Genomic DNA, 115,343 nt, shown 5'->3' with positions numbered 1-115,343 from the left:
ATCGCCAGGAAATCTGAAGTTACTGGGTTATCTACGTTATCCAATACACGCTGTAAGGCATTTTCAGTTTTTTTTAAAGCTTCAACATGGCGAATATTGGTAACCAAGGTTTCGCTTGTATTAATGTGGTGCAGATTAACCTGCTCCAGCAAAGTTTCTTTTAGTTCCTCTATTCCCGATTTTTCCTTGGCAGAAATAAAAACTACATTAAGGGCTTCAAAAGCTTTTCGCTGCGCTGTTTCAATTAAATCAGCCTTATTAATCAAAATTAAATACGGAATGGCCAATTGCTCCAGTCCACGCACTTGTTCTTCAATTTCAGCCACATCCTGAGCCGCATCTGCCATGTATATAATTAGCTTGGCCTGCTTCATTTTCTCCAGCGTACGTTCTACGCCTAAAGCTTCAATAATATCAGCAGTATCGCGAATACCAGCGGTATCGATAAAACGGAAAACAATACCACCAATATTTAATTCATCTTCAATTGTATCGCGGGTTGTACCAGCAATGTCAGAAACAATAGCCCTTTCTTCATTCAACAAGGCATTAAGCAAAGTCGATTTTCCTACATTTGGCTTTCCTGCAATCACAATAGGTACACCATTTTTAATTACATTTCCCATTTCGAAAGAGGAAATGAGGCGATGTAAAACATGGTTAATTTTAGTAACCAGATTACGCAATTGCTCACGATTGGCAAATTCTACGTCTTCTTCAGCAAAATCCAGTTCAAGCTCTATCATGGAAGCAAAATGAATCAATTGCTCACGCAGGGCTTTAAGCTCTGTTGCGAAACCACCACGCATTTGCTGCATCGCTACATCGTGAGAAGCTTTAGAATTAGAGGCAATTAAATCGGCTACAGCTTCTGCCTGACTTAAATCGAAAGCCCCGTTTAAAAAAGCACGTAAGGTAAATTCGCCAGGTTTAGCTGCACGGGCGCCCCTGTCAATCAGAAGGTTAATAATCTGTTGAATAATATAATTAGAACCGTGGCATGAAATTTCCACTACATTTTCTTTAGTGTACGATTTTGGCGCAACATATAAACCCGTTACCACTTCGTCAACAATCTGTTCACCATCCTTGATCAAACCAAAATGTAAAGTGTGCGAAGCCTGCTTTTCTAAATCCTTACCACTAAAAACAGCATTGGTTAAAGTAATGGCATCTGGCCCTGAAAGGCGAATAACGCCAATAGCACCCGAACCTGGAGGAGTAGACAAAGCAATAATAGTATCCTGATTATTCATATTCATTAAAGAAAATGCAAAAATAAGTCTATTAAACGGGTATATCAGTGTATCGGAAGTAATTTTTTAGTCTTTTACGATTTGAATGATCTGCATGATAAAAATAAATATATAAACCAATCCAGCAGTTATTTAAACAGGTAGCTGAATTGATATTTAAACCACCCACCTAAAATCTTCTGTACATTTATACTTAACTTAAAACATTTTAGAATGAATCATGTTTAAAACCTGAAAACCGAAAACATCTATATGACTAATAATTTTCCTTTAACCGTTAGAAGATCCATCGAATTACTCGGCCTTATGGCAGTTGTAGCGGTTATGGTCATCGCAAGAGATATTATTATGCCAATGCTAATGGCATTTTTCATCAGCATTATGCTTTTGCCTGTATATCGTTTCCTGAAAAGAAAGAAATTTCCTGAAACTTTAGCCATTATACTGCCAATTTTATTAGTAGCCCTTTTTGTAGCCTTAATTGTTTGGTTTTTTTCTAACCAGATCGGCATTTTGGTGAAAGATTTCCCTCAAATAAAATCGAATGTTACTCAACACATTAACTCGTTAAGCGATTGGATTAGTAGAATTACCCATTACGATGATAAACAACAGAAAGCCTTTATTCAGGATAAAAGCGACGATTTGATGAATATGGGTACCTCACTGGCTGGTGGTGCAGCCGTAACGCTGAGCGGCATATTTGTGTTTATTGGTTTATTGCCCATTTACATTTACTTAATGCTTTTTTATAAAGATATTTTATTACGTTTCATTTTTATGTGGTTCAAAACCGACGACCATCCTAAAGTAAAAGAAGCCATATATGAAACAGAATCCATTATTAAAAGTTACCTGATTGGTTTATTAATTCAGATAACCTATATGACCATACTTTTAGGGGGTATTTTAATGATTATCGGAATTAAACATGCCTTATTAATTGGTGTAATCTTCGCCATATTAAACTTAATCCCTTATGTGGGTGCGTTAATTGGAAATTTGATTGGCGTGTTGCTTACTCTAACATCATCGCAAGAACTATGGCCCGTAATTACAGTTTTAGGCGTAATTGCATTTGTTCAGTTTTTAGATAATAATATTCTGATGCCGAGAATTGTTGGCTCTAAGGTAAAAATCAATGCACTGTTTGCCATACTCGGGGTATTTATAGGCGGCAGTATTGCTGGGGTATCTGGCATGTTTCTCGCCCTGCCGATTGTTGCAGTACTAAAAATCATCTTCGACCGCACAGAATCGTTTAAACAATGGGGCGTATTGTTAGGCGATGAAAGACCTGAGAAAAGTCCGATGACTTTCCCTGCTTTTAGAAGAAAGAAAGCGGTAGAAGTTAAACCAGGAATTCAAAAAAAACTATAATTATTTTACTCGATACTGTCCGTATATTTTAAAACAAAAAACACATCTGGTTAGCCCAAATGTGTTTTTTGTTTTAATTTACAGATCACTTACCGATTCAATTCTATAGGCCTTTTCACCCGATGGCGTATCCCATTCTATTATCGAATCTACCCTATGCCCAAGTAATGCAAGCCCAATTTCGGATAAGATAGAAATCGTTCCATGTTTCTGACGAGCCAGATTTGGCGGCACAAAAAGATAAGTAAAAGAATCGCCAGAGTTAATTTCCCTAACAATAACTTCCTTATAAACATCAACTATATTTGGTGGTAAATCTTTCCTGTGTACCTGTTTGGCATTTTTAAGTTCGATCAAGAGCTGGGATTCGTTTTTAGGGCTTACTTTTCTTTTTCTAATTTGTTCTTTTAAAATATCGAACATACCCGTTGTAAGGGTGATTTGCTTTGCTGCAGAATGATGGTTATTCATAAAAAATATATAAGATTAATCAATAATAATTTCCTATAGATATTTCTGATCGCCCCGAAAGCTATAGAACTTCGGGGCAGAATTACCAAAATCAATTATAATTTTAATGATATAATTTTTCATTATGCTTAATTATTGAGGTGCAATTACTTCTGTTATTTTAAACTGTTTCAAACCTGCAGGAACTTTCCACTTTACTAATTCTCCCTTTCTAAAACCTATTAAAGCGGCTGCAATAGGTGTTAAGATCGAGATCTTTTTCTGTTTAATATCTGCATATTGGGGCAATACAATGGTAAGCTCCATCACTTCGCCTGTTATTTCCTCAGCGATATAAACTTTAGAGTTTAACCTAATGGCATGCGCTGGAAAAGCGTCATCTTTAATAATGAGAGCTCTACTCAACTCAGCAGAAAGAGACATCTCATCTGTAGTTTTTTTAAGTTTACTGAAGAATGGTTTTAAAAGGTTATAATCACTTTCGGTAATGATAACCGGGTTGCTTTCGTTCAAATTCATATTTAAATTATTTAGGTGCATTATTTAGCTGGAAGTGTGTTTCGCTCATCCATTACATTCTAAACCAAATCAATACTGATAATCAAAATTTCACCACACAACTACCTGTTTAAAAGGTAATTTATGAATCTAAAAAATCGATAAAATAAAATTGTAAGCAGCAATACCTTAACGTAAGCCAAAGCATAAACAGATTTAATAAAATAAATGAAACTGATAAGGAAATCCCCGAAACCTGAATTTAATTCTTTTTTAAAAGGCCGGGGTTATGGTATCAAAATCCTTAAAGGAAGGAATATAAAATAGCCTGCTAAAAAAACAGAATATCGATTTCGTTATACACGCACACAACAAAATAATACGGGCATTATTGCGCATGCTTTGATTGTGTAGTTCGATATTTCTGTAGCAAGTATTCAAATCGAACCAAAGATAACCTTTATAAACAGGGATTGCAAATTTCAGGTTAGCCTACCCCATCACAAACAAATCTATCTAAATAGTATGTCGTAAGCGAATCTTAAAATCGTTCCGAAAACAACAATAAGGAAGAAAATACGAACAAATTTATTGCCTTTTAACAAAGCTAGCTTTGTGCCTAAGTAAGCACCGCACACATTAAAAATAGCCATGGGAATAGCATATTGGAAAAGAATATTTCCAGTGGAGCTGAAATATAATATTGCGGCCAGGTTGGTGGCAATATTTACAATTTTAGCATGAGCGCTTGCACCTATAAAATCGAAACCTAAAATGGCAATAAAAACTAAAATTAAGAATGAGCCAGTTCCAGGGCCAATTAGTCCATCGTAAAAACCAATCAGTAACCCAAATACAGCCGCCATTAATACTTGTTTTTTAGCGGAATGATTTTTCTCTTGATGAATGCCAAATTGTTTATTGAAGTAAGTATAAAGTGCAACCAGAATAAGTACAACTAAAATAATTGGTTTAATTACAGAATTATCAATCCTACTGACCAAAAAGGCACCTGAAAGTGCTGCCACAAAAGCAGTGCTAGCACAAGCAACAAGAACTTTAAAATTAAATTTTACTTTTTTAGAATATTTAATAGCCGCCAACGTTGTTCCAGCTATTGATGGAATTTTAGTAGTACCCAATAAAGTTGCTACAGGATAATGTGGCAAAATTAACAAGGTGGCTGGAGTTTGCAATAAACCACCGCCACCTACTATTGCATCTATAAACCCAGCAGCAAAAGCTGCCACGCAGAGTAGAATCAGTTCATTAATCATTGATTAGGGCAGGCAAGATTAAAATTCATATTTTCCCTAATCCATTTTCCATCTGTAATCTTTCCTCATCAAACTACATTCTTTCTGGCGAAGTAATCCCTAAAATCAGCATCCCTTTATTTATTAAATCGGCTGTTTTTTTACTTAGGTTTAAGCGGAATTGTTTAGCATCGCCTGCTTCTGTTTTAACAATCGGCGGAATTTCGTGGTAAAACTTATTAAACAGCTTTGCAAGCTCGTATAAATAATTGGCTAAACTTGCAGGACTGTGTGCCTTCGCAGCAGTTTCAATTTCAGTTGGGTATTTTGCCAGTTGCATTATCATTTCAAGTTCTACATCTGCAATTCCAGAAAATGTTGGCGTATTAATTGAAAACTGATAATCAGCTTTGCTTAATAATGATTTAATCCTAGCATGTGTGTATTGGATAAAAGGACCTGTATTGCCTTGAAAATCGATACTTTCGTTTGGATCGAAAAGCAGACGTTTTTTCGGTTCTACCTTTAAAAGGAAATATTTTAAAGCTCCTAAACCAATATTTTTGTAAAGCTCTTCTTTATAATCCGCAGAAAAATCGTTTATTTTACCAAGCTCTTCTGTTTTTTCCTGAGCCGTAGCAATCATATCTGCAATTAACTCATCCGCATCTACCACTGTACCTTCGCGACTTTTCATTTTACCATTAGGTAAATCTACCATTCCGTAGGATAAGTGATATAGTCCTTTTGCCCAGCTCTTACCCAGTTTTTCCAGAATTAAAAACAGAACTTTAAAGTGATAATCCTGTTCATTACCAACCACATAAATCGACTCATCCATTCCAAAATCATCGAACTTCATTTTAGCGGTTCCCAAATCCTGCGTAATATAAACAGAAGTTCCATCGGCACGTAAAACCAGTTTCTGATCCAGGCCATCAGCAGTTAAATCTATCCAAACTGAGCCATCCTCTTTCTTAAAGAAAACGCCTTTCTCTAGACCTTCATCAACAGTATCTTTTCCTAAAAGATAAGTATTGCTTTCGTAGTAAAATTTATCAAAATCAACACCCAGATTTTTGTAAGTAATATTAAAACCTGCATAAACCCATTCGTTCATGGTTTTCCACAGCGAAACAACTGCTTCATCGCCTTGCTCCCAAGCCAACAGCATCTGTTGTGCTTCTTTAATTAAAGGCGCATTTTTCTTTGCTTCGTCTTCAGTTTGTCCTTCAGCTTTTAAAGCTTCAATTTCTTTTTTATATTCCTTATCGAAAATTACATAGTATTTCCCAACCAAATGATCGCCCTTTAAGCCAGCGCTTTCCGGCGTTTCGCCATTACCCCATTTTTGCCAGGCCAGCATCGATTTACAAATATGAATACCTCTGTCGTTTACCAGATTTACTTTAAAAACCTCATAACCATAAGCTTTAAGCAATTCAGCTACAGAATAGCCCAACAAGTTATTACGTACGTGCCCTAAGTGAAGTGGTTTATTTGTATTTGGCGAAGAATATTCTACCATCACCTTTTTCCCGTTCGGTTTGTAGCTACCGAAGTTTTCATCCATAATTTCCTCATTAAATTGTTTAAGGAAATAACGTTCGGCAATGCTTAGGTTTAAAAAGCCTTTTACTACGTTGAACTTAGTAACATCATCCACATTGGCAACTAAATATTCGCCAATTTCATTAGCGGTTTGCTCTGGCGATTTTTTAGAAACTTTGGTTATTGGGAAAACAACTATGGTTACCTGGCCTTCAAATTCTTTACGGGTTTCTTGTATATTGATTACACTTTCGGCTAGTTCTTCGTTATAAAGTTCTTTAACAGCCTTAAGCGTTGCGGTAATAATAAAATTCATGGTTCAAAAATAGCGATTATAGCGCAAAGCTGAAAGGGCAAAGCCAAAAGCCAGCTAAAAAGAATGTTTAAACTTTAAGCTTGTAAGCACTAAAGTTTAAACATTAAAAACGGAATGGATATCTGATAATTAATCCTTTTGAAAGAAGTTCATGATTTGCTTCTTAATTTTATTGGATACTTTTCTGAATACTCTGTATTTTCCACTTACAGGTTTAAATCCAGCCCATTTGGTTTGGTTTAAGTATTCAAAAAAGATGGTTTTAAATTTCTCTTGAGACCTGTAGGTTTTGAAAGTTGGTTTGATATCCAGGTAATGAATTATGTAAGGATCTTCATCGTAAAATGTTGCAAACCAATTCCATTTTGGATTTAATTCTTCCCATTTGTTTGCAAACACAACATTAAGACCATACTGATCAACCAATACAACGTGTTCAGCATAAGTTCTAAGCGTATCAATTACTTTTGTTGATATATCTTGTTCTCTCCACTTAATAACATCGATAAGCATTATACCTGCATTAAAATACTTTGTATCGGCCGTTAGCCCAAAGTCTTTATAATTAGGAATTCCGCCCCAGGCACAATCTACTGTTTTGCCTACATCTATCACAGCGCCAATGGTATTTCCATTTAGTTCTGTATTCCAAAGAATAGAAATGTCTTTTAATACAACTGTATCAACATCCAGATAAATCATTCGCTCTACATCAGCAGGTAATGCATACGGAGCAAAAAGCCTCAAATAAGTAGTTAATGGAAATGCTGATTTATCAACAGGAATGCTAACACCGTCGGGTATAATCGTCTTTTTTTCGAACCATTTTACCGTTAACTTATCAGGATTAACAGACTCTTCTATTTTCCGCTTGTTTAGGCTCGAAATTCCATCATCAATTATGTAAAAATCAATATGTTCTTCAGTGGAATGATTAAGTTCTATAGACTTAACTAAAGCACCAATTAATATTGCATAATGATTATCACTTGCTACGACAATAGAGATATTGTTTTTTTTCATTTTTAAAAAAGTAATTTAATATATCTCCATATTAATGAAAGCACCTGTAAAGAATAGTAGGGAGATAATAATCTTGTATTAAAAAAATAAGATCAAATAAAAATAGTACAAATAATTACATACTACGCAGAAAAACCTGAAATTATATCAATTTTGGTTCTTTTTTATACTTTCAAACCACTTAAGAGCCAGTTGATCTAAACCTTTCTCTGTAAAGTGAACTGCATCGGCCCGATAATATGCCAGGTTCAGTGAGTCTGTATTTGGGCCTCTTTTTATATCAGGTCCTTCCGCGATAAGTTCATTTTGTGCATTAGTAATATCTTTATCGATACCGTGTAAATTATTGTTATTATATGGAAAATAGCTTGAAATAGAGATAAAAAACGGTGCATTAAATTTCCGATCCCTTATCGTTTTTATAACGGATTTTAACCTCATTTTATATTCGGCAGTTGTGGTGTTATCTACATTATCCGTTTCGCCCTGATCCCAAAATATATGTGTTAATTTGATATTGTCTTTCTGGAGATATTCTAATGTTGAAAGAAGTTTTTCTTTACACTCTCCTTCCGACCAGCATTTAACAGATGTGCCACCAATAGCACATGGAACTATAATTACCTTTTTATAAAGCCCACTATCTATTAGCATATCCCCAACTCGGGTCCAAACGCTACTTCCTCCGCCATCTGGTCCTAATAATGGTTCTTTTGCATGGTAAAGTTTTCCTTTGTAGTAGTTATATACTTCATTTTTAGAAACATAACTCCCACTACCGTAGTTACCTGCATTTGATTGGCCAAAAGCCAAAAATATCATCACCTTATCCGATTTTATAATCTTTTGCTGATTAGGAATTTCTTTTCGAAAATGTAAATAGGTTCTAATAAACTGAGCATTAATTAAATATTCTTTATTACGATCCGCCAAAATACCTAACAAAATACAACCAACTATTATAATTAGATATTTTACTTTCTTTTTCATAAATATTAATCTTATAGTAATTATTCTAAGCCTTGTTAAAAAGAGATTTAGTAAAATCCTTTACAAACAGTACAGACTCTTTATAACCAATTATATAAACGCTCCAGAACTTAAAATTTGAGAAATTATTTAACGGTTTATATGCCATAACGATTGCGACAATTGTTGGAAACACCATTGCTATAGTTATGGAGTAAACAGACTTATATAATGCTAAACCGATTGCAATGGCAATACAATTAACAATTAACATTACCCAGATTTTATAAAAATTAATTTTTGGCAAATGAATTACATCTAAAGCTAATGCGAAAAAACGATCTGCCGGCCAGAGTAGTGAACATACAATCATTATTCGCAATAAATTAGGAGCTTCTGTAGAAACATATTCTTTACCTCCCATTATGTGGATTAAAGGTTCGGCAAAAATAAGCACAAATACAGCAATCGGCACTAAGGCAACACTCAGCATACCAACAAGCTTTTTTAAGGTATACATTAATTCAGATTTTTCACCATTATTATACTGAGCAGATAATATTGGCATGCCGCTAGCCGCAAAACTTAACAATGGAATTTCGATAATTTGTAAAAACTTGGCACTTAAATTACAGGTTGCCAAAGCAGCTGGTCCGATCAAGAAGTTAACAATAAATGTACTAGTTAGCCCAAATAAGCTGCTACTTATGTTGGTTCCCATAGCGTACTTCCCAAAATGAAAAAGTTCGATTGTGGTTTTCCTGTCTGCAAATCTAACAGAAAGTATTTTTGTCCATTTAAAAATCAAAACACAGGCGCTGGATAAAAGATTTGCACCCACGAATGTTAATAAAACTGTGTTTAATGTTACTTTATGCAAAATTGCAAGGATAAAAATTACTAACGCAAAGGTACCTTGATTCAAGACCCTTAAAATCAACAGCCTGTCGAACCTTTTGTAAGATTGAACAACACAATTGGCCATAAACGATGGTAATGTAACAACAGGTATTATAGAAAAGTATTTCAAAGAAAGAACTGTGCCTTTATCGGTAAAAAAATTGGCTAGAAAATAAGTTGGTATATTGATAATCACTGCCATGGCTGTTATCGCTAAACCCAGCATCCATGCTGAACCAGCAACTTTTTCAGCTCTCTCCCCTTCTGTTCCTGAATAAAATTTGATGAACGTTATGGTTAAAAAGCCGCCACGTAAAGTATCCATCAAACCATTTATAGTTAAAACAAAAATGTATACGCCAACTTCGGGCAAAGAAAGCGATCTATATAAAATTGCTAAACTAACTAATCCAATAATTGCCATAACGCCATTTCCGAATAAAGATTGAAAATGTACGTTTTTAAATATTGCAATTATTTTATCGAGGTATTTCAGCATTGAAGGTTTATTTTGTAATTTAAGTATTAAGTATTTGTTTCTATATTTAAAGGTTACCAGCCATCATCTGATTATAGGCATAATCGCAAGCTCTTGCAGTCAGTGCCATATAAGTTAAAGAAGGATTCTGACAACCAGAAGAAGTCATACAGCTACCATCAGTTATAAAAACATTTTTTACGGCATGAATTTGGTTAAATCCATTCAAAACGGACGTTTTTGGATCTAATCCCATTCTTGCAGTTCCCATTTCATGGACTGTTGTGCCGCCAGGTGTAGAATAATTAAATGCATGTACATAGGAGAACCCCGAATCCAAAAGCATTTTTTCACAAGTTTCCTTTATATCATCCATCATCTTCTTTTCGTTTTCTTTAAATGAAAAATCGATTTTAACCAAAGGCATGCCCCATTTATCTTTCTGGGTTTCATCTAAAGATATCTTGTTTTCATAATAAGGTAAGCACTCTCCCCATCCCGCCATCCAAATTGTCCACGGGCCAGGTGTTGTAAGTGCATTTTTGAAGTTTTTACCAAAGCCAGGCTCTCCCATCCTATCCATCCACTCCTTCCTTTCGCCATGTCCATTAATGTGATATCCTCTAGTAAAACTTAAACCCTCATCTTTATCTAAATTTCTATATCTTGGAATTAAAAAACCACATGGCCTTCGCCCCTTATAATATTGATCTTTAAGTCCATCGTAAACGCCATAAGCACCAGCAGAAGAATGATGATCCATTAAATTATGACCAACCTGTCCACTATCATTACCAAAACCATTTGGAAAACGCTTAGATTTTGAATTAAGTAATAGCAAACTTGTAGCTATTGTAGACGCATTTATAAAGATTATTTTAGAATAAAATTCGATATTTTCATTTGTGTTTGCGTCAATAACTTTAACCCCCTTGCCTTTTTGTGTTTGTTCATCATAGATAATCTCAGAAACAATAGAAAATGGTCTTAAAGTTAAATTTCCTGTTTTTTGAGCGGCAGGAATAGTTGAACTGTTGCTACTAAAATAGCCTCCAAACGGACAGCCCCTTGAACATAAATTACGATTTTGACAAGGGCCTCTGTTATCCCATCCTCTAGTTAAGTTGGCAACACGAGCAATTGTTAAAGTTCTTTTGTCGTTTTCGTTTATTGATTTTCTTAAATATTGCTCAATGCAGTTAAGTTCCATGGGAGGTAAAAATTTACCGTCAGGTAATTGAGCAAGCTTTTCATTTTGGCCACTTACGCCTATAAAAGTTTCAACGTAATCATACCATGATTCAAGATCTTTATATCGAATAGGCCAATCTACACCATTGCCATCTTTCTTATTAGCTTCGAAATCTAAATCGCTAAAACGATAACATTGCCTTCCCCATATTAAAGAGCGTCCACCAACCTGATAACCTCTAAACCAATTAAATGGCTTTTCTTGAATATAAGGTTGATCTTTGTCACTAACAAAAAAATGTTTGGTTGCTGGAGAATAAGCCCCACTTTGAATTGGGTCCCTTTCAGCATCTACATTGGTGTTATTATAGCCATTTTTAAAATCCCATGGATTTAAATTGGCTGTTGGATAATCTTTTATATGCTCTACGTTTCTGCCTCTTTCAAGAAGCAAGGTTTTGAGTCCTTTTTTACACAACTCCATTGCTGCCCAACCTCCACTAATACCAGAGCCAATAACTATTGCATCATAAGTGTGCTGATTATCAATATTATTACTTTGCATATATTATTTCGTTGCCCAAGATTTTTGGTTGTTTTTTAATTGAATACAAGCTTCGAATGTTTGAGGGACATAATCATAGGCCAATCCTTTAGTAGCGCCTAATTCTGATAAACAATAACCTTCAACTGTTAAACTTTTTAGCTTAGAGAAGAATGTTTGACCCAAAAATTTATTATTTATTTTGTTAAGAATTTGTAACGAGTATATTCCCTTTTCCTCAAAATGTTTTAGTACAATATTTCTTTCAACCGCATTACACTTCATAAATGATTTGTCAAATGAATCAATTGTGTATGCTTCCAAATCATGAAGACCGCTTACAAACTTATTTTGTTCTCTTTTTCCTGTGCAATTTGTTAAAACATTAATGATATAGCCACTTACACCAGCTTCTTTAGCTCCAGGAGTATCAGTTGCAGGAATTATTGTTTCTGCCAGTTCTGCAATTAACGATTGGTAAGATAAGAGTTCATTAACATTGACTTCCTTATTTAAAGATATCCATTTATAAGCTGAAAACGAAGATATACCCGCTGCACTTAAAGCTAATATACTTTTTAAGGTTGTTCTTCTGTTCATTAGAAAATATTAATTTAGTGATCTAAGAAATCTCTATTTATCCAATATTTAAAACTCTTTTAACTCTTTTCAAGGTTCCTTTCCAAAGGCCTCCATCAATTTGAATTCTTCTGTCGGTTGTCCAAACTAATGCTTTAATATTATTTACGTAAAAAAGCTTACCAAAACCTTTATTTCTTAATTTTAATGCAAGCCAACCATCTTCAATAGTGCCTGGAGGATGATTAAATCCTTCTACCTGTAAACCATGTTCTTTTCTAAAGGCAGAATTAAATCCGTAAACATTTACAGCCTCATCTTTTACTTTTTTATTATACCATCTAGAGAGCTGGGCAATATGCTCGTAAAAAAAATAGGTTACTCTACCTGTAGAGCCAATTGGAATTAAAGAAAAACGGCCATAAGTTATCGCAACACCTTCATCTTCGATCAATGGTTTTACCATCAGTTCAATCCAATCTTCAGGATAAATCGTATCCGCATCAGCATTTAAAATATATTTGCCCTTCGCAGCAGCCATTCCTGCATTTCTGGCAAAGGCTATACCTTGTCGGCTCTCACTAACAACTTCAACACCGCAAGCCTTTGCTAAAGCCTCGGTATCGTCTTTCGAATTATTATTAGAGACTACAATTTCTACTTTTCTATTTGTTTTATTAGCGCACAAAGAAGCTAAAGCTGGTACAATGCTTTCTGTTTCGTTATATGCAGGCATTACAACACTAATATCTGGTTCTCCTTTATACAAATTTTTATAACTATCTGCAGCCATTTTGCACATTTCATCTTTTGTTAAATGGCTTTTGATATACTTATTTATTGATGCAGGAATTTGAATTGGCCTCATTCTTTTTTGTATTTTTTGGGATGAATTTTATTAGAATTTAAATACTTCTTCCAACTAATTATTTATTGTTTTTTCTTCTACGTAATGCTCTGTTGCTACAGATATCTTGTTGGCAGACTTCGCCTTCAGTAAAGCTAATACCTGAAAATATATAAACTTTGGGATATCCATTAATGATTTATATATCTTCTGATCCGCTTTAAAATAAGAAAGCGACTTCATGAAAACAACTACAAAACAAACCGCTAATATAGCAAACAGCACGGCCATTTCGGGTATAATGAAAACATTAACTGCAAAACAGAATATTGTAAGAAATAGTAAAATAAATAATGGTGGGCGACAAAGCATTATCCCAAACAGAAACTGATTCCAGTTAAAGTTTATTATACCACTAAATGTCATCCTTAAGCCTAATTTGAAGAACTTAAACCAAGTATTGATCCATCTAGCCCTTTGTTTTACAAGTTGATCAGATTTAGATGTTTTTTCATCCAAAACAATTGCCTTATCAGCAAAAGCAATTTTAAGTTTTCTGATAACAAGTTCATATTGAAGTATTTTATCAAAACCAGCTCCATTACTATCAATATTCTTCAGGCATTCTACATAAATATTTGTTGTAAAAGCCATACCCGATCCAGATAAAGAGGAAGATGAACCAGCATCTGTTAATAATTTCTTATCTACATATCGATAATAAATATCGTTTGCAGCATCTAAACAGGCGTAATTGGTATTTAAGTTTTTAGCTGCCCTAACACCTTGTACGGCTTGGTAGCCCAAACCAAAAACCTTATTCATTTCCAATAAGTAATCGGCATCAACTAAATTATCGCTATCAATAATGGTTAATCTTTCATGAGGACGCTTGAAATTATTAATAGCATAGAAATGAGATTTCACATTACTTGCTAAAACTTCCTCTGGCCTAAGAACTACAACTTTATTATCATCGAATACCAAACTTGAAATATCGCAGTTATCAGCAACTATATAAATTATGTAATTGGTATAGTTAATATTCAATATAGACTTTACAACCCCTGGAATTAATGTTACCTGTTGATAAGCTGTAACAATAATTGCGTAATCTGGTTCAATTGAAGAATCACTTATCTGATTATAATTCTTCTTCGAAGCGAAAAGTTGAATGATCCATAGAAATACGGGAAAAATTAAATTAATAATTACTACCGCTTCTAAAAGATGAAATAAAATCAATAACACGTACATATTTTTATAATCTTACTTCTTACTAATCAATTTATCTATCTCAACTGTCATTGCTTTTACGCTATTTTCCCAGGTATGACTAAAAGCAAATTCTTTCCGTCCAAGTTCAAGTTCACTATTATGCTCATTAAAAGCTTTTTCGATAAGCTTGACATAATCCTCTTTTGTATCTGCCAAGTAAACGAAATCTTTAAAAACCTCCATAGTTTCTGTCCTTGTAGCTATTACAGGTTTACCTAAGGCTAAATATTCATCGATTTTTCTTGGGTAATTTCCTCTTGTAATTGCATTTACAGTTTGAGGATTTATACAAATGTCAAACGCATTAATAAATGAAGGCAATTCATCTACTTCCCGCTGACCAATAAATATTACATTTTTGATGTTATGTAGTTCACTATCCATAAACGAATCATCTTCTGGTCCAACAAGAACTACGTTATAATCTGGATATTGGTTTGCAATGTGCTGAATGATCTCGATGTTTAAGCGTGAAGTACTCAAAGCGCCTACATATCCAATAATTTTCGATTTAATATTCTTCAGTACTTCTGGTAATTCTGCACTTACATTTTTGAATGATTCTATATCACAACCCTGCCCAACATTAAATGATTTTGAATTGTATTTACGACAATAAGCTGCCAGATATTCAGAATTCGCAAAGCAAAAATCGCTTTTGGCGATTAATTCAGGCTCGAGGATCTCACCATGTTTTTTCCAATAATTTACCCCTACCATGTAATCTCTGGAATAGTAAACACTTAAATCTGGCTGTAAATAATCCTTAAGATAAAAAGCTTTAAACATCTCATTATCATTAAATAATATAATGTTTTTAAATTGAAGCTTTTCAATTGCTTTCTTAATTGATTTTGAAAGCTTTTTGTTATTTCTTTTATTTAATAACCTAAAAATAGAAGTAGAATTTATCCAATTTATTGATTCAACGATACAATCAGGATAATAATTCCAAAGGTTATTCTTAATTTTTATAAGTCCTTCCTCCTTTTGATTGATCACATTAATCCGCTTCTGAATTTTGGGATCTTTTTTGTTCTTTATTAAGGTAATGCGATCTAAAGGCGAATTGATATATAAAACACGGTTGGTTTTACTAAGTTCGAGTGCAATGTTTTTACAATTACTTCCAATTTCTGTGTCCCAAGGCTGCTGACCAATTATAACAATATCATTGTTCATACTTAATACTTTTTCAAAAAATAACTATAATTAAAAATATACTGCCTGTAAAAGTATCTCATAACCTTAACTAAAGCACTATCGCTATTTCTCCAAAAATCTCTCTTCACGGTACTCGGTTCTTCCGAACTATTTACCTGATCGAAAACCGATTTAAAATTATCATATAAATAACCTTTTCCTTTTTTCCGTAAAAAAGAAATCATCATATCAAATTCTATTTTATCTGAATGCTTAGTTTCATTATATCTGCCAAATTTTTGCAAAAACGAACTTCGTCTGATATGCGGATGATCGCTATATAAATGAAACTTATTGGTATCGGGCGACCATGGATTAAATATCATCTCCGAAAATCCATTTTTAAATGCTTTTGTTTCAGGATGTTTAAAATACGAATAGAACCTTACGTAATCTGCTGTTTGATCTTGTTCTAAAATCTCCAAACCATCTTTTAATGGTTTTTCGAAACCAGGTAGCGGAACAAAATCTTCCTGAACATAAAGTGTATAAGGACTTTTTACTGCATCCTGCCCTTTATTTAGATTATTGCCCAAGCCCTTATTTTTGGGCGCTTTAAGCAAGGTAAAATCATATTTATTTTTGAGATTCTCTATATACTCAACATGTTCTGGTTTACTGCCATCATCAGAAACTAAAATTTCGTTAAAAGTGCAATTGTAACTATCAAACGAAGCTAGCAACCTTTCTAAAGACTGGCTTCTGTTATAGTGCGTAATCAATAAAGTTACCTTATCAAAGTGAGTTACCTTTTCCGTCATAATTTTACTTCTTATAAAACCTTATCCCAGGTCAAAGTTTCTGCATTGTATTTTTTAACGATTTTGGCGGGATTACCAACAGCAATACAGTACGGTGGCACATCTTTAGTAACAACGCTTCCCCCACCAATTACGCTGTGCTTTCCGATGGTTACACCAGCCGTAATTACACTGTTTGCGCCAATCCATACATCGTCAGCAATTGTAATTTGCTTAACATTTACTTTTTGAAATGCTGGCGGTATATTTACATCTTCATATCCATGATTTAGACCTGATACAACAATGTTTTGTGCAAACATTACATTATTCCCAATTGAAACAGGACCAATAATTACGTTGCCTAATCCAATAATTGTATTAGAACCAATTATTACATCGCCTACACCATTATTAATGGTAGAAAAATCTTCGATTATCGACTTTGCACCCAACTGAAAGTTATTAAAAGGAAAAACATCCATCCTGGTTTTCCACCTAACAATCGATTTTTTACCTCTCTTATGCTTAAAAGGATTAAGAAAAATCCGAACCCACAACCTTGGTTTATGATCATTCTTTGGAATCAGCATAGACAAAGCCATTTGCTTTAACCTGGGGTTTGATTTAATTTTCGAAATTATAGACATAAAATAATACTCTTAACGATAAAATTAGTCGTTTTCCTTATTTAATCCGTTTACTATTCCAAGAATAAAACAGATAATTGCAGGTAATGCAAATATTTCAAATGGCATATTTTTTTTAATCTAATAATGTACTTTTTTCTAATTTCTCCAATCTTGGGCTTATAAAAATAAACACCCATGAAATGTAGATTACAATTGATGTAGGCATATTATTTATAATCTCGTTACCATAACTACAAATTAATACACCAGCATAACCTGCGGTTAAGGCAATGATTTTTGCTTTCAACTGCGGATCCTCCAGTCTCCACACAATAGCACAACACTTACCTAATATAAACATCATTATCGATAACCAAATGGTTAAGCCCACAACGCCATACATTGCCCATAATTTAACAAAATAACTATCTGGCTGTACTGTTGATAGGTATTTATCAGAATTATAATTAACGCCATTATAACCAATTACCCCCAAACCACCGCCAAATGGCCTGGAAGCCATGTATTCTTTTAAATTTCGTTGGGTTATAAACCTCACGTTTAAGGAAGGATCTTCTGGGTTTAATGCTGTTCTTAACCTATATATCTGATAATTTCCATCACCAATGTGTGTAAATTTTAAAATACCAAGCGCAAAAACCGCAACGAAACCACCTAGTATTACTACCTTATAATTTTTACTTAGAAATATAGCTAAAAATACACCTGCTACTAAGGCAAATAGCGCGCCCCTTGTACCAGAAATAAGCATTCCGTAAAGATTTAAGCCAGCGCAGATAAATAATAGAATTTTCTTCCATTTGGTTTTAATCGGACCTAAAGCTAAAATTAATGCCATTAATCCAATATGCGCCTGCGATGCCCCGAATTGGCCAGCTCCTGTGTAAAAAGAAAAAACCCTTAACCGGCCCCAAAGTAAATGGGTACTTGCATTGGCAGTAACAAAGGCAGTTTCACCTGGCGATAAGCCTATAAAAAGCTGCTTCATACCGTTAAGTGATCCTAAAGTAGAAACACCAATTACTAGAATTAGAAATATATCGAGCGATTTGTTGGTTTTAAATATTAGAAAACCTAGTATTACTAAAAATAGCGGATAAAAGGCAGTTGTTCTAATTTCTGCTACCCATGCTAAAGAATTCGAACCAGGATTAACAACTTCTAAAACGCTTATTCCAAACCAAAAGAGCATTAGAAAAACAAAACTATTATTTAGGTTACTCCAATCTTCTCTCGGCGTTTTTACTATTACACCAACGGTTAACAAGAAAATAAAAACCTCGATAAATATACCAAAAGGAAAACCACCGATTTCCCTACCAAGCACAATAAAAGTGAAGCAATAAAAAATAAGCGTAAATAATAGGGTACTTCTCATATACAAATAAGAACAGCTTTAAAATTTCTAAATAATAGTATAAACAACAAATTACTTAGCTGCTTGTTAAAGTCTTATTTAGAACCCAACCTAAAAATCCAGGGAGCTTTTTAATATAATCAACAAATTCTTTATCATTATCGTTTAAAACTTTTCCATATTCAAATACAGATATATTCTTTTCGGTAAACAGTAACCATTCTTTTGCAATGTTTATATCATGCAAACTATTTACATCTACTATAATAATATCAAATTCTTCTCTTAACACTTCGAAACCAGCTTTTAAACTCTTAATGCTTTGCATCTCCAATAATGATTCACGAGCCGTGCTCTTATTCATGATTGTTATCAAATCCTCTGTATGAATTTCTTTCTTTATTAAGAAGGTCTGAAAGTTTTGACTCGTTGCAAGTGCTTTACTTTCTGCTTTTACTACAGGAAGTTCATCTGCAATTAACAATACTTTTTTACCTGTCATAGCAAAAGCATAGGCCAAGCTATAAGCTATAAAGGTTTTACCTTCTTCACCGAATAAACTTGTAATACCTAAAATTTTACTACTATCTGCATCCATCTTTTCAGTTATTTCAAACCTTAATGATCGGAGCATGTCCCGATAAATTTCGTAATTGGGATTTCCAGTTTTATCATTCCAAATATCCCTTATACTCCTTTCATCCCCCTCAATTTTATTTAAAACACCAATAGTAACTGATTTTGTTGCATGTGCCAATTGCGAAGCGCTTTTTATTTTATGATCAAGCATAAACACAAAAAAGACATAAGCAAGGCAGATAAAAAACGAACCCGCGCCTGAACCTGCTAGATAAAGTACTTTTTTAGATGGCTCTGGATTGCCTGGTAAACCAACTTGCTCAATTTGCAGGCGTAAACCCATTGCCTGGTTATTTCTCGACTGAGTATACTGATCAAGGGCAGTCATGTATTCTTTTGTAGCTAAATCAGCTTCTCTTTCATAATTCTGAATATCGGCATCGTATGGTACCATGCTACTATATTTAGCTCTTAAACTTGCAAGTTCGTTATCAATAGATCTAATGCTACTTTTTGCTGTTTGCTGAGCAATTTCTAGTTGTGTTTTTTGAGCAGCTAAAGATTGTTTAGATGCACGAGGATCGTAAACATTTTCATCAAAGTTTTGATTACTCTTAGATTGAATTATTTTAGTCAAAGAATCTACTCTCTTTTGGTCTGAAGCTCTGAAACCATTTTCGATAAACGCATTGTTTGCTGCTTCTCTTTCTTTCTTTAAACTAACAATTTCCCGGTTATCAGCTCTGCTGCTACCGTTTATATTCGGGTCGCTGCCACCTAACTTACTTTGAATAGTATTGATTGCACCTTGAGTAGATTGAATTTGTCTTAATGCATCAGCTCTTTGCCCCTCATATTGTGTAATTTGAGCATACACGGTAGCCGATTGTTCGTTTAGATTTAATACTCCTTTATTTCTTTTAAAATCGGACAAAGAACCATTTTTTGCATTCATGGTAACTTCCTTTTTCTTCAAAACAGAATCTAATAAACCGATCGATTTATTTTGATTGGTATTGACATCAGAACTATAATTAACAATAAATTCGGAAGCTAATGTGTTTACCAAGTATGCAGAAAGATTAGGATTGTCTGATACATATTCGATATTGATAAAATCACTATTATCAGAATGGCTAATGTCAATTTCTTTTTTTAAGCCAGTTTCACCATATCCCATAGACTCAACAATATCATACAATTTGTATTTACCTTTATTATCGGCCAAGGTTAAAACTGATTTCGTAGCCAATTTCTCCCTGAAAAGATTAATTAATTCTTGCTTTTGTTCAGCACTTAAAGAATCGATCTTATCACTATATTTTCTAAAAGCAGATTTAGGTTGCTCTAAATCGTGTAATATTAAATTATATGAGAGTATATTGATGATTTTTTTCATCTTAAACTTCTCCATAATATTACTGAATTGCTGATTTATCTGAAAGAAATCGGTATTCTCATTAGAGATTAATTTTTTCGATGGGTCTAGCAAACCTGTAGAAATCTGAACTTCTGAGCTATACTGTTTTGGTAAATTTTGAACCAAAAAGTAAGTGATTATTACAGCAATAATGGGCACTAAAATTAGCACCCATTTATATTTTTTAACCAGTTTCAAAAATGCTTTTATATCCATATTTAAATTTTAAAGGCTACAACTATTTTACATCAGATAATTTGGAACCAATAATTTGTTCCAATAAATCTTTTGCTTTTAGATAAGTAGTTTCAGCTTGGATTTTTGCCTGCATAGAATTAAACTGATTTATTCGAGATTGATTGTATGCGTCTAAAGTAATTTCGCCTTTTTCAAATCGATTTCTTAAACTTTCAGACACACCCTTATTTTCCTGTGCCATTTGAGTGTTCAGTTTCAATAAAGTTATAGTTTGAATATAATCGTAATATCTTCCTCTAACTTCCTGAGCTATAGTAAGATTATATTCTTCGGCCTGATATTCTAAAACTTTATATTCAAGTTTTGCTCTTTTAACTAAAAAAGGTTTAGAAAGTAAATTACCTAAATTAACATTTATTCCGAATTGGAAACCATTTACAGAATAAGGATTAACTGGATTGAGTACAGATCTATCTTCTGGTCTGTAAAAATACGAACCCGTAAATATATCAAGATAAGATAAGTTAGCCAATGGAATAGCAACTTTACTACTTTCTTTCATGACATCATACATTTTCTTTCTTGGAAAATTTTGTTTAGCCAATTCAATATACTTTTCAAGATCAGCATATTTTATTTCAGGAATAATTGTTTCTTGTGCGGCAGCGTTAATGCTTAAAAATACAAAGAAAGCAAGCGTAATTTTTTGTAGAGTTTTCATTAATAATAGGGTTGTTTATAATGGTTTATTTTTTATATAATTTTGGGATGTAACAAAAAACGTTTAAATATACAATTAAACTTGTTCCTTTTAAATTAGTGCAGGAAAAGTTTTAAGAATTATTTTCAAAATTAAAAAATATTGAGTAGTTATTGGCATTATAATCATCTAGTTCCTCAAACTCTCTTTCAGACATTTCTTTCTGTCCTCTCCTTACTAATTTGCCATAAACCTGTTAATCCGCTGTTTTGATAAATCGTGTAGCACATTAACTTGAGGACGTTCTTCAATACTGGTTTTTGTTAAAAATGACCCGAATTCTGGAATCGTATTTAAATTTCATAAACGCTGTTTTATCAAAAAAGTTTTCATCGTTTTGGCATATTGACTTAAATCTTTTATTGTGTGGAGCGTTATGTCTGCATGCATACTGATGGATCTAAATTTACAAAAATCAAAAATTTTTCATCTACACCAACTCTCCTACTCTTATTTATCGCTTTTTCATTCGATTCTAACTTGATTGTTACCGCAACGATAATAAATATTGGAGCGAGCAAAAACAAAGATATAGCAGATAAGACAATATCAAAAATTCTTTTTTGGAAAGACACTTCAAATAGGATAAACCAGCTTCAATAGGCTTTATCTTTCAAAGTCACAAAATTTTGCTGTATTTTAGTTTCATAATTTATTAACAACCAGAATTGTAAAATAATTAAACTCAAGTATAAACCATGAAACTAAAATTCTATTCATTGCTAGCGGCATTTTGTTTGTTAACTCTATTAAATTCAAGTAGCATAGCTCAAGTTAAAGACAATCAGTTATCTACTCAAGAGCAAAAAGAAGGCTACAAGCTTTTATTTGATGGAATAACTATTAAAGGCTGGCATCTTTACAACCAAGGGAAGATAGCATCGGTTTGGGTTGCAAAAAATGGTGAATTAAAATGTACACCTGGCTTAGAAGCTGCTCATGGTGATTTAGTAACGGATGAAAAATTTGAGAATTACGAATTAAAATTCGATTGGAAAATTAGCAAGGAAGGCAATAGTGGTGTTTTTATTAACGTACTAGAACGTAAAGATATCCCAACGGCATGGGCTTCAGGACCAGAATATCAACTTTTGGAGAAATCTCACTACGATTACGAAAAGGAAATGAAACGTTCTGGTTGTCTTTATAATTTCTCTAAACAACTGAACAATGCGGAGCTAAAACCTTTGGGCAGCTGGAATCAATCGGTTATAAAGCAACAAAATGGTGTAATAGAATTTTATTTGAATGGCATTCTTACTGCTAAACAAGATTTTAAGACAAAAGAATGGAGAGAAGCTATAGCTGCGACTAGCTTTAGTAATTTTCCTGAGTTTGGTAAATTTGTGTCAGGTCAAATTGCTCTTCAAGACTGGAACAAAGGAGTTTCCTTTAAAAATATCAAGATAAAAAACCTTTAACAATAATCAAGAAGCCTATAATTTAGGCTTCTTGATTGTTTTGATTTTGCATATTGGAGTTGCCACAGCATTCAACAGCTGGTTATTTTTATCTGAAAACGATAAAGAAGTAAAAACAATCAAGCCTTTGCAAGAAACCCAAATCATAGCTGTTCTGCCTTACGTTTTCCAAAAATTCTGATAGATTTGCAATAACTAACTTATTTATGAGCGAGCAGAATCCAAATTTCAAAGTGAGCGTAAACACCGAGATCGGTAGATTGCGAAAATTGTTAATCCATAGTCCAGATAGTGGTTTAGGAAAGGTTGTCCCTTCCAAAGCACAAGATTGGCTTTTCGAAGATATAGTACACTTAGATACCATTCGCAAGGGCGAATATGATTACTACATTAAGCTTTTGATGTATTTTCTCGATCCAGAAAAGATTAAAGGAAAGCTTGCACAAATAGATTCAGAAGAAGGCAATCGTAATTTTTACAAGCCTAATCACCCAGATTTTCATAATTCTACATCAGTAATCGAAATTCAGAATTTGCTGAGCGAAATGCTCGAAAACGAATCTATCCGTAAAAAATTAGTGGCTGCTGTATGTGCAATTGAGGGCTGTACTTACAAAGTGCAAATGGAATTAACAAATACTGATCCTAAGGAACTTGCAGAAATTTTTATTTCTGGAACGCTAGCTAACGATATCATGATTTTCGCCCCTATTCCGAATTTAATTTTCACACGTGATGTGGGCACAACAATTAATAATCATATTTTATTAAATAAACCTGCAAAAAAAGCTCGTGTTCGAGAAACGCTTTTAATGCGTTATATTTTCTTTAACCACCCTCTTTTTGAAAGTTATCGCAATAACATTCTCGAAATTCCAGATGTAACGATGCACTTTTTACGGCCAGGAGATGAACCCACTTTCAGTACAACTTTGGAAGGTGGCGACGTGATGATGGTTAGTCAAAATCACGTACTAATTGGTTGTAGCGAGCGAACTTCCGAACATGGTGCAAATGAAGCCATTAAATTATTATTTGATAACGATGTAGTAGAGAAAGTTACGGTTGTAAAAATACCAAGCAAGCGTGATTATATGCACTTAGACACTGTATTTACACAGGTGAAACGCAATACCTGGGTAATTTTAAATTCGATTGCACATTCTCCAAAATTCAATCCTTACGAGCCGATTAACTTTTTAAAGGAACCTGAAAAGCTGGAGGCTACAACAGCTATTCAGTTTACAAAAGCAAATCCGCAGGCACCGAAACATTTTGAACATGTTGAAGCTTTATTAAATGACATTAGTCAGAATGATTTAAAAAGCAACGAGCCAACTAAAATTATTTACAGTGGAAATAACCAGTTTCCTTATGATTCTAGAGAACAGTGGACAGATTCATGTAATCTCTTAGCTATTAAAGAGGGAGTTGTTTTAGGTTACGATAGGAACGATAAAACAGTTGAGGCCTTTAAAGCTGCTGGTTTTAATGTTGTAGATGTTAAAGATTTAATTCAAGATTTAGAAAGTGGGAAAGTTGATGCAGAAACATTGACAGACACTTTAATTTTAATGCCTTCAGCAGAACTATCTCGTGCACGAGGAGGTTTCCATTGTATGAGCCTACCAATTTTGAGAGATAACTTGGTTCATTAGTTTATCTGCTTAAGATGTGCATTCTTGGGCAATAGAATTGATGAACGTTAAATTTTACTAATTAAGCAAGTTACAAATGACTAATGAACAACTAAACTAATGAACCAAATAACCAACCACCTTTTAATGATTCGCCCAGTTGATTTTAAATTCAACGTACAAACAGCAGGCAATAATAAATTTCAGGTTGCTTCTACAGAAAGTAATATTCAAAAGCTTGCGCTCGAAGAATTTGACGGCTTTGTAGGCTTGCTCAGAAAAAACGAAGTTGATGTAACCGTTATAGATGATACCTTACAACCTGAAACTCCTGATTCTATTTTTCCAAATAATTGGGTTTCCTTTCATGATGATGGTTCTGTTTATTTGTATCCAATGTTTTCTGAAAACCGCAGACAAGAACGTAGAAGCGAGATTTTGGAAGGCTTAAAAGAAAAGTTTGAGGTTAACCACATTACTGATATTAGCTTTTATGAGCAACAATTTGCTTTTTTAGAAGGCACTGGTAGTATGGTTCTAGATAGACTTAATAAAGTTGCCTATGCTTGTTTAAGTGTTCGTACAGACAAAGAAGTACTGAATAACTTTTGCATGTTAAGTGGATATAGCGCTGTTTCTTTCCAAGCAGTTGATGGATCAAAATTTCCAATTTACCATACCAATGTGATGATGTGTATTGGCGATAAATTCGCAGTCATTTGTATGGATTCTATTCCAAACGCAGAAGAGCGAGAAAAAGTTGCAATATCTTTAATTGATAATGGTAAGGAAATCATCGAAATCAGTTTAGACCAAATGAATCGATTTGCAGGAAATATGTTGCAGGTTTCAAATGCTAAAGGCGAAAGTTTACTCGTAATGTCTGAACAGGCATTTTTATCGTTAAATACCACTCAGATAGCTCAGCTCGAAAAATATAGCAGAGTTATTTACGCACCAATTTACACCATCGAGAAAAATGGTGGTGGTAGTGCAAGATGTATGCTTGCAGAAATTCATTTACCAGAAAAGTGATGAATATCACGTGGGCTTATTCCAATTAGTTTTGTACTTTCGCCGAAAAATCATATACCATGTCATTAGTACAAGAGTTACAAATACGTTCAGGAAATAAATGCGAGTTATGTACAGCGGAAACAAATTTAGCTGTATATGAAGTTCCGCCAACGAGCAATGCCAATACTGATAATAGTATTTTAGTTTGTAAAATTTGCTTAGATCAGATTGAGAAAACGGAACAATTAGATACCGGTCGTTGGAAAATATTAAATGAAACCATGTGGTCTGAATTTGCACCTGTACAAGTTGTGGCCTGGAGAATGTTAAGCAGATTAAGAAATGAAGGTTGGGCTGCAGATAGTTTAGACATTTTATATCTGGAAGAAGATACCTTAGAATGGGCTAAAAAAACTGGGGATCATGAATTAGATGGAAATGTAGAGTTTCATCAAGATAGCAACGGCACACGCTTATACGAAGGCGATACAGTGGTTTTAGTAAAAACTTTAGACGTTAAGGGTTCTACCTTAAGCGTGAAATTGGGCACAGTTGTAAAAAACATTCGCCTCGTTCATGATAATACAGAACAAATTGAAGGTAAAGTTGAGGGACAAACCATTGTAATACTTACTAAATACCTTAGAAAGGGATAATCCTTTTTCCGTTATTGCGAGAAACGAAGCAGTCTTGCAACTTAAGCTTTTCAAACAAGCATTTGGATTGCTTCATACCTCACAATAACGATCGATTTATCACCAAACTGGTGGCGCATAAAAATTTTGTAAATTCTCGCAATCGTAACCAAATTTGGTTAATAATGAAACCGCATCGCCAATTTTATCGATGCTCGAATCTATTCTAAGAATTTTATCTGAATCTCCTAAATCTACACTCCAGGTGGCACCAGAAAGCAGATTATTTAAATGTTGGGCTATTTTGCTTAATTCAACTCCTGATTGAATATTTGTTCTAAAAATCGAAATCATAATCGGGGTTATTTAATGATTTTGTTAAGTTTTGATGTTGTAGACGATTGAACTTTAGAATTACTTTAAAAAAATTTAAATTTTATTTAACAACTTGATTTTAAGTTAAATAAAATCTGAATCAACCAAAGCCCACTTGCCAGCACCCTTGTAAAAGAGGGAATTTGGGCGTTTAACAATCGTTGAATAGTAGTAATTGTATAAGTAATTTAAACCTGACAGGAGCGGCAGCCCCGAGTTTTTCTACGAGGGCTACAGCGAATGGCAGGACTTTCGGAAACGATTAGCACTGCAATTGCTTTTCGAAAAAATATACTCCGCAGATTTTAGAATGATAAACTCAGATTTTTAAAAATTTATTCTGCGAAATCTTCTCAAATCTGGAGAAAACAATTCAATTAAATCCGAGAAAAATATTTCTGAGAAAGCCGCATAATCTGCTGGAAATTACCGAACAAAACAGCATCTATTTAAAGATAGGTTAAACACATTTTAACATTAGTTGTTTACAAATGAGGCGATGAGGTTGTTGCCAGAAAAATATTGCGTTTCTCTACAGTAAAAATATTTTCAATACCGATTAATTCTCGATTTAAAATTACATTTTTGCAAAAATTATTTAAAAGTAAATGCAGAGTTACTCAGAATTTCTTGATCTAAGTGTTGGCTTTCCACAGGATGGCTTTGATGTTATAGATGATGAATTATATTTTCAGGATTTAAACCTGATGGAAATGATTGAAACTTACGGTACGCCGCTACGTTTCACGTATTTACCGATGGTGAGTAAGAAGATTCAGCAAGCGAAGATTCTTTTTCAAACTGCCATTTTAAAGAACAATTACCGTGGCGATTATAAATATTGCTATTGTACAAAAAGTTCGCACTTCCGCCATATTGTTGAGGAGGCTTTGAAGAATAACATCCACTTGGAAACTTCTTCGGCTTTTGATATGCCAATGGTTGATGCTTTGGAGAAAAAAGGTGTTTTAACGAAAGATACAACCATTATTTGCAACGGTTTTAAAACATACCAATACAAGCAATATATTATTGATATGTTGCACGATGGTTATACAAATATTATCCCTGTATTAGATAACAAGGAGGAATTTAACCTTTTTGATGATGAGGTTGATATTGATACTCCTTGTAATTTAGGTATTCGTATTGCGGCTGAAGAGCAGCCAGATTCGCAATTCTATACTTCGCGTTTGGGTGTGCGCATGGAAGATATTATTGATTTTTACAATAATAAAATCGTTCATAACCCGAATTTCAGAGTAAAATTATTGCACTTCTTTATCAATTCTGGTATTACCGATTCGCCATATTACTGGAACGAATTAGAGAAATATGTAACGCTTTATTGCAAATTCAAAAAAATTAACCCTGATTTAGATACTTTGGATATCGGTGGCGGAATGCCATTTAAAGATTCATTGGTTTTCGATTTCGATTACGAATACATGGTTAACGAGATTGTAAAAAGGATTAAAGAAATTTGTGCTATTCATGATGTAATGGAACCAGATATTATTACCGAATTTGGTAAATATACGGTTGCTGAAGCATCGGGTATTTTATACAAAGTACTGGGTAGAAAGCAACAAAATGATCGCGAGCGTTGGTTAATGCTCGATGGTTCTTTTATTACCAATTTACCAGATGTTTGGGCGTTGAACCAAAAATATATCTTATTACCAATTAACAATTGGGACGCTGAATATGAACGTGTAAACTTAGGTGGAATAACTTGCGATGGTCAGGATTATTACAACCAGGAAGCGCATATGAACAGTGTATTTATGCCAAAAACACGTAAAGTTCAGTATTTAGGTTTCTTCCATACTGGTGCTTACCAGGAAGTACTGAGCGGTTACGGTGGTATTCACCATTGTTTGTTGCCTAGTCCGAAACATGTGTTGATCCGCAGAAATCGCGATGAAAGCTTTAATTTTGAGGTTTTTGGAGAAGAACAAAATAGTAAGCAAGTTTTGAAAATTCTGGGTTATTAATTGAGTTTCCTGTTACGAGTTTTCTGTTACAGGTTCTAAATCTATAAAAATCTTTGAGCGCTGAGTATTTACTTGGCGCTTTTTTTGTGCGTTATTATTTGTTATATCTAAATTATGAAAAGTCAGGAAAGTAAATTATTAGAAAGAATTACATTCATCCCTGGACTAATGGGCGGTAAGCCAACAATTAGAGGTAATCGATTTACTGTAATTGATATTATGGAACTTCTGTCATCAGGAATGACACACGAACAAATTTTGGAGGAGCATCCCATCCTCGAGGCTGATGACATAAAGGCTGCTTTGGTCTTTAGCACAAAACAACTTAGGGATGAATATATTTACGAATGATTGGGAGTTTTGGTTAGATGAAAATATCTCTCCGATTATCGCCAAATGGCTAATGGACGAAATAAATATCAAATGTATTTCGTTTCATTTTCTAAAATTGAACAAAACCTCAGATATCGAAGTTTACAATCTGGCCCGAAGCAAAGCAAAGGTTGTTATCGTATCAAAAGACTCTGACTTTCCTGAAATTGTTGCATGGAAGGAACTCCGCCAAAGTTAATTTTCCTCTGATTTGGTAATTGTTCTAATAAACAGTTTTATGATAAATTGAAAAGTGAAATTTATCATGCTATGGAAGAACTTATCTATGGGGATTTGGATATATTTGAAATAAAATAAAGACTCATGCAATTCGGTAAAGTAGAAGACCCATCGATTATAGATTTCACACTCCCTGCAGATGCTCCAGAAACGAAAGGAATATTAGCAGCGAATAAAGCTAAACAAAACTTTCATGCATCCGTTGGCTGTGCTAAATGGAACAAAGCAGACCTCAAAGGCTTTTATCCAAAGGGGACAAAAGATGAATTAACGTATTATTCAACTCAATTTAATTCGATTGAACTTAATGCAACATTCTACGGAATGCCAAGTAGCGAACAGGTTATTACATGGACGCAAAAAACACCAGCTGACTTTAAGTTTTTCCCAAAATTAACCAATACAGTTAGTCACTTTAAAAGATTGATTAATGTGAAAGAGCCTGTTGAGCAATTCTGCGATGCGATTAGTAACTTCGAAGATAAGCTAGGAATGGCTTTTCTTCAATTACATGATAACTTTAAGCCTAAAGATTTTGATCGCTTAAAAACCGTTGTTAAAGAATTCCCTAAAGTTATTCCATTAGGTGTTGAAGTTAGAAACGAAGAGTGGTTTTCTAACCCAGCCATTGCGAAAGAATTTGCTGAGTTATTTGAGAAGAACGGCATTGCAAACATTATTGTTGATACAGCTGGAAGAAGAGATATGTTACATATGCGTTTAACCTCTCCTACGGCTTTTATTCGATATGTTGGCGCAAATCACGAAAGCGATTATGCTCGCTTAGATGAATGGGTGGAAAGAATTGCTGAATGGAAAGAACAGGGCTTAGAAAATTTGTATTTCTTCGTTCACCAAAACGTAGAATTGGCCTCACCGCTCCTTTCTGCATATTTTATTGAGAATTTAAACAAAGCGATTGGAACGGATTTAAAAATCCCAGTTATGGGAAATGGAACTACCCCAGCGCCTTCTTTATTTTAGAATCGAAATCTTGCAGTTTATAAACCGCAAGATTTTTCATTCTAACTCAAAGCTTGTATCTCTTGCTTTTGCCTTTTATACTGAATTGCGAAAGCTAATAACAAGCCCATTGCCACAATACTTAAACTGAATGGAAATAGATATTCCATACCCAAGCCAGTTGAAACAGCTCCAAGTAATGGTCCAGTAATACCTAAAGAAAGATCAATAAATAAGCCATAATTCCCTAAGGCTGCACCTTGACTTGAAGCAGGAATTAAACGTACGGCTTCTACGCCAAGTGCTGGAAAAACTAAAGAAAAACCTAATCCTGCTATGCCCGCACCTACCAGTGTAAAAGTTGGATTGATAGCCATTGCAATAATGCTTAAACCAACAACTTCCAAAGCCAGGCAAGCAATCGCAGTTTTCATTCCGCCATATTGATTAATAGCATTCGAAAACACCAATCTACCTAAAACGAACATTATACTAAAAAGTGAAAGGCATAGAACAGCACCCGTCCAATGTTGGTTTATGTAATAAATGGTGATGAATGTAGAGATCGCACCAAAACCTATACCTCCAGCAGCAAGACATAATCCGTATGGCGTAACCTTTTTAAGCACGCGTAAGAATGACTGCGGTGCTTCCTTGCTCTTTCCTATGATGTTTATTTTGCTTTTGGCATAGAAAAATCCACCGATACCAATTAAAATAATAAATATTGCTATATATTGAATACCAAAAGTATTGCTGATTATAACACCTAATGGGGCTCCAGCAGCTAATGCACCGTAATTTCCAATCCCATTATAACTTATTGCTTTTGCTGTATGTTGACTCCCTACTTTAAAAATTGCCCAATTAATAGGACTTGCACCCACTAATCCTTCAGAGAACCCTGTTACCAAACGCATTACCACAAGCAATGCTAAACTCAACATTCGATAATCTTTTAAAAATGCGACTACAAGTAATAACATGCCACTTAAAACAAAACCTACCATACTCATCATTACCGCAGGTTTTGGTCCTTTCTTATCTACAATTTTGCCACCAAACCCACGAAATAAAAAAGTTGCAGCGTATTGTAAACTAATTACAATACCAGCAATCATTGTACTAAATGCTAAGCTTCCATGAAGATATTCTGGCAAAACGGCTAAAGTTAAACCAATTGTAAAATAGCCTAAAAAAGTAAAAGCTACATAACCAACAATGGTTAAATTTAGTTTGGAGATGGAAATATTTTGTGTTTCGAACTGCATAAAACAAAGACTTGCTATGCTACAAATCTCTTAAAAATTAAGCAGCATAATGCTTTAAAAGTGCAGTTTGACTTTAAAGAAACACTTAGTGTAATAAAAACACTAAGAAAGGTATCAATTACTAGTTAAATTCTTTTGTAAATCGTTTCTGTTGCCTTAGCCTCTTCCCCTTCGGGTGAAATGTTATAGGCAGAAAAAATAATTTCGTCATCATTTAAAACCTCTAGCTCCGTTCTCCAGCCCCAAGGCTGATCGCCATACTCAGGGCTTCCATAAGTACCTAAAATAGCAAAACCATTATCGGTAAATTCGCCAGAGGAAAGCATAATTTGCGTACCCATATGAAAACTATCAACCCAACTTGCCGTAAATCTTTGGTAAGGAATATCAAATCCGAAAATCATTTTTCCTTCAAAAGGATTTCCATCTAAACTCCCTTGGTAATCATAAGATATAAAACGACTACCCAGTATTGTAGTAATTTTTCCGTTCATTGGAGATTCATCAGCAAGTAAATCTTTTTCAAACCAAGTTTTGGTTTTTCCGTGCCACTCTCCTACCAAACTTTGCAATAATTTATGAGGTCCTTTCTCCAGCGATAATTCAAATTTGCTTTTAGCCATATTCAAACTTAAAGAAATATTATATGAGTTGAAAACTGATTATTATTTTTTGATAGTTAATAAATTATTATCTTGTTTTATGCTAAAAACGGTAGATCTCAATCAGGTAATGGTTATCGATATAGAAACTGTTCCTCAATATGCTTCGTACGATGGTGTACCTCAACATTTACAAGATTTGTGGGCACAAAAAACGCAACATCAAAGAAAACCTGAACAGAGCGCTGATGATTTCTATGAAAATGCAGGCATCATGGCCGAATTTGGTAAGATTATATGCATTAGCTTGGGTATTTTTTATCAGCAAAACAATACCCAATTTTTGCGCATTAAATCTATTTATGGTGAGGATGAAAATAAAATACTAACAGATTTTTCGGATTTATTAAGCAAGCAAGTACCTACATTAATGTTTTGCGCACACAATGGTAAAGAATTTGATTATCCTTACTTATGCCGCAGGATGTTAGTTAACAGAATTGAAATCCCCATACAGTTACAAATTTCTGGTAAAAAACCATGGGAGGTAAACCACATCGACACTATGGAACTTTGGAAATTTGGCGATTATAAAAATTACACATCTTTAAATTTATTGGCAGCTATTTTAAATGTTCCTACACCAAAGGATGATATTGACGGAAGCATGGTTCGACAGGTTTATTACGAAGAAAAGAATTTACCTAGAATTGTAACTTATTGCCAGAAAGATGTAATTACTACCGCTCAGGTTTTATTAAAGTTTAAGGGAATGGATATAATTTCATCAGAAAACATTACAATTGTAACCTGATGCTAAACGTTGAAAACTTAAATATCGATTTCTACAATCAAGACGAGAAAACCTGGTTCAAAGCGGTTAAAACTATTAGTTTTAATGTAAAGAAAGGAACAGTTTTAGGAATTGTAGGCGAATCTGGTTCTGGTAAGTCGGTTACTTCCTTTTCGATAATGCGTCTGCATGATGAGCGCTCGGCAAAAATAACTGGGGCTATTGATTTTGAATCTGTTAGCTTACTTAATTTAAGTTCAAATGAAATCCGTCAAATCAGAGGTAATCAGATTTCGATGATTTTTCAGGAACCTATGACTTCGTTAAACCCTGTTTTTACTTGCGGAGAACAAGTTGCAGAAGCCATTATGCTCCACCAAAATGTAAATAAAGCAGAAGCAAAAAAACATACCATCGAACTTTTTAACGAAGTTCAATTACCAAGACCAGAAAATATCTTCGACAGTTATCCTCATCAAATTTCTGGTGGACAAAAGCAAAGAGTTATGATTGCTATGGCTTTAAGCTGTAATCCTAAACTTTTAATCGCCGATGAACCGACTACAGCATTAGATGTTACCGTTCAAAAAACAATTTTACAACTTCTTTTAAAACTTAAAGAAGAACGAGACATGGCAATGATTTTTATTTCGCATGATTTAGGCGTTGTAAATGAAATAGCAGATGAAGTTGCGGTAATGTACAAAGGTGAAATTGTGGAACAAGGTCCTGCAAAATCAATTTTCAATAATCCACAACATCCGTATACGAAAGGTTTATTAGCTTGTCGCCCCTCGCCTGCTTTGCAACTTAAAAAATTACCAGTGGTAGCCGATTTTTTAACGGGTGTAATAGCTGATGCCACAGCACATTTAAATGCATCTAACCAGTTAACAAGCGAAGAAATACAATCGAGAAGAACGACGCTTTACGAGCAAAATCCCTTATTAAAAATTGAAAATTTATCAACTTGGTATCCTGTAAATAGTGGTTTTCTTTCCAAAAACAAAGAATATGTTAAAGCAGTAGATCAGATCAATTTCGAGGTTTTCCCCGGTGAAACTTTAGGTCTTGTTGGAGAATCTGGTTGCGGTAAAAGCACATTGGGTAGAAGTATATTAAGGTTAATACAACCAACATCAGGTAGTATAATTTTTGAAGGTAAAGACATTACCCATATCAGCAAAGCTGAAATGCGAAAACTTAGAAAAGATATTCAGATTATTTTTCAAGACCCTTATGCTTCTTTAAACCCAAAGTTAACTATTGGCCAATCTATTTTAGAGCCTCTACAAGTTCACAAATTATTTAAAAGTGATGGAGAACGAAAAGTAAGAGTTTTAGAACTACTTAATAAAGTTGGTTTAAAAGAAGAACATTACAATCGTTACCCACACGAATTCAGTGGCGGTCAGCGACAACGTGTTGTAATTGCCCGTGCTTTAGCATTAGAACCTAAATTTATCATTTGTGATGAATCGGTTTCAGCTTTAGATGTTTCTGTGCAAGCGCAGGTTTTAAATTTAATTAAAGATTTACAGCGAGAATTCGGGCTAACTTACATCTTTATCTCGCATGATTTAGCGGTTGTGAAACACATTTCAGACCGAATTATGGTTATGAATAAAGGAAAGATTGAAGAAGAAGGTTTTCCAGAAGATATATTTTATGCACCAAAAGCTGCTTACACCAAAAAACTAATTGATGCAATTCCTGGTAATTAAGAATTTCAAACTATTGCTTTTCGCGCTACTTTTTGCAATTCATTTTAAGTCCAACGCTCAGGAAAATTTTGTAAAAATTATTTCTTCTGAGTATATTTTCGAAAATGCACCGTTTGAAGCTTGCCACGCTTCTACATTGGTCGAAATAGACGATAAATCTATTATGAGCGCTTGGTTTGGTGGTAAACACGAAGGCAGTAAGGATGTTTCGATCTGGTCATCAACAAAAAAAAATGGTAAGTGGAGTGCACCGCTAGAAATTGCAAATGGTTTTCAGAACGATACTTTACGCTATCCTTGCTGGAATCCAGTTTTATTTAAAGCTAAAAACGGTACACTTTACTTACATTATAAAGTTGGACCCAACCCTAGAACCTGGTGGGCCGAGTATAAAACATCGAATAATAATGGCAAAACCTGGTCTTTAGCACAAAAACTTCCCGATGGATTTTTAGGACCTATAAAAAATAAACCTGTTCAAATCCTTAATGGAAGTATACTTTATCCATCGAGTATCGAAAGTTTAGATGAAAAAACGTGGAGCATCCACATAGAAAAAACAGATGAATTTGCCAAAAACTGGAAAAAAATAAATATCGATTGTGATACTTTTGGCGTTATTCAACCTTCTATCCTAACTTATCCGAATGGTAAACTTCAGTTACTATGCCGAAGCCGACAAAATGTAATTATCGAAAGCTGGTCTGTAGATAACGGAGAAAGCTGGTCAAAGCTTAAGCCAACAAAACTACCTAATCCAAATTCGGGAAGTGATGCCGTTACCTTAAAAGATGGTCGTCAAATCTTAATTTATAACCCGTTAGAATCTGGCAAAAATTGGTGGGAAGGTCGTTCTGTTTTAAAATTGGCCATTTCAAAAGATGGAGAAAACTGGGCGAATATTTATACGCTCGAAGAACATCCAAAAGGCGAATACAGTTATCCTGCAATTATCGAAAGTAAAGATGGTGTAATTCATTTGAGTTATACTTCGCTAAGAAAAAAGATTAAATATGTAAGTTTACGACTTAAATAAATTGTTTCTTAGCATCATCAATCTGACATTTTACATCTAAAAACCGCCTATTTTGCATCTTTTCTGTATCTTCGGTAAATACACTTTAGCATATGGCAAAGAAAAAATCTGCAAACATAAAATTAGTTCTGAATCAACTGGTTAGTGATATCTTCGAAAAAAACAGCAATCAGCCACTTAACTATAAGCAGGTTTCAGCCAAGTTAAACCTCACCGATCAGGAATCAAGAGAAACCATTCTCGAGATTTTAAAAGAAGGCAAAGGTGCAGGCATTTATCTTGAACCTGAAAAAGGAAAATTCAAGCTTAAAGAACTTCAAAACTTCATTATTGGCCGTGTAGATATGACTGCTGATGGTTCTGCATACATTATACCAGAAGACGAGTTTGAGAAAGACGTATTTGTTGCACCAAGAAAGTTAAGAAATGCCTTACATGGTGATACAGTTAAAGCTTATGTTTTTGCGAAAAAGGATGGAAGAAAAAATGATGGAGAAATTGTTGAAATCATTAAAAGAGCAAAATCTGATTTTACAGGTGTAATTAAAATCTCCGATCGCTTTGCCTTTGTTATTGCCGATGATAAGAAAATGCTTCATGATATTTTCGTTCCGTTAGGTGATATTTTAGGTGCAAAAAATGGGCAAAGAGTTTTAGTAAGCTTAACCGATTGGCCCGAAGGTGCTAAAAACCCGATTGGTACGGTTAAACATGTTCTAGGCGATCAGGGTGAAAATAACACAGAAATGAATGCCATTTTAGCACAATATGGTTTTCCTTTATCTTTTCCCCCACAAGTAGAAAAAGAAGCAAATGCAATTCCTGAAGAAATTCCTGCAGAAGAAATTTCTAAGCGCAGAGATTTTAGAAGTGTATTAACATTTACTATTGATCCAGCCGACGCAAAGGATTTTGATGATGCTATATCTTACCAAAAATTACCAAACGGAAACCACGAAATTGGTGTACACATAGCTGATGTTTCACATTATGTACTTCAGGGAACTGACTTAGATAAAGAGGCTTATAGTCGTGCAACTTCAGTTTATCTGGTTGATCGGGTTATTCCGATGTTACCAGAACGATTAAGTAACGGCGTTTGCTCTCTACGACCGCATGAAGATAAACTTTGTTTTGCCGCTGTTTTCGAGTTAGACGAGCAGGCAAATATTGTAAGTGAATGGTTTGGCAGAACGGCCATTCATTCTGACAGAAGATTCAGTTATGAAGAAGCACAGGAAGTTATAGAAAATAAAGCTGGCGATTATGCTACCGAAATATTAAAACTTAATGAGTTAGCTTATATTCTTAGAGATCGGAAATTTAAAAACGGTGCAATTAGTTTCGAAAGCACCGAAGTTAAATTTAAACTCGATGAAAGTGGTAAGCCTATTGGCGTTTATGTAAAAGAACGTAAAGATGCCCACAAACTTATCGAAGATTACATGCTTTTGGCAAATCGAAAGGTAGCCGAATTTATTGCCAAAAAGCAAAAGGGAGAAAAGAAATTAACCTTCGTTTATCGGGTACACGACTCACCAAACATGGAAACCTTAAACACTTTTGCCAATTTTGCATCGAGGTTTGGTTATAAAGTAAACACTAAGTCGGATAAAGAAATAGCCAAATCTTTAAACAGTTTGATGGCTGACGTTGAAGGTAAAAAGGAACAAAATATTTTAACTTCTCTGGCTATACGCTCAATGGCTAAAGCTATTTACACAACAAAAAAAACTAGCCATTATGGGTTAGCTTTCGAATATTATACACACTTTACTTCTCCAATTCGTCGTTACCCTGATGTAATGGCGCATCGTTTACTGCAAACCTATCTAGACGGGGGAAAATCTGCCGATGCAGAATTTTATGAAGTTGCAAGTGCTCACTCCTCTGCTATGGAAAAACGAGCAGCCGAAGCCGAGCGTGCGTCGATAAAATATAAACAGGCCGAATACCTTGAAAACAATATAGGCGAGGTATATAAAGGAATTATTTCAGGGGTTACCGAATGGGGAATGTACGTCGAAATTGAAGAAAATAAATGCGAAGGTATGATTCGTTTACGCGATATTTCTGATGATTTTTATGTTCTTGATGAGAAAAACTATTGTATAGTTGGTCAACGTAAAAAGAAAAAATATCAATTGGGCGACGAAGTAATGATTAGAGTTAAAAAAGTAGATTTAGCTAAACGGCAGATCGATTTTTCATTAATGCAGGATTAAAAACTGATAAAAAAAATTAGCACTCAATTCTAGCAAAAATTTAAGATACAATCAGGTAAACGGAAGATATGAAAATCAAAAATAATATGCCTCGTAATTGGCAATTTTGGAAAGATGATCAAACTAGTAAACGCACTTCCAGATAAGAAGAATCTATATAAACCTTAGAAGAATTTCCGCAAGTAAAAAAATAAAATGCATACAACAGTACAATTACAGCAAATTTTAGAAACGGCAATAAAAAACCTTAAATTTCCCGCTAGCCCTCAGCAACTTTACGACCCAATAACTTACATTATTAACCTTGGAGGTAAAAGAATTCGCCCGTTACTTGTATTAATGGCTACCGAATTATTTGGCGAAGATGCTAACGAATCTATTAATGCCGCCATGGCAGTAGAAGTATTTCACAATTTCACGCTGATACACGATGACATAATGGATAATGCGCCCTTACGTAGAGGAAAAGCAACCGTTCATGAAAAATGGAGTACCAACATAGCAATTTTAAGCGGTGATGTAATGATGGTTGAAGCCAATAAAAATTTGGCAAAGGTAAATTCTATTTTCCTTAAAGATGTGCTTGATACCTTTAATGCTACAGCTCAAGGCGTTTGCGAAGGTCAACAGCTCGATATGGAGTTTGAAGAGCGTAATGATGTAAGCATTGAAGAGTACATCAACATGATTAGGTTAAAAACTGCTGTATTACTTGGTGGTGCTTTAAAATTAGGCGCAATTATAGGTAATGCATCCGAAAAAGATGCAGATTTAATATACCAGTTCGGAGAAAATATTGGTATTGCATTTCAATTACAAGATGATATTTTGGACGTTTATGCTGATCCTGAAAAATTTGGGAAACAAGTTGGAGGCGATATTATTGCCAACAAAAAAACTTTTCTATTGTTAAAAGCATTCGAACTTGCAGAAGGTCAAAATCTTGAGGAGCTAGAGGTATGGACTAAACTTACCGATTTTTCTATTAATGAGAAGGTTGAAACGATCACGCAGATTTACAATAATCTTAACATTAGAAACATTGCAAAAGAAACAATGGATGCTTATCTGAGTAAAGCTTTAAATTTACTAAACCAGGTAAATGTTAACGATGAAGCCAAAAAAGATTTACTGACCTTAACTAATCAATTAATGAACAGGCAATATTAAATTCCGTTTAATCTTAATTAATAAAACGCTGAAAAACAGCGTTTTTTTTTACACAAATATTCTTGCAAACAAAAATGCCTCATCGATTTAACATCAATGAGGCATCTTTTACAAGTTGAATACTAATTATTCTGCAGATGCAGCTTCTTCAGTAGCTTCGTCTTTTTTAGCTGCTTTTTTAGCAGGCGCTTTTTTAGCTGGAGCTTCTGCAACAGCTTCAACAGCTACGGCTTCTTTTTTCGCTTTTGGAGCTTTAGCAACTGCTGCTTCAATTTCTGCTTCTGTGATAGGAAGAATAGAAACGTAAGATTTGTTATCAGCTTTCTTTCTGAAAACTACAGTTCCATCAACCAAAGCAAATAAAGTATGGTCTCTACCAATACCAACACCTTTATCAGGGTGGTGTTTTGTACCACGTTGACGTACTAAAATGTTTCCTGCGATAGCTAACTGACCACCGAAAACTTTAATACCTAAACGCTTACTATGCGATTCACGTCCGTTTTTCGAACTACCGGCTCCTTTTTTGTGTGCCATGATTTTATATTTTGTAACTCATTAAATAATGAGTTATTGGGTTAACAATTAATTATAGAGTGATGTCAGAAATCTGAATCTTTGTGAAAAACTGGCGGTGACCGTTTTTCTTTTTGTAACCTTTTCTACGTTTTTTGTGGAAAACGATTACTTTATCACCTTTTAAATGAGATACGATAGTTGCTGAAACTTTAGCACCTTTAACTGCAGGAGCCCCTACAGTGATTGCACCACCATTATCAACCAACAATACATTATCAAATTCAATACTAGCGCCTTCATCTCCTTGCAATCTGTGTACAAAAAGGTGCTGGTCTTTAGCAACCTTAAATTGCTGTCCTGCTATATTTACTATTGCGTACATTGTTTAAATATTAGTTTTATAATTTTTATTTAACGAGGTGCAAATATAGAACAAATTCAATTAACACACAAACAGATATTAAAAATAAATTTCAATTAATCTTAAGGTCCCAGAATTTAGAGAATTTAGGGATTTAAAATCCATTTGTAAATACTATAAAAAGCTTTTTAAAAAAGCACAAGCGGTCAATATTTAGGCTTTTTCTGAATGAGTGCTTAATAAATTGAAGGCTAAATTTTAAAAATAAATTAACTATTTGTAAAGCACAGCATGCTAATAATCTCGTTCCTCCTGCCCTGCTATTCACTTTACTTGCCTCATAAAAATTCGGCTGCGTGTTCGCTCCTATCAGGTTTAATTTACGCAGGTAAGTATTTCTATTATTGTTAGCACCAAGCAAATTGCAATTGGTTTGTGCTGCCTATGTTAATAAACCCGATTGAACGAAAATACTTTTTAAATTGTATTGACGCAAATATTATTGCGTATGCTGAGGCACGAAGCATCGGCTACCGATGAAAAATATCTTTTTGCCCGCGAATGACAGAGGTTGTTTTAAAAAGATTGCAGAGAAAGCGGGACTGTTATTTCCTAAGACCTACAGTACATTAATTTTCAAAAAAAGAAATGCTTAACGTGTTTAGTTAAAAAATGTTAAATCTGCTCTATCTTATTACGAATATTTCGTAGTTTTACGAAAACTAAATAATAGAAACTATGAAAAATACATTAATTGTTTGCTGCGCAACCGCCCTATCCTTAACATGCTTTGCTCAAAAACCAGATAAAGCATTAGCCAGAGTAAGATACACCTTTACACATATTAACGACACAACTGCAAAAGACAAGCCTCATAAAGAAAACATGTTGCTTGTAACTGGAAATAACGCTTCTGTTTATACAAGTTACGACAAACTAAATCAGGCAATTAATGGCAAAAAACAAATTTTAGAGCAATTAAAAAATCAATCGGGAAGTGCGAACATGAAAATTGAAATTAAGAGCGAAATGAAGTCGCCAGTTACACAAATAGATTATTTCTTTTTTGCTAACGAGCATAAAATGTTTAGTAAAGAAAAATTGTTTAACAATTACATTATCGAAGAACCTGCCGCCCAAATTGATTGGAAAATAGCAAAAGATACCATGAGTTTCTCGGGTATTGCGTGCCAAAAGGCTACCACGAATTTTAAAGGAAGAAACTGGATTGCCTGGTTTGCTAATGAAATTCCTTTTCAAAGTGGTCCCTGGAAGTTAAATGGCTTGCCTGGACTAATTGTGGAAGCTTATGATGAAAAAAAAGAAGTAAAATTTGAATTTGCAGGTTTAGAAAATGTTACCGAAGGAGAAGAAAATAATTCTTCGGGCGATGAACAGAAAATCACGATGCCAAACGGTTCTTTCGGATCGATTAGAATTGCAGGGATTGAAACCAGTACAGCTTATCTGGGTACAGAAATTAAACTCCCTTCTGACGCCATAAAAACAACCAGAAAAGAACTTGATAAGCTAAGAGAAGCCCGTGATAAAGATCCGCAGGGATTTATGCAAGCGCAAATGGCGGCTAACGGCATGCAAGGAACATTCAAAATGAATACCGCCCCTCGTCCAAGTGGATCATCAACTATTAATAAACCAGAAATAAACAATCCTATCGAAATTTCTGATAAAAAATGAGAAAGGCTACATTAATTTTAGTCCTGTTTTTAATAGGTTCTTTTTGCGTTTTTGCACAAAAACCTATTAAAGGCATTGTTAAAGATGCTAAAGGTATGGGCGTAGAGTCTGTAAATGTTAATTTGAAGGATATTGAAGGAAATATCATCAGTTTTACCAGAACGAATAAAAATGGAGCGTTTAATCTTCAGATTAAAAATGATCAGGTTATTGGTTATAAAATTGAGGCTACGAGCATTGGCTATAAAAAACAATCAATTTCAATTGCAGATGTTAACCAAAGTCAGGATTTAATTTTACAAGCAAGTGAGACCAACCTGGAAACCGTAACCGTTAAAAATAGGCCTTCTTTAACATCGAATGGAGACACATTAAATTACAAAACAGCCGATTTTGCAGATAAGCAAGACCGAAGTATTGGCGATGTGCTTAAAAAAATGCCAGGGATTGAGGTTGCTGAAAACGGGAAGATTAGCTATAATGGGAAATCAATTTCTAATTTATATGTTGATGGCGACAATTTGCTGGATGACAAATACAATATTGGCACAAAAAGCATTCCTCAAGGTGCGGTCGATAAGGTGCAAGTCATTCAAAACGATCAGCCAGTTAAAATGATGCGCAAAAACAACACCAGCGATGATGTAGCCCTAAACCTGGTTATTAAAGATGATGCAAAACTCAAAGTTATGGGCGATGCAACTGTTGGAGCTGGAACGCCAAATCGCTTTGATGAAAACCTGACAGCCATGTTGTTTAACAAAAAATTAAAATTCATTAATAATATAAAAGGAAACAATATTGGCATTGATCCTGGTATTGATTTAATCTCGCATAACTTATCTGATTACTTGAATCGTGTAGACAACAGTAAACCAAGCGGATTATTATCTACAGGAGCTGCTGGCGTGCCTTCGTTGCCACAAAGCAGGTATCTATTCAACAAAGCGGCAGTATTAAATTTCAATAACTTGTATAAGTTTAATCAGGATTTGCAGTTAAGGGCAAACATTTCTTACTTATATGATGAACGAAAACAGCAGTATAATAAATTTTCGCAAACCTATTTAGCAGACCAAACAATTAGTTATTCAGAATTTCAGAACAATGAGATTAATCCACAAAAGCTAAGGGCTCAATTCAATTTAAACAAAAATGCTGAAGGTGATTATCTCAACAATAATTTCGTTTTGGATTATTCACCTTTTAAAACTACATCGGCCTTTTCTATTAATAATGTTGCCGCAAATCAAATTTTAAGACAAGAAACCTTTGATCTTTCAAATGAGTTCAATTATCGCAAGAAGCTAAAATCAGAAAATGTAATCAATTTTTATTCGTATTTAAATCGAACTGCCCAGCCAGAAGCTTTGAACATTTCTCCAGGTTTAAATGCAGATATACTGAATAATGGCAATAGCTATTTGGGCTTAAATCAATACATCAAATTGCCAACATGGTACACGAACAACTATGTATCATTTGCTTTTGTAAATGGAGGTTTCGTTCAGACTTATAAAACGGGGCTTAATTTTCAACAGCAAAATTTAAATTCTGAACTTTATCGTATTCAAAATAATCAGACCTCAGAATTGGTTTCGCAAAGTACTGTTAATGATTTAAATTGGTTTAAAAGCAGAGTTTATGCGGAAGCCAATTATGATTTTACAAGTGATAAATTTAAAGCTGGTTTGAGTTTACCGTTAAGCTATAATCGAATTAATTACAGCGACCCGAAAAATGCTTTAGAGAACCTCTTAAATAAATTGTTTTTAAATCCATCGTTTAATATTAAATACCAAACAGGGATTGAAAATTATTTAACAGCCAATTACTTTTATAAAAATGATTTGGGTGGCATAGATGATGTTTTTCGCGGAACTATATTAAAAAACTACCGATCGTTATTTGCAAACAATGCCCCTATTTCCGAATCAAAAATACATGGTTTTGGTGGTGCATTTAATTTTAGGAAAGCAATGCAGATGTTCTTCTTCAATGCATCGGCCAATTACAGTACTACAGAACTTAACACCATATCGTCTTATAATCTAAGTAATAATATCCAACAGCGAGTTGTTTTGCCTTTAGCAAATCATATTAAAAACTTATCATTTAGTGCAAATGCGAGCAAATATCTTTTCGAATTAAAGAGTACGGTAAACTTGGGTGCTAATTTTTCGCAAAGCAAATATGATCAACTTCAAAACGGAGAACTTTTGCCGTTTAATTCGAAAACACTATCATATAAAGCAGGAATCGAAGCTAAACTAGCAAGTTTTATGAATTGGTCGTACAATGCAACTTATTCTATTACCGATAACAAAGCTGATATTGCAAATGCAATTAATACTAACTTTCAGCAATTGAGGCAGCAATCTTCATTGGCGATTACCACATTCGAAAATGTGTATCTAAATTTATCAGCTGAACACCTATTTACACATCAGTCCAGTCAGCCAAATTTGAAATACTTGTTTGCTGATGCGAATGTAAAATATAAAATGGTGAAGCTTAAAACAGATATTGAATTTGGGATAACCAACTTAACCAACATTAAACAATTTGATGCCATTTACATTTCGGCAAACTCGCTAACAACAGGAACCTATCTAATTCCTGGAAGAGTTGCAATGCTAAAAGCCAGGTTTAATTTTTAAAATAACAAAGCCTCTGGGTAACAGAGGCTTTGTTATTTTATTTATTTTTTGTTTTAAGATTCATAATCCCTTCTTTATTCAAGGTTATGCTTAAAATTTCATCGGGCATTATTTTCGAAATTTCTTTCTGCGAAATCTCATTTCCATTTAAAATATAAGTAAAAGTTTTAGTACGCTTTGCACCCACATCCATTGTAGTAGTATTTGTATAGGTGTAAACTTTTTTAGGTGCCCCCAAACTATCTTTCGATGCATTTGCCATGCTTGTTAGATGAATAAAATTAACTGCCTTTAATGGCTCGGCAGCTCTATTTTCATCTTCCGATTTTTTAATTCTGATGATTATATTTTTTACATCGGGTTTATTTTCGGTATGGATTGTATCACCAGTATTAAAAAAGAACTTCGTAATAAAACTTTTTTTAGATCCTTCTTTATCCTTTACTAAAGCTAAATCTTCCATGCTTTTAAACACAACATCTAATGCTATGGTATCTTTATTAATATTCAATTCTTGTTGCTTTGTTTCAATTTTTGGTTGACCTGCACTTTTTCGCTTATTTAAAACTTTGCGGTTACGTTTTTCTTTAACATCGATTTTTGGTAAAATCTCGATAAAAATCTTTTCTATGGGCAATATTTTAGTTTGAACAGCTTTCTTGTCAATTGTAAAAGCAAGCGTAATGCACAGTAGAACAGGCAAAACAAACATATACCTTGTTAAGTTAACTTTTGATGAGCGTTTAGCGTTCATCATTTTTATTCTCTTTTTTAAATCAGAAAGATTAAAATTATTAACTATTGCAACTGATGGCCTTAATGTTCCAACATCTAACAAGCTATATTGATATGCTTTTTTATCTATTCCTTTATTTAAAATTTTAGCATCGGTAATAAACTCTATATTTTCGCGAACTGCCTTTTTCATTAACCAAATACCAGGATTGAACCAATAAAAAACCAAACTTATCTCGGTTAGAATAATATCGATGGTATGTAGTTCTTTGACATGTACTTTTTCATGCTCAATAATGTTATTTAAATCTTCCTTTTTATGTAAAATCGGATTAACATAAATGGTTTGCCAAAATGAAAAAGGGCTCACTTCATCACTTAAAATTCTAACTTTTTGGCTCTCAATTAACCCTGGCTTTGAATTCTTGTGCACTCGGCTTAGCGATATAAACTGAATCAATAATCTGAAAGCCATAAAAAGCATACCTACATAAAATACAAACGTTAAGCTATGCCACATTAGGTCAAAAAAATCGACTTTAGCCAAAGCTTCAACGTTTTGATTTAATCCTGGAACAAAAGCAGGCAATACCTCATTATTTCCAAAAAACTCTGTTAAGTTGATAAATGGATACACGGTTGAGAAAAGTATTCCAAAAAGCAAAAAAACTCTATTAATAGTATAGAAAGTAAGTTTGCGTAAAACCAGGTGGTAAGCTGCTGCGAAAAGCAACAGAACCAAATTAATTTTAAATAAGATTAGAAAGAAATGTGGCATAACATTACTTTTCAGGATTTTCGATGAGGTTAATTATCTCTTTTAGTTCTTCCGCACTTATCTTCTTATCCTTGGCAAAAAAAGCAACCAACTCTTTATACGAGCTTTGAAAATAATTATTCACAAAGCCATTCATAAAACGCTTTTTGTATTCTGTTTCCTTAACTTTTGCACTGTATCGGTTTGCATTTGCAAAGCGTTCGCTAACTAAAAAACCTTTGCGTTCGAGGTTTTTCACCGTTGATGCTAAAGTTGTATATGGTGGTTTGGGCTCTGGCAAAACATCCATAAAATCTTTAATAAAGCCTTTTCCAACCTGCCAAACGGCCAGCATTGCTTCTTCTTCCTGTAAAGTTAACTTCTCCATTTAATTACGAATATATCGTAAATATACGAAATCATCTTAAAACAAAAAAGCATTAATAAAATACTGATGTTTGGTATTTTATTAATGCTTTTAAAGATTGTAGAACAGTTTTTATTTACCGCTTCTCTTCTCTGCCTGGTTTAAAGTTTCTTCAATTATTTTCCTCATTTGCATGGCGGCATCTAAAAGTTTTGGATTGCCATCAAAATCGCCATAAACCACAACATGCTTGGATTTTTCTTTGTACTTAAAAAACATATCGTAACGAGGAATGCTCATTGATTTTGAACTCTTTGTTCCAATCGTATCTGGAAAATTCCAAAGACCTAATTCATTTGCCTTACTATGGATATATAAAATGTCATCGCTATTTAAAGGCACTTTTTTTAGAATGATTGAATCGCGACTGTTTACATATTGATAAGAACTATCTGCAGAATTATATTGATTTTCTAAAGGATCTTTAACTCCCCATTTATAATCCATTGAAACAAAATCCTTTTTACGAAATGGAGCATTTTGGATAATTGGCTTATAATATATGTAACAATAAATAATCATCGGAACGATGATGGTGAGCGCTAAAAATATCTTTTTTCCTCTACTTGACACTTTATTTATTTTTGATTATTTGAATGATTAAACTTTTAGGTTTATGCGTCTTTTAATTCGCCTTCCCACTTACTAACTACCGCTGTTGCAATACTGTTACCCACAACATTTGTTGCCGATCGGCCCATATCTAATAGTGGATCTATACCGATAAGCAAAGCCAAACCAGCTTCTGGAATATTAAAACTTGCAATTGTACCCGCAATTACTACAAGAGATGCTCTGGGCACGCCTGCAATACCTTTACTGGTAAGCATTAAAATTAAAAGCATTGATATTTGTTGTTCGAAACTTAAATGAATCCCATAGGCTTGCGCTATAAACAGCGAAGCAAACGTCATGTACATCATCGAGCCATCTAAATTAAAAGAATAACCAAGCGGCAAAACAAAACTTACAATTTTATCTTTACAACCAAAACGCTCTAAAAGCATCATCGTTTTAGGGTAAGCCGCTTCACTACTTGCTGTACTAAAAGCAAGTAAAGCAGGCTCTTTCATATCGTTGACTAATCTGAAAATACGTTTTTTGAGAACTAAAAATCCTAAGAAAATTAATACGGCCCACAGAATACCTAAACCGAGATAAAACTCGCCAATAAAAATTGCATATGTATTTAATACAGATAGGCCTTGTTTAGCAATAATTGCAGTCATAGCGCCAAAAACGGCCAATGGTGCAAAGTTCATTACATAACCAGTCATTTTTAAAATAACATGAGCAATGGCATCAAAAGCTTTAATTACAACCTGACCCAAATCGCCAATTGCAGCTGTTGCCACACCAAAGAATAACGAGAAAACAACAATCTGCAAAATTTCGTTAGTTGCCATAGATTCGGCAATACTCTTAGGAAAAACATGGGCAATAAAGTCTTTAACACTCATTGATGCTTTTTGAATTCCTGTATTAACCAAATGATCTGGAAGCGATAACTTCATGTGTCTTCCTGGTTCGAACAAATTAACCAATATCATCCCCAAAACCAGCGACATTAACGACATTGCCATAAACCAGCCAAGCGTTTTACCGCCAATTCTTCCTACAGCTTTAATATCGCCAACCTTTGCAACTCCAACTACTAAAGTTGTAAATACTAATGGAGCAACAATCATTTTTATTAGTCGAAGGAAAATATCGCTTAACAGAGTAAAATACTCCAGTTTTTTTTCGCGAATTTCTTCGTTCTCTTTTTTGATTTTAGCATTTAACTTTTTATCAACTTTGAGTTGAGTAAACTGAGCAGTTGTGGTATCGGTAGATTTTGCAATGCTAACTTCTATGTTTTTAACTTTTGCATCAGCGTTAAGTATATTTTGATTATAAACATTAATAGAATTAACATTTAGAATGTAGCCTAAAGCAATTCCTGCAATCAGCGCAATAAAAATAAAAAGCGTGAGTTTGTTTTTCTTCATGAATGATATAAGTTTGTGGCCCTGTTAATTCGGTAAAACTACGATATTTACCGCTTGTAACAAATTTTGATTTCTGCGATAACCAAAAATTAATATAATTTTGGCTATCCTGTAACAAAAAATGCAATCAAACATCTAAAACGCAATTATAACCTAGTAAATGGAACAAAAAGATAAGCTATTTAAAGAGATTTTCGATTCGAATTCCAAAAAAATATTCCATTTATGTTACGGTTATACTGGCGATACTGATTCAGCAAATGATCTTTTACAGGAAACATTTTTAAAAGTTTGGCAAAACCTCGATAAATTCAGAAACAAATCTCTTATCTCTACCTGGATATATAGAATTGCCGTAAACACTTGTTTAACCTATTTGCGTTCAGAAAAAAGACAGGCAAAAGACGAATTAACTGATAATATAATCGAAAGTAAAATCGAGGAATTTTCTGAAAAGAATGAGCAGGTTGCGCTTCTCTATACCTGCATTTCCAAACTCGAAGAAAATGATCGTTTAATTATCACCATGGTTTTGGATGAGTTACCATATCACGAAATTGCAGATATTTCAGGTATTAGCGAAGGCAATTTAAGAGTGAAAATCCACCGTATTAAACAAAAATTAACAGAACTATATAACCAGTATGCAAGCGTTTGATCAAATACAGGAGTTGTGGCAAAAGCACGAGGTAGAAGTTAAGGTTTCTGCTGATGAAATGTTACAACAAGCTAAAAAAGAAGTAAATGGATTAAAGCTAAAATCGGCTTTAAATATCCTGGGCATGCTTGCTTCGTTTATAGCCATTGCTGCTTTGTGGATATTTTACCATTTCGAATCGTGGACTACACACGTGGGCATTAGCATAACTATTATAGCAATTGGTGTTTATACCTTAATTCTTTATCGTGATTACAGATTAATCTCAAAAACTGATTTCACGGTTCACCCTAATGAATATCTTAACAACTTAAAAACCTATCAATTAAACCGTTACAAGCTTTACAACTCGCTATATTGGTTTTATGTTATCGCTTTATCATTAGGCATTATATTCTATTTTGTAGAAATTTTGGCTTATTTTAATATGGCTCAAAAGGTTATCGCAGTTGGTTTAACTTTTTTATGGATGCTTTTCTGTTCTACAATTTTAAGGAAAGCAGTAATCAAACGTGAAAAAGAAAGAATCTCATTATTGATCGAAAAATTTGAGCGCATAAGCGGACAAATTTCGGAATAAGATAATTTAGGCACGGTTTTTTCAATAGATTAATTCTATGAAAAACCTGCTTATTGCATTTTTATCTCTACTAATTATACCACTAGTTTCTTTTAAACAGGATTTTACAGAACCCGTTCAGCTAGATTGGAATATACATTTTAAAGGTAAGCCTGATAACAATTCTCCTTTTTATGCGCTTACCGCGATGACCTGGAAGTATAGTTACGGTTCTACTGTTTATCGTAACCGCGTTGAAATAAAGCTGCAAAATGAAATAAGCATTGATAAAAGCCGTTCGTGGGTTAAGCTCGATAAAGTTAAAACTGAAGAATCGAGACAAAACCTTTTGCATCATGAACAAGGCCATGTAAATATTCAATATGTTTTATTAATGGAAGCCGATCGGGTTTTAAAGAATCGCAACTATTCCGTTAAAAACTACAAGGCTCAAATCTCACAATTAGCCAACGAAATTAGTAACTACTTCGACACCATGCAGAAAAACTATGATGAAGAAACTGAACATGGCAGCAATCATAAAATGCAGGCCCGATGGGATAAAATAATCAGCGATAAAATGGAAGAATCTAAAGCAGCTGCTGAGCTAAAATAATTTTGGTAAAAAAATTATAGCGCCAATCAAAACCGCTAAAATTGCAGTAACTAATACTCCAGCCGCTGCTAAATCTTTAACAATTTTTATTTGGGGATTAATTTCAGAAGTCACAACATCAGCCAATTTTTCTACTGCAGAATTGAATATTTCTGCTGCAAAAACGATTGCTATCGCCGAGATAATTGCAATCCATTCTAGAGTCGATAAGTTTAAATATAAAGATAGTGCTATTGCTAAAACTGCCGCTAAAAGATGAACCCATCCATTATGCTCATTTGTAAAAAATAATTTTAAACCATTAAAAGCATGTTTAAAGCTCTTGACTCTCGCAATGATTGAAAACTCTTTATCTTTCATTTTATAACCTACAAAGGATGTAATTTAAGGTTTAACTTCGCTGGTTGAAAAACTGTTTCCGCTTAATTTATATTGATATGTTTTAATTATTTTTTTAGTAGAATCAGCTTCATCCTTAACAGGAAAAGAACGAAATAAATCACCATTTTTTATAAAAAATTTATCATCACCAATATAACCTTTCTTTTGATTTGAACTTAATGAAGGAAAACTTATTTTATTAAAATTACCACCAGAATATTCGAAAACATTTAAATCGAGTACATTTTTTTTACTTAAAAGCTGGATATAAATTTCAGGAGCTCCATCATTATCCAAATCCATATTCCAGGCATCAGTCATTACTCCTTTCCTTTCAGCAGCTTCTGACTTATAAACACTTTTAACTGAATCAGACATCAAAATTTGATAACCACCTATAGAGTCTACGCCTTTTCCCCAACTTACAATTTCGAAATTGAGCCCAGGTTTTACTTCAATATCTTTATAAAATTTAAAAGGGTTTTTCTCCGTTTTTGGATTATCAATTCTAACTTCTTTTACAGGTTCGGCTTCGGAGCATGCAAAACAAAACAGCATCCCTGCCAAAAGCAAAAGATGCTGTAATGTATAATTTTTTATTTTCATTTTATTGGGGACAATTTTATGTTGTACCAAATTAAGAAAATAGCTTTTTAAAACAAAAGATTTTATTTCTTCGCTTCTGCCTTAACCTCTGGAGCACCATTATTTAAAATGGTTTCGCTTGTAACACTTCTTCTGCCACTTGGTGCAATAACTATTGTTCTTAAAGTTCTTTTTTCGCCTTGCGGAACAGTTACTTTTACAGGTGCAGTATATAAAAATGCATTTTCAGAAGGTCGAGAACCATCTAAAGAATAATAGATTTTTCCGCCAACAACAGGGACTTTTAAATCGATGGTAAAATCGCCACCAGTTAATGGTTTATCACTCTGTCCGATTGGTGTAGGAATCCAAAAATTAATATTCATCTTATCTAAACGGGCTAAGTGAGCAGGTAAACGTTCTTCAGTAAAATTCTTTAAATCTTTACGCTCTACAGGACTCCAGGCAATTTCAGATAATGCCATTATACGTGGAAAAGCATGATTTTCAGCTTTTTCTGGGGTTTTGATATATTCTGTCCACATATTAGCCTGAACGCCTTTTATATATTTTCTTTGATCTGCTGTTAAAACTTTCGGAACTGGATCGTAGCCATAAATCTTTTGGTAAGGTGCAAATCCTCCAATTGTTACAGGCTCATCTGGTGAGTTAGACTGTTTATGATCGATGTATAAACCCATAGAACCTGGCGTCATAATTACATCGTGATTTTGTTGGGCTGCAGCAATTCCACCATCTTCACCTCTCCAACTCATTACAGTTGCATTTGGTGCCAAACCACCTTCCAAAATTTCATCCCAACCAATAATCGAACGACCTTTTCCGTTAACGTGTTTCTCTATAGTTTGAATAAAATAGCTTTGTAATTCATGCTCATCTTTTAAGCCTTTTTCTTTCATTAAAGCTTGGCAAAATGGCGATTCTTTCCAGTAAGTTTTCGGAGCTTCATCACCACCGATGTGAATATATTTTGATGGAAAAATCGCAATTACTTCATCAAGGATATTATTTAACATCGTAAATGTATTTTCTGATGGAACGAAAATATCATCAAAAACACCCCATGTTTGCTGTACTTGTTTTCCTTTTCTACTACCTGACCACGGTGTTTTATCACTTACAAATGTATCTCTATCTGGAAAACAACTTAATTCTGGATAAGCAGCAATTGCCGCCGATGCATGACCAGGTAATTCAATTTCTGGAATAACTGTTATGTATCTTTCGGCTGCATATCTTACAATTTCTTTGGCTTCATCCTGCGTGTAAAATCCTTTTACTTCGGTTAAATAATTACCATTTCCAGGGTAATTACCAATAATGGAACCATTTCTAGACGAACCTACTGTAGTTAATTTTGGATATTTTTTTATTTCTAATCTCCAACCTTGGTCATCAGTTAAATGCCAGTGGAAGGTGTTAATTTTATAATAAGCCAATTGATCCAAATATTTTTTAATAAATGAAATTGGAAAAAAATGACGACTTACATCGAGCATTGTTCCTCTGTAGCCAAAACGAGGATAATCATTAATGTCAACCGCTGGAACCATAATTTTATCGCCAGTTTTGCTTGGTAACATTTGCATAACCGATTGAACGGCATAAAATAAACCTGCGCCTTTACCTGTAAGTACGATTTGTGTTGGTGTAACTTTGATTGTGTAACCTTCTGCAGGTAATTTATCTGCTCCTGCTGAAGTTAAAACAATGCTTTTTTGATTTGGCTGTGAGATTTTAGTTTCGCGTAATGCAAAACCTGCTTTTGTAACTACAAATGCGTTTAATAAATCAGCCGTCTTTGCGCCGTCGATGCTTTGATTAATTAAAACAGTTGTTTTATCTAAAATAAAATTGCCGTTTGCTCTGGTAACGGAAACTGGAGCAGGGATAATCCCGAGGTTGGGATCAAGCTGCGCAAATGCACTGGTGCTGATTAATACGCCAATAAAAATCGAGAATGCTTTGTTCATGGTTTGATTTAGGTTAAGATAATTTAATTTATTTCAAACTAAGATAGAGATTACAAAAAGAAACTGAACCTCACTTTTTCGTTACAAACCTAGTCAAACGTTTGTTTGCAGTTATTAACAAAGGTTTTGCCTCGTCTAAATTACCTGTAAGTGATTGCTTTTTGTAACAACCTGGTGGGGAAAAACTAACCCAAGAATTACTGTATTAACTGCAATAAACAGGATTGCAGCGACATACTTTTAGCGGCTTGAGGGCAGGTTTGCGTGCAGCTAAAAGATATAGCGTAAAGCCTGAACCAGCTTTAAAAATTGCCTAAATCTTGCTTTACAAAAAAAGAGAAACCTTATTCAGATTTCTCTTTATTAAATATTTTAAATGATTTTATGCTTCGATTGGATGTTCTTTAGCAGCTAGATACCTCTCTGCATCGAGAGCAGCCATACAACCAGAACCCGCAGCTGTAACTGCTTGTCTGTAATACATATCCTGTACATCGCCACAAGCGAAAACACCTTCAATGTTGGTTAATGTAGATCCTGGTTTGGTGGCTAAATAACCTGTTTCATCCATATCCAACTGACCTTTGAAAATATCGGTATTTGGTTTGTGACCAATAGCCACGAAGAAACCCTCGACAGGAATTTCTGATGTAATATTTGTTTTGTTATCGATAACTTTAACTGCAGTTACATTTTTACCATTACCTAAAATTTCTTCAGTTTCGGTATTGTAATGAACAACAATATTTGGTGTTGCTAAAACACGGGCAACCATTGTTTTCGATGCTCTAAACTCATCTCTACGAACCAATAAATGAACTGTTTTACAAAGTTTAGCTAGATATGTTGCTTCTTCTGCAGCGGTATCGCCCGCACCAACGATTGCAACATCTTGTCCTTTAAAGAAGAAACCATCGCACACGGCACAAGCGGAAACCCCAAAACCATTATATTGTTGCTCACTTGGTAAGCCCAACCATTTTGCTGTTGCACCTGTGGCAATAATTACGGTATCAGCGGTAATTGTTTTAATTTCATCGACAACAACTTTGTGTGGTGTTGAAGAAAAATCTACTGAACTTACATAACCGAAGCGGATATCTGTACCGAAACGTTCTGCTTGTTTACGAAAGTCTTCCATCATTTCTGGGCCCATAATTCCTTGTGGATAACCAGGGAAATTTTCTACATCAGTTGTTTGTGTTAACTGGCCGCCAGCTTGCATACCAGTGTACATAATTGGCTTTAAATCGGCTCTTGCTGCGTAAATTGCTGCCGTGTAACCTGCAGGACCTGAACCTATAATTAAACACTGAACGTGTTCGTTTTCTTGTGACATTATATTGTGTTTTTGAAATTCGAATATTGATTACAAATTTAACTCTTTAAACAATTGTTGGCAAGTGCGCATTGTCAACATAGTTTACTTATTAACAGTAACCTAGAAAATTATCTTTATTCTTGACTAGTAAGATTGTTATTTTCCCTTATTGGCCTTTAAAACCCGAATTACATTTCCGCCAAGAATTTTCTTGATATCACTTTCAGAATAACCATTTTTAACTAATTCTACTGTTATTTTCGGATAATCAGCTACGCTATTCATACCTATTGGAAAAGATTCTGCACCATCAAAATCTGCTCCTAAACCTACATGATCTATTCCAATTAATTTTACAATGTGATTTATGTGTTTTACCAACAACGATATTGGTGGTCGAATTGCTTCGGCTTCTTTTGGATGATTAAAAATCAAACTATCTATACCATTGCTCCGACCATATTTAGCGCTCAAAATTTTAAGTTCGTTATCATATTTGGCCAGGAAAGCTTTCTGTTTATTATTGAATGTAGAATCTAAAAATCCACTATAAAAATTTATACTAATAACTCCCCCATTTTTACCGACTGCTTTTATTTGTTCATCTTTTAAATTACGAGGAACAGGATTTAATGCAAAAGCACAACTATGAGAAACAATTACAGGCTTCGAACTTGTAGAAATAGCATCATAAAAGGTTTTTTCACCTACATGAGATAAATCGACCATTACACCAAGATTATTTAATCGCTCCACAACCTGCCTCCCAAAATCATTTAAACCTGCATTTTGAGGTTTTACTTTACCTGTGGTTTCTTCGGTTGCCGAGCTTGACCAGGATGTGCTATTATTCCAGGTTAAAGTAAGATAAGCCATACCGCGTTTAGCTAAACTATCAATATAATCTAATCGGTTTTCAATCATGTGTCCGCCTTCTACGCCAATCATAGCCGCCAGTTTATTTTGCTTAACTGCCTTTTCTAAATCAGCGGCTGTAGTTACGAGTTGTATTTTATCAGGATATCTTTTAATTAAACTATACAAGGAATCAATTTCTTGATTAGCAACAGCATAACCACCAGTTTCATCGCACCAGATAGAAAAAAACTGTACATCTAAACCGCCCTTTTTTGCCCTAACTAAATCGAAATTTCCTTTAGGCTGAAGTTTGCCTATATCAATTCCAGACCTTATCTGATTAAACAGAATATCGCCATGCGTATCTATAACTATAGCATCTTGATGAATTTTATGAGAGTTTTGAGCATAAAGATTAGTTTGCAATAAAGCGAATACAATAAACAGCAGGGAGATTTTCATATTTTAAATATAAAGCTTTTAGTATCCAGTTAACAAAACATCTACTATGTAGAAATAAAAAAACGCCTAAGCAAATTTAAATTCCTTACAGTTTTATGAATTTATGTTTGAATAATTCCGACATTAAATTTTTTGGTAATTGGCGATTGATTCGCAGCTTCAATACCCATCGAAATCACTTTTCTGGTTTCTAAAGGATCTATAATTCCATCAACCCAAAGTCGTGATGCAGCATAGTATGGAGTAGTTTGACTATCGTATTTATCGGTAATTTCTTTTAGCAATTCTGCTTCTTTTTCGGGTGTGATGACTTCGCCTTTTGCTTTTAAAGATGCCTCTTGAATTTGTAACAATGTTTTTGCTGCCTGAGCACCGCCCATAACTGCAATTTTTGCTGTTGGCCAGGCGTAAATTAACCGAGGATCGTAAGCTTTACCACACATCGCGTAATTACCTGCACCATAAGAGTTGCCCATTACAATAGTAAATTTTGGAACAACTGAGTTAGCTACTGCATTAACCATTTTGGCACCATCTTTAATAATACCACCATGCTCCGAACGACTTCCAACCATGAAACCTGTAACATCCTGCAAAAATACCAAAGGAATTTTTTTCTGGTTACAGTTCATTATGAAACGAGCCGCTTTGTCGGCACTATCAGAGTATATCACGCCGCCAAACTGCATCTCTCCTTTTTTCGATTTTACAACCTTTCGCTGGTTAGCTACAATTCCAACCGCCCAACCATCAATACGACCTAAGCCACAAACAATACTTTGCCCGTAACCTTGTTTATATTCTTCAAATTCAGAATGATCAACCAAGCGGTTAATAACATCCATGATCTCATATTGCTTGTCGCGGTTTTCTGGAATAATTCCATACAATTCTTCCTCTTTTTCTTTGGGTTTAGCAGCCTTTATTCTATCAAAACCTGCATTCTGTGGCGAACCTAACATACTCATAATGTTGCGGATACTATCTAGACAAGCCTCATCATTTGGGTGCTTATAATCAGTTACGCCAGAAATTTCGCAATGTGTTGTTGCGCCACCTAAAGTTTCGTTATCTACCTCCTCGCCAATAGCCGATTTTACCAAATAAGAACCAGCCAAAAATACCGAACCAGTTTTATCAACAATCATGGCTTCATCGCTCATAATTGGCAAATATGCACCGCCAGCTACACAAGCCCCCATAATTGCCGAAATCTGAACAATTCCTTCTGAAGACATAATCGCATTATTTCGGAACATCCTACCGAAATGTTCCTTATCGGGAAAAATTTCATCTTGCATTGGCAAATAAACCCCTGCACTATCCACCAGATAAATTACTGGTAAACGGTTTTCCATTGCAATTTCCTGCACACGAAGATTTTTCTTTGCAGTCATCGGGAACCAGGCACCTGCTTTAACGGTTGCGTCGTTAGCTACAATCATACATTGCCTGCCGCTTACATAACCGATACCACAAACTACGCCTGCAGATGGACAACCACCTTGCTCTGCATACATTCCGTCGGCAGTAAAAGCCCCAATTTCTAAAAAGTTAGAATCTTTATCAATGAGATAATTAATTCGCTCACGAGCTAATAGTTTTCCTTTTTCTTTTTGCTTGGCGGCATTTTTTTCTCCGCCACCTTGATATATTTTTTTGAGTTTGGTTTTCAGCTCATAAACCAGCTGCTTGTTCACATCCTCGTTTTTATTGAATTCGATATTCATGCAGGCAATTTAAATTTATTTTTATAAAAAGCGTGGCGACCAAAACGGTTTCTGGTCTAACTTCGTTTTTAATCACAAATTTTGCTAAGTGGTAATGCGAAGTGCTCAAGGAATTATGACTAAAAAACTTTGCATCCTTAAGGTTAAATATCATTTAAAATAATATTTTTGATGCAAACGCTAACCATGGAACTCACCGTAAATATCCCAGCATTATTATTTCCTGCTATTAGTTTAATTATGTTAGCTTATACTAATCGATTTTTGGCGTTAGCTGCTTTGGTAAGAAGTTTAAAAGCTAAATATGAAGAGGGAGAAAAAAATATTGGCCTTCAAAATCAAATAAAAAATCTTAGATACCGATTAAGGCTTATAAAAAATATGCAGGCTTTTGGCGTTTTGAGTTTTGCTAGCTGCCTTTTTTGTATGTTCTTTATTTATCTGGAATGGAATATTGTTGCAGAAATACTTTTTGCGCTGAGCTTAGTATTTTTCATGGTATCTTTAATTATTTCACTAATCGAAATTCAAATTAGCACCAAAGCTTTAGAACTAGAATTAAGCACACTCGAAGATTTAGAAGAAGAATCTATCAGTGGTTTTATTAAAAAGAAATTCAAGAAAGAATAAATACCACCTGAGGAACTATTACTAATAATGCTCCTTAGATGGCAAAAAAATGCAAGCTATTAAGCTGTGATAAAGTGATATAAGAACACTACCTCTGCTGTGAACGCAGGTTTCTTTTGGTCTTCAATTTCCATTTCAATACCCATGTGTACTTTAGTTACACCGCGTAAATTTACAATTGATGAGAGTTTTGCTTTTAATCTAATTTTGCTATTAACAATTACAGGTTGCGCAAATCTCAAACTTTCGATGCCATAGTTAATTTCCATTTTTAAATTCTGAATATCAACAATCTCTTTCCATAAATATGGAATTAGCGAAAGCGTTAAATAACCGTGAGCAATAGTAGCTTTAAACGGACCTTCGTTTTGCGCTCTTTCTTCATCAACGTGAATCCATTGATGATCTAAAGTTGCATCAGCAAACTTGTTAATTTGTTCTTGATTAATAGTGTGCCAAGAAGAAACACCTAATTCTTTACCAAGAAATTGTTCAAACTCGGCATGAGAAGTAATAATTTGCATTGTAATATATTTTTGTCGCCCTGTATTTAGCGGTTTTAAAATTGTTTATTGTTATACTGATAATTTCTTATGTTAAGTTTCTATCTCTAAACCAAACTTCGTCTGGAACGGCAGAAAAATTATCCATTTTATCGATCAAGGCTTCAGCATCCGATTCGTTGAACACCAAATCGCGATTGGCAGGTTTAAGAAATTTGCTTTGCACCATCATTTCCATTTGCGCAAATAACGGATCGTAAAAACCATTTACGTTTAAAACACCTATTGGTTTGTTATGTAAACCTAACTGCAGCCAGGTAAGTACTTCAAAAAACTCTTCAAGGGTACCAAAACCGCCAGGCAAAATTACAAATCCATCGCTTAAATCGGCCATTTTTTGTTTCCGTTGATGCATATTTTCTGTTACAATCATTTCTGTAACGCCCTTATGACCAACTTCTTTATCCATTAAAAACTGCGGAATAACGCCAGTTACCAAACCACCCAACTCTAAAATATCATTGGCTAGAACACCCATAACTCCTACACTTCCACCACCATAAACCAATCTTATTTCTTGTTTTACAAGTGTTTCTGCTAATTGTTTAATGGCTTTACGTAGGGTTACATCACCATTAAAATTAGAACCACAGTATACACAAACTGCTCTAAGCTTATTCATTTAAATTTAAAATTTACCGAAGTTAAGATTTTATCGTCGCTCTGTAAATTTTAATTCTGCACATAACTGTTAATTAACCTTTTTTCAGCTTTTTCGAAAGTAATTTCAATAGTTAATTTTAATTTCTAACCTTCTATCATTGCAAGTTCTCATTGCAAAGAAGCCTATAAACGTAAAATAATAAATAATCCTTTTAACAAAAAAGCGCCGAATAAATCGACGCCTTTTAACCAAATATAAGAGAGAAAAAAGATTTTTATTCTAATGGGTAAATATACCTACATGTAAAATACTAAAAAGCATAACGCAAAGTTAAACCGTATGTTCTTGGATCGCCGAGTACCCCAGCGTATAAACCTGAGTTACCTGCAGCAGCTTGCAATTGTTCGAAGTAGTTTTTATTACCAATGTTTCTGCTCCACGCGAACAGCGAGAATTTATCCGATTTAAAACCTAATCGAGCATTAATTAACGAATAACCACTAACATTTAAAACTCTTGACGGCGTTGGGTTGGAAGAATAATCTGAACGATAGCTAATATCGCCAGCAATAAAATATCTGCCTTCTTTTGTCGCTAAATTTCCTTTTATACTAAACTCCGCACCACCAGAAGTATTCCATTTCGAAATACCTGGCAGTCTGCCTCCCGATGCATCTTTAAAAGCAACCTGAGTAGATACTCCATTAATAATTTCTGTATGTCCCGTTTCTTCTAAAGGCAACGGTGCATTTGTAAATTTAACATACTTGCCATCAAGGTAAGCCACAGCTGCATTTAGAGTCAAAAATCTTTCTAATTGATAGGTTCCATCAATTTCTAAACCGCGTACCTTAACTTTTTCTGCATTAGCTAAGTAACCTCTATTTACACCAAGTTGTGGCGATTGCACATTAGTTTGATAATCTTTAATATCTGTATTAAATGCAGTTACATTTAAAATTGCACCTTTAGTTGGTTTAGTTTTAATTCCTAATTCATAATGCTGAACATATTCTGGTTTTACAACCGCTAAAGTTAAATCGGCCTCACCTGTAGAAGTTGTTGGCAAACCACCTACATTAACTCCAACTGGTTTATAAGCCGTTGAAAAAGTTCCGTATGCATTAATTTTATCTGTAGGTCGATAAGAAACCGTAAGGTTCCCTGATAAATTATTATTATTCGTATTAATATTAAATAGTTGATTACTATAAACCGCTGCTTTAAGTGCTAGCAAAGCAGCATCCGTTGTTTGTAAACCTCCATAAGTTGTTCTGCTGTAATCAACATCTTTTTTGTCGTAAGTAAAACGAATACCTGGTAAAACGTGTAGATGCTTTACAATTTCATAATCTACCTGTGCAAAAACCGCAGCACTTAAAGATTTAATTGTAGAATTTGTCTTAATTCCGAAACCATCTAATAACCCTGGGGTCGAATATAAAGCCTGACTTCCTGTGTTAGCTGTTTGTACAAATCGCCATTGATCTTTACCAACTTCTTCTGTTTGATCCAAACCTTTTAAATTTTGTGCAAGGGCAAACACACCGATTACACCACTTAGTTTTTCGCTTAAATTACCAGCATATCTAATTTCTTGTGAATATTGATCGTGACGAGAGTTACCTTGCGACTTGGTAAGAGCAGCAAGCTCAGAAAAATCCCTATCGTTAGTTGGATCCCAATTCCAGAATCTCCATGCTGTTGTAGAAGTTAAAGTTCCTCCGCCTATTTTGTAATCAACATTTACGGATAAACCGCCAATAGATTGATTGTGTTTCCAAGGCGTGTTGGTATTAATTTCTCTAGAAAAAGGATCTACTTTCTGCTGACTGTAACCTAAATCTGAAACAATTCTAGCGTATTGACGGAAAGCGCTTCTTTCTGTTGCTGTAACTCCTGCTATCACTAACGGATAACCTGCTGGATGCTGAATGCTTGCATCCCCACTTAATAACACAGATAATCGATCTGATGGTGTGTAATATAACTGCCCTTTAAAACCTAAATTATTTTGACCGCTATAACTACGTTGTTCTCTTGTATTGTAAATCGTACCATCGCGTTGTGTTCCTGAAATGGATAATCTTGCCGCCAGATTTTTAGCCACAGGACCTGTAATTGAGGTTTTTGCCTGAATAAAATTATAATTACCAAAACTTAATTCCACTTTTCCTCCTGGAATTTGACTCGGTTTTTTAGTAGTAATGTTAAATGCACCAGCAGTTGTATTTTTTCCAAAAAGTGTTCCCTGAGGGCCACGAATTACCTCAATCTGGTCTATATCAATAAAATCTGTCGATGTTGCTGCTGGCCGAGCCTGATAAACGCCATCTACATAAAAACCAACACCTGGATCAATACCATCATTAGTTAACCCAAAGGTAGAACCTAAACCTCTAATGTTTAAAGTAGTGTTTCTGGCGTTCGATGCATACAACTGTACAGATGGAACCAGTTCTTTTAAACGATTAACATTAAAAGCACCAGCATTTTCAGCTGCTTGCCCACCAATTACGGTAATGGGAATAGGCACATCTTGTAAAACTTCCGACCGTCTTCTTGAGGTTACAACGATTTCGTCTAATAGCGCATTTTCTACCAATACTAATTCGATGGGCGTATCTTGAATATTTAATATTTGAAAATCCTGAGGTTTATACCCCACAGAACTTACCTGAATATAAAACGGAGGCTGTTGTTTGGGATTAATACTAAATACTCCAGCAGTATCTGCACTTACCGAAATATTTGTTCCCCTTACTTTTATAGTTGCATTTGGAATTGAGATGCCATTGCTACCTTTTACTACTCCTTTTACAGGATTTTGAGCAATGGCAAAACTTGAAGAAATTATGATTGAAAATAGAATGAGTAAACTTTGTTTCATGATGAATTTAGGTGTTGGGTTAGATTTTAGTGGATTAATGCTGCTTTCGAATTTGTTTTGTTTGAGCGAATAGACGACAGCAACAACAGTGTTGGGAGGTGAAAATAGTGTGTTTCATTTTAATTTACATTAAATCTATAGATTTAGTAGTCAAATATATAAAAAAAACACAACTACCAAATTTTATTTTGCATAATGTAAAAATTTAAGTGCTGCTCATTTAGAATATTTGCTCAATCAAATGGATTTAACGCCATTTAAATCGTATTGTTAAAAGCTTCTGATAAATAGAAAACCCTTATTCGAAAACGATAAATAAGGATTTTGAAAGCAGTAATCTGCTAATATTTTACAGTAGTCTGGCTTTACACTAAATCTTTTTACCCTTATTCTTCGACTCCGCTCAGAATGACAGGCTAAAAAGGATATCGTTTCAATCCCGTTTAATTGGCCAGGCTATTGCAATTATTTTAGGTTCCACGGCACAATTTTTTGTTATTAAACCTGACAATAGCGGCAGCCCCGATTTTTTTATGAGGGCTACAGCGAATGGCAGGACTGTACTAACCGATCAGCATTGAACATTCATTTACGAAAATTAAAGTTTAGCTATAAAATAAAAACGAGGCTATCGTTACCGACGCCTCGTTTCTCATATTTTACAAACTACATATTTGTAAGAATTTCTCCCTGCTTTCGAATCAAGGCTTAGCGAAAAGCTTTCCGCATTGAGCCTTTAAACTTAGGTTTATCTTGTGTAGTTTGGTGCTTCTTTAGTAATTGTAATATCATGTGGATGACTTTCACGCATACCAGCTGCAGTAATTTGAACAAATTGTGCTTCTTGTAAAGCTTCGATATTTGCTGCTCCACAATAACCCATACTTGCACGTAAACCACCAATGTACTGGTACATAACCTCAGCTAAAGTACCTTTAAATGGTACACGACCAACAATTCCTTCGGGAACTAATTTCTTAATATCATCTTCTACATCCTGGAAATAACGATCTTTAGATCCTTGTTCCATCGCTTCGATAGAACCCATTCCGCGGTAAGATTTGAATTTACGTCCTTCGTAGATGATGGTTTCACCTGGCGATTCTTCAACACCTGCAAATAAAGAACCTGCCATTACTGTACTTGCGCCAGATGCAATTGCTTTAGCAATGTCGCCCGTGTGTTTAATACCACCGTCGGCGATAACAGGAACTCCAGTACCTTTTAATGCTTTAGCGCATTCGTAAACGGCATATAATTGAGGAACACCAACACCAGCAATAATTCTTGTTGTACAAATCGAACCAGGACCAATACCAACTTTTACTGCATCAGCGCCAGCATCTGCTAAAAATTTAGCTGCTGCACCTGTTGCTATATTACCTACAATCACCTGTAATTCAGGATATTTTGCTTTTACTTCTTTTAATTTATCAACAACACCTTTTGAGTGACCGTGAGCAGTATCGATTGTAATTACATCAACTCCAGCATGAACCAATGCATCAACACGTTGCAAAGTATCGGCAGTTACACCAACCGCAGCACCAACGCGTAATCGGCCACGCTCATCTTTACAGGCAGCTGGGTAATTTTTAACTTTAGAAATATCTTTGAAAGTAATTAAGCCACTTAAATATCCATCTTTACTAACTACTGGGAGTTTCTCGATTTTATGGTTTTGAAGAATTTCTTCTGCTTGCACAAGGTTTGTTCCTTCTGGTGCAGTAATTAAATTCTCTTTAGTCATTACTTCCGCAATCGGTCTTGTCATATCCTTTTGGAAACGTAAATCGCGATTAGTTATAATGCCTACTAATTTATTATCGATACTAACCACAGGAATACCACCGATTTTGTGTTCTTTCATAATTTTGAAAGCATCAGCAACAACAGAAGTTTCTAATAAAGTAACAGGATCTTGAATCATTCCGCTTTCCGAACGTTTTACCTTACGAACCTCGTCAGCCTGTCTTTCAATAGTCATGTTTTTGTGCAACATACCAATACCGCCATTTTGCGCAATTGCAATAGCAAGTTCAGCTTCTGTTACGGTGTCCATAGCGGCAGAAATCAATGGAACATTAAGCTTAATTTTTTTTGTTAAGAAAGTGGCTGTATTTACATCGCGAGGCAGAATTTCAGAATATGCGGGTACTAAAAGTACGTCGTCATAAGTTAAACCTGTAGCAATAAATTTTGTGGAATCGAGTTGCATAGAAAATAAATTAGGATTTATTATATGCGGGGCAAAGATATGGAAAATAGGCGAAAATAAAAGTATAAACTTTAAAATTGATAAATATTAGCCTTTGCTGACAAATTAAGAATTTAAGATTTTTGCGCACTGAATCTAAAAATTTATAATCGACATACTTAATTCTATTAAATAGTTTTTTATTATTGTAGTAACCAAACTATAATTAATACATGCGAAAAACCGCTCTCACTCTCCTATTCCTTATGCTATGCATTTGGATTACGAATCTTTATGCCCAAACTAAACCAACAATCAAAAAAGACTATAAATTTGGCAAGGTTCTTCCCTCCGAATTTGAAATCAAGCCAAATAGCCAAGACTCGTCTGCCTCGGCAATTAAGTTATTTGATATTGGAAACTGCTATTTCGAAATAAGTAGTACATCAGGTAGTTTTGTATATGTATATGAAAGACATGTACGTTATAAAATTTTAAATAAGAATGGCTACGATTTAGCTAATTTTAAAATTGAGTTGTATAAAAACAGTAATTCCTCGAAAGAAGATTTGAACTTTATGGATGCTGCGACTTACAATTTTATAGATGGCAAAGTAGCAATCAGCAAACTGAACAAGGATGCTAAATTTAGTGAGGAGTTTAATAAAAATTACATCTTTAAAAAATTTGCGCTTCCAAATGTAAAAGAGGGCTCAATTATCGAATTTAAATACAAGATCAAATCTGATTTCATTTTTACTCTTCGTGGATGGCGATTCCAAACAGACATTCCAACACTATATTCTGAATATAATGTAAATATACCCGAATACTTAAATTACAAAATGGATGTTGCTGGTTATTTTGCTGTAAACCACACAATTCATAGAAGTGAGGGCGCAAGTTATGTTCCAGGGATTTCATCAAATGCAATGCATGATCAATATACAGCAGAGAATGTACCAGCATTAAAAGATGAAGCATTTATTACAACAATCGACGATTATATTCCAAAGATCAGTTTTGAGCTTCAATCTACTAGTTTCCCTAATCAATTGCATCAAGATTACACAGGAACATGGCCAAAAATTATTAGCAGCCTTGCTTCTGACGAAAACTTCGGCTTGTTCATAAATAAAAATTCTTATGCAAAGTCGGTTTTACCAGGAATATTAAAAGGTGAAAAAGATACACTTAAGGTTATAAAATTAATTTATGGTTATGTGAAAAGTAATTTGAAATGGGATAAAGAATATTCAAAATACACAACAGCTGTAAATCCAAAAACCATTTTTGAAAAAAAGACGGGTTCATCAGCAGATATAAATCTGTCATTAATCAGCTTGCTTAAAGAAGCAAAAATAATGGCCTATCCAGCATTGGTAAGTACCAGAAGTAACGGAACCCATCCTGGATACCCAATTATTTCGAAATTTGATAATGTTATTGCTGTAACGTCAATCGCTGGAAAAACTTATTTTATTGATGCTACAAATAATGATTTACAATTTGGTATGGTAGATTATGAAAACCTAAGCCATCAGGTTTTTTATATGGATTTGAAAAATTCTGCAGGCCAGTGGATCGATATGGAGCCTGAATTTGCTCAAGAAAGGATATTTTCATATAATCTTGTGTTGGATAAGGGAAATAAACTTAGAGGTCAAATAAATGAATATTCTAAGGGTTATGCTGCTTTCGAACGAAGAAACAGATATAGGAAAACAAATAATGAAGCCGAATTTTTAAAAAACTATAAAAAAGACAAAGTTGGTTTAGAACTTTCAAACTATAAAATTGAAAACTTAGATCTTTTAGATGAAATTTTAACGGAATCGATGAATGTTGTTATTGAGGATAATGTAGAAGAAGCTGGGAATTTGGTTTATTTTAATCCATTATTATATGAAAAAACAAAGGAAAATATTTTCAAACATGAAGAGAGAAAATTCCCTGTTGATTTCGCGCATCCCATTAAAGAAACTTATCGAATAGTTTTAAATTTCCCTGAAGACTATGAGGTTGAAAAATTGCCAAAGAGCGCTGCTTATAAATTGCCTGATGGAAACGGAACATTTACCATAAGTTATGTTAGCGAAGGAAAGGTACTTATGGTAAAAAGTACAATCGCTATTAATAAAACTTTATATGCTCCCGAAGAATATTTTGACTTAAAGGAATTATTTAAAGCAGTTGTAGATAAACAAGCAGAACAAATTGTATTTAAAAAGAAAAGTTAATGAAATATTTATTCTATTTATTTTTAACGGTTTTCATTTTAAATTCTGCTAAAGGGCAAGGTTTGTATGATGTTGCAAAAATCCCTGAAGATTTAAAGCGAGAAGCTGCCGTTGTAATCAGAAATGAAGAACAATTGTTCGAAGTAAAAAGTGTAGGAAGTGCTCAAAACAATTATAAAGTTGCTATTACTATTTTAAATAAGGCTGGCGACGAATATGCTGAAATGCAAGAATTTTATGATAAATTTTCCTCAATATCTAATATAAAAGCCTCATTATATGATGCCTCAGGAAAAAAAATCAAAGATTACAAGTCTTCAGAAATAAAGGATCAGTTATCATCTGATGGTTTTTCCTTATTTCAGGATAATCGGGTAAAACTCTTAAAATTTGTAAACAATAGTTACCCTTTTACAATCGAATATAGCTTTACGCAGGATTTTAACGGTTTATTATATTTTCCAACCTGGAGAGATATTAAGGGTTTTGGAGTATCTGTTGAAAAATCAGTTAACATCATCCAAAAAAACAAAAATTACCAACTTCGGTATTTAATAAGCAAAGGCCTTAAAACGGATTCAACCATTATTGGCGATAAAGTACGATATAAGTGGGAAAGTGTAAACATTCCTGCAATTAGTAGAGAACCGATGTCTATTGGGATTGATAATGTCTCTTCTTGGGTAAAGGCTTCACCAAACGAATTTGAGTACGACAACACCACTGGAAATTTTGATACGTGGAAAAATTTTGGTTCTTGGATATATAAATTAAATGAAGGAGGAAATAAGCTTCCCGAAGCTACCAGATTGATGGTTCAAAACTTGATTAAAGATGCAAAAACTCCAAAGGAAAAAATCAAAATATTGTATAATTATCTGCAGCAAAATACCCGTTATGTTAGTGTGCAATTAGGGGTTGGTGGCTTTAGACCTATTTTGGCTGAAAAAGTGGCGCAAGTAAACTACGGAGATTGTAAGGCTTTATCAAATTATATGAAAGCATTACTAAATGAAGCAGGCATTCCTTCTAACCTGATCGTTATTGGAAATGGTATGCCAAGTTTAAATACAAATTATTCGAGTATTGGTCAGGCTAATCATATGATTTTGTGTGTGCCTTTAGCAAAAGATACAACGTTTCTAGAATGCACTAGTCAGTATAAACCGATGGGATTTATCGGTTATGATAATGCCAATAGAAATGTTTTAATGATTACCGACTTAGGCGGAAAAATTATAAAAACACCAACTTACAGTTCAAAAGACAATTACCAAATTAGAAAAACTAAAATAGATTTTAATAATGAAGGTATTGCAAACATCAATATAAAATCTTTGTACGCAAACGCACAATTCGAAGATAATTTTAATGTGTTGCTCAAAGAGCCCACAGAACAGCGTAAAGCATTAATCGAATCTAACATTATTCCAGGAGCTGAAATACTTACGTTTAAATTTGAGCAAGCAGATAAAAATGTACCAATAATGGCTGAAGATATTAGCTTAAGAAGTAACCAGCTATTTACTAAAGGTGGAGATAAAATTTTCTTAATGCTAAATCAAGTAAACAGAAAAGAAAGTGTTCCAATTAAAGTAGAAAATCGAAAAACCTTTTTCGCAGTTTCATTAAGTTACAATGACGAGGATGAAATTATTTACACACTCCCTAAAAATTACACCGTAGAGTTTCTTCCGAAGGATATCTATCTAAATTCAGAGTTCGGGTCTTATTCTGCAAAATTTGCTATGAAAGATAATGTCATCACCTACACTAGAAATCAAACAATGACTGATAAAAAATATCCTCCTGAAAAATATAATGATTATGTAGATTTCTACAAGAAAATTTTTCAGGCAGATAAGCAAAAAGCAGTTTTAACCAAAGCGTTATAAAAATCAATTAGAATTATGATAAGCGAAAACCAATATTTTGATGGCAATGTTAAATCTTTAGGTTACGAAACTATCGATGGCAAATCGACCATTGGAATAATTAATCCTGGAGAATATAAATTTGGTACGGCCCAAAAAGAAATTATGACCGTAGTTGAAGGTGAGTTATTGGCTTTACTTCCTGAAAGCGAAGAATGGGAAACCTTTAGGGCTGGAAGTTATTTTGAAGTCCCTGCAAATTCTTCTTTTAAAGTTAAGGCTACATCTCAAACTGCTTATTTATGTCAATATAGATAAATAAAAAAGGAGCAGAAATTAAATCTGCTCCTTTTAAAATCAATTAAATTTATAAATCGACTTACTTCTTCCCTACTACAACTTCAATAAAAGTGTCAGTAGTTAAATATTTATTCGCAAGCGCAAGAATTTCATCTGCGGTTATTGTCTTTACCTTGTTAATATAGTTTTCATAATAAGTGTAATCCAATCCCGAGAAGTAGATGTTTTTGAATTTATCTGCATGCGAGAAAACATTCTCTAAACTGCCCAGCATAGAGCCTAACATATAGTTTCGCACTAAATTCAGTTCCTCTTCCTCTACTAATTCAGTTTTTAAAAGATTAACTTCTTTATATATTTCCTTCAATGCATCGGCACAAACATCAGTACCAACTTCTGTTGCAATAAAGAAATAACCTGCATTTTGCAAAGAAACTATTCCCGAACCAATTCCGTAAGTATAACCTTTGTCCTCGCGAATGTTATTCATCAAGCGTGAACCAAAATATCCACCTAAAACAGTATTTAAAATCTGTAAACCAGCAAAATCTTCGTGCTTACGGTTAATCGCCAACTGCCCTATTCTAATTGCAGATTGTAAAGATTCTGTTTTCTCTTTATAAACTTCTTTTTGAATTGATGCAGGAAAACTAAAAGTATTTTTTAAAGCATTACTTTCTGCCCAATCTTTGCCAAATTGTTCGTTTAAAAGACTAAAACTCTGCTCACTAAATTTACCAGACACAATAACCGTACAATTATTTGGCGTGTAAGCAGCTTTGAAATAATCAACTAAATCATTTCTTTTTACTTCATCGTAGTGTTTAAGTTGAATATCTACACCATAAGCTGTATCTCCAAACAAAGCATTCGAAAATTCTTTTCTCGAAAGAATATCGTTTTTCTGTAAGTTAACCTGTAATTTCTGTTTTTGGTTTTGGATATAAATATCAAGTTCCTTTTGAGGAAATTCGCTATTTGAAAGTACATCTTTTACAATCGGTAAAACAGATGCTAAGTGTTTGTTCAGTGTGTAAAGCGTTACAGTCGATTGATCCTGACCATATTCTGTTTGAAAGAATGCGCCATAAAAATCGATTTGTTCGGCAATTTCTTTTGAAGAAAGTTTAGCAGTTCCGTTATTAAGCATTGCGCTAACAGCTATTGCTTGTAACGGTTTTTCTGGGTTCCAGTTTACATTTTCGAAAATAAATTCGATGCGTACCAAATCCTGCTCACCAGAATAAATGGTAAAAACAGGAACTCCATTATCTAAAGTGCTTTTTTCTGGTTGAATAAAATTTATGATGGAAACCTGTTTAAAATCAGGTGCGAGCGTACGATTAAGCATTTTCTTCAGTTAAGTAATACAAAGTTGATGATGAATTTTTATCAAAAGTTTCAGTTGATATTCTTTTTATATCTTCTGCTTCAACTTCTAAATATTTAGCAGCCTCCTGGTTTAAAATATCTGCATCGCCAAGCAGTTCGTAATAAGCAAGATTCATTGCTTTATCTAATAAGCTCATTTCAGAAAACACCAAAACGGATTCTACCTTATTTTTTACCTTGGTTAGTTCGTTTGCGCCAACCAGTTCCGATTTAATTTTCTCCAGCTCTTCCCAAATTGCAGCTTCAGCTTTCTCAATAGAAACACCTTCTACTAATTTACCTTCAACTATAAACAATCCTGGATCTAAACTGCTAGATATATAAGCATTAATATCACTAAAAAGCTGTTGTTCCTTTAACAAACTATTATGCAAACGAGATGATTTTCCGCCAGAAAGGATATCAGAAAGTAAATCAAAAGCGTAATAATCATTGCTTAATCGGCCAGGCATTTTAAAAGCAACATAAATAGCATTTAACGGCACATTAGCTTTAACAGTTTCAGTTCTTGCTTCATTTTGCTTATCCTCCTGAGGTAAATTTCTCTCATATTTATCTCCTGATGGAATTGGTTCAAACCATTTTTCGGCAAGTTTTTTTACATCTTCTGTTTTCACATTACCACCAACTACTAAAATTGCGTTCTGTGGATTGTAATGTTTGTTAAAAAATGCTTTTACATCGGCCATTTTAGCATCTTCAATGTGCGAAAGCTCTTTTCCTATTGTTGCCCAGCGATAAGCGTGTTTTTTATAAGCCAGAGGACGTAATTTTAACCAAACATCGCCATAAGGCTGATTTAAATAACGTTGTTTAAACTCCTCTGAAACAACATTAATTTGAGTTTCAAGGCTTTTTTCTGAAAAAGCAAGACTTAACATTCGATCGCTTTCTAACCAAAATGCAGTTTCTATATTTTCTGCAGGCAAAGTGATGTAATAGTTAGTAATATCGTTACTGGTAAAGGCATTATTTTCTCCTCCAACACGTTGTAAAGGCTCATCGTAATTTGGTATATTAACTGAGCCACCAAACATTAAATGTTCAAATAAATGCGCAAAACCTGTTTGTTCTGGGTTCTCATCACGAGCACCCACATCATATAAAATATTTAAAACTGCCATTGGAGTTGTAGCATCTTCATGTACCAAAACTTTTAAACCATTGCTCAGTGTAAAGCGTTTAAAATCTACCATATAATTTTTTAGAACCGTAAAGATATTATTTTGGTTGGTTTGTTTTTTAGTTGGTTTGTTTTTTAGTTGTAAAGTCATCGAAAACATCTAACCAACCGACACCTAAAAATCTATATTTGACATCCAAAAAACCAAACAACGAACAAACCAACAAACCATTTCTTATCTTTGTACTATGGATACAGCCGATTTACTACAACGGGCATTACATTTTGATTTTCTAAGCCTTGAAGAAGGTGTACATTTATATCACCATGCGGATACAGCATCTTTAATGTTTGTAGCCAACGAACTTCGTAAAATTCAGGTTCCGAGTGGTAAAGTTACCTGGCAAATTGATCGGAATGTTAACACCACAAATGTTTGTATTGCAAACTGTAAATTCTGTAATTTCTTCCGTAGACCAGGCCATGATGAAAGCTATATAACTGATATTGAAACTTATAAGGTTAAAATTGAAGAAACCTTTCGTTTGGGCGGCGACCAGCTGTTATTACAAGGTGGTCATCATCCTGATTTGGGCTTAAGTTTTTATGCTGATTTATTCAAAAAATTAAAGGAATTATATCCTGATTTAAAACTTCATGCATTAGGTCCGCCAGAAATTGCACACGTTGCAAAAATCGAGGGAATTAGCCATACCGAAGTTTTAAAAACTTTAAAAGAGGCTGGAATGGATTCTTTACCTGGTGCTGGTGCGGAAATATTAAACGACCGTGTTCGTCGCTTAATTTCAAAAGGTAAATGTGGCGGACAAGAATGGCTTGATGTAATGAGAGCTTGCCACCAATTGGATATTACAACTTCTGCAACGATGATGTTCGGGCATGTGGAAACAATAGAAGAACGTTTTGAGCATTTGGTTTGGATTAGACAGGTACAAAGTGAAAAGCCTGCCGATGCAAATGGTTTCTTGGCCTTTATTCCTTGGCCTTTTCAGGATGACGGTACTTTACTTAAACGTTTACGTGGCATTAGCAACAATGTAACTGCTGATGAATATATCCGCATGATTGCTTTGAGTAGAATTATGTTGCCAAACATTAAAAACATTCAGGCAAGTTGGCTAACAGTGGGTAAAGCAACTGCCCAACTTTGTTTACATGCTGGTGCAAATGACTTTGGATCAATCATGATTGAAGAAAATGTGGTTTCGGCTGCCGGTGCACCACATCGTTTTACAGCGAATGGCATTCAGCAATCGATAAAGGCTGCAGGTTTTGAGCCTCAATTACGCGGACAAAAATATAATTATCGTGATTTACCAGAACATCTAGAGGAGCAGGTAATCACTTACTAGTCATATCAATTGATTAAATATTTAGCTTTCGCTCCTGGCGAAAGCTTTTTTTTTGCAATTTCCTCAAATGCGGAAAATTAATCCGCAAATTAGTTTGCAATCAAGGTAATTGTGTAGTAATGCCATACATTTTTTTTGGCATGAAGTTTCGCTGCATAAAGAATATTTACAGATATGCCGAAAAAATACATCTACTGGGTTTTATTCCTTTTATTACCAATAGCGGCAATCGTAGCCTATTCATTCCATATTGGATATGTAATACCCCAAAAAGATAAACATGCAGACTGGCCGGAATATCCAAATCATTCAAATAGAAACTTGGTTATTATTGAGGATAAAAAAGAAATCATAAACTTCACCACCATTCCGAAAAGTGATTTACTGTTGATTTACTACAAGAATCCTGATTCTACAAATAACACTTACGGCGTAATGAGTAGAAATGGTAAGCTAATTATTGATCTTGGCTATTATACAACGGTTTACATTGATGAAATCCACAACCGTTTAATTGCACAAAGTTTTGGCAGCAATGATTCGTCTAAATTTACAGTTTATGATGCCAGAACATTTAAACCTCTTACAGCTCATTACAAGAATGTAAAAATAGAGCAAAGTTTTGATGCTTATTTAAAGACAGAGCGTGGCATTGAAAAAGTTGATAGCGATGGTTACAAGCAAACCGTAATTACATTAAAATCTGGAGAAACCGAGGCCCTTTTTAAAGAAAAGTATATTAAAAAGAACGCAAATCTGGCTTCTTTATTAAAGGGGTTGAAAGAGCTTTACCCTTTTGATGATGATCAGCAAGATGGCTACAGAAATGCAGGTTACGTAAAAATAGATCAAAACGGAGTAATTTATAAATTCGAGTATTTCGATAAGGAAAAAGAAAGTATAGAAATATTATGCAAAAACTTTTTCGATGATGTATTTAGGGATGAAAAAAGTAAGCCAAGTTTAGCCAATCATATCTCGACTCCCGATAGTAGCATTGTCGTAGCCAATAATTTTGATTCTGATTTTGGGCTCTACAATCGGGGAACGGCCGGAAGTGGTGGTGGCAGTGGTCCGCTATGGGATCCAAAGTTTGAGCTGATTTACCTCGATTACTACCAACTAAGATTGCATAACTTAACTACATTTTTTAAACAAGATGGAAGAAAAAGTAGTGTAGCCGTATACGGCATCGAACTAAACGAACCTAAAAGTGATAACGATACTTTAGTTTTCTTAACGGAAAGCCGTCTTTATTATTTGTATCGAATTCAAAAAGGAAATTAACAGAATATTAATGCTCGCCTTGCAACCTAATATATTTTCATTTGTTTTGCCAATTAAACCTGATTGAAATGAAAATCCTTTTTGCTGTATTCTGAGTGCAGCGAAGGACAGCCAAAAAGATTGTAATGCAAAGCAGGACTAACATTGATTGAAAAACAGAACCCTGATTTTCCAATTCAAAAATCAAAGGAAGCCTCATCTTAAAATCATCCCATCCTAAAAAATCCAATTCAAAAATAAAGGAAACCTGATCTTAAAATTCTTCAATCCCAAAAAATCCTGATCTTAAAATCCTTCAATCCTAAAAATCTTGGTCAAAAATAAAGGGAAACAGAACCCAGTTCTGCCTCCCTACCTTAAACTAAACATTACCTAAAAATAATGTTAATCCTTTACTAGATTATAATTTAAAACCTGTTCTTAAGAATAAGTTTGCAATAGTTACTACGCTTGCAGTATCCAAAGGCTCATCGAAACATTCTACAGCAGCTGCTTTAGTAACGCCTGAGTTTCCATTAATACCTGTTATGGTAATATTTGCCTGTACATCTAAGTTCTCACCTGCATAAACTGCATCAACTTGTGGCACACCTGTATCATTAGCAATACCACCTGCACCAAGACTAACCCATGGTTTAATTGAAGCACCATTTGCAGCCAACATTTGACGAATGTGTGAAGCATGACGAGCTTCTACCGAATGAATTTGTAAAGCTGTAGTTAATACGGCATTTCCTTTTAAAACAGTTGCTTGTCCTTTGTAAGCTCTTACGCCTGTATCTTCAAAACCTAATGCAACTTTTAAGAAAGTTAAATAGTTCGAATAAACATCACCGAAAGTTCCACCTGCAGTAAAATCTGTCATTGCATAAGTAATCTCCGATCTTGCAGAAGTACCTAAAGCACCTTTTAACAAGTTAACGTGTGCCAATTCGTGATCGCGAATGGTAGTAATTGCTGCTAATGGCGCACCTGTTGGAATGGTCAAGGTTGGTGCAGCTACTAATGCATGGTTATAATAATGGTATTCTAAATATTCTAACGATAAGGCAAAGTTTAATGTTGCAACTACGGCTGTTGGCAATGTTTGACCATAAGCTTTGTTAAACATAGAACCCAATGCTAATGGAGCTGCAGCTAAAGCGATTTTTTTACCCATTGAGTAAAAATCTTTCATAGCTGATCTTCTCGGACTTAATCTTTCATAGATTTCGCCATCAACTTTTTCAATTTCTTCTAATATATTTACGATATTCATGATTTCAGGAGATTAAGATTAAAGATTAATTACGTTAATTTTTGTTTTGATGTATTTACCTGCAATAGCCAAAACTTTATCTGGTGTTAATGCACCATCTAAACCATTCGCATTACTTGCACCTAAAGCAGTTAAGCTATTTAAATCTGCAAATGTTCCGTTAGAGATAATATCTCTGATATATGCTGCGTGACGAGCCTCTACAGAAACAATTTTACCTGCTAAAACTAAATAAGCATCAGTTTTAATACGAACACCAGCACCGTTATAAGCAGCAACACCTAAATCTTCGAAAGCCATTGCAGCGCCTAAAACACTAGTTGCACTTGTAAAATCTATTGAAGAAAAATCTACCTCTAAACTTCCAATTGCTGCAGTACTTAAAGCGTTTTTGAAAAACTCTCTGTGTGCAACCTCATGAAACTGAATATCTTGAAAATAAGCTTTTTGAGCTGTTGTAAATGCTGCTGGCGGAGCCGCTGCAACTTTTACATAAAATGCTGCTTCTAATTGTTCTAAAGCGTAAGCGTAATTTAATACTCCAAAATCGTCTTTAAAATCTAAAGTAGCTCCTGCGTTCATATCAGGATAACCACGATCTTTTTTACAACCAGCCGCAACTAATGCCATACCCGCTGCGCTTACACCAGCATACTGTAGAAAAGACCTGCGGCCTAAACTACCATTGAATAAACTTTCTTCCTGAAGTTCATCTTTGATTTTTAGTTCATTGTTTTTCATATTTTCTTTACGTTTAAGTTTTTTTTTACTGGGTTTTGCTGATATATACGTGACAATTCTCTGGTCGGTTTTTTGGTTTTTGATTTTTTTTTACAACCTGTTTTTAATACATTCACAAACCTATTGCTATGACTATACTAAAAGCTATTATTGTTGATGATGAGGAGTTTGCCCGATCATCTCTTTTTTTTCTACTACAGCAAAACTGTCCGGAAGTAGAAATTACAGGGATTGCCCGCTCTGTTGCCGAGGCAAAGGATATTTTGGCCAACCACCCTATCAATCTAATCTTCCTTGATATTGCCATGCCTGGTGGAAATGGCTTCGAGTTGATTGCCGATGCGCAACAACACAATGCAGCCGTTATTTTTACAACAGCTTACGATCAGTATGCATTAAAAGCAATAAAGGCAAATGCTTTAGATTATCTTTTAAAACCAATAGATATTGATGAATTGAAAATTGCCGTTAATAAGGTTTTAGAATATACACGGCTACATCAAACACTTGATAAAACAGATGAGCGCATTACAAATCTTGCTTCGAGTTTAGGAAATCGATCGGAAATAAGAAAGCTAACCTTGCCTTACGGCCAAGGATTTAAAATGATTGATGTTGATGATATAATTTACATTGAGGCCGATAGCAATTATTCTGTTTTTCATTTAAGTAATCACGATAAAATAACCGTTTCGAAGGTGTTAAGAGAATTCGAAGAGCTTTTACCTTCCGATCAGTTTGTTAGAATACACAAATCAAGTATCATTAATCTAAATCATTTAAAAGAATATAACTCTAAAAATGGTTTACAAGCTTTGCTTAAAAATGGCGATAACATTAATGTATCGAGAAGAAGGGCCAGCGATTTTTATGAAAAAATAAAACTTTTTACAAAATCTAAAAGTGAGCATTAGCAAAATCATAAAGCTTATATTTTCGGTTTTAAACCGACTTATTTATGCAAAAAAATCATTTGCATGTTCACTGCTTTTGCTTTTTATATTTGCTTTTCTAAGCCTAAAATCATTCTCTCAAACCACTTACCTTCCACATTATACGTCTAAAAATGGCTTGGCAAGTAATAATTGTTACTACATTCTTCAAGATAGAAAGGGTTTTATTTGGATAGCAACGGATGCTGGATTAAGTCGTTTCGACGGAACTAATTTCCAAAATTTCACAATAGAGGATGGTTTACCCGACACGCAAATTCTTCATATGCGGGAAGACAAAGAAGGCAAGCTTTGGTTTTTAGCACTTAATGGTCAACTCAGTTATTTAAAAGATGGTAAGTTTTACAATCAGGATAATAATAAGCTACTCAAACAACTTAATTCCAACACCGTTATTGTATCCTTTTTAGAGGATAAGAAAGGAAGAATATGGTTAGGTACAAACTCTAATTTAATTGTGCTTTGGGATGGGAAATCAGTTAAAAGATTTGTTTCCCCACATGTAAACGAGCAATTTACAAATGCATTTCTTCATGAAGACGAAAAGGGAAACATTTACGCCTACAGTGATTTAAGCACACAAAAATTTGATGGTAATCGTTTTGAATTAACAGATAATAAAGTTAGTCCAATTTCATATATGACTGCTTTTAATGCGCCAAATCGCTCCTTATATTATTTAGATGAGGCAGGCTTAAAGCAATTTCAAAACGGGGTGGTTAAACCGCTCTTCCCTATTCCTGATAATTTGCTAAACAATATGGCAGGTTATTTTTATTACGATGATAAAGATCAGGAAGTGTGGCTTGCAAGCAACAATGGTGCTTTAGTGATGAACAAAAGTGGCAAAACCGTGATGTATCTGCAAGGCGTTTCGGTTAATCAATCGATAAAAGATAACAGCAACAATATGTGGTTTGCTACAAATCAGGGTATTTATATGCTTCCAAATATAAATTCCCGTTTATCAATTATCGATGCAGAATCGGGTTTAAGCAGCAATGTAATTAAAAGCATTACTAAGGATAACAAAAACAGACTTTGGTTGGGTACAGACGATGCCGTAATAGACATCCTAAACATTAAAAATTTCCAGATTGATGAAGTTGGGTTGGATGATTACAAAAAATACAAAACCATTAAGCAAATCACGTACGATCATAAAAACCAATCTATTTACTTTGCTTCAGATTATGGTTTAGGAGTTTTTAAAAATATTTATCAAACTAAAGATGATGTTAAATACTTAAAAGAAACGAATAACTCGATGTTTGTAATCAAACATTTTAGCTTAAGCGAGTATAATAATCGCCTGGCTTTAGCACTTTCATCGGGCGTGGTTTTTCTTTCAGATCGGTTTAACCGACTAGAATTTAACTCATTGAAATATAAGGAGAAAGAAGACTTTTTCAAAGACCGCTCCTATCATGTTTTTTATGATAAAGATGGAGATTTATGGTTTTCTAATATCGATGGCCTTTCCGAATTTTCTAATGGCAAACTTATTCAGCACTTTAGAAACAATATTTTATTAACCAAAAGGATAAACGACATTCAACAATTGCCAGATGGAACCTTAATACTGGCAACCGATGGTTATGGTTTATTATTTTATCGGGATAACAAAATCATTAAGCAAGTAACACAAAAAAATGGTTTAACAAATGATATCTGTACCCGATTATTTATTAAGAACAATGAAATCTGGGTGTTAACCAATAAAGGGGTAAACAAAGTTTCGGATTATGCAGGCAAAGCTGAAGTCATCAATTTCGATTACGGTAAAGATTTACTTACCGAAGATGTAAACAACCTTTATATTGATGATAGTACTGCTTATTTCGCCACAAATAAAGGCCTAATTCTTTTTAAATACAATAACAAAAACACGGTTAAAACTTTACCTAAAGTCTACATCACATCTATAATAAAAGATAAAGAACGATTACCCATAAATAAAAATAATTTTACTTTCGAAAGCGGTAGCAACACCATCGTTTTTACTTTTGGAGCGGTAGATTTTACAACCAGCGACATTACTTTCCGCTATAGGTTAAGTGAAAATGCCAACTGGGTAGAAACGCGAACAAGGCGACTTGATTTTTCGGCGCTTCAACCTGGCGATTATATTTTCGAAGTTAGCGCTAAAAGCCAGAATAACGAATGGGGTCCATCAGCAAAAATATCTTTTTCCATTAAAAAACAATTTTGGCAAAGCTTATGGTTCCTTACCATTTTAATTTTACTGGTTGGATATGTATTTTACAAGTTAGCGGTTTATATTACACGCAGACAAAAAGATAAAGAACAGGAACAGCTTCTACTCAAAAATAAAATCTTAATGCTCGAACAACAAGCTTTACAAGCAATGATGAACCCTCACTTTGTTTTTAATGTTATGAATTCGATTCAGCATTACATCAATACACAAAATACGGCCTCGGCTAATAAGGTTTTAACTGGTTTTGCAAGGCTGATTAGAAAGAATTTAGAAATCTGTACAAAAAGTTACATTTCTATTGAAGAAGAATTAGAATACTTAAACCTTTATCTTAAGCTCGAAAAAAATCGTTTCGGCGATAAATTACAATATGTTATTCACGTAGATGAAGATATTGATAAAGACGATACTCTAATTCCTTCGATGCTTTTACAGCCTTATGTAGAAAATGCAATATGGCACGGCATAATGCCCAAAGAAACTGGTGGCGAAATTCAAATTAATATCAAGCTGAAAAATGATGATTACTTAAACATCGAAATTATAGATGATGGTGTAGGCATTGAGAACTCTTTAAAGGCTAAAAAAGATGCACATATTAGTAAAGGCATGCAGTTAACCCGCGAACGTTTAAATCTTTTAGGTCAGATTGAAGCAAAACCTATACACTTAGATGTACACCAAAATGCCGAAAATGGTACAACCGTATTCATTTCTATACCACTTAAATAGAAATATTACCGTTTACTCAATTATTAATACCACTCACTAAATAGAAATAACGTTGCATTAAGTTTAGCCTTAAACTTGTGTTAGAAATAAACGATAGTGTTTATCAAAACGTTCTTATAGAATTGATATAGATATTTAATAACCTAACCTAAAACTATATCTTAATTCAGGTTTCATTTGTGTGTTAAAAGCGGTCTTGTTTTTTAAAAAGCGAGACCGCTTTTTTTTGCCCAAAAATTTTATTTTTGTATATGCCTCAAAACAAAATCACCAGCCACATTGAAGCCCTCATTTTTTCTTCTGTTCAAAGTATTAGTGTGCAGGAAATTATCTTGGCATTAAATGCTGTTTTTGGAGAAGAACACATCGAAAGCCAAATTTTCGACAGTTTAGATTTGATAAAGGAAAAATATAATCATGATGATTTTGCTGTAGAATTGGTACACTTAAACAATGGTTATCAGTTTTTAACTAAAAAAATCTACCACGAAACAGTTAACCAGCTGCAATTACACCGCTCTAAAAAGAAATTAAGTCAGGCGGCGATGGAAACATTAGCTATAATTGCTTACCGACAACCCATAACAAAATTAGAAATAGAGCAGATAAGGGGTGTAAATTCTGATTACTCGGTACAGCGCCTTTTAGAAAAAGAATTAATAAGTATCGAGGGTAAAGCTGAAACTCCAGGAAGGCCTATTTTATATACTACGAGTAGCTTATTTATGGATTATTTTGCATTGAATAACCTTTCACAATTACCACAATTAAAAGATATTTCCAGAGCGGAAAATACAATCGGAGAAACTGCAGAATAAATTAATTTTAATTTGTTTACAACCAGCTTGTTATTAAAAAAAGTTTTTTCGTATTTTTAAACTATAAAAGCAATTTTTATTTTTGTTGTATGAAAACTCCAAAGAAATCCCCGACAAAACCAACTACAAAGAAAGAGGTAGAAGATAATGACGATTTTGAAGATGATGCAGATATTACGCCTGCGAAAAAATCAAAAGATGAAGATGAAGACGACTTTGATATGCCGTTAGATGACCTGGATAACTTCGACAATTTTGATGACGACGATGACGATTATTAATTTTTAAAAAACTATATATTTGAAAAAGCATCCGCCCGCTTGGTAGGATGCTTTTTAATTTTAAAACTCCCCATGCAAGTTATACAAGTAAGCAATAATTCTCTAAAAAACGATTTTCTCAAAACACCAAAAATCCTTTATAAGGAAGATAAAAACTGGATTTGCCCTTTAAATTCAGAAATCGAAAATGTTTTTGATCCTAAAAAAAATAACTTCTTTAACCATGGAAAATGTACTCGCTGGGTTTTAAAAGACGATTCTGGTAAATTAATTGGTCGGGTAGCTGCTTTTATAAATGAAAAAAAGGCATTTAATTACGAGCAACCTACTGGCGGAATGGGTTTTTTTGAATGTATTGATGATGAGAAGGCCGCCTTTCTTTTATTTGATACTGCTAAAACCTGGTTAATCGAAAATGGCATGAAAGCTATGGATGGGCCGATCAACTTTGGCGAGAACGACTCTTTTTGGGGATTATTAGTTGAAGGTTTTACGCCTCCATCATTCGGTATGAATTATAATTTTCCTTACTACGAGAAATTTTTCGATGCTTATGGTTTTACAAAAGAATACGAACAATTAACCAACCATATTAATTTAACAATTCCATTTCCAGAGCGCTTTACAAAAATTGCTAATTGGGTTAGAAACAAACCTGGATATACTTTCGAATACTTCACTAAAAGTAATTCTGAAAAGTACATTGCAGATTTAATGGAAATCTACAATGATGGCTGGCAGGATTTCGAAAACTTTGTTCCCATTAAAAAAGAAACTTTAGAAGAAAGTTTTAAAAGCATGGAGCCTATAATGGATGAACACTTAATTCAGTTTGCTTACTTTAACGGCGAACCAGCATCATTTGTGGTACTTATTCCTGACGCCAACCAAATGATTAAAGGTTTTGATGGAAAGCTAGGATTGATCGAAAAACTGAAATTTGCCTACCGTCGCTGGGTTGGTGTTACCCGTATGCGTGCCATTGTAATGGGTACTAAACCCAAGTTTCAAAAACATGGCTTAGAATCTGTTCTATTTATCAGGTTGGGTGAATATGTGTTACCTAAAAATCAATATAAGGAATTAGAATTAAGCTGGGTTGGCGATTTTAATGAGCAAATGATTTCTATCCATAAAGCAACTGGTGCAACATTTGGTAAAAAGCATTTAACCATGCGTAAGGTTTTTTAAGTATATAAAAGCGTATAAATTCTGGGTCTATACGCTTTTATATTTTGGAAGATTTATAAGCAGTACACTTCCCAAAATAATAGCTAAGCCAATAATCTTCGTAACCCCGATAACTTCGTTGGTAAAGCTTAAACTAAGTAAAACAGCTACTACAGGATTTACATAAGCGTAAGTACTAACTTGTGTTGCAGGCCGCATTTTTAACAACCATACATAAGCGCTAAACGCAGCTATGGAACCAAAAACAATCAAATAGGTTATCGATAACCAGGCATCCAAAGAAATACTGCTCCAATCTAAAAATTTAAATTCTGATTTTATAAAAGTTCCTGGTAAAAAAGCCAGGCTTGCCATAAGCATTTGCCAGCCTGTATTTACAGAAACCGAACTTTCTGTTGTTGGATTATACTTCGAATAAAGAGAACCTCCAGCCCACGCGATTGGCCCTACAACCAGTAAAACCATTCCAATAATCTGTAAGCTACTTTGCGGCTTATCTAACGCCTGTAAAAGCTGATCGCCAAACAAAACAATAACGCCAAAAAAACCGATTAAAATACCAGAAACAATATATTTATTACTAAGGTTTTCTTTCCACTTCGGTTTATCTAAAATTATAAACCATATAGCGGCAGAAGCAACCATTATGGCTACCAAACCACTGGGAATAAACTGTTCTACCCAGATAACTATGCCATTTCCAATGCCCAACATTAAAATACCGCTAACCGCAGCAATTTTTATGGTTTTGCGATTAAATATCTGCTCTCCTTTTAACTTACACCATGCCAGCATCAAAATACCTGCCACTGAAAAGCGAAAGATACCAAGAATAAAGGGCGGAAAGCCCGCAAGTGCCTTTTGTATAAAGAAATATGTTGAACCCCAAACCAGATAAACTATGGCAAAAGCTAAATATACCAGAACTGGTGAAGATGATTTATTTAAATTAGTCATGATTTATTTTTCAGGAATTATCAATTGTTGCTGTTCCTTAACGGTTTCCAGTACTATAGTTGTCTTAACAGATAAGATATTTGGAACTTTGCTAAAAGAATCGCGTAGCAAAGCCATCAGCGAAGCCGAATCTGCCGTTCTTACTTTCACTAAAAAGCAATCATCACCCGCTATAACATGCACTTCCTGTACATCAGGGATTTTAGCCAGTTCTCTCGCTGTATCATTACAACTGAAACTTTGAGATGATTTCATCGAGATAAAAGCCAATAATTTCAAATCGACTGCAACCGGATTTACCTTGGCATAATAACCTGTAATTACCTTTTTCTTTTCCAGCTTCTTCACCCGTTCCAAAACAGCCGAGGGAACAAGCTCTAAGGACTTGGCCAAATCAACGTTTGAAATTCGGGCATTGGCTTGCATTAGCCTAAGAATTGCTAAATCAATATGATCTAAAATAAAGCTCTCTTCATTTATCATTCTGTAAATCTATAAATATTTCGAATAAAATTCAAAATAAAAATATAAGACAGAATTATATTCAGTAAAAACTCTAATTGAAAGATAAACAGAAAATATTAGATCCCTAGTTTATCATAGAGATCAATAACCTTTTTACGTAGTTTATTGATCTCTTCTTCTTTTTCAGATAATGATTGTTTTAGAGCGGTTAGCTCTTCGGAAGAATTTGACGCTTCGAAACTTTCTCCTAATAATTGTGCAGCAGAAACTTTAAATTCCTTGGCAATTTGCAGCAATCGGGAAATATTTAAATCGGTTTGGTTCGTTTCTATTTTACAAAATGCTGGAGTTGAAATATTAAGTTTCTTCGCCGCTTCTGCCTGACTCAGGCCAAGGGCAACCCTACTCTGTTTAATATGCTCTCCAACACTTTTCATTCAATATTAGCGAGTTAATGAATTAGCCAGCTCAGGTAAATCGAAACCAGCATAATTACCCGAACTCATCATTAAAAGATTGGTATCCTTGTAATTTTGGCTTAATAAATATGCTTTCAATTTCGCTGCATTATTAAAAAATTTCAAATGTGGATTCGAAAAAGCTTCCTGAACATCACCTTCACTAAAAGGTTCCATTCTTTTCTGTTCAAAAGATTTCAGGTCGATAAAAACTATTGCGTCGTCCCCTTTATCCATCGAACCTGCATATTCTTTTAAGAAATCTTTGTTTAGACTACTGAATGTGTGCAACTCGATGCAGGCTATCAATTTTCGGTCGGTAAACTGACTTTTTACAGCTTCAATGGTTGCCTTTAATTTCGATGGTGAATGGGCAAAATCTTTGTAAACATTTGTCGATTCATCAGCAGAAATAACTTCAAGACGTTTTGCTGCTCCAGTAAAAGAAGAAATTGCTTCGTTAAATTCAGCTTCACTAATATTCAACTGCGCACAAACCAACTTGGCTGCGTTCATATTCATTAAATTATGATCGCCAAATACTTTTAGTGCTGTTTTTTCTGGTAGCAAAAAGGTAACACCATTTACAATTTCATGTTCTGGAATAGCATAACCAATTTTCTGAACCTTCGCATTAGAATGCGTTACAATTTCATTTAAATCAGCATCCGCTTTACAATAAATTAAAGTACCGTTTTCTTCGATGGTATCGATAAACTTATCAAATTGTAAAGTATAATCTGCATAAGTTGGAAAAACATTAATATGATCCCATGCGATACCGCTAATTACGGCTACATTGGCTTTATAAAGATGAAATTTTGGCCTTCTATCAATTGGCGATGATAAATACTCATCACCCTCAATAATCATAACTGGCGCTTCTTTAGTTACTTTAACCATAGTTTCGAAGCCAGCTAATTGGGCACCAACCAAATAATCAAAATCACGATTATAATGGTTCAAAACATGTAAAATCATGCTGGTAATCGTTGTTTTACCATGGCTACCACCAATTACTACACGCAGTTTATCTTTACTTTGTTCGTAAATATATTCGGGGTATGAGTAGATTTTAACGCCTATTTCCTGAGCTTTTAATAATTCAGGGTTATCAATTCTGGCGTGCATGCCTAAAATTACGGCATCTAAATCGGCAGAAATTCTATTTTCATCCCAACCCATTTCAGCTGGCAACAAACCATACTTATCTAGCCTCGATTTTGCGGGCTCGAAAATCACATCATCTGAACCTGAAATTTGATAACCTTTTTTATGAAGCGCAATGGCAAGGTTGTGCATGGCACTTCCGCCGATTGCAATAAAATGTATACGCATATCTATTTTTCGATAAAAGAATAATGAGCAGATTTTTCTCTTGCGTCATTATCTTTGTTCTTTACTTTCTATTTCTTCTCGAACTGAGCAGCAACCCAATCGCCATTTTGTTTGTGATCAATGTATTTTATGCCATACTTAGCACACTCAGCCGTAATCATGCTTAAATCTGGATCTAAATAAAAGCCACTAAAGAAAATTTTCCCTTCTGCTTTCAAAACCTCTGCGTATCTACCAATCTGATCTAAAAGAATGTTTCTATTAATATTTGCTAAAATAATATCGTACTCCTCATTTGGGATCACTTCTTTACTACCACAAAGTGCTTCCAGGTTTTCAACATTGTTTAACGCCGCATTTTCTAGCGTACTTTCATAACAGATATCATCATAATCGATTGCCATTAAAGTTTTAGCACCTAATTTAGCCGCTAAAATTGCTAAAATTCCTGTGCCACAACCCATATCAAGAATATCTTTATCCTTTACATCGGCAGCAAGAATATACTGCATCACCATGGTTGTAGTTTGATGATGACCAGTACCAAAAGCCATTTTCGGGTCTATAACAATCTCGTAAGGATAAGATGGTTGCGGTTCATGGAAGGTTGCCCTTACATAACAAACATCATCAATAATTAACGGATTGAAATTTTTCTCCCATTCAGCATTCCAGTTTTCGTCGGCAACATCCTCTAAAATATATTCTGCCGTGAAATCTTCTGCATAATTAGCGAGCAGGCCTATCAGGTCCTGCTCGTTAAAATTTTCTTTTATTACGAAAGCGGTAAACCCATTTTCGCTGTCTTCAAATGTATCAAAACCAGTATCAGCTAAATCACTGATCAGCAAATCTTGTTGGTATTCTTCAATACTTTTGAATTTAAAAATTGCTTTTATGTATTGCATTTAGCTATTTAATGCTTTAATAATATCTGTAAAATCACGTGATTTTAATGATGCACCACCGATTAAGCCGCCATCAATATCTTTTTGAGCGAATAAACTTGCAGCGTTGCCAGGGTTACAGCTACCACCATATAAAATTGTAGTATCATCCGCTATATTGAAACCATAATTTGCTTCAATTTCAGAACGAATAAATGCATGAATATCTTGTGCCTGCTCCGGCGATGCAGTTAAGCCTGTTCCGATTGCCCAAACTGGCTCGTAAGCAATAACTACTTTTTTGAAATCCGCTTCAGTTAAGCTAAAAAGACCTTCAACTAATTGTTTCTTTAAAACTTCATAATAACTTCCGTTATTACGCTCATCCAAAGTTTCACCAATACAAAAAATTGGTTTTAAATCGTGTGCTAAAGCTGTTTTGGTTTTTGCAGCCAATAATTCATCGCTTTCTGCCTGATACTGCCTGCGTTCTGAGTGACCTAAAATTACATATTCTACTCCAACAGATTTAACCATTTTCGCAGAAACCTCACCTGTATAAGCACCGTTTTCTTTATCGTGAATGTTTTGAGCACCGATAGCAACATCAGAACCACCGAGTTTAGCCAAACTATTTAAATGAATAAATGGAGCACAAATTATAGCCAATTGATCGCCTTTGCGTTCATCCTTAACCATATTTACAATTTCACTGAATAACGAAACACCTTCGTTATAATCCAAATTCATTTTCCAGTTACCTGCTACTATTTGTTTTCTCATTATATTTTAGTTTTGATTTTTTAAAGATCACATTTATATTAAAAATTTCTATGAGCTGCTGTCAACTCATAAACCTTAGTTAAAATTTCCTTTTCCGTATCGTTAAAGATTACGTTTTTCCGTCCAAAAACTTTTTCTGTAGTTTCGAACATCTTATCCAGTTTATAGTTTTCGAAACCATCGGCACCGCCCCAACTGAAATCAGCAATGTGATTTGGGGGTAAACCTCCTCCAAAAATATTTGCGCTAACGCCAACAATTGTACCTGTATTAAACATGGTATTTATGCCAGATTTAGCATGATCAGCCATAATTAAACCGCAAAACTGCAAATTGGTGTTGCGCATTTTTTTATTTTCATAATCATAAAGTTTCACTTCAGCATAATTATTTTTTAAGTTCGAATTATTGGTATCTGCACCAATATTACACCATTCACCTAATACAGAATTACCTAAGTATCCATCGTGCCCTTTAGCCGAGTTACCCCAAATTACTGAATTATTAATTTCGCCACCCGCACGGCTATTTGGCCCTATAGTAGTACCTGAATATATTTTTGCACCCATTTTAATAGATGAGTTTTCGCAAAGCGCAAAAGATCCTCTAATCAAACTTCCTTCCCAAATCTCGGCATTTTTACCTACATAAATAGGTCCATAACCACTATTTAAAACACTACACTCTGCTTTTGCACCTTCTTCAAAAAAGATATCATCGCCCAATAATTGATTGGTAATACTTATTTTAGCAGAAGTACGCCCTCTAGTTAAAAGCTCAAAGTCCTTTCTAATTTCTGCAGGGTTATTTGTGAAAATATTCTCAGGATATGTAATCCTTACAAAATCTCTGGTGTATTGAATCTCTTTATTAAATGTCACCGCTTTAAAATCAGCAGGATCATTATGATGTGCAATAAGAATATCGCCCTTAATCAGTACTTCACCATCTTTCAATTGGCTTATCGTATCAACTAAAGCCTGATCAGGACAAATTGAGCCGTTAATAAAAAGACTAGGGTTTTTCTTGGCTGGGTACTTTACCGAAAGATAGTCTTGAGTTTGGAAACCAAAATCGGCATTTAGATGTTTTGCCCACTTCTCAGCTATTGTTAAAATACCTATGCGTAAATCGGCTACAGGCCTGGTAAAAGTAAGCGGACGTAATGTTTCCCAACTGGAATCATCAAAAAGATTGATTGTCATAAGCAGCAAAAATAAAAAAAGTCCCGATGCTTTTGGCAAAGGGACTTCAAAAAATGCTTTTTGTTGCTAAAATTATTTCTTAGCGTAACGGTTTTTGAATTTATCGATACGTCCTGCAGTATCAACCAATTTCATTTTACCTGTATAAAAAGGGTGAGACATGTGAGAAATCTCTAATTTGTATAGAGGATACTCGTTACCATCTTCCCATTTAATTGTTTCTTTAGTATCTACGCAAGATTTTGTTAAGAAAGCATATTCGTTAGACATATCTTTAAAAACAACTGGTCTGTAGCTTGATGGGTGCAAATCTTTTTTCATTTGAATATTATTTTAAGTTATCTATGTGAAAGCATCAAGAACATTTAGTTGCAATTTGCTGGCAACAACGCTTATGACATTTTCTATTTGTCTTTTCTACCTCTATTTTAGAGGATGCAAATATCCTAATTTTATTTTTGATTTACAATAGCAAAACCAAAATTTAAATAACAAGTTTTTATCAAATCTATTTAGGTACAAATATTTAAAATCTATATTTATAATTTAAAGCATTGATAACTATCCCAAATGAACAGAAGAAATTTCATAAAAAGCGGTTCTGCCGCAGGTTTAATTACAACAATCGGCTTACCTGCATCAGCCGCGATAGTTACAAACAATGATATTACAACAGCATTTAAAGACGATTTTGAATTAAACGAAATTACAATAACTGAATTACAAAACCTGATGAAGAACGGCAAAGTTTCTTCTAAATCGATAACAAAGTTATATTTAAAAAGAATTGAAGCGCTAGATAAAAAAGGGCCGAAACTAAATGCCGTTATCGAAATTAATCCTGATGCTTTAGAAATTGCCAGCAAAATGGATGAAGAGCGTAAAGCTGGTAATATTAGAGGCATGATGCACGGCATACCTGTTTTAATTAAAGACAATATTAATACGGCTGATAAAATGCAAACCACGGCTGGGGCTTTAGCCCTAGCGGGCAATATAGCTTCCCTTGATGCTTTTATTGTTAAAAAACTTCGTGAGGCTGGCGCAGTAATTCTGGGTAAAACTAATCTTAGCGAATGGGCAAACTTCCGTTCAACCCGCTCTTGCAGTGGCTGGAGCAGCAGAGGTGGTCAAACTAAAAATCCAAATATTTTAGATCGAAGTCCAAGCGGCTCCAGTTCTGGCTCGGGTTGTGCAGCTTCTGCAAACTTATGTGCTATTGCAATCGGAACCGAAACCAATGGCTCTATAATTGCGCCATCATCGTATAATGGTCTTGTAGGGTTTAAGCCTACAGTGGGTTTGTTAAGTCGTAGCGGAATTATCCCCATCTCCAAAACACAAGATACGGCAGGCCCGATGGGCAGAACGGTTACTGATGTTGCAATTTTGTTCTCTGCTTTAACAGGAGAAGATGAGCAGGATGAAGCAACCAAAGGTAGCTCGGCAAAAACACAAAAAGATTATACTCAGGCATTAAAATACGATGGTTTTAAAGGAAAGAAAATTGGTGTTGAAAAATCGTTTTTAACTGGCCATGAAGGCGTTGTAAAATTATATCAAAATGCAATTGCTAAATTAAAAGAACTTGGTGCCGAAATTATTGAGGTAGAACTTTTAAAAGAACTTAAGGTAATTGGTTCAGCAAGTTTTACGGTACTTCAATGCGAATTTAAAGATGGTGTTAATGCTTACTTAAAAACAGCAAATGCAAAAGTTAAAAATTTAACTGAAGTTATTGCTTTTAATAAAGCAAATGAAAATACAACCATGCCCTACTTTAAGCAAGAAACCTTAGAAAGCAGTGATAAGGCACCTGCCATTTCGAGTGTAGCATATAAAGAGGCTGTAGAAAAGGTTCTTTCTTCGAGAAAAATAATTACAGATTTAATGGCAAAAAACAATCTGGATGCTATTGTAGGTACGAGTTATGGCATTCCATCTTTAATTGATTTGTTTAATGGCGATTACAGCAATGGTTTTTATTTTTGCAGTCCAGCTGCAATGGCTGGTTTTCCACATATAACAGTGCCGATGGGGAAAATTTACGAATTACCTGTTGGCCTATCGATTATGGCAAATGCTTACGAAGAAGATAAAGTTTTAAATATGGCTTTTACTTTTGAACAGGCAACGAAACATAGAACTGCGCCAAAGTTTCTTAAATCATCTAACTTTTCATCAGGGATTTAACACTATGCAATTTATAGTTATACCACAATACATACTTGGTTTTAAGTTGGGTATATTACAAGGTAATCAACCGAATAACACCCGAGATATACCTGAGTAAATACTGAATTAGAACTGGTAATAAAAGGGACTAAGAATACTTAGAAAGAGAGGTAGTTTTTAGTTTTTCACCATCTAAGAAAACTTAAGAGAATCTTAGTATTGTATTCACTTTATGCTTTTAGCTTACAAGCTATATTTCCCAAGTTTGTACTTTAGGCTTTAGTTTTTCACCATCTAGGAAAACTTAAGAAAATCTTAGTATTGTATTCACTTTATGCTTTCAGCTTTTAGCTTACAAGCTATAATTTCCCAGGTTTGTACTTTAGGGTTTAGTTTTTCACCATCTTAGGAAACTTAAGAGAATCTTAGTATTATATTCACTTTATGCTTTCAGCTTACAAGCTATAATTTCCCAGGTTTGTACTTAGGGTTTAGTTTTTCACCATCTAAGAAAACTTAAGAGAATCTTAGTATTATATTCACTTTATGCTTTAGCTTACAAGCTATAATTTCCTGGGCTTGTACTTTAGGGTTTAGTTTTCACCATCTGAGGAAACTTAAGAATATCTTATTATCATATTCACTTTATGCTTTTAGCTTACAAGCTTATATTCACTTTATACTTACAGCTTTTGACTAAAGCTTATAAGCTATACTTTTTCCAGGTTTCTACTTTAGCTTTTTGTCGTGAGATATAGGCATTAGCAATAACTTCTGCCGAACTTAAGCCTTCTGTATTTTCTAATAACTCTTTTAATTTATATTGATCGACATCTGCCTTGTAAAGTATCTGAATGAGTTTAGGGAAATCATGATCGACGAGGTATGCAAAAGCATCAACCATTGCCTGATGCAATTGATTTTCCGTGAATTCATTTTGAATATCAAAATCTTTGCTGATGATTTTAATTAAGGATAAGTTATCGCTCACAAATAAATTATTAAGATTATAGAGTTGTAGGTTTCGCTGTTTTGCCTAGTACCAAAGGCCAAAATTAATAAACCTGATGAAAATGAAAAGCCCGCAGTGCAACGAGGACTTGAAATGGACAGCAGGACTACAGCAGAAATGAAATACAGAACCAATCGTTTTCAAATAAAAACAAACAGGTAAAGAATTAGCAACCTTTTTTACTTTCTATTTATTCCCTACACCCACTTTATTTCCTGGCATATTTCTATTAAAACGCCTTTTGTATCTTTTGGGTGTACAAAGCAAACCATTTTATTATCGGCTCCCTTTTTGGGCGATTCGTTAAGCAGTACAAAACCTTCGCTATGCAGCCTTTCCATTTCGGCTAAAATATCATCGACAAGGAAGGCAATGTGATGAATGCCCTCTCCTTTTTTTTCTATGAACTTTGCAATAGCGCTATCGGGCGAAGTAGCCTGCAATAACTCGACTTTGTTATCGCCAGTTTTAAAGAATGCAGTATTTACAAATTCTGACGCAACTTGCTCTGTTTTATAGCAATCGGTGTTGAGTAATTTCTGATAGATATCTATAGAATTATTCAGGTCTTTTACGGCTATGCCAATGTGCTCTATCTTATTCATAGATTATAAGGTTATGTGAATGTAAAAATGCAGGTTTTCGCTATAACCTCATAGCTATTATTTATAATTGTTAAATAAGTTTTTTCGTATCTTTGTAGTAGAAATAACAGAACTGAAATGAAACAGCCGATATATTTAGATAATAATGCCACTACACCTCTTGATCCGAGGGTATTAGAGGCAATGCTACCTTACTTTACTGAGAAATTTGGAAATGCCGCAAGCCGTAATCACGCTTTTGGTTGGGTGGCAGAAGAAGGAGTTGATTATGCTCGTGAGCAGGTAGCCAAACTAATTGGCTGTACCGAAAAAGAAGTTATTTTTACATCAGGTGCAACTGAAGCCGATAACTTGGCTATTAAGGGTGTATTTGAAATGTATAAAGAAAAGGGTAACCACATTATTACTGCGGTTACCGAACATAAAGCTGTTTTAGATACTTGTAAACACCTTGAAAAAAATGGTGCTCGTGTTACCTATTTAGGCGTTAAAGAAGATGGCTTAATTGATTTAGCTGAATTAGAAGCTGCTATGACTCCAGAAACTATTTTAGTTTCGATTATGTATGGCAACAACGAAATTGGTGTGATTCAACCCGTTAAAGAAATCTCGGCAATTGCACACAAACATGGCGCTTTATTTATGACTGATGCTACGCAGGCAGTTGGTAAAATTCCTGTTGATGTTAATGCAGATGGAATTGACTTGATGGCTTTCTCTGCACATAAAATGTATGGTCCGAAAGGCGTTGGTGCACTTTATGTACGTAGAAAAAACCCAAGAGTTAAAGTAACTTCACAAATGGATGGCGGTGGCCATGAGCGTGGAATGCGTTCTGGTACATTAAACGTTCCAGGTATTGTTGGTTTAGGTAAAGCTTGCGAACTTTGTCGTTTAGAGATGGAAAGCGAAACTATTCGTTTATCAGCTTTGCGTGATAAGTTAGAATCGACTTTAAACAAAATGGAAGAAAGTTATGTTAATGGTAATACACAACACCGTTTACCACATGTAGCTAATATCTCTTTCAAATATGTTGAGGGTGAAGGTTTAATGATGGCCATGAGCGATTTAGCAGTATCTTCGGGTTCGGCTTGTACTTCAGCTTCTTTAGAACCATCTTACGTTTTGAAAAGCTTAGGTTTATCTGATGATTTAGCACACTCTTCAATTCGTTATGGTTTGGGAAGATTTACTACTGAAGAAGAAATTGACCAGGCGATTGCAGTTACTGAAAAAGCGGTTAATCACTTAAGAGAACTTTCTCCACTTTGGGAAATGTTTAAAGAAGGAATTGACTTGAGTAAAATTGAGTGGGCAGAACATTAATTTGCAAAGCAAATTAATGTGTTGTGTGTTACAAGTTGCCTGTTACATGTTTAGATGCTTAGCATAAAGCGATTAGACTGAAAACAGACAACCGATAACAGGAAACTAATAAATTAAAATCATCTCTTCGGAGATATAAAGAAATAAAATCATGGCATATTCAGAAAAAGTAATTGACCATTACAATAACCCACGTAACGTAGGTACATTAAATAAAGACAGCAAATTTGTAGGAACTGGTTTAGTTGGCGCACCTGAGTGTGGCGACGTAATGCGTTTACAAATTGAAGTTAGTGAAGATAACGTAATCACTGATGCTAAATTTAAAACATTTGGTTGTGGTTCGGCTATTGCTTCTTCTTCTTTAGCTACAGAATGGTTAAAAGGAAAAACAATTGATGAGGCTTTAACTATCGACAATATGGATATTGTTGAAGAATTAGCTTTACCTCCAGTTAAAATTCACTGCTCGGTGTTAGCAGAAGATGCAATTAAATCGGCCATTAACGATTACCGCGTTAAAAATGGTTTAGAAGCAATTGTGTTAGAGAAATCGCACCATTAATAATAGTAGCAAGTATAAAGAATCAAGTATCGAGATTGAATTTCGACTTGATAAAACCTTGATACTTGATACTAAAATCTTGATACTATGATTACTATAACAGATAAAGCAAAAGAAAAAATCACCCACTTAATGCAGGATTCGGAAATGGGTTCTGATTACTTTTTACGTGTTTCGGTAAAAGGTGGTGGCTGTTCAGGTTTATCTTATAACTTGGATTTTGATAACGAAGAACAAAAAGGCGATCAGTTTTTTGAAGACAGAGGAATCAAAATTGCATTAGATATGAAATCTTTCTTATACCTAGCTGGTACAGAATTGGATTTTACTGATGGGTTAAATGGCAAAGGTTTCAACTTTATTAATCCAAATGCTAGTCGCAGTTGTGGTTGTGGCGAGAGTTTCTCAGTTTAAAATTCATTACAAATAATATTTTAAAGGCCTCGATATTTTCGAGGCCTTTTGCGTTTTAACACATTCATAAATGCGAAACAGCGGAGTAATTGAATTAGTAATGATAAAAGGAGATTGCTTCAAGCCTTGCAGTAACGTTGAGACGATAATGTGAGTAAATCTCGTTGATCTTCGGGAAAAATATACAAACCAAAATCAGCTCGCATACATCAATTTACATTTTTAAACCAAAAAGTATTATAATTGTTAATTATAACGAACACCAAATAACGAGCAATGCCATTAATTAACGAATTTTCAACCGTCCCTACCCTTTTAAGGAATGTGATAAAAAATATTCACAAGCCAGAAGAAACCTTTTTAATTCATAAACAAGGAACTGAATGGACGGAAATTTCTTTTGAGGATACCTTAAAAAGAGCTGATGCCGTATCAGCATATTTTTTAGAAAGAGGAATAAAAAAAGGCGATCGTTTAGGTTTAATGATTGAAAATTCGCCTGAATATGTTTATTACGATCAAGGTATTCAACAAATTGGTGCAATTAATGTTTCTATATATCCTACACTTTCTGAGCAGGAAGTAGCTTATATAATTAACGATTCTGGCATAAAATCAATTCTTGTTGGAAATAACTTTCTTTATCGCAAGGTTTTAAAAGTTGCAGCAAATTGTAAGGAGTTAAAATACATTATCCCTGCATTTAAAGATTTTGAAAAAGTCGTTGTTCCTGAAGATGTTGATGTTGAAGTAATTGCTTTTTCAGATATTCTTGCACTTAAACATCAGGTTACGGCAGCAGAACGGGCCGACATAGACCAATGCAGAAGTTTGGTTTTACCAAATGATGTATCTTCTCTAATCTACACTTCAGGAACAACAGGTACACCAAAAGGGGTTATGCTTACCCATTATAATTTTGTAAAAAATGTAGAGGTTTGTCTGCAACAGATTCCTGTTATCGATGAAACAGAAACTTTTTTATCATTTTTACCACTCTCCCATGTTTTTGAACGTACGGCAACTTATCATGTGTGCTGTGCACAAGGCTGTAAAATTGCGTTTGCTCAAAGCCTTGAATTATTAGCAAAAAATATGGGCGAAGTTCGTCCGACGGTTATGAGTTGTGTACCAAGATTACTGGAACGCATTCATGATAAAGCCATTAAATCGGGAACATCAGCTGGTGGAACAAAAGCAAAAATATTTACCTGGGCGTTAGAAACAGGAAAAACTTATCGCGTTGCGAAAGAAGCTGGTAAAAACCCAGGGTTAATGCTTTCAATTAAAAAAGGTATAGCCGAAAAATTAGTTTTCAGTAAAATTAAAGAGAAAACTGGTGGTAGGTTGAAATTTATGATTTCTGGAGGTGCTGCACTTCCAAAAAATGTGGGAGAGTTTTTCGGCGATTTAGGCATTAAAATATTAGAGGGTTTTGGTTTAACAGAAACTTCGCCAGTTATGTCGGTTACCGAATACCATAGGCAGGTTTATGGAACAGTAGGACGTGTAATCCCAGGTATTGAAGTTGGTATTCAGGATGTAGAGACTAAGGAAATTATTAATATACAAACACACCATACTTTTAACGAGGAATTTGAATGTGCAGAAGGCGAAGTAATTGTACGTGGCCATTGTGTAATGAAAGGTTACTTTAATAAACCTGCAGAAACAGCCGAAGCAATAGATGCAGCTATGTGGTTTCACACAGGCGATATCGGTCGTTTTTACAAGGGCAATCTTCAAATTACCGATCGTTTAAAGAACATGATCGTAAATGCTTATGGCAAAAATGTTTATCCTACTCCTGTAGAAAATATTTACTTAAAAAGCCCGAAAATTGATCAGTTATTCCTTATAGGCGATAAACGTGAATTTATTACAGCGATCATTATTCCAAATAGAGAAACTTTAGAAGAGACTTTTAAACTTAAGCCTTCATTCTTTGAAGAATCAGATCCATTTATTCAAAACAAGGAAATTATTGATTGGATGGAACAAGACATTAAGAAAATTTCTAATGAATTAGCCAAGTTCGAACGTATTAAAAATTTCAAAATAAAACGTAATCCTTTTAGCATTGATGAAGGAGAAATTACACCTACAATGAAGATAAAACGTCGTATTGTTGAAAAGAAGTATATAGATGTGATTGACGAGATGTATGAAGAAGGCGTAGAGGCAGAATCATAAAATGCTATAAACAAAATAAAGGCTGGGTTTTCTAAGTGAAATCCAGCCTTTAATTTAAAAAATTAATTACAATTCAATTCCATTAGCATCAGTTGTTAAAATCTCTGTCATGTAATCTAAAAAAGGTCGCATATCTTTAAAAACCTGATTACAGTTAGTAAGAAAATCTGCCTTTAATACTTCTTCATCAGAAAAATGATGAACCAGCAAAAATTGCTTATAACGAAGTAAGTCAATATCCTTATGCTCGGCATCAAAACCTTTTGGCGTTGTTTTTAATTGTTCGCCTTTTAAATACTCAAACGATTTTATAAAAGTTTTATCCTTTAATATCTCTCGCAAAGGCTCTGCATCAAAAGCTATATTTTCTCTAATTAATTTTAAATCTTGTGGTGATGGCCCGAAGAAACCACCCGCAACGAAACTATTTCCAGATTCGATATGGAAATAATAACCTCCCCTACGTTGTTTTCCTGTACGCTTAAAACTCCCACTCCAATGGGTTTTGTAAGGTGTTTTATCATTAGAAAAACGGGTATCACGATAAATTCTATATAAGCTTTTTTTACCCGAAGCAGTTTCAATTACATCATGGATATTCATTAAATCCAGCAAATGCTGAGCGAATGATTCAATTAGCATTTGTTCTTTTTGGAATGCTAATTTGTTGGCATTAAACCACTCTCGTTCGTTATTTTTCTTTAGTAGTTTTAAAAATTCTAAACTCGACTGTTGTATTGGGTTTATATCAGACATGGAAATATTTAATTGAAATATGCTACAACAAATATAATACCTGTTAATTAGTTTTTAAACCAAATGGGTTATACATAATAGTTAGAATAAGATTTTTAATTCCTTTTCCTTTATTATCTTTGTATCCATCAGCTTTTAAACGATTATAAAGGGTTTTGAACATCTCTATTTTGAATTCAATTTTTCGAAGTTAAAATGTTTCTGTTTTAATCGAAGCTGTTAATTTATAATTACGTAACAAATTGCAAAATCATTACTTTTGCAAAAAATACCCGAAATGAGTATAGGATTATCAGAACAAGAAATATTACGACGTGAGTCGTTAAAACAATTACGCGAATTAGGCATAGAGCCATATCCTGCAGAATCATATGAGGTTAATGTAACCGCTGCAGATATTTTAGCAAACTACGAAAAGGATAAAACAGCATACAAGACGGTTAGCTTAGCGGGTCGTATTATGGGCCGTAATATTATGGGGGCTGCTTCTTTTGCCGAAATTCAGGATTCTACTGCTCGTATTCAGGTTTATTTAAAGAGAGATGAACTTTGTCCTGGTGAAGACAAAACAATTTATAATACCGTATTTAAAAAACTTTTAGATATTGGCGATTTTATCGGTATTAAAGGTTACGTATTTACTACTCAAACTGGCGAAATATCTATCCACGTAACTGAATTTAAAGTTCTTGCTAAATCTTTACGCCCTTTACCAATTGTTAAACGCGATGATGATGGAAATGTATATGATGGATTTACCAATCCAGAATTACGCTACAGAATGCGTTATGTAGATTTAACTGTTAATCCTGATTACAAACAAATATTCATCAAACGTAGTAAGGTAATTAATTCGATGCGTAACTATTTCGACAGCCAAGGCTGGATGGAAGTAGAAACGCCGATTTTACAGCCTATCCACGGCGGTGCAGCTGCTCGTCCGTTTGCTACGCATCACAATACTTTAGATATGCCACTTTATTTGCGTATTGCTAATGAATTGTATTTAAAAAGGCTAATTGTTGCAGGTTTTGACGGCGTTTATGAGTTTGGTAAAATGTTCCGCAATGAAGGTATGGACCGTACTCATAATCCAGAGTACACTTCGATGGAAATTTATGTAGCTTACAAAGATTATATCTGGATGATGGCTATGGTTGAAGAATGTTTGGAAAAAGTAGCAATTGCAACCAATGGTTCGGCTGTAGTTAAAGTTGGCGAAAACGACATCAATTTCGAAGGTCCTTATGAAAAGTTAACCATGTACGAATCCATACAGAAATATACAGGTATTGATGTTTCTGCGATGGATGAGCAACAACTGCTACAAACCTGTAAAGATTTAGGCATCGAAACCGATTCTACAATGGGTCGTGGTAAACTTGTAGATGAAATTTTTAGTGATAAAGTAGAAGCGAATTTAATTCAACCTACGTTTATTACCGATTATCCAATCGAAATGACACCGCTTGCAAAAAAACATCGCTCTGCGCCAGGTTTGGTTGAGCGTTTTGAAATATTTGTTAATGGTAAAGAAATTGGTAACGCTTATTCAGAATTAAATGATCCGATTGATCAAAAAGAACGTTTTGAAGACCAGTTAACATTAGCAGATCGTGGCGATGCTGAAGCAATGGCAATGGATGAAGATTTCGTTCGTGCGCTGGAATATGGTATGCCGCCAACATCAGGTTTAGGCTTTGGTATCGATCGTATCGTTATGTTAATGACTAATCAAAGCACAATTCAGGAAGTACTATTTTTCCCACAAATGCGCCCTGAAAAAAAGAAAATAGAAATGACTGCTGAAGAAACCGAACTTTATGCATTAGTTAAAGAAGGTGAGCAATATCTCTTAACTGACGTTAAAGCAAAATTAGCAGATTGGAGCAACAAAAAATGGGATACAACCTTAAAAGGTTTAACGGGAAAAAACATTTTAAAAGTTGCCAAAACCGACGACGGTTTATTTCTATCGCATAAATAGTTTTTTCGTAGATGCTTTGTTAACAAAAGCATAACATAAACTTAAAAGGCTTGCTAACAATTATTTAGCAAGCCTTTTCTATATTTACAGCAATCGACAATAAAATCGTTGCCTTATGAATACTTCAAGTTTAGAAATTACAGAAAGAGAATACTGCATCAAACTAAGTAAAGATGCGTTCGATTTATCCCTTGTTCACCAGTTAATCAAAAGAATTCAAGCCGAGGCATTTTTCTTCAAAAGAGCCGAATCAGAAGAATTAGACATTTTGAGCAAACGCACTACACGAGAAGAACTAGAAGGATATGATTATCTGGGAGATAAATAATCTCTCCCTTAATCAATATCCAAAGTACCTTCTACCGAATCATCCATCGTTTTTCCAACAAGTACCGATGCTGCCATCTTTAAAAAAGCTACAGCAGTACCATGTTTACTATCCCAATAATAACCTTCACTTGGTATAACTTTAATTAAAGTAATATTTGGATCATCTTTGCCACCCTGAAACCAGGTTTGAATAAAAGGGCTCCAAAGCTCGTCTATCTTAGCCTGATCTCGGCTAATTTCTGAGATACCGTAAATGTTAACAAAACCAGAGTGCGCTCCAGCCTGAAATAAAAGATGTGTAAACGGGTCGCTTGCAATTTCTTCGTTTTTATGACTATCCTTCATACTCATAAACCAGATATTCCCTTGTTCATCAACTTGTTGAATTGCCATCGGCCTAATCGATAATGGCACCCCTGTTTTAATATTTGTGCAAAAAAAGCAGCTTTCTGCCTTTTCGGCTAATTCATTAAGTTTTTCGATGGCTTCTTTACCACCTAAATCTTTAATGTTATTTTCTTCCTGAGTATTGTTAGTACTTCCTTCTTGTGATGTTGCCATAAGTATAAGATTTATAATACACTACAACAGAAATCTTAATTTGGTTTTTAATCACTGTGAAAAGCACATTCCTGAAAAGAATAAAGTTCAGCCCTGCTATCACTATTATCTTTTTGTTTTAAGTGGGCATAAACATTTGAAAGCTTTTGCAACAAAAAGTATAGCCGTTCTATCAGGTTTAATAAACTCAGTTTTCTGCAATAAACCTAAAATGCTAACTTTGAAGTATTGCATTCTATCATGGAAAATTTAAAACCCGAACCTTTCAAGGCAGAAATTCAAATTATCGGAATAAACCCATTTGTTTTTGTTCCAGAACCTTATCTTAAATATCTTTTCAATAAATCTGGAAATGACAAAGGAAAAATTCCAGTAGAAATTAAAATAGACGGTTATTCCTTTAAACAAACCTTAGTAAAATATGCTGGTGAGTGGCGTTTGTATCTAAATACGCCAATGAGAAATATGGTAAAAAAAGAAGTTGGTGATTATGCAACTTTCGAAATAGAAATCGATTACGAAGAAAGAATCGTTCAACCTAACCCAAAATTCAGAAAAGCATTAAGCGAAAATAATATCGCCAATAGCATTTTCAATGGCCTTGCTCCTTATCTTCAAAAAGAAATAATCAGATATATTAATAACTTAAAAACAGAGGCATCAGTAGATAAAAATATTGAAAAAGCCATTCAATTTCTGTTGGGTAATCAAAAGTTTATAGGCAGAAATCATCCATAAAAAAAGCCATTTCAATTAAGAAATGGCTTCGTTATTTTTTGGTTTATTTATCTGTAACGAACCTGTTGTTGCTTGTCCATCATTCCCATCTGATCTTTCATTTGTTTAATCTGATCGGCTAATAGTTTATTTTTATCTGCTTTTTTGGCTTCCGCTAAATACATAGTAGCTTCGCGTTTATTACGCTTTGCCATTGCAATGCCAGCCAAACTTAATTTTGCCAAGGCAACATTATGTTCCATTTGCATACCTAAACTTAAAGCTGTTTTAAAATACTTTTCCGATTTCATTGGAGCTGTTCTGCTCTCTATTAGTCCAACTAAAAGATTGTAATAACCATGCTGAACTTTAATTAACTGTTTTTCGTAATCGGTAATTCTATCCAAATACGATTTTGCTTTTGGCATGTTATCTTTTCTAAGAAACCATTGTGCTAAAAGCATATTCTCGTTAAAGAAATAAGTAACTAATATAATTAAACCCAGTAAAATGGCTACAATACCCCAAGGCCAGAAACCGAAAATGAATAAAGCAACTGCGCCACCCAACAATGCAAACCCTGCTATTAATCTGATAAAATTTGGCATAAAATTTATTCTAATTATTTTTTTCTGCAAATATCGTTTTTAAATGGCAGAAATTAGAGATTAAAACAATAATTTCATTAAAATTTTACAACATACTAAAACCATGTTATTCGAATGAAATATCTTTTATCTATAACCCTAATTATCATTACTATGAATGTTTCAGCACAAAAACTGAATAAACACACACACGATACTTCGCATAACCAAGACATATTAATTAATGTTTGTACTCGTGAGGGTTTAGTAACATTTCCACAGTTTAAAGAAATGTATGAACCTTTATATTCGGCTTATTTGCCTGATTCGGCTACAATGATTCAATTGAAAAAATTAGTTAAAAGTGAAAGAATTAAGGTTGTTTTAGGAACATGGTGTGGCGATAGTAAGGTTTATGTACCTAATTTTTTTAAAGTTTTAGATCTGATACAATTCAAAGAAAAGAACATGGAAATTATAGCTGTTGATGGCCATAAAAAAGCAGAAAACGGGGTAATTGATGGTTTAGATATTCAAAGTGTGCCAACATTTATTGTTTATGATAAGAAAGGTAAAGAATTAGGAAGAATTGTTGAACACCCTAAAACCACCCTAGAAGGCGATTTATTGGCCATTTTGCAAAAGAAATCTTAAGCTTTAATAAAAAATAAATTAAACAATAGCAGGAAATTCTCGTTATTCATTATTAAAAAAATTAACAAAATTATTATGTCTGCTGCATTAGAGCCTGGTTGGTTAACCGTATTGGAGGGGGAATTTGAAAAGGATTATATGAAAAGCCTAAAAGCCTTTTTATTAGAAGAGAAAGAGAAAGGTAACACCGTATATCCTAAAGGCACCGATATTTTTAATGCACTTAATACCACTCCTTTCGATAAGGTAAAGGTTGTTATTTTAGGCCAAGATCCTTACCATGGCGCTGGTCAGGCCCATGGTTTATCATTTTCAGTTCAGAAAGGTGTGACCGTCCCTCCTTCTCTAAAAAATATGTACAAGGAATTAGAAACTGACATAGATGGCTTTAAAACACCTGGCCATGGTAATCTAACTCACTGGGCAGAGCAAGGGGTTCTGCTTTTAAATGCTACACTAACCGTTCGGGCATCAGAAGCAGGTTCTCATCAAAAGCGAGGTTGGGAAATATTTACTGATGAAATCATTAAAGCATTATCTCAAAAAAGAGAACACATTGTATTTGTACTATGGGGCAAATATGCGCAACAAAAAGCTGAGCTAATTGATGCGAGAAAACACCATGTATTAATGGCTGCTCACCCTTCGCCTTTTTCGGCATATAACGGGTTCTTTGGTTCAAAACATTTCTCCAAAACAAATCAATTGTTGGTGCAAGATAATTTAACACCAATTGATTGGAAATTAATTTGATTTCACCATCTTAGATAACTTAGAACATCTAAGTATATTATTTATCATCCTAAGCTAAAGACTTGATTAGATTTAACGTCTTAGATAACTTAGAACATTTAAGAATAGTATTTTATCATTCATGAGCTAAAAACTTAATTTGATAAAATGATTAGAAATTAATTTGATTCTACCATCTTAGATACCTTAGAGCATCTAAGAATAGCATTTTATCATTCATGAGCTAGAAACTTAATTTGATAAAAAAGATTGGAAATTAATTTGATTTCACCATCTTAGATACCTTAGAGCATCTAAGAATAGCATTTTATCATTCATGAGCTAAAAACTTAATTTGATAAAAATGATTGGAAATTATTTGATTTCACCATCTTAGATAACTTAGAACATCTAAGAATAGTATTTTATCATTCATGAGCTAAAAACTTAATTTGATAAAATGATTAGAAATTAATTTGATTTCACCATCTTAGATAACTTAGAACATCTAAGAACAGCATTTTATCATCCCTAAGCTAAAAACTTAATTGATAAAAATGATTGATAAAAAATTTCTTGACGATTTAGAGTATAAAGTTAGTGGGGCCTGTATAGAAGTCCATAAAATACTTGGTCCAGGTCTTTTGGAAAGTATCTACCATAAATGCCTAATAAGGGAACTTCAGCTACAAGGCATAAGATTTATAAGTGAACATCAAATTACTGTTGAGTATAAAAACATATTTATAGATACAGAAATTAGAGCTGATTTATTTATAGAAAACTGCATGGTTCTGGAGCTAAAATCTATCGAAAGAATACTCCCAATTCATCAAGCACAAATTTTAACTTATATGAAGCTCTTAAATGCGCCTTGCGGTTTACTTATAAACTTCAATTGTATCAACATAATAGCTGAGGGTAAAAAAGCTTTTGTTAACAGTTTATATCGAAGAATTGCGGATGAGTAAATTCATTATCAAACTTAGATGATCTAAAAACCCTAAGATGGTGAATCTCTTAAATGAGTTTAAAAAATGTATATGGCCATTTGTAGCTGAATAAATTCACCATCAAACTTAGATGATCTAAAAATTCTTAGATCGTAAATCTCTTAAATGCCGTTTAAAAAAAATATAAGGGCATTTTAGCTGAGTAACTTTAACATCAAACTTAGATGATCTAAAAACCCTAAGATGGTGAATCCCTTAAACGCGTTTAAAAAATGTATTTAGGCATTTGTAGCTGAATAAACTTACAATCAAACTTAGATGATCTAAAATTCTTAGATCATAAATCCCTTTTTAATACTCCAAAGGCACAATTGGCTCCTTCTTAGTTGTAGACATAATCATCATAGTTTGAAAAGTTTTAACTACAGATATTTTACTGATTTTATCCATAATTAAGCGCTCGTAAGATTTAATGTCTTTAACATAAACTTTTAACAAGAAATCTGCCTGACCAGTAACGTGATGACACTCCGTAATTTCTTTAATTTGATTTACCTCATCCAAAAAGATTTGTATGGTATTATTCTTATGAAAATCTAACTGAATCTGGATAAAGGTTTTTATACCTAAACCTAATTTTTCTTCATCAACAAGAGCATGGTAGCTTTTGATGTAGCCAGCCATTTCGAGCTTGCGAACACGCTCTAAAGTTGGTGCTGGCGAAAGGCCTATTTCTTGAGATAATAACAAGTTGGTAATTCTACCATTTTCTTGTAAAATCCTTAAGATCTTAAAATCAATTTTGTCTAATTCAGATGCCATATAAATTCAAAGGTATTGAGAACACAAACATAACCAAATTATATTCTAAATTTTAACATAATTTATCATCTATATTTTAAATAATAATTTTTAGATTTACCTAAAAATAAAATTAGATAAACATAAATGCAAAGCTTTACCGAAGAGAATTACCTTAAAGTCATTTATCATCTGGCAGAAAAAACAAATAACGTTCAAACTAACGCTATTGCAGAACAGATCCAAACCAAGCCAGCTTCTGTTACCGATATGATTAAAAAGCTTGCGGATAAGGGATTTGTAGATTATGTTAAATACCAAGGTGTTACTTTAACTGAAAAAGGAAAGCAGGCGGCTATTGATATTGTAAGAAAACACAGGCTTTGGGAAGTATTTCTGGTTGATAAACTTAATTTCAAATGGGATGAAGTACATGATGTAGCTGAAGAACTCGAGCATATTAAATCAGTTGATTTGATTGAACGATTAGATGAATTTCTTGGCTTCCCTAAATCCGATCCTCATGGCGACCCTATTCCCGATAAAAACGGAAGGTTTGCTAAAACGCAGTTTATAAAACTTATCGAACTTAGCATTAATGATAGCGGAACTATAACAGGCGTTTCTCAGCACAGTTCTGCCTTTTTAAAACACTTGGAGAAATTGGGTTTAACACTAGGTAAAGAAATACAAATTACCGATGTAACTGATTTCGATGGTTCAGTAGAGATAGTTGTAGATAACAGGCAAATTAACATTAGCAGAGAAGTAGCAAAACATATTTTAATTAGTAGTAATGGCAAAAACTGAATCGTTAAGTGAAGTACATCAAAGTGTAAGTACAGATAAAAGAAAAGGTTGGCGCAGAATTTTATCTTTTATAGGTCCTGCTTATTTAATTAGCGTTGGTTATATGGACCCAGGAAACTGGGCAACTGATTTAGCTGGTGGCAGTAAATTTGGTTATCAGCTTATCTGGGTTTTATTGATGTCGAATCTAATTGCCCTACTTTTACAATCGCTAAGTGCTCGCTTAGGAATTGTAAGAGGGTTAGATTTAGCCCAGGCATCTAAACAAGCATATCCTAGATGGGCAAATATCCCCTTATTTGGCCTGGCTCAAACAGCCATAATTGCTTGCGATTTAGCTGAGATTATTGGTATGGCAATCGGCTTACAATTACTTTTCGGCTTACCATTAATCTGGGGAATTTCTATTACCATTTTCGATACTATTTTATTGCTTTTTCTCTTAAATAAAGGGATGAGAGCAATGGAAGGTTTTATTGTGTCAATGGTTTTCATTGTGGGGATTTCCTTTTTGGTCGAAATGTTTATTGTCGAGCCATCTTTAAAAGAAGTTGTTAAGGGGTTTGAGCCTTCATTCTTAAGTGGCGACGCACTTTATATTGCTATTGGTATAATTGGAGCCACCGTTATGCCACATAACCTTTATTTACATTCATCACTTGTACAAACCAGAAAAATAGAACGTACAAACAAAGGCATTAAAGAAGCTTTAAAATTTAATTTAATTGATACAACTGTTGCTTTAAACCTTGCTTTTTTTGTTAATGCGGCCATATTAATTCTTGCTGCCGCTGCATTTTACAAAAATGGATTACATGAGGTTGCTGAAATACAGGATGCTCATAAATTGCTTTCAAATATTTTTGGAGACGTTGCCCCTGCTTTATTCGCAATTGCTTTAATTGCGGCTGGGCAAAGTTCTACTGTAACAGGTACACTGGCTGGACAAATTGTAATGGAAGGCCATATTAATTTACGCATACAACCTTGGCTGAGGAGATTAATAACACGTTTACTAGCCATAATACCAGCATTCTTTACCATTCTTCACTATGGAGACGATGCTTTAGGTGGATTATTGGTTCTAAGTCAGGTGGTATTAAGCTTACAATTAGGTTTTGCCATAATTCCATTAATACATTTTACTTCTGACAAGAAATTAATGAAAGATTTTGCGATAAAAACCTGGGTAAAAGTTTTGGCTTGGGGAAGCGCATTAGCCATTATTTCGTTAAATGTAAAACTTGTAATCGAAGAAATAAGTGGCTGGACAAAGGGTACTAATAACTGGTGGATTTATGTTATTCTAATTCCGATTATTATTTTAGTGGTGCTGTTATTACTGTATGTTTTCTTTCATCCATTAATTGATAAAAGAAATGAAAACAAACAAATGGTTCCTCACGGCAATGCCTTAGATATCGGCAAAATTGAAAAAATCAACTACCAAAGAATTGGGATTGCTGTAGATTTTTCGAAAAATGATAGAAACACGATTAGACATGCACTTATTCAGGGAGGAAAAGAAGCCCATTATTACTTAATCCACATTGTTGAAACAGCCGTAGCGCGTTATCACGGTGATCGTGCAATGGATCATGAAACACAAAGTGATGCAGAAAACCTGGAAAAATACAAACTTAATTTAGCAGACTTAGGCTATGATTCGACCGTTTTTATTGGATTTGGTGGTACGGCAAAAGCAATTGCAGATATCAGTAACAAAAACGAATTTGAATTATTAGTGATGGGTGCTCACGGGCATAAAGGACTGAAAGACCTTATTTTCGGGACAACAGTTGATGCCGTGAGACACAAAGTAAAAATACCAGTTTTAATTATCCGATAGATTTTAAAATTTTCTTAATCCCGCCGTCACCGTTGCTGTAAACCATTAATTTACCATTTGGAGCATAAAGATACATTGCAGGATACTGAGAAGGCAAAAACGTAGGAATAAAAGTTCGGTTTTTATCTTGAAGAACGGTAACGTTTGGCTTAAGATTTAAGCCTGGTGCGTATAAACCAAAAAATTTCTGAATAGAAATAGATTCATCGAGTGTTACCATTAAAATATTAACGTTTTTAAATTTGCTATACACACTGTTTAATTCTTTAGCTTCTCTTTGGCAATGCTCACAAGTACAATCAAAAAGAATAAAAAGCGTTTTCTTCGATTGATTTATATTAACATTAGAATATGCTTTTCCATCTAATTTAAAGAATTTAAATTGAGGTAAATAAGCTGGTTGTTGAGCATTTGCATGAATTGCAAACAAAAAAGTAATTACAAAAAACAGGTTTCTTAACTTCATATTGAATAAATAAAATTCAAACTTAAATTTTTAATTTCGAACAAAACAATTAAAATTTAGGTTTTACAAAAGAAGAACATTAGCATCATATAATATAAAACGACATGTTTTAATTAAAAAATAATTTTAAAGCATTTTTTAAGATATTTGCAGCCCGACTATTTTATAGTCTTATAATTAAGCAGATCATTAAAATCTGCACAGATATAACAACACACTTTGAAAAACGATATTAACATAAAGAATAAAAGAGCTTATTTCGATTATAATTTAATTGATAAATATATAGCTGGAATAGCACTTTTAGGTACAGAAATTAAAGCAATAAGACAAGGAAAAGCCAATATGACTGATGCTTTTTGCATGTTCATTGGCGGAAATTTATACGTTAGAAACCTTCATATTTCGGAATATAGTCACAGTTCCTTTTATCATCACGATATCAAAAGAGATAGAGCATTGTTGCTTCAGAAAAAAGAAATCAGAAAATTAAAAGCTAAGGGCGAAGAAAAAGGCTACACCATTGTTCCATTAAGAATTTTTGTAAATGAGCGTGGTTTTGCTAAAATAGAAATTGCACTAGCACAAGGTAAAAAGGAATTCGATAAACGCGATAGCATTAAAGACAGAGATACTAAACGCGAATTAGATCGAGCATTGAAGAGATAATGGTTAATTAGCTCAAGCATATCATTAGTTTATTTGTTGCAAATAATATAAAAAGTAAAGCAGATACTTCTCTTTAGCAGGCAATCTAATAAACTAATGACTAATGAACAATTTTACCAGGCTTGGTCGCCAACTAAAGGTACAAACCTAAAAGTATCGAGCACAATTTTTTCGTAATCAGTATCGCTTATTCTAAGCACTGTAACCATTTTCTGTGTATGTTCGTCGCCTACTGGGATCACCAAAATACCGCCAACTTTCAATTGCTTTAATAAAATTTCGGGCACTAAAGGCGCACCTGCAGTTACTATAATTTTATCGTATGGCGCTTGTTCCGCTATTCCTTTCGAGCCATCACCACAATAAAAATGTGGCTTATACCCCATTCCTGGTAAAACCTGAATGGTTCGGTTATAAATATTCTCTTGCCTTTCTATGGTAAAAACCTTAGCGCCAAGTTCCATTAAAATACAAGTTTGATAACCAGAGCCTGTTCCGATTTCTAAAACCTTATCTCCTTTTTTAATGTGCAGTAATTCGCTTTGATAAGCAACTGTATAGGGTTGCGAAATGGTTTGTCCATCACCAATTGGAAAAGCAATATCCTTATAAGCCTGGTTCCAAAAGGTTTCGTCAAAAAAGAAATGGCGAGGCACTTTCCCAATTGCTTTTAAAACATTTTGATCTTCGATTCCACGAGATGCCAATAACTCTACAAGTTTTTTTCTCGCTCCTCTTTCCCGATAATTATCAATAAATTTATAGGCCATGAAGTCTCAAAAGTATGTTTTTTATCCGATGAATTATGGTAATAATTTTATTCTCCCTGTAAGTTGCAGGAAATCAAAACTAAAATATTTTAGCCCGTTTTTATCCTCATTAATATTATTTGTTCGTTATAAAGAATTATTTCTACTTTTGAAAACTGATAAAACATATACTAATCTATCTCCTCTTAAATGAAAAAAGTATTTTTAAGCATCCTTATTTTATGCGCAGGCATTACTTCTTTTGCACAAACAAGTGCCGATTACAACTATTCTATTGCTGTAAGAGGTTACAGTATGATGCAACTGCCTAAAATTTTAAATCAAACCAATACACAAGATTACACAAGAATGGCAGGTAATGGTGCTATTTTAAAGTTTAATGATAACCAAATTAGTTATAGAATTAGTGGAAATTATTTTCGCGACAAGGATGTTGAGTTTCAAAACACATGCGAAACTTGCGAAATAGCAAGAGGAAAAGTTACAGATTACTCTTTCAAAATTGGTTTCGAAAAGAATTTTAATTATTCAAGAATCCAACCTTACTTCGCTTTTGATATCGGTTACCGCTCTAATAGATTTAGCGGAACGCTAAGCCCTGCAAATTCAAGTGTTGGTACTTCCACTCAATCGGCTGATGCCAGCAAAAATGGATTGGTAATGACACCAACTTTAGGTTTAAAAATAAACATCATTCCTAATTTGAGCATATTCGCAGAAAGCAGTTTAGATTTTAACTATTCATACGAGAAACAAGATCTTACTCAACAAAATCAAGCTGGTAGAAATATCTTTACTTACAATAAATGGGAATTTTTATTAAATCCAGTTTCAGCAGGAATTCAATTTAATTTTAACAGCAAAAATTAATACGGGTCGACATCGATTTGTATAATAACACTTTTAAAATCTTTTGTAGCATTAAATTCGGTAAGGGTTTCTCTTAAAACATTTTTAACTTTTTGTATTGCAGTATGTTTATCTGCTTTAATTATAATTTGTTTAATATAGAGATTCCTTACTCTGCTTACTAAAGGCTGTTCTGGACCTAAAACACGTTGACCGAATTTTGCCTTTAAAGTTTGGCCTAAATTAGCCGCTGCCCGATCTAAAACATTCGAATCTTTGTGCTTAACAGAAATAAATATCATTCTCGAAAACGGAGGGTATTGAAATTTCTCGCGTTCGGCTATTTCATCATTATACATACCCAGGTAATCGTTATCTACAACCTGTTTTATAATTCGGTTATCAGCATCGTAGGTTTGAATACATACATTTCCCTGGTCGGCTCTTCTGCCTGCTCTACCAGCAACCTGAGCCAGCAATTGATAACTGCGTTCGTAAGCTCTAAAATCAGGATAACCTAATAGCGTATCGGCATTAATAACGCCTATTAAACTTAGGTTATCAAAGTCAAGCCCTTTTGCTACCATTTGTGTACCAATTAAAATATCGGTCTTTTTATCCTGAAAATCGGTTAAAATTTGCTGTAAACCATTTTTGGTTCTGGTTGTATCCATATCCAAGCGGGCAATCGTAATTTCTGGATATAAGAGTCTTAACTCTTCTTCGATACGCTCTGTTCCAAAACCCTTTTGTTCTACATGCACTGAACCACAGGCTGGGCAAATATTAACGCTACTTTGGAGATAACCGCAATAGTGACAATGTAGTTTACCACTACTTTTATGATAAGTTAAGCTAACATCGCAATTGACGCATTTTGGTGTATAGCCACAAGTTGCACAAATTAAAATCGTTGCATAGCCTCTTCGGTTTTGAAAAAGAACAATCTGTTCTTTTTTACTCAAAGCTAAATCTATATCCTTTATTAAAACGCTTGAAAAATAGGAAACCATGCTTTTCTTTTTGGTTTCTTCTGCTATACTAACAACTTGTTGATTGGGTAATTGAACCCCGCCGAAGCGTTCCTTCATTTCGACCAAACCATATTTACCGTTTAAAGCATTGTAATAACTTTCTAAAGAGGGTGTTGCAGAGCCGAGAATTACTTTTGCTTTATAAAGATGAGCAAGATAAATGGCCGAATCTCTGGCTTGATATCGTGGCGCAGGATCATATTGTTTATAAGATGGCTCGTGTTCTTCATCTACAACAATTAATTTCAAATCTTGAAAAGGCAAAAACACAGCCGAACGGGCGCCAAGAATTACTTTATAAGCTCCATGTTTAACTTTATTCCAGATTTCTACACGTTCGCTATTATTAAATTTCGAGTGATAAACCCCAATTGAGTTTCCAAAGTATTTTTTTATCCGTTCGACAATTTGTGTAGTTAAGGCAATTTCTGGTAAAAGAAATAAAACCTGACTATCACTTTTATTTATAATTTCTTCAATTAGTTTGATGTAAACCTGTGTTTTACCAGATGCAGTTACGCCGTGAAGCAAAACAACATCTTTCTCTTCAAAAGCATTATTAATTTGGTTTAACGCATTTTGCTGACCATCATTTAAAGTGAAATTCACACTAAAATCATCATCATGAGCGGCAAGTCTGCTAACTGGACGCTTTAAAACTGTAAAAATATCTTTATCAGTTAATGCTTTCAAGGCTGCAGGCCCGCAATTACTCTCTTCTAAAAGTTGTTCTTTAGCGATTGGAATGCCACCCTTATTGAGTTTGATATAAGCTAATAATGCATCAAGTTGTTTTGGGGCTCGATCTAAAACATTAAAAAGTTGTTTTAAATTTTCTTCATCATTATAAAATTCATTCAGAATGATAAAAGATTTCATCAGGGGTTTATATTTCTGAATAACTTCTTCAGCAACCAGAATAAGCTCTTTATCTAAAAGATTATTTATAATCGGATATATTGTTTTCTGTCCTAACAGCTTAGAAACATCGTTAACGGTTAATTTCTGTTGTTTCTTTAAAGTACTGATGATTATTTGTTCTTTCTCCGATAATTCGACGTGATCATCAAAATCTTCGCGAAGAATTAGTATAGTTTCGCTGGCTAATTTTAAGCTTGCAGGCAGTGCTGCCGCCATTACATCGCCTTCGTTGCACATGTAATAATCGGTCATCCAAGCCCAAAACTTTAATTGTGTTGGGGTAACGGATGGAGCGGAATCAATAACATCTAAAATATATTTAGCCTCGTAAATCGTTGGTGGTTTTGTTGTAATTCCGCTAATTAGTGCCGTATAAATTTTATGTTTCCCGAACTGAACTACTACCCTTTTGCCAATCTCAATTTGATCATTCAAATCAAAAGGTACACGATAAGTATAGTTTTTCGCCAAAGATAATGGCAAAATCACTTCCACAAAAAGTGTTTCTCTTTCTGTAAAAATATCATTTTCAAATCCGTTCATTATTTATCTTTTACAGCTGCAAAGAATAGCATTATCCAGCCTAAAACAAAAAGCAAACCTCCAATTGGTGTAATCGGGCCAAGTACATCAACAAAACCAATTTTTAAAATACTGCGAGTTGCTAATAAATACAATGATCCTGAAAAGAGAAGAATACCAAAAGTAAAACAAAAGTAGGCGATATTAATCAGCTTATTTCTGTAGCGGGCAAAGGTTGATAAATATAAAAGTGCAAAGGTATGGTAGAACTGATAGTCAACTCCTTTCTGCCAAATTTCCAAAGAAGGAGCATCAATTAATGCTTTTAAACCATGTGCACCAAAAGCACCCAATAAAACAGCAACGGCACCAAAAAAAGAAGCAGTAAGAATAATACGTTTGTTCATATAAGTTTTTAGCTTAAAGCAATTGCTAAATTAATAAATTGAGTAAGAACTTCGTACAAATGGATGTAATAATTTAAATTTGTTGCATAACAGATGAAAAAAATACTAGTTCTATTAATTGCATTGATTACAGGTGTTGGCTTTTTGGCTTACATCTATTTTTCTAAATTAAACAATGAGAACAATGCTAAAGATTTGGCTCTACAATCTGCAACAAATAATGCTGCGTTAATTTTCGCTTTCGAAAATGATAAAAGTTTTTACCAGATTATCGAAGGACAAGGCTTACTACAGCAGGTTTTAGGCAAGCAAAAAACTGAGCTATTAACCAATCTCAAGGAAAATATTGTTAGCGATAATACCTTAAATAGCTTTTTAAGAGATCAGCAGGTATATTTAAGCATTCTACCTGATGAAAATAAAACCTTAAATTTTTTACTTACCATTCAAATCAAGGCTGATAAAAATTTCAAACAGTTTTACGAAAACTTAAAATCAAAAAAAGTACTTACTAAAGAATCAGACGAAAATTACACCATAAAATTTAATGACAGTTTAACAGTTTTTTTAGGCGTTAAAGACCAGGTGCTAACAGCTTCTACATCAAAAAAACTAATTATGGATGCAGCCGTTAGATTAGACGAAAACCCATTTACAGAGTACATTAAACAAAATAATTTGCTCAATAAAAATGTATTAGCGCATTTATATATCAATTTCAATCAGGCTCCGTTATTATTAAAAAATATTATAGCAGGCAATATAAATGGAGAAATTTCATTGCTTAACAACCAAAATAGCTTTGCATCTTTAAACTACAATTTCAGTAAAGAGAAAATTTTATTCAACGGAAATACCGAAATAACGGCTAACGATAATTATTTAAAACTATTCGAGAATGTAGCAGCACAAAGTATAAGTATTACTAATTTACTGCCAAGTAATACTGCGAATTATGCTGTATATGCCTACGATGAGTACAAAAACTGGTTTAAAAAACTACAAGATTGGCAAACTATTAAAGGTGAAACAAAAAAAATAGCTTCGGTTATAAACTCAGTTAAGGATGAGTATCGGGTAGATTTAAATAGCATTTTCCTCCCTTATGTTAAAAATCAATTTATAAGTTTCCAATTAAGCACCAGCGAAAAATTAGGCGCAATTGCGTTATCTAATGGAGAAAAAGTTAAACAACTTCTTTTGGATGTAAGTGCTGATTATAATGATGAAATTAAAATATTTAAATCATCGGATATATTATACAACTTCTTTGGCGAACCATTTAAAAAATTTGGAAGACCTTATTACACAATAATCGATAACAATTTGGTTTTTGCAAATAATGCCAGCACTGTACAGGCTTTTTTAACCAGCTATAAAAACAACCGATTACTCATCCAAACACCAAAATACATTAATGCGCTAAATCAAATTTCTACAACTTCAAATATTGGTTATTATATTAGTACAAATAATTCGTCAGATATTTTCAGAAACAATATTTTGTTACCATTTTACAAGCATTTAAGGGCAGATAGCGGATTGAAAAATTTCGATACTTTTTACTATCAGATGAGTGCAGATAAAAATAAATTTATCACTAACATGCTTTTAAACAAATATTTAGAACAACAAATACCAGATTCGTTAAGCAACCGTTAAATTAAATTAAGCTAAGAAACCAATTTCATGAAGAAAACTTTACTTATTGTAATTTTGTTGGCATCGTTTCAAAAGTTATACAGTCAGCAGTATGCACTTTTCGGAACGAAAACAATGTTTGATGCCTTTGAAAACCCTTCTCAAAAATCGTTTACTTTAAATTCTTCCCGCAGATTTTCTTCAAACTTTTTTTTACCTTATTTTGGAGTAAATGGTGCAAACAGCGGTAATGCAGAATCAGTAGTTAGACGCTTGATTGTAGATGGAACAAACGATACCAGAATTTTACCAATAAATACAGGAGAAATTAATCACCTCTACGCAAATAGTAATATTTATGTTCTTACACTTCGTATTTTCCAATCGTATAAATACCAAAAAGAAATGGGTTTTGCCTGGCAAATCAGAACAGATTCTCAAATAGATTACACAAATGAAACTCTTGCTATCTTCGACTCTTATAGAAGATTTCCTACTCAAACCCTTTTAACAGGCATATTTGATACAAAAGGTTATCAGCAATCTTATCATCAGTTTAGTTTTACCTATCGCGAAAATTATAACAAAAGATTAGCATTTGGAGTGAAAGCAAGTTTATTGAGCGGCATTATTTACAATGATTTAAACATTTCGGATTCACGCCTGTATCTCGATCCTGAAAATGATTACCTGGATATTGGTCTTGCAGGCACATATTCAAGCAACTTTAACGATCAAAATAAAATTACCAGAAATACAGTTATACCAACTTTTAAAAACCCTGGTGTTTCAATTGGCTTTAGTACAAACTACACCACTAAAAAAGGACTATTTTTGATGGCTAACATTAAAGATTTGGGTTTTATTTGGTGGCGTAACAACACTCAACAAACAACAGTTAATACAAGTAAAACCATAACAGATCTTCAAAACCAAGGCAACACAAACCAAGAAATCAGAGATATATTCGAGTTAAGGGAGCAACCAGGTAAATTTACAGCCTTAACTAATGCTAAAGCCGATATTTACCTTTCTA

Annotated in this window: 107 protein-coding genes (2 of these 107 cut by a window edge); 47 read left to right on the top strand and 60 right to left on the bottom strand. The window is 34.1% G+C overall.

Going from position 1 to position 115,343, the window contains the following annotated elements:
* Window positions 1-1,256, bottom strand: the 5' portion of a protein-coding gene (mnmE, locus tag ABD692_RS18295) for a tRNA uridine-5-carboxymethylaminomethyl(34) synthesis GTPase MnmE (protein ID WP_344769283.1). Its footprint begins 103 nt before the window's first position; 1,256 of the gene's 1,359 nt are visible here — the first part of the coding sequence; its start codon is at window positions 1,254-1,256; the stop codon falls past the left edge of the window.
* Between the two features lie 252 nt (window positions 1,257-1,508).
* On the opposite strand from mnmE, the gene ABD692_RS18290 reads away from it, so the two are divergent.
* The gene (locus tag ABD692_RS18290) at window positions 1,509-2,636 is read left to right on the top strand and encodes an AI-2E family transporter (protein WP_316761586.1); all 1,128 of its coding nucleotides are present in this window, start codon (window positions 1,509-1,511) and stop codon (window positions 2,634-2,636) included.
* 78 nt (window positions 2,637-2,714) lie between these two features.
* Here the strand turns inward: ABD692_RS18290 and ABD692_RS18285 are convergent, their stop codons facing one another.
* The 18 genes from ABD692_RS18285 to ABD692_RS20995 form a co-directional block, all read right to left on the bottom strand.
* Entirely contained in the window at window positions 2,715-3,107 is a 393-nt protein-coding gene (locus ABD692_RS18285; RefSeq protein ID WP_344769280.1) for a GreA/GreB family elongation factor, read from the bottom strand.
* 132 nt (window positions 3,108-3,239) lie between these two features.
* A complete protein-coding gene (locus ABD692_RS18280; RefSeq protein ID WP_344769278.1) occupies window positions 3,240-3,626 on the bottom strand; it encodes a GreA/GreB family elongation factor in 387 nt (128 codons plus the stop codon).
* 491 nt (window positions 3,627-4,117) lie between these two features.
* Complete coding sequence (locus ABD692_RS18275; protein WP_316761580.1) at window positions 4,118-4,882, bottom strand: sulfite exporter TauE/SafE family protein; 765 nt, start codon at window positions 4,880-4,882, stop codon at window positions 4,118-4,120.
* Window positions 4,883-4,955: 73 nt separating this feature from the next.
* The gene (argS, locus tag ABD692_RS18270) at window positions 4,956-6,728 is read right to left on the bottom strand and encodes an arginine--tRNA ligase (protein WP_344769276.1); all 1,773 of its coding nucleotides are present in this window, start codon (window positions 6,726-6,728) and stop codon (window positions 4,956-4,958) included.
* A 129-nt stretch (window positions 6,729-6,857) separates the two neighbouring features.
* Entirely contained in the window at window positions 6,858-7,751 is an 894-nt protein-coding gene (locus ABD692_RS18265; protein WP_344769273.1) for a glycosyltransferase family 8 protein, read from the bottom strand.
* A 147-nt stretch (window positions 7,752-7,898) separates the two neighbouring features.
* Window positions 7,899-8,741: a sialate O-acetylesterase gene (locus ABD692_RS18260; protein ID WP_344769271.1), complete on the bottom strand. Its 843-nt coding sequence runs from the start codon at window positions 8,739-8,741 to the stop codon at window positions 7,899-7,901.
* Window positions 8,742-8,766: 25 nt separating this feature from the next.
* Window positions 8,767-10,119 carry a lipopolysaccharide biosynthesis protein gene (locus ABD692_RS18255; RefSeq protein WP_344769269.1) on the bottom strand — a complete coding sequence of 451 codons (1,353 nt, stop codon included), beginning with the start codon at window positions 10,117-10,119 and terminating at the stop codon, window positions 8,767-8,769.
* A gap of 46 nt (window positions 10,120-10,165) precedes the next feature.
* Complete coding sequence (locus ABD692_RS18250) at window positions 10,166-11,854, bottom strand: GMC oxidoreductase (RefSeq protein ID WP_344769267.1); 1,689 nt, start codon at window positions 11,852-11,854, stop codon at window positions 10,166-10,168.
* 3 nt (window positions 11,855-11,857) lie between these two features.
* The gene (locus ABD692_RS18245; RefSeq protein WP_344769265.1) at window positions 11,858-12,433 is read right to left on the bottom strand and encodes a gluconate 2-dehydrogenase subunit 3 family protein; all 576 of its coding nucleotides are present in this window, start codon (window positions 12,431-12,433) and stop codon (window positions 11,858-11,860) included.
* 37 nt (window positions 12,434-12,470) lie between these two features.
* Complete coding sequence (locus tag ABD692_RS18240) at window positions 12,471-13,280, bottom strand: glycosyltransferase family 2 protein (RefSeq protein WP_344769263.1); 810 nt, start codon at window positions 13,278-13,280, stop codon at window positions 12,471-12,473.
* A gap of 54 nt (window positions 13,281-13,334) precedes the next feature.
* Window positions 13,335-14,516 (bottom strand): glycosyltransferase, encoded by a 1,182-nt coding sequence (locus tag ABD692_RS18235; RefSeq protein ID WP_344769261.1) that lies wholly within the window; start codon window positions 14,514-14,516, stop codon window positions 13,335-13,337.
* Window positions 14,517-14,528: 12 nt separating this feature from the next.
* Entirely contained in the window at window positions 14,529-15,719 is a 1,191-nt protein-coding gene (locus tag ABD692_RS18230) for a glycosyltransferase (protein WP_344769259.1), read from the bottom strand.
* Window positions 15,720-15,721: 2 nt separating this feature from the next.
* A complete protein-coding gene (locus ABD692_RS18225; RefSeq protein ID WP_344769257.1) occupies window positions 15,722-16,501 on the bottom strand; it encodes a glycosyltransferase family 2 protein in 780 nt (259 codons plus the stop codon).
* An 11-nt stretch (window positions 16,502-16,512) separates the two neighbouring features.
* Window positions 16,513-17,073, bottom strand: coding sequence for an acyltransferase (locus tag ABD692_RS18220; protein ID WP_344769255.1), 561 nt, complete (start codon window positions 17,071-17,073; stop codon window positions 16,513-16,515).
* A 172-nt stretch (window positions 17,074-17,245) separates the two neighbouring features.
* Window positions 17,246-18,511 carry an O-antigen ligase family protein gene (locus ABD692_RS18215; protein ID WP_344769253.1) on the bottom strand — a complete coding sequence of 422 codons (1,266 nt, stop codon included), beginning with the start codon at window positions 18,509-18,511 and terminating at the stop codon, window positions 17,246-17,248.
* 55 nt (window positions 18,512-18,566) lie between these two features.
* Entirely contained in the window at window positions 18,567-20,705 is a 2,139-nt protein-coding gene (locus ABD692_RS18210; RefSeq protein ID WP_344769251.1) for an exopolysaccharide transport family protein, read from the bottom strand.
* Window positions 20,706-20,727: 22 nt separating this feature from the next.
* Window positions 20,728-21,408, bottom strand: coding sequence for a TolC family protein (locus tag ABD692_RS18205; RefSeq protein WP_344769249.1), 681 nt, complete (start codon window positions 21,406-21,408; stop codon window positions 20,728-20,730).
* A 413-nt stretch (window positions 21,409-21,821) separates the two neighbouring features.
* Window positions 21,822-22,022 (bottom strand): sugar transferase, encoded by a 201-nt coding sequence (locus tag ABD692_RS20995; RefSeq protein ID WP_425567353.1) that lies wholly within the window; start codon window positions 22,020-22,022, stop codon window positions 21,822-21,824.
* Between the two features lie 123 nt (window positions 22,023-22,145).
* On the opposite strand from ABD692_RS20995, the gene ABD692_RS18200 reads away from it, so the two are divergent.
* The 4 genes from ABD692_RS18200 to ABD692_RS18185 all read left to right on the top strand — a co-directional run bounded on the left by ABD692_RS18200 (window position 22,146) and on the right by ABD692_RS18185 (window position 26,178).
* Entirely contained in the window at window positions 22,146-22,868 is a 723-nt protein-coding gene (locus tag ABD692_RS18200; RefSeq protein ID WP_344769247.1) for a 3-keto-disaccharide hydrolase, read from the top strand.
* Window positions 22,869-23,074: 206 nt separating this feature from the next.
* Complete coding sequence (locus ABD692_RS18195; protein ID WP_344769245.1) at window positions 23,075-24,526, top strand: arginine deiminase family protein; 1,452 nt, start codon at window positions 23,075-23,077, stop codon at window positions 24,524-24,526.
* A gap of 99 nt (window positions 24,527-24,625) precedes the next feature.
* Entirely contained in the window at window positions 24,626-25,540 is a 915-nt protein-coding gene (gene ctlX / locus ABD692_RS18190) for a citrulline utilization hydrolase CtlX (protein WP_344769243.1), read from the top strand.
* 59 nt (window positions 25,541-25,599) lie between these two features.
* Complete coding sequence (locus ABD692_RS18185; RefSeq protein WP_344769241.1) at window positions 25,600-26,178, top strand: PhnA domain-containing protein; 579 nt, start codon at window positions 25,600-25,602, stop codon at window positions 26,176-26,178.
* 99 nt (window positions 26,179-26,277) lie between these two features.
* Here the strand turns inward: ABD692_RS18185 and ABD692_RS18180 are convergent, their stop codons facing one another.
* On the bottom strand, window positions 26,278-26,511 hold the full coding sequence (locus tag ABD692_RS18180) for a hypothetical protein (RefSeq protein WP_316761526.1): 234 nt from the start codon (window positions 26,509-26,511) through the stop codon (window positions 26,278-26,280).
* Between the two features lie 629 nt (window positions 26,512-27,140).
* On the opposite strand from ABD692_RS18180, the gene ABD692_RS18175 reads away from it, so the two are divergent.
* The 4 genes from ABD692_RS18175 (at window position 27,141) to ABD692_RS18160 (ending at window position 30,125) form a co-directional block, all read left to right on the top strand.
* A complete protein-coding gene (locus tag ABD692_RS18175; protein ID WP_316761524.1) occupies window positions 27,141-28,529 on the top strand; it encodes an arginine decarboxylase in 1,389 nt (462 codons plus the stop codon).
* A gap of 114 nt (window positions 28,530-28,643) precedes the next feature.
* On the top strand, window positions 28,644-28,880 hold the full coding sequence (locus ABD692_RS18170) for a DUF433 domain-containing protein (protein ID WP_316737547.1): 237 nt from the start codon (window positions 28,644-28,646) through the stop codon (window positions 28,878-28,880).
* Window positions 28,861-29,100 carry a DUF5615 family PIN-like protein gene (locus tag ABD692_RS18165; RefSeq protein WP_344769237.1) on the top strand — a complete coding sequence of 80 codons (240 nt, stop codon included), beginning with the start codon at window positions 28,861-28,863 and terminating at the stop codon, window positions 29,098-29,100. The genes ABD692_RS18170 and ABD692_RS18165 overlap by 20 nt, the downstream gene beginning before the upstream one ends.
* Window positions 29,101-29,225: 125 nt before the next feature.
* Window positions 29,226-30,125, top strand: a complete 900-nt coding sequence (locus tag ABD692_RS18160) for a DUF72 domain-containing protein (RefSeq protein WP_344769235.1) — start codon at window positions 29,226-29,228, stop codon at window positions 30,123-30,125.
* A 41-nt stretch (window positions 30,126-30,166) separates the two neighbouring features.
* Here the strand turns inward: ABD692_RS18160 and ABD692_RS18155 are convergent, their stop codons facing one another.
* Window positions 30,167-31,375: an MFS transporter gene (locus ABD692_RS18155; protein WP_344769233.1), complete on the bottom strand. Its 1,209-nt coding sequence runs from the start codon at window positions 31,373-31,375 to the stop codon at window positions 30,167-30,169.
* 125 nt (window positions 31,376-31,500) lie between these two features.
* Window positions 31,501-31,998: a DUF1579 domain-containing protein gene (locus ABD692_RS18150; RefSeq protein ID WP_344769232.1), complete on the bottom strand. Its 498-nt coding sequence runs from the start codon at window positions 31,996-31,998 to the stop codon at window positions 31,501-31,503.
* Between the two features lie 79 nt (window positions 31,999-32,077).
* Here ABD692_RS18150 and ABD692_RS18145 point away from each other — a divergent pair, with 79 nt between their 5' ends.
* From ABD692_RS18145 to ABD692_RS18125, 5 genes are all read left to right on the top strand, one after another.
* Complete coding sequence (locus ABD692_RS18145) at window positions 32,078-32,791, top strand: 3'-5' exonuclease (RefSeq protein ID WP_344769230.1); 714 nt, start codon at window positions 32,078-32,080, stop codon at window positions 32,789-32,791.
* On the top strand, window positions 32,791-34,494 hold the full coding sequence (locus ABD692_RS18140) for an ABC transporter ATP-binding protein (protein WP_344769228.1): 1,704 nt from the start codon (window positions 32,791-32,793) through the stop codon (window positions 34,492-34,494). Before ABD692_RS18145 ends, ABD692_RS18140 begins: the two co-directional genes overlap by 1 nt.
* Window positions 34,475-35,530 (top strand): sialidase family protein, encoded by a 1,056-nt coding sequence (locus ABD692_RS18135; RefSeq protein WP_344769226.1) that lies wholly within the window; start codon window positions 34,475-34,477, stop codon window positions 35,528-35,530. The genes ABD692_RS18140 and ABD692_RS18135 overlap by 20 nt, the downstream gene beginning before the upstream one ends.
* A 92-nt stretch (window positions 35,531-35,622) precedes the next feature.
* Window positions 35,623-37,755 carry a ribonuclease R gene (gene rnr / locus ABD692_RS18130; protein WP_344769224.1) on the top strand — a complete coding sequence of 711 codons (2,133 nt, stop codon included), beginning with the start codon at window positions 35,623-35,625 and terminating at the stop codon, window positions 37,753-37,755.
* A 195-nt stretch (window positions 37,756-37,950) separates the two neighbouring features.
* Window positions 37,951-38,925, top strand: coding sequence for a polyprenyl synthetase family protein (locus ABD692_RS18125; RefSeq protein WP_344769222.1), 975 nt, complete (start codon window positions 37,951-37,953; stop codon window positions 38,923-38,925).
* A gap of 126 nt (window positions 38,926-39,051) precedes the next feature.
* On the opposite strand, the gene rpmA is transcribed toward ABD692_RS18125, so the two are convergent.
* Together rpmA and rplU are read right to left on the bottom strand one after the other, a co-directional pair.
* On the bottom strand, window positions 39,052-39,462 hold the full coding sequence (gene rpmA, locus ABD692_RS18120; RefSeq protein WP_316761500.1) for a 50S ribosomal protein L27: 411 nt from the start codon (window positions 39,460-39,462) through the stop codon (window positions 39,052-39,054).
* Window positions 39,463-39,514: 52 nt separating this feature from the next.
* Window positions 39,515-39,826: a 50S ribosomal protein L21 gene (gene rplU, locus ABD692_RS18115; RefSeq protein ID WP_010601215.1), complete on the bottom strand. Its 312-nt coding sequence runs from the start codon at window positions 39,824-39,826 to the stop codon at window positions 39,515-39,517.
* 717 nt (window positions 39,827-40,543) lie between these two features.
* Here rplU and ABD692_RS18110 point away from each other — a divergent pair.
* Both ABD692_RS18110 and ABD692_RS18105 read left to right on the top strand, forming a co-directional pair.
* On the top strand, window positions 40,544-41,503 hold the full coding sequence (locus tag ABD692_RS18110) for a GLPGLI family protein (RefSeq protein ID WP_344769217.1): 960 nt from the start codon (window positions 40,544-40,546) through the stop codon (window positions 41,501-41,503).
* Window positions 41,500-44,163, top strand: coding sequence for a TonB-dependent receptor (locus ABD692_RS18105; RefSeq protein ID WP_344769215.1), 2,664 nt, complete (start codon window positions 41,500-41,502; stop codon window positions 44,161-44,163). Before ABD692_RS18110 ends, ABD692_RS18105 begins: the two co-directional genes overlap by 4 nt.
* Window positions 44,164-44,200: 37 nt before the next feature.
* On the opposite strand, the gene ABD692_RS18100 is transcribed toward ABD692_RS18105, so the two are convergent.
* The 4 genes from ABD692_RS18100 to ABD692_RS18085 all read right to left on the bottom strand — a co-directional run bounded on the left by ABD692_RS18100 (window position 44,201) and on the right by ABD692_RS18085 (window position 48,073).
* Window positions 44,201-45,676: a M56 family metallopeptidase gene (locus ABD692_RS18100; protein WP_344769213.1), complete on the bottom strand. Its 1,476-nt coding sequence runs from the start codon at window positions 45,674-45,676 to the stop codon at window positions 44,201-44,203.
* A 4-nt stretch (window positions 45,677-45,680) separates the two neighbouring features.
* Window positions 45,681-46,043: a BlaI/MecI/CopY family transcriptional regulator gene (locus tag ABD692_RS18095; RefSeq protein ID WP_316761488.1), complete on the bottom strand. Its 363-nt coding sequence runs from the start codon at window positions 46,041-46,043 to the stop codon at window positions 45,681-45,683.
* A 111-nt stretch (window positions 46,044-46,154) separates the two neighbouring features.
* Window positions 46,155-46,655, bottom strand: a complete 501-nt coding sequence (locus tag ABD692_RS18090) for a hypothetical protein (protein ID WP_344769211.1) — start codon at window positions 46,653-46,655, stop codon at window positions 46,155-46,157.
* A 41-nt stretch (window positions 46,656-46,696) separates the two neighbouring features.
* On the bottom strand, window positions 46,697-48,073 hold the full coding sequence (locus ABD692_RS18085) for a dicarboxylate/amino acid:cation symporter (RefSeq protein ID WP_316761484.1): 1,377 nt from the start codon (window positions 48,071-48,073) through the stop codon (window positions 46,697-46,699).
* Between the two features lie 160 nt (window positions 48,074-48,233).
* On the opposite strand from ABD692_RS18085, the gene ABD692_RS18080 reads away from it, so the two are divergent.
* From ABD692_RS18080 to ABD692_RS18070, 3 genes are read left to right on the top strand one after another with little or no spacing between them, the layout of a single operon-like run.
* Window positions 48,234-48,731, top strand: coding sequence for an RNA polymerase sigma factor (locus ABD692_RS18080; RefSeq protein WP_316761481.1), 498 nt, complete (start codon window positions 48,234-48,236; stop codon window positions 48,729-48,731).
* Window positions 48,718-49,311 carry a hypothetical protein gene (locus ABD692_RS18075; protein ID WP_316761478.1) on the top strand — a complete coding sequence of 198 codons (594 nt, stop codon included), beginning with the start codon at window positions 48,718-48,720 and terminating at the stop codon, window positions 49,309-49,311. Before ABD692_RS18080 ends, ABD692_RS18075 begins: the two co-directional genes overlap by 14 nt.
* Before the next feature lie 37 nt (window positions 49,312-49,348).
* The gene (locus ABD692_RS18070; RefSeq protein ID WP_316761470.1) at window positions 49,349-49,906 is read left to right on the top strand and encodes a DUF922 domain-containing protein; all 558 of its coding nucleotides are present in this window, start codon (window positions 49,349-49,351) and stop codon (window positions 49,904-49,906) included.
* On the opposite strand, the gene ABD692_RS18065 is transcribed toward ABD692_RS18070, so the two are convergent.
* From ABD692_RS18065 to ABD692_RS18040, 6 genes are all read right to left on the bottom strand, one after another.
* Window positions 49,898-50,266: a diacylglycerol kinase family protein gene (locus ABD692_RS18065; protein ID WP_344769207.1), complete on the bottom strand. Its 369-nt coding sequence runs from the start codon at window positions 50,264-50,266 to the stop codon at window positions 49,898-49,900. The genes ABD692_RS18070 and ABD692_RS18065 overlap by 9 nt on opposite strands.
* A 24-nt stretch (window positions 50,267-50,290) precedes the next feature.
* On the bottom strand, window positions 50,291-50,893 hold the full coding sequence (locus ABD692_RS18060) for a hypothetical protein (protein ID WP_344769205.1): 603 nt from the start codon (window positions 50,891-50,893) through the stop codon (window positions 50,291-50,293).
* A gap of 62 nt (window positions 50,894-50,955) precedes the next feature.
* Window positions 50,956-52,866 carry a beta-N-acetylhexosaminidase gene (locus tag ABD692_RS18055; protein WP_344769203.1) on the bottom strand — a complete coding sequence of 637 codons (1,911 nt, stop codon included), beginning with the start codon at window positions 52,864-52,866 and terminating at the stop codon, window positions 50,956-50,958.
* Between the two features lie 382 nt (window positions 52,867-53,248).
* A complete protein-coding gene (gene trxB, locus ABD692_RS18050) occupies window positions 53,249-54,205 on the bottom strand; it encodes a thioredoxin-disulfide reductase (protein ID WP_344769201.1) in 957 nt (318 codons plus the stop codon).
* Between the two features lie 138 nt (window positions 54,206-54,343).
* A complete protein-coding gene (locus tag ABD692_RS18045) occupies window positions 54,344-55,507 on the bottom strand; it encodes a dipeptidase (protein ID WP_344769199.1) in 1,164 nt (387 codons plus the stop codon).
* A gap of 101 nt (window positions 55,508-55,608) precedes the next feature.
* Window positions 55,609-57,237 (bottom strand): acyl-CoA carboxylase subunit beta, encoded by a 1,629-nt coding sequence (locus tag ABD692_RS18040; RefSeq protein WP_344769197.1) that lies wholly within the window; start codon window positions 57,235-57,237, stop codon window positions 55,609-55,611.
* A 171-nt stretch (window positions 57,238-57,408) separates the two neighbouring features.
* On the opposite strand from ABD692_RS18040, the gene ABD692_RS18035 reads away from it, so the two are divergent.
* The gene (locus tag ABD692_RS18035; protein WP_344769195.1) at window positions 57,409-57,867 is read left to right on the top strand and encodes a DUF2721 domain-containing protein; all 459 of its coding nucleotides are present in this window, start codon (window positions 57,409-57,411) and stop codon (window positions 57,865-57,867) included.
* A gap of 59 nt (window positions 57,868-57,926) precedes the next feature.
* On the opposite strand, the gene ABD692_RS18030 is transcribed toward ABD692_RS18035, so the two are convergent.
* The 4 genes from ABD692_RS18030 to guaB form a co-directional block, all read right to left on the bottom strand.
* The gene (locus tag ABD692_RS18030) at window positions 57,927-58,391 is read right to left on the bottom strand and encodes a MaoC family dehydratase (RefSeq protein WP_316761448.1); all 465 of its coding nucleotides are present in this window, start codon (window positions 58,389-58,391) and stop codon (window positions 57,927-57,929) included.
* Between the two features lie 67 nt (window positions 58,392-58,458).
* Window positions 58,459-59,052 carry an LOG family protein gene (locus ABD692_RS18025; protein ID WP_344769193.1) on the bottom strand — a complete coding sequence of 198 codons (594 nt, stop codon included), beginning with the start codon at window positions 59,050-59,052 and terminating at the stop codon, window positions 58,459-58,461.
* Between the two features lie 292 nt (window positions 59,053-59,344).
* Complete coding sequence (locus ABD692_RS18020; RefSeq protein WP_316761443.1) at window positions 59,345-61,924, bottom strand: TonB-dependent receptor; 2,580 nt, start codon at window positions 61,922-61,924, stop codon at window positions 59,345-59,347.
* 748 nt (window positions 61,925-62,672) lie between these two features.
* Window positions 62,673-64,142 (bottom strand): IMP dehydrogenase, encoded by a 1,470-nt coding sequence (guaB, locus tag ABD692_RS18015; RefSeq protein ID WP_316761441.1) that lies wholly within the window; start codon window positions 64,140-64,142, stop codon window positions 62,673-62,675.
* Window positions 64,143-64,387: 245 nt separating this feature from the next.
* Between guaB and ABD692_RS18010 the strand changes: the two genes are divergently transcribed.
* From ABD692_RS18010 to ppnP, 3 genes are read left to right on the top strand one after another with little or no spacing between them, the layout of a single operon-like run.
* Entirely contained in the window at window positions 64,388-66,361 is a 1,974-nt protein-coding gene (locus ABD692_RS18010; protein WP_344769190.1) for a DUF3857 domain-containing protein, read from the top strand.
* Window positions 66,361-68,256 carry a DUF3857 domain-containing protein gene (locus ABD692_RS18005; protein ID WP_344769188.1) on the top strand — a complete coding sequence of 632 codons (1,896 nt, stop codon included), beginning with the start codon at window positions 66,361-66,363 and terminating at the stop codon, window positions 68,254-68,256. The genes ABD692_RS18010 and ABD692_RS18005 overlap by 1 nt, the downstream gene beginning before the upstream one ends.
* A 15-nt stretch (window positions 68,257-68,271) precedes the next feature.
* On the top strand, window positions 68,272-68,553 hold the full coding sequence (gene ppnP / locus ABD692_RS18000; RefSeq protein ID WP_316761434.1) for a pyrimidine/purine nucleoside phosphorylase: 282 nt from the start codon (window positions 68,272-68,274) through the stop codon (window positions 68,551-68,553).
* 61 nt (window positions 68,554-68,614) lie between these two features.
* Here the strand turns inward: ppnP and ABD692_RS17995 are convergent, their stop codons facing one another.
* Together ABD692_RS17995 and ABD692_RS17990 are read right to left on the bottom strand one after the other, a co-directional pair.
* Window positions 68,615-69,886 carry a M16 family metallopeptidase gene (locus ABD692_RS17995; protein WP_344769186.1) on the bottom strand — a complete coding sequence of 424 codons (1,272 nt, stop codon included), beginning with the start codon at window positions 69,884-69,886 and terminating at the stop codon, window positions 68,615-68,617.
* Window positions 69,879-71,123, bottom strand: a complete 1,245-nt coding sequence (locus tag ABD692_RS17990) for a M16 family metallopeptidase (protein WP_344769393.1) — start codon at window positions 71,121-71,123, stop codon at window positions 69,879-69,881. The genes ABD692_RS17995 and ABD692_RS17990 overlap by 8 nt, the downstream gene beginning before the upstream one ends.
* 175 nt (window positions 71,124-71,298) lie before the next feature.
* Here ABD692_RS17990 and ABD692_RS17985 point away from each other — a divergent pair, with 175 nt between their 5' ends.
* Window positions 71,299-72,423 carry a CofH family radical SAM protein gene (locus tag ABD692_RS17985; protein ID WP_316761430.1) on the top strand — a complete coding sequence of 375 codons (1,125 nt, stop codon included), beginning with the start codon at window positions 71,299-71,301 and terminating at the stop codon, window positions 72,421-72,423.
* A 174-nt stretch (window positions 72,424-72,597) separates the two neighbouring features.
* The gene (locus ABD692_RS17980; protein ID WP_344769184.1) at window positions 72,598-73,710 is read left to right on the top strand and encodes a hypothetical protein; all 1,113 of its coding nucleotides are present in this window, start codon (window positions 72,598-72,600) and stop codon (window positions 73,708-73,710) included.
* Window positions 73,711-74,110: 400 nt separating this feature from the next.
* Here ABD692_RS17980 and ABD692_RS17975 read toward each other — a convergent pair whose 3' ends face one another.
* Window positions 74,111-74,968, bottom strand: coding sequence for a ferritin-like domain-containing protein (locus tag ABD692_RS17975; protein ID WP_316761427.1), 858 nt, complete (start codon window positions 74,966-74,968; stop codon window positions 74,111-74,113).
* Between the two features lie 18 nt (window positions 74,969-74,986).
* The gene (locus tag ABD692_RS17970; RefSeq protein WP_344769181.1) at window positions 74,987-75,709 is read right to left on the bottom strand and encodes a ferritin-like domain-containing protein; all 723 of its coding nucleotides are present in this window, start codon (window positions 75,707-75,709) and stop codon (window positions 74,987-74,989) included.
* 128 nt (window positions 75,710-75,837) lie between these two features.
* Here ABD692_RS17970 and ABD692_RS17965 point away from each other — a divergent pair, with 128 nt between their 5' ends.
* The 5 genes from ABD692_RS17965 (at window position 75,838) to ABD692_RS17945 (ending at window position 81,905) form a co-directional block, all read left to right on the top strand.
* The gene (locus ABD692_RS17965) at window positions 75,838-76,623 is read left to right on the top strand and encodes a LytR/AlgR family response regulator transcription factor (protein ID WP_316761421.1); all 786 of its coding nucleotides are present in this window, start codon (window positions 75,838-75,840) and stop codon (window positions 76,621-76,623) included.
* Window positions 76,613-79,615, top strand: a complete 3,003-nt coding sequence (locus ABD692_RS17960) for a sensor histidine kinase (RefSeq protein WP_344769179.1) — start codon at window positions 76,613-76,615, stop codon at window positions 79,613-79,615. The genes ABD692_RS17965 and ABD692_RS17960 overlap by 11 nt, the downstream gene beginning before the upstream one ends.
* Before the next feature lie 251 nt (window positions 79,616-79,866).
* Window positions 79,867-80,433: an SMC-Scp complex subunit ScpB gene (scpB, locus tag ABD692_RS17955; RefSeq protein WP_316761415.1), complete on the top strand. Its 567-nt coding sequence runs from the start codon at window positions 79,867-79,869 to the stop codon at window positions 80,431-80,433.
* A gap of 89 nt (window positions 80,434-80,522) precedes the next feature.
* Window positions 80,523-80,714 carry a hypothetical protein gene (locus ABD692_RS17950; protein WP_316761412.1) on the top strand — a complete coding sequence of 64 codons (192 nt, stop codon included), beginning with the start codon at window positions 80,523-80,525 and terminating at the stop codon, window positions 80,712-80,714.
* A gap of 72 nt (window positions 80,715-80,786) precedes the next feature.
* The gene (locus ABD692_RS17945) at window positions 80,787-81,905 is read left to right on the top strand and encodes a GNAT family N-acetyltransferase (protein ID WP_344769177.1); all 1,119 of its coding nucleotides are present in this window, start codon (window positions 80,787-80,789) and stop codon (window positions 81,903-81,905) included.
* 27 nt (window positions 81,906-81,932) lie between these two features.
* On the opposite strand, the gene ABD692_RS17940 is transcribed toward ABD692_RS17945, so the two are convergent.
* The 8 genes from ABD692_RS17940 to ABD692_RS17905 all read right to left on the bottom strand — a co-directional run bounded on the left by ABD692_RS17940 (window position 81,933) and on the right by ABD692_RS17905 (window position 88,319).
* Entirely contained in the window at window positions 81,933-82,862 is a 930-nt protein-coding gene (locus ABD692_RS17940; protein WP_344769175.1) for an EamA family transporter, read from the bottom strand.
* A gap of 3 nt (window positions 82,863-82,865) precedes the next feature.
* Window positions 82,866-83,345 (bottom strand): Lrp/AsnC family transcriptional regulator, encoded by a 480-nt coding sequence (locus ABD692_RS17935; RefSeq protein ID WP_344769173.1) that lies wholly within the window; start codon window positions 83,343-83,345, stop codon window positions 82,866-82,868.
* Between the two features lie 98 nt (window positions 83,346-83,443).
* Window positions 83,444-83,764 (bottom strand): helix-turn-helix domain-containing protein, encoded by a 321-nt coding sequence (locus ABD692_RS17930; RefSeq protein WP_344769171.1) that lies wholly within the window; start codon window positions 83,762-83,764, stop codon window positions 83,444-83,446.
* Window positions 83,765-83,770: 6 nt separating this feature from the next.
* Complete coding sequence (locus tag ABD692_RS17925; RefSeq protein WP_344769169.1) at window positions 83,771-85,123, bottom strand: UDP-N-acetylmuramate--L-alanine ligase; 1,353 nt, start codon at window positions 85,121-85,123, stop codon at window positions 83,771-83,773.
* 68 nt (window positions 85,124-85,191) lie between these two features.
* Complete coding sequence (gene prmA / locus ABD692_RS17920; protein WP_344769167.1) at window positions 85,192-86,031, bottom strand: 50S ribosomal protein L11 methyltransferase; 840 nt, start codon at window positions 86,029-86,031, stop codon at window positions 85,192-85,194.
* Window positions 86,032-86,793: a triose-phosphate isomerase gene (gene tpiA, locus ABD692_RS17915; protein WP_344769165.1), complete on the bottom strand. Its 762-nt coding sequence runs from the start codon at window positions 86,791-86,793 to the stop codon at window positions 86,032-86,034.
* Window positions 86,794-86,831: 38 nt separating this feature from the next.
* Entirely contained in the window at window positions 86,832-87,998 is a 1,167-nt protein-coding gene (locus ABD692_RS17910) for a putative sugar nucleotidyl transferase (protein ID WP_344769163.1), read from the bottom strand.
* Window positions 87,999-88,070: 72 nt separating this feature from the next.
* Entirely contained in the window at window positions 88,071-88,319 is a 249-nt protein-coding gene (locus ABD692_RS17905; RefSeq protein WP_056090378.1) for a type B 50S ribosomal protein L31, read from the bottom strand.
* A gap of 249 nt (window positions 88,320-88,568) precedes the next feature.
* On the opposite strand from ABD692_RS17905, the gene ABD692_RS17900 reads away from it, so the two are divergent.
* A complete protein-coding gene (locus ABD692_RS17900; RefSeq protein WP_344769160.1) occupies window positions 88,569-90,191 on the top strand; it encodes an amidase in 1,623 nt (540 codons plus the stop codon).
* Window positions 90,192-90,876: 685 nt separating this feature from the next.
* Here ABD692_RS17900 and ABD692_RS17895 read toward each other — a convergent pair.
* A complete protein-coding gene (locus ABD692_RS17895; RefSeq protein WP_344769158.1) occupies window positions 90,877-91,164 on the bottom strand; it encodes a hypothetical protein in 288 nt (95 codons plus the stop codon).
* Between the two features lie 218 nt (window positions 91,165-91,382).
* Window positions 91,383-91,790 carry a methylmalonyl-CoA epimerase gene (gene mce / locus ABD692_RS17890; RefSeq protein WP_344769156.1) on the bottom strand — a complete coding sequence of 136 codons (408 nt, stop codon included), beginning with the start codon at window positions 91,788-91,790 and terminating at the stop codon, window positions 91,383-91,385.
* Window positions 91,791-91,907: 117 nt separating this feature from the next.
* Here mce and ABD692_RS17885 point away from each other — a divergent pair, with 117 nt between their 5' ends.
* From ABD692_RS17885 to ABD692_RS17870, 4 genes are all read left to right on the top strand, one after another.
* On the top strand, window positions 91,908-93,119 hold the full coding sequence (locus ABD692_RS17885; RefSeq protein WP_316761380.1) for an IscS subfamily cysteine desulfurase: 1,212 nt from the start codon (window positions 91,908-91,910) through the stop codon (window positions 93,117-93,119).
* A gap of 151 nt (window positions 93,120-93,270) precedes the next feature.
* Entirely contained in the window at window positions 93,271-93,684 is a 414-nt protein-coding gene (gene iscU / locus ABD692_RS17880; protein WP_047797365.1) for a Fe-S cluster assembly scaffold IscU, read from the top strand.
* A gap of 87 nt (window positions 93,685-93,771) precedes the next feature.
* Window positions 93,772-94,098 carry a HesB/IscA family protein gene (locus ABD692_RS17875; RefSeq protein ID WP_025142623.1) on the top strand — a complete coding sequence of 109 codons (327 nt, stop codon included), beginning with the start codon at window positions 93,772-93,774 and terminating at the stop codon, window positions 94,096-94,098.
* A 276-nt stretch (window positions 94,099-94,374) separates the two neighbouring features.
* Entirely contained in the window at window positions 94,375-96,291 is a 1,917-nt protein-coding gene (locus ABD692_RS17870; RefSeq protein ID WP_316761372.1) for an AMP-dependent synthetase/ligase, read from the top strand.
* A 66-nt stretch (window positions 96,292-96,357) separates the two neighbouring features.
* Here ABD692_RS17870 and ABD692_RS17865 read toward each other — a convergent pair whose 3' ends face one another.
* Window positions 96,358-97,047 carry a DUF2461 domain-containing protein gene (locus tag ABD692_RS17865; protein WP_344769151.1) on the bottom strand — a complete coding sequence of 230 codons (690 nt, stop codon included), beginning with the start codon at window positions 97,045-97,047 and terminating at the stop codon, window positions 96,358-96,360.
* 277 nt (window positions 97,048-97,324) lie between these two features.
* Here ABD692_RS17865 and lysS point away from each other — a divergent pair, with 277 nt between their 5' ends.
* Together lysS and ABD692_RS17855 are read left to right on the top strand one after the other, a co-directional pair.
* Complete coding sequence (lysS, locus tag ABD692_RS17860) at window positions 97,325-99,034, top strand: lysine--tRNA ligase (protein ID WP_316761368.1); 1,710 nt, start codon at window positions 97,325-97,327, stop codon at window positions 99,032-99,034.
* A 115-nt stretch (window positions 99,035-99,149) separates the two neighbouring features.
* Complete coding sequence (locus tag ABD692_RS17855) at window positions 99,150-99,362, top strand: hypothetical protein (RefSeq protein WP_316761366.1); 213 nt, start codon at window positions 99,150-99,152, stop codon at window positions 99,360-99,362.
* 8 nt (window positions 99,363-99,370) lie between these two features.
* Here ABD692_RS17855 and ABD692_RS17850 read toward each other — a convergent pair whose 3' ends face one another.
* Window positions 99,371-99,925 carry a pyridoxamine 5'-phosphate oxidase family protein gene (locus tag ABD692_RS17850; RefSeq protein WP_344769147.1) on the bottom strand — a complete coding sequence of 185 codons (555 nt, stop codon included), beginning with the start codon at window positions 99,923-99,925 and terminating at the stop codon, window positions 99,371-99,373.
* A 240-nt stretch (window positions 99,926-100,165) separates the two neighbouring features.
* Between ABD692_RS17850 and ABD692_RS17845 the strand changes: the two genes are divergently transcribed.
* The gene (locus ABD692_RS17845; protein WP_316761358.1) at window positions 100,166-100,663 is read left to right on the top strand and encodes a DUF1905 domain-containing protein; all 498 of its coding nucleotides are present in this window, start codon (window positions 100,166-100,168) and stop codon (window positions 100,661-100,663) included.
* 47 nt (window positions 100,664-100,710) lie between these two features.
* Here ABD692_RS17845 and ABD692_RS17840 read toward each other — a convergent pair whose 3' ends face one another.
* Window positions 100,711-101,250, bottom strand: a complete 540-nt coding sequence (locus tag ABD692_RS17840; protein ID WP_344769145.1) for a DUF2892 domain-containing protein — start codon at window positions 101,248-101,250, stop codon at window positions 100,711-100,713.
* Between the two features lie 114 nt (window positions 101,251-101,364).
* Between ABD692_RS17840 and ABD692_RS17835 the strand changes: the two genes are divergently transcribed.
* The 3 genes from ABD692_RS17835 to ABD692_RS17825 all read left to right on the top strand — a co-directional run bounded on the left by ABD692_RS17835 (window position 101,365) and on the right by ABD692_RS17825 (window position 103,586).
* A complete protein-coding gene (locus tag ABD692_RS17835) occupies window positions 101,365-101,883 on the top strand; it encodes a TlpA family protein disulfide reductase (RefSeq protein ID WP_344769143.1) in 519 nt (172 codons plus the stop codon).
* Between the two features lie 75 nt (window positions 101,884-101,958).
* A complete protein-coding gene (ung, locus tag ABD692_RS17830; RefSeq protein WP_344769141.1) occupies window positions 101,959-102,636 on the top strand; it encodes a uracil-DNA glycosylase in 678 nt (225 codons plus the stop codon).
* Between the two features lie 536 nt (window positions 102,637-103,172).
* A complete protein-coding gene (locus ABD692_RS17825) occupies window positions 103,173-103,586 on the top strand; it encodes a GxxExxY protein (protein ID WP_344769139.1) in 414 nt (137 codons plus the stop codon).
* Between the two features lie 333 nt (window positions 103,587-103,919).
* Here ABD692_RS17825 and ABD692_RS17820 read toward each other — a convergent pair whose 3' ends face one another.
* Entirely contained in the window at window positions 103,920-104,390 is a 471-nt protein-coding gene (locus ABD692_RS17820; protein ID WP_056090420.1) for an Lrp/AsnC family transcriptional regulator, read from the bottom strand.
* 126 nt (window positions 104,391-104,516) lie between these two features.
* Between ABD692_RS17820 and ABD692_RS17815 the strand changes: the two genes are divergently transcribed.
* Complete coding sequence (locus ABD692_RS17815; protein WP_344769135.1) at window positions 104,517-105,179, top strand: metal-dependent transcriptional regulator; 663 nt, start codon at window positions 104,517-104,519, stop codon at window positions 105,177-105,179.
* Window positions 105,166-107,028: an Nramp family divalent metal transporter gene (locus ABD692_RS17810; protein ID WP_344769133.1), complete on the top strand. Its 1,863-nt coding sequence runs from the start codon at window positions 105,166-105,168 to the stop codon at window positions 107,026-107,028. Before ABD692_RS17815 ends, ABD692_RS17810 begins: the two co-directional genes overlap by 14 nt.
* On the opposite strand, the gene ABD692_RS17805 is transcribed toward ABD692_RS17810, so the two are convergent.
* A complete protein-coding gene (locus ABD692_RS17805; protein ID WP_316761333.1) occupies window positions 107,018-107,494 on the bottom strand; it encodes a TlpA family protein disulfide reductase in 477 nt (158 codons plus the stop codon). The two genes, ABD692_RS17810 and ABD692_RS17805, sit on opposite strands and share 11 nt — an antisense overlap.
* Before the next feature lie 219 nt (window positions 107,495-107,713).
* Between ABD692_RS17805 and smpB the strand changes: the two genes are divergently transcribed.
* Window positions 107,714-108,163 (top strand): SsrA-binding protein, encoded by a 450-nt coding sequence (gene smpB, locus ABD692_RS17800; protein ID WP_316761332.1) that lies wholly within the window; start codon window positions 107,714-107,716, stop codon window positions 108,161-108,163.
* Between the two features lie 113 nt (window positions 108,164-108,276).
* Here the strand turns inward: smpB and ABD692_RS17795 are convergent, their stop codons facing one another.
* Entirely contained in the window at window positions 108,277-108,933 is a 657-nt protein-coding gene (locus tag ABD692_RS17795; RefSeq protein WP_316761330.1) for a protein-L-isoaspartate(D-aspartate) O-methyltransferase, read from the bottom strand.
* A 189-nt stretch (window positions 108,934-109,122) separates the two neighbouring features.
* Here ABD692_RS17795 and ABD692_RS17790 point away from each other — a divergent pair, with 189 nt between their 5' ends.
* Complete coding sequence (locus tag ABD692_RS17790; protein ID WP_316761326.1) at window positions 109,123-109,803, top strand: hypothetical protein; 681 nt, start codon at window positions 109,123-109,125, stop codon at window positions 109,801-109,803.
* On the opposite strand, the gene priA is transcribed toward ABD692_RS17790, so the two are convergent.
* Both priA and ABD692_RS17780 read right to left on the bottom strand, forming a co-directional pair.
* Window positions 109,800-112,280: a replication restart helicase PriA gene (gene priA, locus ABD692_RS17785; protein ID WP_344769129.1), complete on the bottom strand. Its 2,481-nt coding sequence runs from the start codon at window positions 112,278-112,280 to the stop codon at window positions 109,800-109,802. The genes ABD692_RS17790 and priA overlap by 4 nt on opposite strands.
* The gene (locus tag ABD692_RS17780; RefSeq protein WP_316761320.1) at window positions 112,280-112,666 is read right to left on the bottom strand and encodes a DUF423 domain-containing protein; all 387 of its coding nucleotides are present in this window, start codon (window positions 112,664-112,666) and stop codon (window positions 112,280-112,282) included. The genes priA and ABD692_RS17780 overlap by 1 nt, the downstream gene beginning before the upstream one ends.
* A gap of 93 nt (window positions 112,667-112,759) precedes the next feature.
* On the opposite strand from ABD692_RS17780, the gene ABD692_RS17775 reads away from it, so the two are divergent.
* Together ABD692_RS17775 and ABD692_RS17770 are read left to right on the top strand one after the other, a co-directional pair.
* Complete coding sequence (locus ABD692_RS17775) at window positions 112,760-114,328, top strand: hypothetical protein (protein ID WP_344769127.1); 1,569 nt, start codon at window positions 112,760-112,762, stop codon at window positions 114,326-114,328.
* A 27-nt stretch (window positions 114,329-114,355) separates the two neighbouring features.
* Window positions 114,356-115,343, top strand: the 5' portion of a protein-coding gene (locus ABD692_RS17770; protein ID WP_344769125.1) for a DUF5723 family protein. 416 nt of this gene lie beyond the right edge of the window; only the first 988 of its 1,404 coding nucleotides appear in the window; the start codon lies at window positions 114,356-114,358; its stop codon lies off the right edge, out of view.

It is taken from the genome of Pedobacter ginsengiterrae (assembly GCF_039537385.1).
Taxonomy (GTDB): domain Bacteria; phylum Bacteroidota; class Bacteroidia; order Sphingobacteriales; family Sphingobacteriaceae; genus Pedobacter; species Pedobacter ginsengiterrae.
Note: the sequence above shows the minus strand (reverse complement) of the source record. Positions and strands in the feature narration are given on the sequence as shown.

Excerpts from the sequence above, each read along its gene's own strand:
- ABD692_RS18290 (WP_316761586.1), top strand. The coding sequence starts at position 1,509 with ATGACTAATAATTTTCCTTTAACCGTTAGAAGATCCATCGAATTACTC.
- ABD692_RS18285 (WP_344769280.1), bottom strand. The coding sequence starts at position 3,107 with ATGAATAACCATCATTCTGCAGCAAAGCAAATCACCCTTACAACGGGT.
- ABD692_RS18280 (WP_344769278.1), bottom strand. The coding sequence starts at position 3,626 with ATGAATTTGAACGAAAGCAACCCGGTTATCATTACCGAAAGTGATTAT.
- ABD692_RS18275 (WP_316761580.1), bottom strand. The coding sequence starts at position 4,882 with ATGATTAATGAACTGATTCTACTCTGCGTGGCAGCTTTTGCTGCTGGG.
- argS (WP_344769276.1), bottom strand. The coding sequence starts at position 6,728 with ATGAATTTTATTATTACCGCAACGCTTAAGGCTGTTAAAGAACTTTAT.
- ABD692_RS18265 (WP_344769273.1), bottom strand. The coding sequence starts at position 7,751 with ATGAAAAAAAACAATATCTCTATTGTCGTAGCAAGTGATAATCATTAT.
- ABD692_RS18260 (WP_344769271.1), bottom strand. The coding sequence starts at position 8,741 with ATGAAAAAGAAAGTAAAATATCTAATTATAATAGTTGGTTGTATTTTG.
- ABD692_RS18255 (WP_344769269.1), bottom strand. The coding sequence starts at position 10,119 with ATGCTGAAATACCTCGATAAAATAATTGCAATATTTAAAAACGTACAT.
- ABD692_RS18250 (WP_344769267.1), bottom strand. The coding sequence starts at position 11,854 with ATGCAAAGTAATAATATTGATAATCAGCACACTTATGATGCAATAGTT.
- ABD692_RS18245 (WP_344769265.1), bottom strand. The coding sequence starts at position 12,433 with ATGAACAGAAGAACAACCTTAAAAAGTATATTAGCTTTAAGTGCAGCG.
- ABD692_RS18240 (WP_344769263.1), bottom strand. The coding sequence starts at position 13,280 with ATGAGGCCAATTCAAATTCCTGCATCAATAAATAAGTATATCAAAAGC.
- ABD692_RS18235 (WP_344769261.1), bottom strand. The coding sequence starts at position 14,516 with ATGTACGTGTTATTGATTTTATTTCATCTTTTAGAAGCGGTAGTAATT.
- ABD692_RS18230 (WP_344769259.1), bottom strand. The coding sequence starts at position 15,719 with ATGAACAATGATATTGTTATAATTGGTCAGCAGCCTTGGGACACAGAA.
- ABD692_RS18225 (WP_344769257.1), bottom strand. The coding sequence starts at position 16,501 with ATGACGGAAAAGGTAACTCACTTTGATAAGGTAACTTTATTGATTACG.
- ABD692_RS18220 (WP_344769255.1), bottom strand. The coding sequence starts at position 17,073 with ATGCTGATTCCAAAGAATGATCATAAACCAAGGTTGTGGGTTCGGATT.
- ABD692_RS18215 (WP_344769253.1), bottom strand. The coding sequence starts at position 18,511 with ATGAGAAGTACCCTATTATTTACGCTTATTTTTTATTGCTTCACTTTT.
- ABD692_RS18210 (WP_344769251.1), bottom strand. The coding sequence starts at position 20,705 with ATGGATATAAAAGCATTTTTGAAACTGGTTAAAAAATATAAATGGGTG.
- ABD692_RS18205 (WP_344769249.1), bottom strand. The coding sequence starts at position 21,408 with ATGAAAACTCTACAAAAAATTACGCTTGCTTTCTTTGTATTTTTAAGC.
- ABD692_RS18200 (WP_344769247.1), top strand. The coding sequence starts at position 22,146 with ATGAAACTAAAATTCTATTCATTGCTAGCGGCATTTTGTTTGTTAACT.
- ABD692_RS18195 (WP_344769245.1), top strand. The coding sequence starts at position 23,075 with ATGAGCGAGCAGAATCCAAATTTCAAAGTGAGCGTAAACACCGAGATC.
- ctlX (WP_344769243.1), top strand. The coding sequence starts at position 24,626 with ATGAACCAAATAACCAACCACCTTTTAATGATTCGCCCAGTTGATTTT.
- ABD692_RS18185 (WP_344769241.1), top strand. The coding sequence starts at position 25,600 with ATGTCATTAGTACAAGAGTTACAAATACGTTCAGGAAATAAATGCGAG.
- ABD692_RS18180 (WP_316761526.1), bottom strand. The coding sequence starts at position 26,511 with ATGATTTCGATTTTTAGAACAAATATTCAATCAGGAGTTGAATTAAGC.
- ABD692_RS18175 (WP_316761524.1), top strand. The coding sequence starts at position 27,141 with ATGCAGAGTTACTCAGAATTTCTTGATCTAAGTGTTGGCTTTCCACAG.
- ABD692_RS18170 (WP_316737547.1), top strand. The coding sequence starts at position 28,644 with ATGAAAAGTCAGGAAAGTAAATTATTAGAAAGAATTACATTCATCCCT.
- ABD692_RS18165 (WP_344769237.1), top strand. The coding sequence starts at position 28,861 with ATGAATATATTTACGAATGATTGGGAGTTTTGGTTAGATGAAAATATC.
- ABD692_RS18160 (WP_344769235.1), top strand. The coding sequence starts at position 29,226 with ATGCAATTCGGTAAAGTAGAAGACCCATCGATTATAGATTTCACACTC.
- ABD692_RS18155 (WP_344769233.1), bottom strand. The coding sequence starts at position 31,375 with ATGCAGTTCGAAACACAAAATATTTCCATCTCCAAACTAAATTTAACC.
- ABD692_RS18150 (WP_344769232.1), bottom strand. The coding sequence starts at position 31,998 with ATGGCTAAAAGCAAATTTGAATTATCGCTGGAGAAAGGACCTCATAAA.
- ABD692_RS18145 (WP_344769230.1), top strand. The coding sequence starts at position 32,078 with ATGCTAAAAACGGTAGATCTCAATCAGGTAATGGTTATCGATATAGAA.
- ABD692_RS18140 (WP_344769228.1), top strand. The coding sequence starts at position 32,791 with ATGCTAAACGTTGAAAACTTAAATATCGATTTCTACAATCAAGACGAG.
- ABD692_RS18135 (WP_344769226.1), top strand. The coding sequence starts at position 34,475 with ATGCAATTCCTGGTAATTAAGAATTTCAAACTATTGCTTTTCGCGCTA.
- rnr (WP_344769224.1), top strand. The coding sequence starts at position 35,623 with ATGGCAAAGAAAAAATCTGCAAACATAAAATTAGTTCTGAATCAACTG.
- ABD692_RS18125 (WP_344769222.1), top strand. The coding sequence starts at position 37,951 with ATGCATACAACAGTACAATTACAGCAAATTTTAGAAACGGCAATAAAA.
- rpmA (WP_316761500.1), bottom strand. The coding sequence starts at position 39,462 with ATGGCACACAAAAAAGGAGCCGGTAGTTCGAAAAACGGACGTGAATCG.
- rplU (WP_010601215.1), bottom strand. The coding sequence starts at position 39,826 with ATGTACGCAATAGTAAATATAGCAGGACAGCAATTTAAGGTTGCTAAA.
- ABD692_RS18110 (WP_344769217.1), top strand. The coding sequence starts at position 40,544 with ATGAAAAATACATTAATTGTTTGCTGCGCAACCGCCCTATCCTTAACA.
- ABD692_RS18105 (WP_344769215.1), top strand. The coding sequence starts at position 41,500 with ATGAGAAAGGCTACATTAATTTTAGTCCTGTTTTTAATAGGTTCTTTT.
- ABD692_RS18100 (WP_344769213.1), bottom strand. The coding sequence starts at position 45,676 with ATGCCACATTTCTTTCTAATCTTATTTAAAATTAATTTGGTTCTGTTG.
- ABD692_RS18095 (WP_316761488.1), bottom strand. The coding sequence starts at position 46,043 with ATGGAGAAGTTAACTTTACAGGAAGAAGAAGCAATGCTGGCCGTTTGG.
- ABD692_RS18085 (WP_316761484.1), bottom strand. The coding sequence starts at position 48,073 with ATGAAGAAAAACAAACTCACGCTTTTTATTTTTATTGCGCTGATTGCA.
- ABD692_RS18080 (WP_316761481.1), top strand. The coding sequence starts at position 48,234 with ATGGAACAAAAAGATAAGCTATTTAAAGAGATTTTCGATTCGAATTCC.
- ABD692_RS18075 (WP_316761478.1), top strand. The coding sequence starts at position 48,718 with ATGCAAGCGTTTGATCAAATACAGGAGTTGTGGCAAAAGCACGAGGTA.
- ABD692_RS18070 (WP_316761470.1), top strand. The coding sequence starts at position 49,349 with ATGAAAAACCTGCTTATTGCATTTTTATCTCTACTAATTATACCACTA.
- ABD692_RS18065 (WP_344769207.1), bottom strand. The coding sequence starts at position 50,266 with ATGAAAGATAAAGAGTTTTCAATCATTGCGAGAGTCAAGAGCTTTAAA.
- ABD692_RS18060 (WP_344769205.1), bottom strand. The coding sequence starts at position 50,893 with ATGAAAATAAAAAATTATACATTACAGCATCTTTTGCTTTTGGCAGGG.
- ABD692_RS18055 (WP_344769203.1), bottom strand. The coding sequence starts at position 52,866 with ATGAACAAAGCATTCTCGATTTTTATTGGCGTATTAATCAGCACCAGT.
- trxB (WP_344769201.1), bottom strand. The coding sequence starts at position 54,205 with ATGTCACAAGAAAACGAACACGTTCAGTGTTTAATTATAGGTTCAGGT.
- ABD692_RS18045 (WP_344769199.1), bottom strand. The coding sequence starts at position 55,507 with ATGAAAATCTCCCTGCTGTTTATTGTATTCGCTTTATTGCAAACTAAT.
- ABD692_RS18040 (WP_344769197.1), bottom strand. The coding sequence starts at position 57,237 with ATGAATATCGAATTCAATAAAAACGAGGATGTGAACAAGCAGCTGGTT.
- ABD692_RS18035 (WP_344769195.1), top strand. The coding sequence starts at position 57,409 with ATGCAAACGCTAACCATGGAACTCACCGTAAATATCCCAGCATTATTA.
- ABD692_RS18030 (WP_316761448.1), bottom strand. The coding sequence starts at position 58,391 with ATGCAAATTATTACTTCTCATGCCGAGTTTGAACAATTTCTTGGTAAA.
- ABD692_RS18025 (WP_344769193.1), bottom strand. The coding sequence starts at position 59,052 with ATGAATAAGCTTAGAGCAGTTTGTGTATACTGTGGTTCTAATTTTAAT.
- ABD692_RS18020 (WP_316761443.1), bottom strand. The coding sequence starts at position 61,924 with ATGAAACAAAGTTTACTCATTCTATTTTCAATCATAATTTCTTCAAGT.
- guaB (WP_316761441.1), bottom strand. The coding sequence starts at position 64,142 with ATGCAACTCGATTCCACAAAATTTATTGCTACAGGTTTAACTTATGAC.
- ABD692_RS18010 (WP_344769190.1), top strand. The coding sequence starts at position 64,388 with ATGCTATGCATTTGGATTACGAATCTTTATGCCCAAACTAAACCAACA.
- ABD692_RS18005 (WP_344769188.1), top strand. The coding sequence starts at position 66,361 with ATGAAATATTTATTCTATTTATTTTTAACGGTTTTCATTTTAAATTCT.
- ppnP (WP_316761434.1), top strand. The coding sequence starts at position 68,272 with ATGATAAGCGAAAACCAATATTTTGATGGCAATGTTAAATCTTTAGGT.
- ABD692_RS17995 (WP_344769186.1), bottom strand. The coding sequence starts at position 69,886 with ATGCTTAATCGTACGCTCGCACCTGATTTTAAACAGGTTTCCATCATA.
- ABD692_RS17990 (WP_344769393.1), bottom strand. The coding sequence starts at position 71,123 with ATGGTAGATTTTAAACGCTTTACACTGAGCAATGGTTTAAAAGTTTTG.
- ABD692_RS17985 (WP_316761430.1), top strand. The coding sequence starts at position 71,299 with ATGGATACAGCCGATTTACTACAACGGGCATTACATTTTGATTTTCTA.
- ABD692_RS17980 (WP_344769184.1), top strand. The coding sequence starts at position 72,598 with ATGCCGAAAAAATACATCTACTGGGTTTTATTCCTTTTATTACCAATA.
- ABD692_RS17975 (WP_316761427.1), bottom strand. The coding sequence starts at position 74,968 with ATGAATATCGTAAATATATTAGAAGAAATTGAAAAAGTTGATGGCGAA.
- ABD692_RS17970 (WP_344769181.1), bottom strand. The coding sequence starts at position 75,709 with ATGAAAAACAATGAACTAAAAATCAAAGATGAACTTCAGGAAGAAAGT.
- ABD692_RS17965 (WP_316761421.1), top strand. The coding sequence starts at position 75,838 with ATGACTATACTAAAAGCTATTATTGTTGATGATGAGGAGTTTGCCCGA.
- scpB (WP_316761415.1), top strand. The coding sequence starts at position 79,867 with ATGCCTCAAAACAAAATCACCAGCCACATTGAAGCCCTCATTTTTTCT.
- ABD692_RS17950 (WP_316761412.1), top strand. The coding sequence starts at position 80,523 with ATGAAAACTCCAAAGAAATCCCCGACAAAACCAACTACAAAGAAAGAG.
- ABD692_RS17945 (WP_344769177.1), top strand. The coding sequence starts at position 80,787 with ATGCAAGTTATACAAGTAAGCAATAATTCTCTAAAAAACGATTTTCTC.
- ABD692_RS17940 (WP_344769175.1), bottom strand. The coding sequence starts at position 82,862 with ATGACTAATTTAAATAAATCATCTTCACCAGTTCTGGTATATTTAGCT.
- ABD692_RS17935 (WP_344769173.1), bottom strand. The coding sequence starts at position 83,345 with ATGATAAATGAAGAGAGCTTTATTTTAGATCATATTGATTTAGCAATT.
- ABD692_RS17930 (WP_344769171.1), bottom strand. The coding sequence starts at position 83,764 with ATGAAAAGTGTTGGAGAGCATATTAAACAGAGTAGGGTTGCCCTTGGC.
- ABD692_RS17925 (WP_344769169.1), bottom strand. The coding sequence starts at position 85,123 with ATGCGTATACATTTTATTGCAATCGGCGGAAGTGCCATGCACAACCTT.
- prmA (WP_344769167.1), bottom strand. The coding sequence starts at position 86,031 with ATGCAATACATAAAAGCAATTTTTAAATTCAAAAGTATTGAAGAATAC.
- tpiA (WP_344769165.1), bottom strand. The coding sequence starts at position 86,793 with ATGAGAAAACAAATAGTAGCAGGTAACTGGAAAATGAATTTGGATTAT.
- ABD692_RS17910 (WP_344769163.1), bottom strand. The coding sequence starts at position 87,998 with ATGACAATCAATCTTTTTGATGATTCCAGTTGGGAAACATTACGTCCG.
- ABD692_RS17905 (WP_056090378.1), bottom strand. The coding sequence starts at position 88,319 with ATGAAAAAAGATTTGCACCCATCAAGCTACAGACCAGTTGTTTTTAAA.
- ABD692_RS17900 (WP_344769160.1), top strand. The coding sequence starts at position 88,569 with ATGAACAGAAGAAATTTCATAAAAAGCGGTTCTGCCGCAGGTTTAATT.
- mce (WP_344769156.1), bottom strand. The coding sequence starts at position 91,790 with ATGAATAAGATAGAGCACATTGGCATAGCCGTAAAAGACCTGAATAAT.
- ABD692_RS17885 (WP_316761380.1), top strand. The coding sequence starts at position 91,908 with ATGAAACAGCCGATATATTTAGATAATAATGCCACTACACCTCTTGAT.
- iscU (WP_047797365.1), top strand. The coding sequence starts at position 93,271 with ATGGCATATTCAGAAAAAGTAATTGACCATTACAATAACCCACGTAAC.
- ABD692_RS17875 (WP_025142623.1), top strand. The coding sequence starts at position 93,772 with ATGATTACTATAACAGATAAAGCAAAAGAAAAAATCACCCACTTAATG.
- ABD692_RS17870 (WP_316761372.1), top strand. The coding sequence starts at position 94,375 with ATGCCATTAATTAACGAATTTTCAACCGTCCCTACCCTTTTAAGGAAT.
- ABD692_RS17865 (WP_344769151.1), bottom strand. The coding sequence starts at position 97,047 with ATGTCTGATATAAACCCAATACAACAGTCGAGTTTAGAATTTTTAAAA.
- lysS (WP_316761368.1), top strand. The coding sequence starts at position 97,325 with ATGAGTATAGGATTATCAGAACAAGAAATATTACGACGTGAGTCGTTA.
- ABD692_RS17855 (WP_316761366.1), top strand. The coding sequence starts at position 99,150 with ATGAATACTTCAAGTTTAGAAATTACAGAAAGAGAATACTGCATCAAA.
- ABD692_RS17850 (WP_344769147.1), bottom strand. The coding sequence starts at position 99,925 with ATGGCAACATCACAAGAAGGAAGTACTAACAATACTCAGGAAGAAAAT.
- ABD692_RS17845 (WP_316761358.1), top strand. The coding sequence starts at position 100,166 with ATGGAAAATTTAAAACCCGAACCTTTCAAGGCAGAAATTCAAATTATC.
- ABD692_RS17840 (WP_344769145.1), bottom strand. The coding sequence starts at position 101,250 with ATGCCAAATTTTATCAGATTAATAGCAGGGTTTGCATTGTTGGGTGGC.
- ABD692_RS17835 (WP_344769143.1), top strand. The coding sequence starts at position 101,365 with ATGAAATATCTTTTATCTATAACCCTAATTATCATTACTATGAATGTT.
- ung (WP_344769141.1), top strand. The coding sequence starts at position 101,959 with ATGTCTGCTGCATTAGAGCCTGGTTGGTTAACCGTATTGGAGGGGGAA.
- ABD692_RS17825 (WP_344769139.1), top strand. The coding sequence starts at position 103,173 with ATGATTGATAAAAAATTTCTTGACGATTTAGAGTATAAAGTTAGTGGG.
- ABD692_RS17820 (WP_056090420.1), bottom strand. The coding sequence starts at position 104,390 with ATGGCATCTGAATTAGACAAAATTGATTTTAAGATCTTAAGGATTTTA.
- ABD692_RS17815 (WP_344769135.1), top strand. The coding sequence starts at position 104,517 with ATGCAAAGCTTTACCGAAGAGAATTACCTTAAAGTCATTTATCATCTG.
- ABD692_RS17810 (WP_344769133.1), top strand. The coding sequence starts at position 105,166 with ATGGCAAAAACTGAATCGTTAAGTGAAGTACATCAAAGTGTAAGTACA.
- ABD692_RS17805 (WP_316761333.1), bottom strand. The coding sequence starts at position 107,494 with ATGAAGTTAAGAAACCTGTTTTTTGTAATTACTTTTTTGTTTGCAATT.
- ABD692_RS17795 (WP_316761330.1), bottom strand. The coding sequence starts at position 108,933 with ATGGCCTATAAATTTATTGATAATTATCGGGAAAGAGGAGCGAGAAAA.
- ABD692_RS17790 (WP_316761326.1), top strand. The coding sequence starts at position 109,123 with ATGAAAAAAGTATTTTTAAGCATCCTTATTTTATGCGCAGGCATTACT.
- priA (WP_344769129.1), bottom strand. The coding sequence starts at position 112,280 with ATGAACGGATTTGAAAATGATATTTTTACAGAAAGAGAAACACTTTTT.
- ABD692_RS17780 (WP_316761320.1), bottom strand. The coding sequence starts at position 112,666 with ATGAACAAACGTATTATTCTTACTGCTTCTTTTTTTGGTGCCGTTGCT.
- ABD692_RS17775 (WP_344769127.1), top strand. The coding sequence starts at position 112,760 with ATGAAAAAAATACTAGTTCTATTAATTGCATTGATTACAGGTGTTGGC.